Consider the following 115,343-nt stretch of genomic DNA (forward strand, 5'->3'; position numbering starts at 1 on the left):
GTTTTCAAAGATCTGCTTCATCGCTTTAACGCGACGTCTTATATAGATTATCACGTCATCAAGTTCATGTCAACCACTTTTTAAAAGTTTTTAAAGCATTTTTAATTAACACTTTTCAAACTATCCTGTTGGTTTTTGTCATGCCTTGTTGCAGCGACTTAATTAGTATATCCATTTGAAGGTTATTCGTCAACCCCTAATTTTTATTTTTTTAAAATTTTTAACCCATGCCAATGATATAGCTCACCGGCATGGGTTTTCTTATTAAGTCGAACTACTTATTTTTAGTTCATGCTGCAATTACGCTACATAGACTACATCAGTATCCGCTTGAATATGCCACGGCACCAAACGCTGCCATTTGACCTTCACCGACTGCTTTAGCTACCTGTAGCGGCGTTCCCACTACATCGCCGGCAGCAAATAAGCCTTTGAAATTAGTTTCCATATGACGATTAACGGCCACTGAATTACCGTCAAGAATCACACCTTCTACCAAATTTTCAGGCGGATACGTATCGCGTAAGAAGAATACGCCATCCACTGTTTTCATACCTTCATTAGTATGAATCGCCGTAACGGCCTTTTCACCTTCTACACTTTGCACAATCGCTTTCTTATGTACTACTACGGAAGACGGCAAGCTGTCCAACCACTCACCGGGCAGTTGTAAAGCCCCGCCAATGTAGAGGTTCATGTTTTTAGCCAGCGAAGCCAACAATTCCACATCCTGCTGATAAGCCAACGTATTAATATATACGGCTATATCTTTGTCTTCAAAAAAGTGTCCGTCACAGCTGGCGCAGTAACTTACACCGCGGCCAAGCAAAGCACGCTCGCCGGGCACGGTTTTACTCATAGCTACACCGGTAGCCAAAATAACACTTTTCGCTTGGAACACATTATCTGCCGTCATCAGTGTAAACGGTTCACCGATAAAAACGGATTGAACACGTTCTTTCACAATAACCGGGTCATAAGCTAATGTCTGTTCCAATAAATTTTCCATAAAATCTATGCCACTGATGGTCATAATCCCCGGAATATTATTGATTTTAGAGGCACGTCGTAATTTATCACCAAAACCGGCGGCTTCAAATAACACCACTGATTTATTGTGAACACGTGCCGTTAAAGCGGCTGATAAGCCGGCGGGACCGCCGCCTACAATAGCCACATCAAAAACTGCCATATCTGTCCCCTTGCATATAAATAGTAAAAAATGACTGACCACTTGCTGTAACAAGTAGTCAGCCCATAAAAAATACCTTGACGGTGACCGCTCGGGGCGTAAAAGTATTTAATCCTTTACATCGTAAAATTTAAAGCCTTGCGCTTCTGCTTGTTGTATTAGTTTTTGTCTTAACGGAACTGCCTTTTTACCGGCAACCTGTTTTGTGAACGAATCTACACGACGATTCGTATCACGCATATCATAATACTGTTCCATTTCTTCATCGTAATCTTCCAAAAGTTCGAGGTACGAGTCAAACACAGTATATGAATCATCAAATACATTAGCTTCACGAGGCATTCGCGGTTTTAATTGCGGCTTCTGATTAGGTACGCCAATGCCGACACCTACTACCGGAAATGTCAGTTCCGGTAATTTCAAAAGTTCGATCATCTTAGGTACATTATTTAAGATACTGCCAAAGAAAACAGTACCGAAGCCACCAAGCTCTGCAGCTGCCACCATGTTTTGAGCGGCTATGGCTGCATCCGTCCAGCCTTGGAAGAAACGATCACTATCACGTTCAATGTCACTCGTTATACCTTGTTCACGAGCTATGCGTGAGTTACGGTACGCATCGACTATAAAGATAAATAGTTCCGGTACCCGTGCTACATACTCTTGGTTGCAAACTTCCGCGATAGCCGCTTTCAATTCGGGATTTACAATGCGGATAATACTAAAGCTTTGCAGGCCCATGCTGGTAGCCGTTCGTTTAGCAATATCCAGTAGTATGCTCAATTGTTGCGGCGGCATAGGACTGGATTTAAACTCACGAATAGTACGATGATTTAATAAAACGTCAATAGGATTCATGGGATCGTCTCCTTTACTAAAATACATCGACTGACAAAGTCAGTGAATTGTATTTTACCACAGATTTCCATCATATTGCACATTAAAATAATTACACACTATGACAAAAATCATACTTATACTGTAAAAGTCATTCAATATCGATACTATATCTACCCCAGTATCTAATATCGAAGTTTCTCTTTTTACAGTAACATTATTTAGTAGGCTTGTCTAGTCCTTAAATAATTAATAAAACAATCAATTATTTAGACAAATCCCCGCTTCCTCCCCAAAAGCCGCCTGCTATTATTCTTAATTCACATATTAAATTTCACGATCATGAATACTATACTTAGAATATAACTAATGCATGGTTATATGTCAAGCAATATATTGTCATGCATAAATCATCAACAAATACTCATACTTATTTGATTTTATACGGTAAATCGTTTATTTTCTTTAATTTTTTATACAATAAATGGCATTCATGAAAATAAAAATTGCCTAAATGTCCATAATTTGCTATACTACATGTATGCTAACGAAATTTATTTTTCAGTTTTCAAAGTAAAAAAGGAGTCATCAAATGAAACTTCAATTAACAAAACATTTAACTCGCGGTCTTTTAATTGCAGCTTTGGCAGTAGGCTTCACCGGCTCTGCTTTGGCCGCTGCACCGGCTGATACAGATGCACAAATTCACGTAAGTGGTACAGCAACCCGCTCCGTAGCGCCAAACTATGCCATTCTTCGTTTAGGTATTACCAGTGAAGCATCTACCGTAGGAGCTGCTAAAACTACTAACGATCGTGTTATGAGTGATTTAATTGCTCGCCTTGCTAATGTAGGCATTACTAAAAATAACATTCAAACATCCTACTTCTCCGTTTCCCCTAAAAACGATTACAGCACTACCCGTGATCGTTCTGCCAACTCTGTTGTAGGTTATACCGTATTCAACTCCGTAGCTGTTCGCATCAATGACTTGAGCAAAATCAGCCAAGTTATCGACAATGCAGTGGCGGCAGGTGCCAATAACATTCAGTCCCTCAGCTTCGAAGCCGATGTAGACCAAGCTTTGAATGACCAATTGACTGCTGAAGCTGTTAAAAACGGTCGTCATCAAGCCGAAGTGATTGCCGGTGCTTTAGGTCAACAGTTGGGCGGTATTAAAGACGCTTCCGTAGGCGGCACTAACACGTACACTATGGAAAGCTCCATGCGTCTTTATAAAGCATCTGATATGCTTGGTTCTTCCACGCCGGTAGAACAGGGTGAAATCACCGTAAGCAAAAATGTTGATTTAACATTCTATGTTCGTTAATTTGCTTCATATAGTGAATCCGTTTAAATAACTGCATAAATACTAAAGCCGAGTTCCGTGGAACTCGGCTTTTTTCGTGCCTGTATAGGCTTGTAAATTAAGGGCCTATAGGACATTTTGAGTTGGTTTTTAGACCGATGAGACTAGTATTTATCTAGTCTCATCGGTCTTTTAAATTTTTTATTAGATTTTAAAGGGTGGACAAAATGAGTTGGTAAAAAGTCTGAAACCCCTTGCTATATAAGGGTTAAATAAGGTTATATCTTTCTAGAAAATATATTTTTTAGGAGGTATTACTTTATGAAAAAAATTAGATGTCCTTATTGTGGTTTTGACTGTATAAAGTATGGAAAAACTCGAATAGGTAGGCAGCGATGGCGTTGTAAAGAATGTCATCAAGTTTTTACTAAGCCTTATGATCATACAAACTCGGATTTTCGCCTTTTTCTTCAATGGTTGTTCAGTAAAAATGTACAAAAAGATATGCCCGGTGCCGGTCGTAATTTTCGCAGAAAAACAGCTAAATTTTGGGAACTTTGGCCTTTACCACCTAAAATTGAAACTCAAAGCTCGATTGTATTCATTGATGGTATTCACCTAGGAAGGAAAGCCTGTATATTAATCTGCTGTGATGAAAAGCATGTATTAGGTTGGTATGTATGCAGAGCTGAGCGAGCGAGGGCTTGGGGGGCTTTGATGAGCCGTATTGCTACGCCCACGGTCGTTGTATCTGATGGTGGTCCCGGCTTTCGGAAGGCATTAAAAAAAGTTTGGCCAAAGGCCAAACTTCAAAGATGTATTTTTCATGCTTTTCAACAAGTAAAAAGGTATACAACAACTCGTCCTAAAACAATTGCCGGTGCAGAGCTATATGGGCTTTCAAATGATTTATTTAAGGTAAATTCTACGACTGCAGCATTACATTGGATTAGAAGTTTAACAGACTGGAAAATTAAGCATAAAGCCTTTTTAGACGAAGTATCTTATGACGAGTATGGAAAACCTAGGTTAAAACATGAAAGACTTTTAAAAGCAGAGCAATCACTTCTTGTATTAATTAAATCTGGTACCTTATTTACCTACCTAGATGATACATTAGACTTTAACTGTCCATCTACTAATAACCGTATTGAAGGTGGCATAAATGCTCAATTAAGAGCTATGCTTCGTAACCATAGAGGAATGAATATTGAAAGGCGAATAAAAGCGGTTTTCTGGTGGTGCTACATGCACTCACCGAAACCGCTTTCACCCGCTGAAATACTCGAGGTTATGCCGACCAACAAAAGTATTTCTAAACTATATGATACCATGAATTCCAGAGAAAAATTAGAAGATTCTATTCCAACCTGGGGCGATGCTATTGTATGGAGTGATTTTCATTTCTCAGATCCATATCCTAACTATCTATGGGATTAAATTACCAACTCAAAATGTCCTATAACCCAAATTAAGCATATACGCCTATATTTTCTTTATTTAGAGTTCTATTAATTATGAGCGACTAACCACAGAGTGGCCAAACAGCCATTACTCTTCCGGTACGATACCCACATGGACAGCTACGATACCACCGGTCAATTCGTAATACGTAGCGTCCTTATACCCCACTTCGTTAAAGTATTCAAGTACTTTTGACTGATGTGGATAACGACGTAACGATTCAGGTAGCCAAGCATAGGATGACTGGTCTTTACTTAACTTACCCAATACAGGCAAGATTTTTTCAAAATACGCATAGTATAACTGTTTAAAACCGAAAACGGTAGGCTTAGCCAATTCTAAAGTTACTACACGGCCGCCCGGTTTAACAACACGCTTCATTTCACTGAGGGTTTTGATGATATCCGGCACATTACGCAATGCAAATGCGCTCATGGCGCAATCGAAAGTGTTGGCGTCATAGGGTAAATTCATAGCATCCCCTTCTACTAAATTTACCTTATCGAGTAAACCGGCCTGATTCAAACGAACTTCACCCTGGGCCAGCATTTCCGGACTAAAATCCAAGGCTTCAATATGAAGACTCGGCATTTGGCGCAATGCTTCTTTCGTCAGCATCCCCGTGCCGCAAGCAACGTCTAAAATATTCATATTTTCAGTTAATGCCATTTTTTCAACGGCAAAACGGCGCCAATACGAATCTTGGTGAAAACTCAACAATGAATTCATAAGGTCGTAATGCTTTGCTATATGTGAAAAAACACCTTGCACATATACTTCCTTTTCCGCATGATTGGAAAAGCTTAATGACTGCTCTCTTGTATTCCCTTGCATATCTTCTTCACTCACAATCTAGTTTAAACCTATATACCTACCATAATACGCTATCAATCGTCCGACTAACTACAATTTACTGCCATTTCAAACTATAATTAATCGATTAATAAATCCTCTACTATATTATTGTACCATATATACCATTTATATTTGATGATTCTTTTCATTATAATGTGTTTCTATAGTATAACTAATAGTTCTCCATTTTGTAAAGTAATTGTGAGCACTAAAAAAATCGATAAATAAGGTCAAACATTTTATTTTAAAGTATATTTTTCAAAATAGACTAATTTTATTCAAATTGCCTCTTGATATTATTCCTTGTCCGTATTATAATGACATATGTCCATTACAAATGCATTATTTTGAGTGTCTAAGGAGAGATTATTATGAAAGCAATTTTACAAGTGTTTAACCGAGTCAAACTGATTTATCAAATCATGATAGGGCTGGTCATCGGTATTTCTGTGGCCCTGATTAATCCGGCTGTTGGTAAAGACTTGTCACTGCTGGGGATTATCTTTGTAGGCGCCTTAAAAGGGATTGCACCGCTATTGGTATTCTTCCTTGTTATTGCTGCCGTTTGCCGCCATCGGGCCGATCAAAAAACCGGCATGAAAAAAATCATCGTCATGTATATGGTAGGCATGTTCTTATCAGCATTAATTGCTGTTTTTGCCAGCTACCTCTTCCCGGCCACTCTACATTTAGTGACTGCAGCTGAAGATGCCAAAGCTCCACAAGGCATCGCGGAAGTATTGATTACTTTATTACGTAATATCGTAGATAATCCGCTTCATGCTATCATGACCGGTAACTATATCGGTATTTTAGGTTGGGCTGTTGTTATTGGTTTTGCCCTTCGTCATGCAACAGAAGAAGTAAAAAGTGTATTCGTAGGAATTTCCGATGCTATTACCATGGTAGTTCAATGGGTTATCCGCTTGGCTCCATTCGGTATTATGGGGCTCGTTGCCGAATCTATTTCCACCAGCGGTATTGAAGCATTAGTTGAATACGCTGTATTATTAGGTACTTTATTGGGTAGCATGTTCTTCGTGGCCTTAGTTGTAAATCCTATCATTGTTTACATTGTTATGCGTCGTAATCCGTTCCCGCTTACTTTTAAATGTTTACGTGAATCCGGTATTACTGCCTTCTTCACCCGCAGTTCCGCTGCCAATATTCCGGTTAACATGAATATGGCCAAACGTCTCGGCTTATCCCCTGATACGTATTCTATCGCGATTCCGCTTGGGGCAACCATTAACATGGCCGGTGCTGCCATTACAATTGGGTTATAGGACATTTTGAGTTGGTAATTTAATCCCATAGATAGTTAGGATATGGATCTGAGAAATGAAAATCACTCCATACAATAGCATCGCCCCAGGTTGGAATAGAATCTTCTAATTTTTCTCTGGAATTCATGGTATCATATAGTTTAGAAATACTTTTGTTGGTCGACATAACCTCGAGTATTTCAGCGGGTGAAAGCGGTTTCGGTGAGTGCATGTAGCACCACCAGAAAACCGCTTTTATTCGCCTTTCAATATTCATTCCTCTATGGTTACGAAGCATAGCTCTTAATTGAGCATTTATGCCACCTTCAATACGGTTATTAGTAGATGGACAGTTAAAGTCTAATGTATCATCTAGGTAGGTAAATAAGGTACCAGATTTAATTAATACAAGAAGTGATTGCTCTGCTTTTAAAAGTCTTTCATGTTTTAACCTAGGTTTTCCATACTCGTCATAAGATACTTCGTCTAAAAAGGCTTTATGCTTAATTTTCCAGTCTGTTAAACTTCTAATCCAATGTAATGCTGCAGTCGTAGAATTTACCTTAAATAAATCATTTGAAAGCCCATATAGCTCTGCACCGGCAATTGTTTTAGGACGAGTTGTTGTATACCTTTTTACTTGTTGAAAAGCATGAAAAATACATCTTTGAAGTTTGGCCTTTGGCCAAACTTTTTTTAATGCCTTCCGAAAGCCGGGACCACCATCAGATACAACGACCGTGGGCGTAGCAATACGGCTCATCAAAGCCCCCCAAGCCCTCGCTCGCTCAGCTCTGCATACATACCAACCTAATACATGCTTTTCATCACAGCAGATTAATATACAGGCTTTCCTTCCTAGGTGAATACCATCAATGAATACAATCGAGCTTTGAGTTTCAATTTTAGGTGGTAAAGGCCAAAGTTCCCAAAATTTAGCTGTTTTTCTGCGAAAATTACGACCGGCACCGGGCATATCTTTTTGTACATTTTTACTGAACAACCATTGAAGAAAAAGGCGAAAATCCGAGTTTGTATGATCATAAGGCTTAGTAAAAACTTGATGACATTCTTTACAACGCCATCGCTGCCTACCTATTCGAGTTTTTCCATACTTTATACAGTCAAAACCACAATAAGGACATCTAATTTTTTTCATAAAGTAATACCTCCTAAAAAATATATTTTCTAGAAAGATATAACCTTATTTAACCCTTATATAGCAAGGGGTTTCAGACTTTTTACCAACTCATTTTGTCCACCCTTTAAAATCTAATAAAAAATTTAAAAGACCGATGAGACTAGATAAATACTAGTCTCATCGGTCTAAAAACCAACTCAAAATGTCCTATAGGCCTTACAATTACCATTATGACATTGGCAGCCGTTAATACCCTTCATATTCCGGTTGATTTTGCTACCGCTATCCTATTAAGTATTATTGCTACCATCGGTTCTTGCGGTGCTTCCGGGGTTGCCGGCGGTTCCCTCTTGTTGATTCCGCTTGCTTGTAGCTTATTCGGTATCTCCAATAATATCGCCATGCAAGTAGTTGGTGTAGGTTTCATCATCGGTGTTCTTCAAGACTCCACAGAAACTGCCCTTAACTCGTCCACGGATATTCTCTTCGTGGCGGCTGCCGATTTTGCCGAACACGGCTATCCTGAAAATATCAATGAAGATCAATCTAAAGTGGTAGTCGATAAAACAATCGAAGCATAAATAGTTAAATAGTTATCATTTCTATCACCTACATAAAAGGATGACCGTTCCTCAGCTGAGGAACGGTCATCCTTTTATTTCGTCCTATAAACCTATTTTAAAGATCTACCGATACTTTAACCGTGAATATTTTCAGTACCCGTATAGCTATGCTCCGGTGTAATTGTCACTACATAAGATGGATCCATGGCCTGCAAAATATTAGTAATTGATTTAGCAATCACATCCATCCGTTGACGATCGTCGTAAGGTACAACCAAATCAAATATGATATGTAATTTATCATCGCTTTGCACAGTTCGTAAATCATGAAGGCTCAATTTCTCATCATACGCCTTAACAACCGAGTGAATCTTATCATATAAAGCCATAGATTCTTTTGTGATTAAAAGCGGATCCATATGAATCGTCAACTGAATATATAACTGTTTACGCGCATCTCGTTCAATGCGGTCAATCAAATTATGACTTTTTATAACGTCTTCTTTCGCATCTACTTCGACATGAATGCTGGCAAAAACATGACCGGGGCCGTAATCATGAATCATCAAGTCATGAATGCCTAAAACGCCCGGATAGGATTTTACAAAATTGGCAATATCATTAACCATTTCCGGACTCGGTTCATTGCCCAACAAACGATTGATGGCATCGGACAATACATGATAACCTGCACGAGCAATCATTAAGGATACGATAGCACCTAAATAACCGTCAATAGGAAAATCTAAAAGCCCTCCTACCAAAAGACCTACGGTAATGCCTAAAGTTGCCCACACATCGGACAAACATTCCAAACCGTTGGCCTGCAAAATCGGTGAATTAATACGAATCCCCACATTTTTGAAGAAAGTGTAGAGCCAAACCTTTAGACTCATGGCACATAGCATCACAACGAAAGCTAACACCGAAAACTCAACCACTTGCGGGTTCATGATTCTATCGAAGGCTTCCAAAAATAATTGCGTTGCCAAAACAAATAAGAGTATGGAAAAACCAATAGATAACAGATATTCGATTCGACCATGGCCATAGGGATGCTCCCGATCTGCTTGCTTAGCAGAAAAACGGAAGCTAAAAAAAGATATAGCCGAGCCGCCCGCATCAGCCACATTATGGATACCATCACTAATCATGGCAATGGATCCAACCAGCAAGCCGACTACAATTTCACCTATACAAATAATTAAATTCGTAATAATACCTACAAGACTTGTTAAATTACCATATCTTGTGCGCACCGTCGGTGCTTTCACACTGTCATAATCTTTAACAAACCATCGTATTAACTGCTCTTGCATATATTGCCACCCACCAATTTTAAACCTTTAAAATCACACACATAACTCAAAACACATCAACGTCAAGCCCAAAAGGGACATAAAATGCGTCGTGCCGTGTCAATTACTCGACCTGTGCACTCATCTCTCAATGAATAATCATTATCTACTTAAGATAGTATATACCATTTCTCAATGATTATCAATATGTATTTTTGTAAAAAATACCCTCCTCAAGAAACGTATGATAAAAAGTTTGTAAATAAAACTTCTACTATATAATACGCCTCATTGAGGAGGGTTTCAAATTATATTATGTGTTTAAAATATTGAATTTTTGAATTTTAAAGTTCAGCTTACCAGCGATGCTCATAGTATACTTGAGTCCACATTACCACTTCCGAAAGAGCCGGATGCGGAGCCATCGTTTCGCCCACAGTTTTAACGGAATGAGGATCCATTTTACGAACCAAACCTTCACTGCGAAGCTGCTTCGTCAACGCAGAACCGATTTCTTCATTAATCGCCGTTAACGGTGTGTCGCCACTGTTCATGAGGTTAACATATGGTTGGAACAAAATAGACGCTTGCGGCCCAATTACGTGAACTCCTAAGATATTATTCGTCTTAGTATCTACTACGATTTTTACAAAACCGTCGTTTTCATCACCCGGATCAAAGCCCATAGCAAAACCCTTTGCGGAAGAAGAATAGAAATTCTTGCCGGTTTTTACACTGTAACCCTGTTCAATCGCTTCTTTTTCAGTAAGACCTACATGACCTACTTGCGGATAGGTATAGGTAACGGCCGGGATTACATCATAACGAGCCCAACGGAAATCCTGCGGCGATGTTGCATGATACAAATTATGAGCAATAATATCCGCTTCATAGTTGGCCTTATGACGGAATGGTGCTTCCCCGTTCACATCACCCATAGCATAAACGCCGTCAACCGACGTTTCCAAAAATTCGTTAGTTACAATCCAGCCGCCACGTTTAGTTTTGATGGAAGTATTTTCCAATTTCAATTCTTCCGTAGCCGGTTTGATACCGGACGCCATGAGAATTTCTTCCCCGCGCACTTCACGAATTTCACCGGTTTTACGGTCACGAATTACCACAACTTTTTCGCCGTTTTCAACACGTACTTCTTCCGGTTCCTGATTCAAAATGACTTCAATACCCAAACGAGTCAAATCTTTATAGATTTGTTCGGAAATTTCTTCGTCTTCCTTCGGAAGTAAACGCACATTATGTTGAATTAAAGTTACTTTCGTACCGGCTGCGGCAAATACGTGAGCAAACTCGGTACCGATAGGACCGCCCCCCATAACAACCAAGGATTTAAACGGTTTATTCGGATATTTATCACCGAAGAGGCTTTCACTGCTCATATAGCCAGCTTCTTCCAAACCTTTAAGCGGATTAATCTTAGTATGACCACCTACGCCCAATACGATAATCGGTGCGGTAATTTCTTCGGTCACTTCACCGCTGTTCATGGTAACTGTCAAAACTTTATCTTTTACAAAAGTAGCGGCGCCGCGATACAAATCAACATTATCGAACTTATCGTAGTAAGCTTCAACACCCTTGCTTTCATCGATTTTTTGCCAAACTCGTTTGGACATCAAATCCCAATTGATAGTAGCCGGTTGTACCTGCACACCGATTTTAGGCAGTTCCTCAATTTCACGAACCGCATCAGCTACGGTAACCATTACTTTGGTCGGAATGCAGCCGCGAGTCAAGCAAGTACCGCCAAATTTGCCTTTCTCAATAATAGCTACTTTTTTACCTTTAGCTATGGCTGCGTCGGCTACAATGGAAGCGCCGCCGGTGCCGATAACAATAAGATCATATGTCTTCATATTAAAACCTCCGTTTTAAATATTTTATGATTTACAATCAATAATTATAATCAATTACTTTATAACCTATTATATCATATCGATACATATAAATAAAGAGATGTATACATTAATTATTTCAAGTAATTTTGCAATTATATAGATGTTGATTTATACGTAAAAACTCTCTGTACCGGTACTTTATAGCGAGTTTTTTGTACCGATATACAGAGAGTTTTCACAGAGGCTATATCAAGTCAATATTCAAATTATATAGACCTTTATGAGGTCCGAACCGGGTACGCCCGGTTGAATCTTAAAGTATATCCTCTTATATCAAATTATGACCGAGAACTAAATTAAATATCGAGGTCTACAACAGCTTCTACAGCTTCCAATAAAGTACCGTCAGCAACAATAGCTGTTACTTTTTCTAATTCTTTGAACATTTCAATGTCTTTGTCATAGTCGATAAATTTATTGGATTCACGGACTGCTTTATAAGCAGCTGCTGTGCCCACACCTAATTGACCGCTGTCTTCGCGTAAATCAATAGCCTGACAAGCTGCCAAGATTTCGGTTGCCACTACACGGCGAACGTTTTCAGCAATTTCCCCTGCCTTACGGCCGGCATGAGCACCCATGCTTACCAAGTCTTCCTGGTTTTCACAAGAAGGAATGGAGTCAACGGAAGCCGGATGAGCAAGTACTTTATTTTCACTTACTAAGGCAGCCGCTGCATACTGAGTAATCATGAAGCCGGAGTTTAAGCCGGAGTGTTTAACGAGAAACGATGGGAAACCGCTCAACGAATTATTGAGAAGCCGTTCCAAACGACGTTCCGAAATATTAGCAATTTCCGCTAAGCCGATGCCGAGGAAATCAAATGGCAATGCCATTGGTTCACCATGGAAATTACCACCGGAGATTACATCGCCATCCGGTAAAATAATCGGATTATCGGTTACGGAGTTAATCTCAATATCTACTTTTTCTTTTACAAAAGCCAACGCATCTTTGGAAGCACCGTGAACTTGCGGTACACAACGTAAGGAGTACGGATCTTGTACACGTAACTCACCTTGCTGCGTAATATAGGTACTGCCTTTAAGTAATTCGCGCATATTATGAGCCGTATCTAATTGGCCTTTATGAGGACGAATCGTATGAATGCGTTCGTCATAGGCGTTAATAATACCACTCATAGCTTCAGCCGATAAGGCCGCTGCTACGTCGCTTAATTTTAACAAGCACATACCTTCCCAAAGAGCCAAGGCCCCTACGGCTGTCAAAACAGGGGTACCGTTAATGAGTGCCAAACCTTCTTTAGCTTGTAAGGCAATAATAGGGATGCCCGCTTTATCCATAGCTTCTTTACCGGTCAAAAGCTGACCTTCATATTCCGCATCACCAAGGCCAAGCATCGGTAATACCATATGAGATAACGGCGCCAAATCGCCGGATGCACCAAGGGAACCTTTTTCAGGGATATACGGATGAACGCCTTTATTAATCATGTTGATTAACGTTTCCAAAGTTTCCAAACGAATGCCTGAGTACCCTTTTACTAATGCATTAGCACGAATGAGCATCATCGCACGAGTTGCTTCACGGCTAAATGGTTTACCAAAGCCACAAGAGTGGGTACGAATTAAGTTTTCCTGTAACTGCGAGCAATCTTCTTTGGAAATATGCACGCGGCATAAGGAACCGAAACCGGTGGTTATACCATATACAACCGAATTGCTGTTTACAATATTATCTACGATGGCACGTGATTTTTTGATGCTTTCTATAGCTGATTCTGCCAATTTGATTTTAGCATCATAGCGGGCAACCGCTACTAATTCAGCTAAAGTAAGATCATGACCTGTCAAAACAACTTCTTTAATGGATTTTACGGCTTTAATCATACGTTACATCTCCTATTACATCAATTTACTACGTCTATTTACATTGACCCGACATTCTTTGTTATTATAAACTGCTGAGAAAAACACTATTAACTGTGATTACCTGTTAACCAAGCATTAAAGCACCGATAACGCCGCCTACAAAGAGCGTAATATCGTAGAAAATAAAGGTTGGTACACAAGTATCCCAAATATGATTATGCTGACCGTCTGCATTCAAACCGGATGTCGGTCCCAACGTGGAGTCAGATGCAGGTGAACCGGCGTCGCCTAAAGCAGCTGCGATACCAATTAAAAGGATAATGGCAGGAACACCAAAACCTAATTCAAAGCCCATTGGAATATAAATGGAAGCAATAACCGGAATTGTACCGAAAGAAGTACCGATACCCATGGTAATTAATAAACCAACGGCTAACATAAGAATAGCGCCGGCCATTTTAGTATCGATAACGGAAGTTGTTGCTTCTACTAAAGATTGAACCGATTGAGTTTCACGAAGTACATTGGCATAACCGGCCGCAACGAGCATTACGAATGCAATGAAGCCCATCATGCGAACGCCACCGTCCATCATAAGGTCCATATCTTTCCATTTAATACAACCGGTAAGTAACATAACTAAGAGACCGCACATGGCCCCGATTGGTAAGGATTGGAAGTAAAGCTGAGCGCCAAAGGCAACAGCAGCACCCAATAAAGCCAACCAGCATTCTTTAGTCATAGTAACATCATCAGGATTTTCATCGGCACCGATAACCGGTAAATCTTCATAATGTCTGTCGCGAGCGTAGAAGAATACCGCAAGAACAAGACCTACCAACATGGAAACGCCGCCAATCCACATAACGGCTGAAATATCTTGAATAGAAACATCTACACCGTTTGCTACCATTTGGTCTTTAATAATTGTCATAAATAAAAGACCGAAACCAACCGGTAAGCTTACATACGGTGCTTTAAGACCGAATGTTAAGGCACAGGCTACAGCACGACGATCCAAATTCATATGATTCATTAATACCAAGAGTGGCGGAATTAAAATAGGAATGAATGCGATATGTACAGGAATTAAGTTCTGAGAGAAACAAGCTACAAAGGCAATTAAAAATACAAAGGCGATTTTCTTGTTCCCTACAACTTGAGTAATTTTACGGGATGCTACACCGGCCAAACCGGAACGACCGATAGCTACGGCCAAGGCACCTAACAAAATATAGCTCAATGCTGTTTCAGAGTTACCGCCCATACCGTTAATGAGCGATCCTACGGTGTCTTCAATAGACATCCCGCCGATTGTACCGGCTACTATAGCAGCCACAATTACGGCTAACAGAACGTTCATTTTGAGCAAACAAATGACTGACATGACAATAACTGATACCACTATCGGGTTCATTAAAATATCCATACAGTTTCAACTCCTTTGCTAACCTTTCAAAATCAGTAAAGTAAATGTGTCCGGTCTGAGTAAATATTTACTTTTTTATAGTATACTTTAAATTTGTCGTAAAATGGTCAAAGTTTTTCAAACCTCAAAAATATGTCATTAAGTATCAAATAGAATAATCTGAAAAAAGTCCGTAAAAATAAGAGCCCGTCAATTTTAAAATTGACATTTTCCAGACGATTTTTATCATGTTAAAATGCTAAATCACAAAACAGAAAAAGAGATTGTAACGAAAATCCCAAATTCCACTTGGAACTTCATTACAATCTCCCTAAACTTACGAAGCTTCATTCATAGCTTCATTCATAGTTGCTAATTACGAAGCTTCATTCATAGCTTCTAATTTTGCTCTTTCATAGGTATCGCGGTATAAATCCAAATAGCGTAAAGCCCGACCGCTATACATGCCGATACTGCCGCGATAACGCTTAGTAACTTCGGATTGCGGATATTCATGCTTAATTAAAGCAATGGCCATATTCACATACCCTACTTCCTGCGGATTATTCATCATCGTTAATTTTGCCATCGCTTCATCAATGTACTTCAAGGCGCCTTCTTGATTGCCTTCGCGCATAGCTAACAAGGCCAAGTACGATTCAACGATTGGGCGACGCCAATAGAAATCATAACGATTAAAGAATTCATAAGCCTGTTCAAAATAAACTTGTGCTTTGTCAAACTGCCCTAAGTTATAGGCCGCAATGCCCGCATTACAGGAAAATACTACCCAGGAACTGTAAGCCTGTTGATCATTACAAATAGCTAACGCTTTATCATAATACTCAATGGCTTCTTCAAATTGCCCACGGCCGCGACGGATTTCACCGATATAATTATAGGCTGCCGCAATATTTAAGGCATAACGACGAGCCACCGTTTGTGTTACCATAAACGTAGCAATGGATTCATTGAGAAGCCGTTCCGCTTCTTCAAAGTCACCTTGCATAATCATATTTAAGCCTTTAAGACGTAAAAGTATCCCTACTTCCTTATGGTAGTTACATTCTACGGCCAAATCCAAAGCAATTTCCAAATAGTTTTTCATTTCATTGGTATTACCTGTTTGGATATCGTAGTAAATCATCTGTTTATACCCCATGAGAGTATAATCGCGATTACGCATTTCAGATGCTTGTTCAATCAAATCAAGAATATAGCGAACCCCTTTTTCATATTTGCCTTCACGAATGAAATAACGTCCGATTAAGTGCAAATACATAAGTTCCAAATTCTTCACTTCCGTTGTAGCACCGCAGGTTTCACGAATGCGTTCCATCATTTTATCCACATCACTCAGATATTGTAAGGTATCCGCTTCCGTAAAATAACTGGCCCCACCGGTCTGCATCGGTTCGGACAGACTGAGTACCGGGAAGAGTTCATGACTGAAGTTCAAGTAATACATGAGCCCTTTCAGTTTATAGTGCCCCATTTTAACCAATTCGCCGGCCTGTTCATAGTGATATTCCAAATGCTTGTAAATCACTACGTCCTTTTTGGAGTGAGTTAAGCGTTTTTCCCATAAGGAGCCCAAATAACCATGTAAAATTTTCCATTTTTCCGGTGATAATTGCTGTTGAATAAATTCTTTCAACTTCTGCTGACTGATTTCATATAAAACATCCGCTTGTTGTGAAAACGGCGTTATCATATTCTTCGCTTCCAACGCTTCCAAATATTCCAACAGGCGTAAGGTGTCCATTTTCATATATTCACTGATCATGGAAATCGGCGCACCATTATAAAACAGCGAAATAAAATCAATAATTTTCTGCTGCTCTTCCGTTAAGGATAAATAATTGGCCTTAAACAAGGTTGCCATATTATTAGTCAATTTATCTAAGCTGCCTGTAGTCTTAAGCGAATTTAAACATTCATTGAGTAAAAATAAATTGCCTTCTGTTTCCAATTGTAATTTGTTAATTAAATTTGCATCTGTAGGAATGTTTAAACCGGCCGCTTCCACATATTGCTGAATATCTTTCTTGGATAACGGATTTAACTGTGTTACATGAAGACGTTTATAGACGGCAATAGACGTGATAAAATGTTGAAAATCTTTTTCACGGGAATCGCGGCCCGTCATAAGGAACAGAATCCGATCCGATTGTTTGCGCAGGATTAAACTGCTCAAAAGGGACAAACTGAGCGGGTCCATCCACTGAATATCTTCAAATACAATAATTAACTTTTTATTGGCCGATGCCACATCAAGCACGGTTGACAACGTATGAAAGATAGAATCAAACTTCAAGATGTCCTTAATTTCCACCAAACCTAAATCGCGGTCAATACTCATGTCCATTTGTGGGAACAAAGTATATAAACGACTCAGTTCAAAATCAGGAATCATGGTTCCGTTTTCTTCCAATAATTTAACAAGACCATTTACAATTTCTGTCCACGGATGCAGTAAAAAATTACGTTCCAACTGATAACAATTAGTCTGAATAACCGTCACTTCATCCTGTAAGCTGTCGAGCGCAATATCCTTAAGCATCGTTTTACCACTCCCCGCATCGCCTAATAAAATCAATGCTTCACCGGCACGACCACGCATAAAGGACCAAATATGAGCCGTCATATCTTCCAATTCTTTTTCACGGCCAATAGGAATCGCTATACGATGAGAGCGGTTCTGGAATTTCTTCTCTTCCTGTTGCAACGCATCTTTAATAATGGCATCAATATCAGCCAAAGCATCAGACTGCATGTCCCCTTGGAAAAGCTCTTTCATTTCTTCGTAGAGCTCCATAGCCTGCTGCATCTTGCCCTGTTCGCAATAAGCGCGCAGTACGATAGCATACACATTCTCATCATACGGATTCTGAGCTATCAAAAGCTGACCATGCCGTTCAATTGTATTGTAGTCTTTTTCGGACACGGCAATCTGCAATTTTTCGGCAATAGCATCCATATATAGATTTTTTAACCGACTTCTTTCGGCTAAGTACCAATCTTCATATTCCACGGAATCCTTGATGAAAAAGCCCTGCAAAAATTCACCTTTATATAAATCCAACTGCCCCACCGGATCGGCTTCGAACAGTTTACTGTCAATTTCCACATCCACCGCCGGATTGACTTTAATAATCGCTTTACGTGGTGAAATAAACGTATCGGCCCCCAGTATTTTCTTTGCTTCGTAAATTGCATTGCGGAGATTTTTACGAGCTACCGCATCCGGTTTATCAGCCCATAAAATACCGCTTAATTCATCACGCATAACGGTCCCGCGCACCAGAATGTAATACACTAATGCATTGACCTTATTATAGGAGAAAAATACCTCTTCCCCATCCTTGAGAATCTCAGGAGTTCCCAAAAAACGCACTACCAATTTTGCTGCCATAATAATCCCTCTGCCTGTATTGTTATTTTATGACATTTATTTGCGTCAAATGCTAACGTCAAACAAAACGTCAAACTTTTTAATCTAAAATTTCACGTTGCTTCCATCTTGTGAAATCTTTTTTGACACTTTTTATTATACAATAAAGCAATAGATAAAACACGCCAATGAATCAATTTTTCGCAAAATACATATAGCAATTATGCATAATTAAATGGTTTTTTATCGGCCATATGTCATTGAGCCATATCGGGACTAAAACGTACACAAAAAAAGCACCATTATTAAACAATAAGTTTAACAATGATGCTTTATATTTTTATGTTCTTATTCCTCTTCTTCAGGAAGATCCGCGTTGTGGTACACATCCTGAACATCGTCTAAATCATCAAGGGCATCGAGCATTTTTTGCATTTTTACAGCGTTGTCCCCTTCAAGAGCGATGGTATTGTCAGGCACCATGGTGATTTTGCTTACCATGGTTTCGATATTAGCATCGGCCAAGGCTGCTTCAACAGTGTCATAATCTTCCGGAGCGGTGTAAATAACAAAACTGTCATCTTCCACTTTTAAATCTTCCGCACCCGCTTCTAAAGCAAGCATGGTCAATTCTTCTTCGTCATGACCTTCGCTGTCGATTACGAAGATACCTTTACGGTTAAACATCCAAGCTACGCAACCGGTTTCACCGAGGTTGCCGCCGTTCTTGGAGAACGCATGACGCACATCGGCTGCCGTACGATTACGATTATCGGTCAAACACTCAACCGTTAACGCTACGCCGCCCGGGCCGTAACCTTCATAGGTAATTTCTTCGTAGTTATCCATATCGGTAGCGCCTACGCCTTTAGCGATGGCGCGTTGAATATTATCTTTAGGCACGTTGTTTTCACGAGCTTTTTGCAAAGCCAATTTTAAACGCATGTTACCAACCGGATCGCCACCGCCCATACGTGCGGCAACCGTAATTTCACGGCTGATTTTAGTCGTTACTTTTGCTTTCAACGCATCAGTTTTACCTTTTTTATGTTTAATATTGGCCCATTTTGAATGTCCGGACATTGTACTTCCTCCTATAATAACCTGAATGATTCTTTGGTGCTTTCTTTGCATTCTGCTTTATTAATATTCTGCTTACGTTTGCTGCCTTCTTATGACATTACACGTTAATAGCACTATGCTTTTTCCCACCACGCTTCGCCACGCAAACGATCCAAAATAATGGAGACTGCACTGCGTACCGACAGATGATTGTAATCACCGTGACCATATACAGGTTCTAAAATATAATCAAATTCTTCCATAGTTTCTTTGGTCATGCCATAACCGGTACCAAATAATACTAACACAGGGCGCGACCCCTTTTCAAGCGTTTGCCGCATCCATGCATAAGTCACCGTATTATCATAAGTACGTGCATCGGTTGTGGCGATAATCGGCGGGTCACCCTCAAGGGCTGTCACTTCCTCAACAGCGGCGCGAATCGAGTTGACCAGTGCCACTTCACTGAACGCATCTTTGCGGTCGGGATTGTAGGTACTGCCAAAACCGGTTTGCCAGTGCTCCATAATCTGCTTGGCCAAATCACGTTGGGCCGGTATGTTGTGAATCACAAAATAACGACTCACATCATAGGTAATAGCCGCTCGGGCAATATCGTGAATATCATAATTCGTAATCGCCGTCGTAATGACTTCGCCATGCTTATTATAGATAGGATAATGAACCAAGCCTATATATAAATTTGCCAAGGTTATTCCTCCCTTTTTATTCGCTACTCTCCATTATAATGAATTCCATCGTTCGCCGCAAATAAAATCTATAAAAAAATCTATAAAAGTCTGAAAAACAGTAAAAAGATTCGTTACACCGGTGAAACCGCAAAGTTTCATCAGATGCAGCCGAATCTTTTTACCTAATGTATCAGTTGCTTTTTACTGAGCGATTATTTTTTAATATTGTAAAAAACGTCTTCCCCGCGATACTGAGCAGTTTCAGCCAATAAGTCTTCGATGCGAAGCAATTGGTTGTATTTAGCTACACGTTCGCTACGAGCCGGTGCACCGGTTTTAATCTGGCCGGCATTAACAGCTACAGCGATATCGGCAATTGTATTGTCTTCGGTTTCACCGGAGCGGTGAGAAATAACACAAGTGTAACCGGCACGTTTTGCCATTTCGATAGCGTCGAAAGTTTCTGTCAAAGTACCGATTTGGTTTACTTTGATTAAGATAGCATTGGCCGTATCGGATTTAATACCTTTGGCCAAACGTTCCGTGTTAGTTACGAATAAATCATCACCAACGAGTTGAACTTGGTTGCCAAGGCGTTCAGTCAATAATTTCCAACCTTCCCAATCTTCTTCAGCAAGGCCGTCTTCGATGGAGATGATAGGATATTTAGCTACTAAATCAGCATAAAATTCAACCATTTCAGCAGCCGTTTTTACTTTGCCTTCACCGGCTAAATCATATTTGCCGTCTTTGTAGAATTCGGAAGAAGCCGCATCAATAGCCAATTTGAAGTAGCTGCCCGGTTCATAACCGGCTTCTTTAATAGCTTCACAAATAACCTGTAAAGCTTCTTCGTTGGAGCCGAGATTTGGTGCGAAACCGCCTTCGTCACCTACACCGGTAGCAAGGCCTTTAGCTTTCAATACGTTTTTCAATGTGTGATATACTTCGGCACAAGCGCGTAAAGCTTCTTTGAAAGATTCAGCGCCTACCGGCATAATCATGAATTCCTGAATATCTACGTTGTTGTCGGCATGAGCACCACCGTTTAAAATATTCATCATAGGCACCGGTAATTCTTTGGCATTAGTACCGCCAAGATACTGGAACAATGGTAAATCAAAGGATGCGGCAGCTGCTTTAGCTACAGCCATGGACACGCCGAGAATTGCATTGGCACCAAAATTAACTTTGTTAGGCGTGCCATCAAGTTCAATCATCAAACGGTCGATAGCTACTTGTTCGGACGCATCATAACCGATAATTTCAGGACCGATTTTTTCATTCACGTTTTCTACGGCCTGTTCTACCCCTTTACCGAGGTAACGACCCTTGTCACCGTCGCGAAGTTCTACGGCTTCAAACATGCCTGTAGAAGCACCGGATGGAACGGAAGCAACACCGATGGACCCGTCTTCTAAATACACTTCCACTTCAACAGTAGGGTTGCCACGGGAATCCAAAATCTCTCTTGCGTAAACATCTGTAATCATTGCCATAATGTGTTACCTCCTTGAAAAGAACACTTTTTAAAAGTATATTCGTAAATACTTTTATATACTTAAATCGGCTATATGTAACCGTTTGTAAAAATTAAATGATTTGAATCTAAACCGGTGAGTCCTGGTATAAATCGACTCATCCTATGCAAATTCTTATTTTTTAACCAATAAGCTGTGACCGGTCATATCAGCCGGTTGCGCAATACCACCCAAAGCGAGCATTGTCGGCGCCAAATCGCAAAGCTTACCTTCCGTTAAGCTATCGTTTTTATGCGCTTCACTAACTAAAATAAGCGGTACCGGATTGGTCGTATGAGCCGTATGCGGCGCCCCCGTACGATGGTCAACCATCATTTCCGAGTTACCATGATCGGCGGTTACCAATAAATGCCCCTTTACTTTATTAATAGCTTCCACGATACGTGCTAAGCAAGCATCCACAGTTTGTACTGCTTTTTCAGCAGCTTCCAATACGCCCGTATGTCCAACCATATCAGGGTTGGCAAAGTTCAAAATAATCATATCGAACTTGCCGCTTTCAATAGCAGCCACTACTTTATCGGTTACTTCGTAAGCGCTCATTTCCGGTTGTAAATCGTAGGTTGCCACTTTAGGGGATGGCACCAAAATACGTTCTTCACCGTCAAATACATCTTCTTGACCACCACTGAAGAAATAAGTTACATGAGCATATTTTTCGGTTTCCGCAATACGAAGCTGCGTATAACCGCCATCAGCTAATACTTGACCCAATGTATTAGTGAGCAGTTCTTTTTCATACACAATATGAGTAGGCAAACCGTCTTCATACTTGGTCATAGTAGCCATATAAATCGGCAACAAACCTTTAACTCGATTGAAGCCGGTAAATTCAGGATCTACCAACGCTCTGGTGAGCTGGCGGGCACGGTCCGGTCTGAAGTTGGCAAAAATCACCGCATCATGAGCTTCAATAGCGCCTTTAGCATCCAATACTACAGGCACTACGAATTCATCCACTACCTCATTGGCATAAGACGCTTCGATAGCCGCTTTAACAGAATCAGCTGTAACACCAACACCATCAACAATAGCTTGGTAGGCTTTCTCAACACGTTCCCAACGTTTATCGCGGTCCATGCCGTAATAACGACCACCGATGGTGGCGATTTTACCAAGGCCGAGCTGAGTCATATAAGCGTCTAAATCTTCTAAATAGGTAAGTGCGCTTTGTGGCGGTACATCACGGCCATCCAATAAAGCATGAACGTATAATTCAGTAACGCCTGCGTCTTTAGCGCCCTTAATAATCGCTTTAATATGATCTAAGGAGCTGTGAACACCGCCATCGGACACCAAACCGATAATCTGTAAACGGTGGTCTTTCGCCTGTGCATATAATTCTTTAATAACTGGCTTTTCAAAAAAAGCACCATCTTCCGTATCTTTGGTGATTCGAGTCAACTCCTGATACACAATGCGGCCGGCCCCGATATTTAAATGACCTACTTCGGAATTACCCATTTGGCCTTCCGGTAAGCCTACAGCGAGACCCGATGCCTGTAATTGTGTATGCGGATAGGTTTCCCATAATTTTAAAAAGTTCTCAGGCTTAGCCTGTACGACCGCATTGGTAGGGTCGTTCACATCCCCTATGCCGAACCCGTCTAAAATGGTCAGCATAACGGGAGCTTTTAATTTTGCCATACACAAACCTTTCTATATTCAAAATATCTTGTTCGTAATTAAACTATAATAAGTTTTACCGTCTAGTATCTACTATACAGTATAACTTTATAATCTATATTTAATATGCGTAAAAACTTGGTAAATGAATGTAAGCGGCCAAAAACTAATCAACCTTAGGCTTAAATAATAGTTAATCACCCTTAGACTTAAATAATCATTAATCAACCTTAGGCTTTAATAATGGCCATGAAATCATCTGCTTTTAAGGATGCACCACCTACTAAAGCACCATCAATATCCGGCTGAGATAAAATTTCTTTAGCATTACTGCCTTTAACACTGCCGCCATATTGGATACGCAACGCTTCAGCCGTTGCCGCATCGAATAATGCGGCCACTTTGGCACGAATGGCTGTACATACTTCCCCGGCCTGTTCCGCAGTTGCCGTTTTACCGGTACCGATAGCCCAAATCGGTTCATAAGCAATTACCATTTGACTTACCTGTTCAGCCGTTAAGCCTTCAAGGCCGGCTGTCAATTGGCTGTCAATAAACGACTGTGTCTCATTGGCTTCACGCTGTGCCAAACTTTCGCCGACACATAAAATCGGGATTAAATCATATTGGAACGCGGCTTTTATTTTCTGATTAATTAAAGCATCGGATTCACTGAAATACTCACGACGTTCCGAGTGACCGAGAATTACATAATGACAACCTACATCGGTAAGCATGAGTGGCGAAACTTCACCGGTAAACGCCCCTTTTGGCTCAAAATACATATTCTGAGCTCCTAAGCGAACGTCTGTATCTTCAATTAAATCAGCTACCGTGCTGAGACCGGTAAATGGCGGGCAAACCACCACTTCACGGCTCACTTCACCTTCAGCGAGAGCTGCTTTAATGCCTTCCACTAAAATAGTAGCTTCCGCTAAATCAGTATGCATCTTCCAATTGCCGGCAATAATTTGTTTACGCATGGCTCCTCCTTATTTATCGGCTAATGCCACGATACCCGGTAAGGCTTTCCCTTCTAAATATTCCAAGGATGCACCGCCACCGGTCGAAATATGAGAAATTTTATCGGCAAGACCGCTCTTTTCAATGGCTGCCACCGAATCACCGCCACCTACAATAGTCGTTGCGTCAGCTTCAGCTACGGCTTTGGCTACCGCGTTAGTGCCGGTTGCAAAATTATCCATTTCAAAAACGCCCATAGGTCCGTTCCAAACAATCATCTTCATTGGTTTTAACGCTTCCGCAAACGCTTTTTGTGTATCCGGACCAATATCAAGGGCCATCCAGCCTTCTTCAATGCCGTCGGCAGGAACTACTTTATGATTAGCATCATTGCTGAATGCATCGGCTACCACAAAATCAGTTGGCAATAACAAATTCGTATTTGTTTCAGCAGCCTGTTTAATAAGCTGACCTGCCAATTCGATTTTGTCCGCTTCCACTAAGGATGAGCCGGTTGGATACCCTTTAGCGGCAATAAAGGTATTGGCCATACCGCCACCGATGATGAGCACTTCTACTTTTGGTAATAAATTGGAAATAACTTCAATCTTATCGCTTACTTTAGCGCCGCCGATAATAGCTGCAAACGGGTGTTCCGGATGCTCTACCGCACCGCCGACGTATTTAATTTCTTTTTCCAATAAATAGCCCGCTGCCATTGGTAAAAATTTAGTAATCCCTTCTACGGATGCATGGGCACGATGAGATACGCCGAACGCATCATTGATGCCCACTTCGGCAAGGGATGCTAATGCTTTGGCAAAATCTTCGCCATTCTTTTCTTCTTCTTTATGATACCGTAAGTTTTCCAACAAAAGAACGTCGCCATCCTGCATAGCTTCTACCGCTTTATGAGCGGCTTCACCGACACAATCATCGGCAAATGCTACCGGTTTGCCCAAGAGTTCACTGAGACGAACAGCACATGGCTGTAACGTAAATTCCGGTTTACGTTCTCCTTTCGGACGTCCCAAATGAGACGCTAAGATTACTTTGGCCCCTTTACCGATTAAATAATTAATGGTCGGTAAAGTAGCACGAATACGCGTATCATCAGTAATGACACCATCTTTTAAAGGTACATTAAAATCTACGCGCACAAATACGCGTTTATGGGCTACGTCAACGGACTCGATTGTTTTTTTCATAACGGCCTCCTATATGTTAACGATACAGCTTATAAAAAATAAGCCTATCTCTCGTCATTAGCTTATAAATGGTAAGCAAAAGAGGGGACTATCTACATAGTCCCCTGCAAAAATTATAAACCTTGATCAGCAATGAATTTAGCTAAATCAACGACACGGTTGGAATAACCCCATTCGTTATCGTACCAGGAAACCACTTTTACCATATTGCCTTCCATTGTCATTGTCAAATCAGCATCAACGATGGAGCTGCGTGGGTCACCGTTGAAGTCGTGAGATACGAGCGGTAAATCAGAAACACCTAAGATACCTTTCAATTCACCTTGTGCTGCTTCACGTAATGCGGCATTGATTTCTTCTTTAGTTGTTTCTACATTGAGTTCAGCTACCAAGTCGGTAATGGAAACGTTTGGTGTAGGCACACGAAGAGCGAAACCGTTTAATTTACCCTTTAATTCAGGTAATACCAAAGCTACTGCTTTAGCAGCGCCGGTAGTTGTAGGAATAATGGATAAAGCAGCTGCGCGAGCACGACGAAGGTCGCTGTGCGGTGTATCCAAAATGCGTTGGTCATTGGTATAGGAGTGAACCGTAGTCATCAAGCCGCGTTTGATACCGAATTTTTCATTCAATACTTTAGCAAACGGAGCCAAGCAGTTAGTTGTGCAGCTTGCGTTGGAAATGATGTGGTGGTTTTTAGGATCATATTTGTCCTGGTTAACACCCATTACAATAGTAATGTCTTCTTCTTTAGCCGGTGCGGAAATAATAACTTTCTTAACAGAACCGCCCAAATGCTGAGCTGCGTCATCACGTTTGCGGAAACGGCCGGTTGCTTCTACAACGATTTCAACGCCTTCGGAAGACCAGTCGATATTAGCAGGGTTAGGATCATGGAATACACGAACTTTTTTGCCGTCAACAACAATATATTCACCGTCAACAGTAATTTCTTCTTGCAAGTTACCGTGTACGGAATCATATTTTAATAATAAAGCAGAACCTTCAATATCGCCCAAGTCATTAATAGCCACTACTTCTACCTCAGGGTTATGAAGCGCTGCACGAAATACACATTTACCGATACGACCAAATCCATTAATACCAATTTTAACTGCCATGATAGTTCCTCCTAGAGTGTAAAAATTAATACCTAAACAGTTTTAAAATGTGAGTGTTTACGATTTAAATAAAACAATGTATGACTAATAATAAATCATAAACACTATGACTAGCTAATACTTAGTAGCGCTGCTATTGATTCAGCTGCACTTTCATCAATAATAAGGGTACCTTTGCGACAGGCTCTCATCACCCCGATAATTGCTTTGGCTTTACCGGCACCACCTGCTACAGCGATTACATGCGGTATAGACTCAATATCAGTAAGGGCAATGCCCACATTATTGGTCGTATACACAATGTTGCCGCTAATGTCACAATAGTAACCCAAGGCTTCCCCAACAGCACGTTTAGCGCGCAACGTGGAGCGTTGTGCATCTGTTATATGCCGCTGTGCCGCCATGTGCAAGGCTTCACCGATGCCAAAGATTAAAATATCGGTTTGCTTAGCCAATTCCATCACTTCTTTGATTTGTGGTTCCATATTCATCAAAATGCTCAACGCGTCTTGCGACAAACCATCAGGTAGATGCAACATTTTGTAGGTACTGCCGATTTTCTCGGCAATCACCGAAGCAATCACATTCGCTTGATATTCTACCCGTTCGCCGATTCCGCCGCGAGCCGGAATAATGGTAGCCTGACATTTCTTGGCCGGCAGAGCATCTGCCATATTGGCCATCGTACTGCCGCCACTTACAGCTAAGACACTGCCCGGATGCAATACCCCTTGCAACACTTTCGCCGCCTGGAAGCCTAACTCTTTGCGTTCCATGTCGGTTTCACCACCGCCACTGGTAATAATAACTTCATCAATTTGCAAAACTTCTTTAAGCTTTGCTTCAAGCTCACTGATTTTATTGAGCTCGTGCATTGATGAGTTTAGTTGCGGCAGCAGTTCTTTGCCTTCCTCAGTTAACACCATCCCCTGTTGGGTAAAACCAATAAGACCATTGTCCTTCATGATTTCAACGTGTGAACGTACTACACGTTCCGATAGTTTACTAAGGTTGGCAAGCATGCGTCGCCCGATAGGTTGTGCATAGGAAATGTGATTCAGCAGTATGTAGCGCTCTTCCACAATTCGCATAAGTTCCGGAGCTATTCGTTGATACACCTCCGATAAATCTTTCATGCTGTACCTCTTTCATCCCGCTGGAGCGAAAATCGTCCCACCGTCGATAAAAAAATATCCTCGCCTATATTCTACCTTATATGGGTGACACGCGCAAGTCATTTTATAAATTATTATATTGAATACTAAAAAATATATTGAAAACGTTGACTGCTCGGCCGTCAAAATTACCTTATATTAAGTTTCAAAATCATATGAGACCTGATATTCTCTACCGGAGAGCACACCTCTTCGAGCTAAGGCTCCCCTTGCAGAGAATATCAGGTCTTCAGCGATTATAGCTCATCTCAATTCACAGGTAATTTTAGCCGGCTACAACAAAAAAAACGTTTTCAATATATTTAGCATCTTCCCCATAACAACCTATAAAATGACTTGCGAATCACACCATAAATGGACGAATAATAGCCGAGGATATGGGGAGAGTGGGAGGAATTGTATTGTTCCAATACAATTCCCTTCCCTCCACTCCTCAAAAACGACTAATAGGCCGCTATTGTAATGTGCTGAAATCGATATTGAAGAACAGCGCTTTGCTTTCTGAGATGATAGCTGAATCACAAAAAGAATGGCCACTACCTATAAGGTAAGCCTTAGCTTGAAAAGGTGTGCTTGCCGTTAGGTAGTGGCCATTCTAAAGTTTTTATATAAATCAGAACATCAAAGCGCTGTTCGTAACAAATGTCAATTCATTACAATAGCAGCCTATTAGTCGCGATCTACGTCCCAATCAATAACTTGACCGATAGCGGCATCAATTTCGAATTCATATTCAACGCCGTTGTAGAAAATTTTGCCTTCATATACTTTACGGCCATTTTCAATGTCCGGTTTAACTTTATATACATGGCTTGCATTCGCGCCCGGCACTTTAGCCAAAGCGATAGCGGTTGCCTGGTCAATTGTAATTTCGGAATTTGCCTGTGCCAAGCCAAAGCTGCCTGCCACCAATAAAGATACGGCTAATACTTTTAAAGATTTGTTTAATTTCATAGTCTACCTCATTTCATTATAATATATTAATTATTTACTTCTCTTAGCGATAAATTACGAAGTATAATTTACTGCTTCTATCCTTCTTACATATCTATTATATTCGACATGCTTTATTTTGTCTATTGCAAAAAATTAAATTACATATATCAATCATGAAATATAACACAAAAATGGCTTGAAGCACATTGCTCCAAGCCATTCATTATTTATTATGTAAAGCCTATCAGACTGTAAAAGTTAATACGCTTCACCTATCTTATTTTTTAGACTATTTAGTACCGAAAATACGGTCCCCTGCATCGCCTAAACCAGGCAAGATGTAGCCATGTTCATTCAAGTCTTCATCAAGTGCCGCAACATAAATACGTACATCCGGATGTTCCTTATTAACCGCTTCAACGCCTTGCGGAGCTGCTACCAAGCACATAAGCTGAATATCGCGAGCCCCTTTTTCTTTTAAAAGAGTGATGGCTGCCGATGCACTGCCGCCGGTTGCCAACATAGGATCTGTCACGATAATACGACGTTCGGACAAATCAGACGGCAATTTGCAATAGTATTCAACCGGTTTTAAGGTTTCAGGATCACGGTATAAACCTACGTGACCTACTTTAGCCATTGGCATTAATTCCAATAGACCGTTAACCATGCCGAGACCGGCACGTAAAATAGGGATAATGCCTAATTTTTTACCGGCAATTTGTTTACCGATTGCTTTTACCAACGGAGTCTGTACTTCTACATCTTCCAACGGTAAGTCGCGAGTAATTTCATACCCCATCAAAAGTGTAATTTCTTCCAATAATTCGCGAAAATCTTTAGAACCTGTTTCAACATTACGGATTAAGGTTACTTTATGTTGAATCAACGGATGAGTCATTACATTAACATTCATAAATACGGTGCCTCCTTAAGTCTTACTATTCTGTGCCTCAATAAGGCATGTTATGAAATCTCTCTCAAGCGGATATATTAAAGATTAGGATACATAGGATATTTTTCACAAAGAGCGGCTACACGTTTAGCTGCTTCTTCATGTTTAGCTTTATCTTCGGAGTTTTTAAGAACTAACGCAATGATGGACGCAATTTCTTCCATATCCGCTTCTTTTAAGCCACGTGTTGTCAAAGCCGGTGTACCGAGACGAATACCGCTGGTTACGAATGGGCTTTCAGGATCGAACGGAATGGTGTTCTTGTTACAAGTGATGCCTACTTCATCGAGTAAGAATTCAGCAACTTTACCGGTTAAACCACAGCTGCGTACGTCAACAAGCATTACATGCGTATCGGTACCGTCGGATACGATTTTAAAACCTTCTTTTTGAAGAGCTGCTGCCAACACTTTCGCATTGGTTACAACTTGCTGTGCATATTCTTTGAATTCAGGTTTTAAAGCTTCGCCGAAAGCAACCGCTTTTGCAGCGATAACATGCATCAAAGGACCGCCTTGGATGCCGGGGAAAATTGCTTTATCAATAGCTTTGGCATATTGTTCTTTGCAAAGAATCATGCCGCCACGAGGTCCGCGTAATGTTTTATGTGTAGTTGTAGTTACTACATCAGCATATTCCACTGGATTTGGATGCAAACCGGCTGCTACAAGACCTGCAAAGTGAGCCATATCTACCATAAAAATAGCGCCTACTTCATGAGCGATGTCGGCCATTTTTTTGAAATCAATAATGCGAGAATACGCACTGCCGCCGCCGATAATTAACTTAGGTTTGTTTTCTTCGGCAATTTTACGCATTTCATCATAATCAATTTCCTGTGTTTCTGCATCAACGCCGTAAGGAATTACATTGAAGTATGTACCCGAAACGTTAACCGGCGAACCATGAGTCAAATGACCACCATGGGATAAGTTCATACCCATGATAGTGTCGCCCGGTTTTAACAAAGCAAAATAAACACCGAAATTAGCTTGCGAGCCGGAATGAGGCTGTACATTGACATGTTCAGCACCGAATAATTTCTTAGCTCGTTCAATCGCTAACGTTTCCACCATATCTACATATTCACAGCCACCATAATAGCGCTTGCCGGAATAACCTTCCGCATATTTATTGGTCAATACACTGCCCTGTGCTTCCATAACCGCTTCGGATACGAAGTTTTCAGATGCAATCATTTCCAACTTATTGCGTTGACGGTTTAACTCTAAATCAATCATATTTTTTAATTCCGGATCTTGACTCTTAAGAATGCTCATAGCATTACCTCCTACACACTCAAATCATAGTGCCTATGAAATACAAGCTGTCCCCCAAATTATCTGGACTAAGCCTCTAGTTCGGCTATTTTGGCAACCCGTCGTTCATGACGGCCACCTTCGAATTCGGTAGTTAACCAAATTTTAACAATATCGCCGGCTAACCCGGGTCCGATAACACGTTCGCCCATCGTTAAGATATTGGCATTGTTGTGTTCCCGTGAAGCGTGGGCTGAAAATGTATCGTGGCATAAGGCCGCACGAATACCGGCTACTTTGTTGGCAGCAATGCCAATTCCGATACCGGTACCGCAAATTAAAATACCTCGATCATATTCTCCTGCTGCTACTGCTTTAGCCACAGGTTCGGCAATATCCGGGTAATCCACGGATGCTTCCGAATCGGTACCAAAATCAGTATAGGCCACATTCAATTCATCAAGCAAAGCTTTAATTGCCGCTTTTAAATGAACGCCGCCATGGTCAGCGCCAATGGCTACTTTCATCCTATCCCTCCTAATCGGTATCCATTAAATATAAACATCTCTACCCTATTTTACTATGTCATATAAAATCAAGCAATGACATTTGTACGCAATATAGAGATATTATTTAAATTGACTACCAATCAAGATATGACTAACCGCTCTCTAAACGCCCTTCGAAGTGACGACTTAGAATTTATTACTGTTTAATCCAACTTTGCTAAGGCTTTTGTCAAAAGCTCTTTGATCTGTGCCGCACAAGCATCATATTCTTCCTGCGTACCGCCAAACGGATCGGCTACGTCTTCATTCGTACCGGCCCACTCACCCAAGGTTACGATTTTATCGCTCATTTCAGGGAATTGGCGCAACAATACTTTTTTATGATCCGCTGCCAAACCGACAACCAAATCAGCCGCATCCAAAAGAGCTTTATTAAGCGGACGCGATAAATGACCGGAAATATCAGCCACATCTTTAACTGCTTCAATGGCCTGAGGTGATACACGGCCACCCGGAGCCGTAAATAAACCGGCCGACAAAGTCACTACATCTTTTTTTGCGTCCTCTGCCATCGCTTTAAGCATACCTTCCGCCATGGGGCTGCGACAAGTATTGCCGGTGCAAACAAATAATATGTTCATAGTCTTACCTCTTTTCTATAACTCTTTTATAGCCTGCCGATATAAAACCGGGGCTCCTATTTACAAGGCTCCCTTACGGTTTACCTGTTACGTGTACGATTTTTTGACCACTCGCCTTCGCCATACGGTTCATGATAGCTCGACCCAAGCCTTGCATAGGCACACCGGTGGCAAAAATATGGGTCACGCCGGCCTTATTAAAAGCCAATAATGAAGAATACAAATTATGGGCAAGTCCTTTATAATCCGCCGCATTACCATAAATTACATATTCAAAAGGCACATCCGATGAAGATAAATAGATATCAAGGAATTGTGCCACTTCATCACTCATGAGGAACCCAAAGCGAAGCGGTTTGTCGTGATGCTCTTGTTTAATAGCTTCCATGGCCTCTATCATAGCCTGACTAACGAGGCGCGGTGCCCCCACATAAGTGGTCATATCACCGTCCGGCGCATAGTGCGTATACTTCATACCCGGTGCTTTCGGTGCCACATCGGGCGCACTCAAAGCTTCGTCAAAAGTCACCGTACTCACCACTCGTTTTAACATGGCATCGGTAATCCCGCCCGGTCTTAAAATAGTAACCGCATCATCACCGCATTCTACGATGGTCGACTCAACGCCCACATCACAAGGGCCTGCATCGGCAATAGCCTCGATGCGTCCCTTCATATCATGTAAAACGGCATCTGCCGTAGTCGGGCTGGGACGACCGGAAATGTTGGCACTGGGAGCCGCCACTGGTACGCCGGCGGCTTTTAAAATAGCTCGGCACACATCATGAGCGGGACAACGAATAGCCACACTGTCTAAACCGCCCGTAGCACGCTTAGGCACCTTGTCGGATTTTGGCATAATAATCGTTAAAGGTCCCGGCCAAAAAGCATCCATGAGCTTTTGTGCCGTCGGTGGAATTGAGGCTACCAACGGTTTTACCGCGTCCTGATCCGGTACATGTAAAATCAAAGGATTGTCCGACGGGCGTCCTTTTGCCTCGTAGATTCGACTCATCGCCGCTTCATCATAACCGCTGGCGCCCAGTCCATATACGGTTTCCGTAGGGATGGCCACCAACTGGCCGTTTCGTAAACGTGCGCCCAATTCGGCAATGGCTGCATCATCCAAATGTTTATATACTTTAGTTTCTATGGCCATTATCATCACCTGTTTTCTGCCAACGTAAGGCCCGTACAATACCACCTAAATCTTTTTGTGCCACTACTTCACTGTAAACACCCATAGTTTTGGCAAGCTCCGTTACCGCCTTTGCTTGGTCATAGCCGATTTCAACCGCTAAATAGCCGCCTGCTTTTAAATATTTAGGTGCCTCTGCCAATAAACGGCGATAAAAATCCAAGCCGTCGGCACCGCCGTCTAAGGCTATTACCGGTTCATTTTGAACTTCCTGTTCCAAGGTCAAAATTTCTTCACTGGGAATATACGGCGGATTGGAGACGATTAAATCAAAAGCGTTTTCATAGGCTGTATCCGTTGCCAAGGCACTCAATAAGTCGGAGTAACACAATTTAGCCCGATCCGCCAGCTCCAACTGCTCCCGATTCTTAACAGCCACCGCCAACGCCTCCTTGCTGATATCAAGGCCGAGCCCCGTAGCCTTAGGTAAATAGTGAAGCAAACTGTATAAAATAGTACCGGGTCCGGTACACACATCAAGAATGTACGGGGCACTTTCTTTGTCAAAAACGGTCAAAATATCTTCAACCAAAGTTTCCGTATCGGGACGCGGAATTAATACACCCTTATTCACAATAAACGGCAAACCCATAAATTCTTTTTTACCGATAATCGCAGCTACACTAAACCCTTTGGCGCGTTCAAGTACGAGCGGACGATACGCGTCGAGCTCCTGTTTATTCAAAGGTTCATCATAGTGTGTGTATAAGTAAATTCGATCTTTCCCCAATATATGAGAAAGCAGCACTTCCCCATCAAGGCGACTGCCGCCTTTGCCGAGAAAATACTGCTCTGTCCATTGGAGCAAGCGACCGATAGTCCACAGCTCCTTAGGCATTTTGATCGGCCTCCTGCATTTTAGCGGCCTGATCCGCTGCAATCAAAGCTTGAATCAGTTCGTCCAAATCGCCATTAAGTACGGCATCCAATTTATAGAGCGTTAAGTTAATGCGATGGTCGGTCACACGACCTTGCGGATAGTTGTACGTACGAATACGTTCACTGCGATCGCCCGTACCAACCTGACTCTTACGATCGGCTGCCACGCTGGCGGCCGCTTCCTGTTCGGCTTTATCTTGCAATTTAGCACGTAATACGCGCATTGCCTTATCTTTATTTTTTAACTGAGACCGTTCATCCTGACACGCAACTACAATGCCTGTCGGTTTATGCGTAATACGCACGGCCGATTCAGTACGGTTAACGTGCTGACCGCCGGCACCGCTGGCACAATAGGTATCGATTTGAAGGTCTTTATCATTAATTTCAATGTCTACATCTTCCGCTTCCGGCAATACGGCTACGGTAACGGTAGAGGTATGAATACGACCGGACGATTCGGTTTCCGGCACGCGCTGTACACGATGTACACCACTTTCAAACTTCAATTTGGAATAAGCACTGTTACCGTCAACGGAGAACACCACTTCTTTAAAACCGCCCAATTCCGGTGCGTTGGCATCGATGATTTCACAACGCCAACCTTGCGCTTCCGCGTATTTAGTGTACATGCGGAACAAATCACCGGCAAATAAAGCCGCTTCATCACCGCCGGCACCGCCACGGATTTCCACGATAACGTTCTTTTCATCATTAGGATCTTTTGGCAAAAGCAAAATATGGAGTTGTTCTTCCAACTCTTCTTTGCGCTCTTTTAATTCTTTTAACTCTTCTTGCGCCATTTCACGAAATTCTTCGTCTAAGCTTTTATCTTCTACTACTTCCAAGGCTTCATCAAGACCGGCGAGAACTTGTTTATATTCTCTGAAGGTATTAACGGTTTCTGTAAGGGAAGCGTGTTGACGTGTTAACTTCTGCCATTCCTGCTGACGGGCAATCACTTCAGGGTCACTGATGCGCTGCTCCAAATCCATAAATTTATCTTCAATAACTTGTAATTTATCTACTAAAACCATGAAACGGGTACCCCTTTCAAACTAATATTGACGACACTATAGAACTGCTGTAACAGATTTTAATACTCCGTCGGCACAGCTAAGATTCATAAGCGTCTTCTTCAGCCGGCCGTACCGATTCCAAAGCTCGAATAGCCACTTCAATTTGGTCGTCATCCGGTTCACGAGTTGTCATGTACTGCAACCACAAACCGGGCGTAATTAAGGCCTTAGCGATGACACTTTCACTGCGTCCCGCCAAACGAATCATTTCATAGGCAATACCGGCTACTACCGGCATCAAAAGAACGCGGAAAATAATGCGTTCCCATAAGCTTGGCCAACCTAAGAAAGCGAATACAAAAATACTCGTTACCATAACGATTAATAAAAAGTTAGTGCCGCAACGTGCATGTAAACGTGAATGCTCACGCACATTTTCAACTGTCAACGGTACATCACTTTCATAGGTATGAATCGTTTTATGCTCCGCGCCGTGATACTGGAATACACGGCGAATGTCTTTCGTTTGACCTATGGCCCATATATAAATCAAAAATAAAAGAAGGCGAATCGCCCCTTCTACCAAGTTTAATACAAAGTGATTGTCACCGATACCGGGAATCCATTTAGCTGCATACGTGGGCAATGCCAAAAATAAGGCAATTGCCAGTACCGTAGAAAATACCATGGTAAGAGCAATCTCTTTATTTGACATGGTTTCCTCTTCTTCACCGGCTGCTTTAGCCGAAAAAGAAAGGGCTCCCATACCGATAACTAAAGACTCATAAAGAGCCACACAACCTCGTAACAAAGGTTTTTTCAAAATGGGATACTTATCACTGATTGAACTCGTCGGTTTCGTATCCACTACAATTTGGCCACCCGGTTCACGAACCGCTGTAGCTGTATATTTAGGGCCGCGCATCATAACACCTTCAATAACGGCTTGGCCTCCGACAAACTTTTTAACTCGCTTCGTTTCCAATGCGTCTCCTCTCTCAAACAAATATAGGCAGAGCCGAAGCTCTGCCGTATTATTTGTATAGCTAGACTACAGTAATTATTTACCGTAACGCTTGTTGAATTGTTCGATACGACCGCGAGCCTGAGCAGTACGTTGCTGTCCTGTGAAGAACGGATGGCATTTGGAACATACGTCTACGCGAAGATCGCTTTTAACGGAACCTGTTTTAAACGTATTGCCACAACCGCAAGTTACAGTAGCTTCACCATAATTAGGATGAATTCCTTGTTTCATTCTATACACCTCTTTCCACTGTCCAAAACTATGCTTATTGATTATATCATGGACAATCAGTTAATGCAACTCATTACTTAAATTTTGCTTATTCGTCAGCGGAGTCTTTTTCAGCTGCTTTGGCAGCTTGACGTTCCGCTACGGATTCTTCGTAAGCCGCTTCTAAATCCACTTCATTCAATAAATCGCGAAGAGCCACGATTTCTTCGAGCGATAAGGTAATCCCCTTAGTCATACCATTATATTCACTGTCCCAGGAACGAAGGTCGAATTTAGGATTATAACGCCCCCAACTGGTGCAAGTAAGTTGCTTTTTCCACCCATCTTTATTTTCAGATAAGGTGCCTAATACTTTATAGATTTCAAAATTTACAACTGCCATGTCTTACCTCCTTATCTAACTCTATACTTTATCCCACTTAGACTTTCTTGTCAATTACTCTCAGTTGGATTTGGTACAATTTCTTTGGCAATGGCTTCAATCTCAGCCTGCCAATCGGCGTCAGCCTTAGCTAAGGCCGCTTTACGAGCCGCCCGGGCTTTTTCAAAACGAGTGGCCAATTCTGCCAACGGTTCTTCTTTAATAATTTGACGACGCACACTGCCCATCAACTGCAATAAGGCTTCCGGCGTCAACACCATTTGAGCCAGCTTAGTTAAAACCTGTTCCCCCTGTAGACTGCGGAAATAGGTATACCAGATATAAGCAGCCTCCGGATTGGTAAACATCCAATACGCTGTATCCTCCTCGGCCACTTTACTTTGTTCCATGAGTTCCGCATAGGAATCTTCGTCCAAAGTTTCCCCTGCTTTACGACCTTCATGGTCAACCAGTTTTAATTGAACCTCAGTCCCCTGACGTTCTAATTCCAAGCGGGTCGCTTCAAAAGCATTAAATACTTTTTGTACATATAAAGGAACTTTAGGATCTTTGGAAGTAAAACCGTCTTCGCCCAATGTCGGTAATTGCGCTTTCATAGCCGGTTCTATACCGCATAACGATAAGGCATACTGTACCATAGAGAACGTATCCATAGAAGCCAAAACTTCATGCGGCAAAGCAATAAACGGTGTGGAGCGCCATGTGTCCCCCATTACTTCACGAATCTCAAGGGCTACTTTTTTAACCGAACGATTTGTGTACACAAATTCATAAGTGCCCAGCGGCGCCCATTCGCGAATCGCTTCCAAACGTGGTTGCAACAACATATACTGAACAGCCATGCGATTCATGCCCACTTGGTCCTGAATGGCACTAATCGGAATGAAGTAGTGAGCTGTACCGAGTTCTGTAATATTGCCTACCCGATTAGCCAATTCCTGCATAATTTCAACCGGTGCCCGGAACAAGCCGGTAGACGCCGCTACAATATGGTCAAAAATAACATCTTCCGGCCATTCATCAATAACCGGAGCCAACGGATAGAGTTGTTTAAATAAATTATAGCATGTTTCGGATGATGTATATAATAATAAACGCTCCGATGGAATGGCTTGCAAAATTTCTTCTGCCAAGGCGGCATATTCTTCAATATTGGCAAAGAGGATAATACCTTCCGAATTCTTGTGGAATTCAATGATGTCTTTAAAAGGCAAGCGCCACTGTTCACCGGCCGCAAGGCCTTCCACATAGCCCGTCTCCGTAATAAAGTCCATCACTTCTACGGCAAAAGAAGGGCCGTATACAGATTCAAAGGCTACTTGATCGTAAGGAAGTTCGCCAAAAACTTCAACGGTACTTTGCTGCGCCAATTCATATAATTTATCACCCGTAATCCCCCACTGGCGTACTTCGGGACTAGTCTGAAGTATTTGATCCAGTACGCGAAAACGCAATAATTCCGTTACCATTGCGCTACCGGTAACACCGATTGCTTTAAACTTCTTTATAAGTGATTGCATTGCTTCCTTCATATTATGCCTCCTTACCGGCTGACGGACACACATGAGCTAACGGACATTCGCCGCACAAAGGCTTTCTGGCCTTACAAACTTTACGACCATGCCAAATAATCCAATGATGAGCGGCACTCCATTTTTCCATCGGAATTGCTTTCTTGAGCTTTTCTTCTACCTCTTCCGGCGTTTTACCGCGAGCCAAGCCCAAACGATTAGACACCCTAAATACATGAGTATCTACGGCAATAGCCGGTGTATCAAACAATACCGACACCAACACATTGGCCGTTTTACGCCCTACGCCGGGCAATTCTACCAATTTGTCAAACTCATGGGGCACTTCACCGCCATAAGTATTAACCAAAATATCACAGGTTTTTATTAAATTCGCCGCTTTCGCCCGATAGAGACCGCAGTCGCGAATTAACACTTCCAACTTAGCCGTTCCCAACGCCAACATGTCGGCCGGATCACTGTAAGTGGGAAATAATCGCGCCGTAATAATATTAACCCGTTCATCCGTACATTGTGCGGACAAAACTACGGCTACGAGCAGTTCAAAAGGACTGTTATAATGCAAGGCAGGTTTCGCATCTTTATAGACGGTTTCCAAAATAGCTATTTGTTCTGCCTTAATGGCTTTCGTTACACGCATTCTGTCTTCTATGCTCCATTTATCTATCTTAGAATACTCATTCAAAATAATTTATAAATCTAAATAACATTACTTATTCAAAACAGTTTACCTTTACAAGATAATGTATCTGGTCAAAATAATTTGTCATTCGACATCAATTATATCATTACTCATGATGTAACGGCAAACGGCTTGACTGAATATGCTATAATGAATATGAAAAGTTCGTATTGAGAATTTTATGAAAATAAATAATTTACATGGAGGATTTTATGGAAATAAATGACGTTTTAGCGCGCATCAACGAATTAGCCCATAAGAAAAAATCCGGTCAGGAATTAACAGAAGCCGAATTGGTAGAAAAAAAAGAATTATATCGTATCTACTTAGACTTCATTCGCGGCCAGGTTATATCTCAAATGGATCGTGTTTCATTCGTTGACGAAAAAGGCAATATTACCAGTGCCAAAGATATTGCAGCCGCCAATCAGGCTAAAAATACAAAATTAAACTAATACCCAAAAACATTAGACTAATAAAAAGAAAATGGGGCTGTAACGAAATTGAGTTTTTTAACTCACATTTCAGTTACAGCTCCCTTTTCAATTAAAACAAGGATATTTCCAAAATCAACAATTCTGAAAATATCCTTGTTTTTTTGTTTTTTAGCGCACTTAAATAAGCCTTTAGCTTTTGGCTTTTAATTACGCAGCAGAATTAGTTTCGAACAACCGTTGACCTAATCGCTTCTTCTGTATTCGGTTATGCAGCTTCAGTAAATTGTATCCAAAAGCTAATAGTAATAAATCTTTTTCTACGTTAACTTTGCCTCGGTGTCTGAACCTGGTGTATTCAAAATCTTCTTTTGTTATGCCAAAAGCACCTTCCACCTGAATAGAACGGTTTACTCGAAGTTGTAAGCCATAGTCACTATCAAATACAGCCTTGTTTTTGGCTAATAATTCGCGGTAATCAGTAGCAATATATATCGTCTTATTCCCCTTAGGAAGTTTTCCGAACTTAAGTTTTTGGCATTCCTTACGTAAGCCACAATAATTGCAGTTTTCACACCGGTATACTCGGTTTTGCTTAATGAAACCGGTCTTACTTTTGTTTCTGCGTATGTATTGGAATCGTAATGTACGGCCTTTGGCACAAGTAAATGTATCGGTCGCCTCATCATATACCATGTTATCCGCTCGACCAATATCTTTCTTATACTTTTTCGTTTTACTCAATTCATATGTACTTGGTTTAATACAAGTTTTGTAATCATGAGCCCATAACCATGCCAGATTTTCGTTGCTGTCATAACCGGCATCAGCTACCACATATTGAAAGTGTTGTTTGTATTGTCCTTCTAATTGTTGCATAAATGGAATTAAGGTGTTCGTATCTGTAGGATTTGGAAATACGCCAACGCCCATAATATATTCACTATGAACAGCTAGTTGAACATTGTAGGCCGGTTTTAATTGGCCGTTTAACATATGATCTTCTTTTAGTCGCATAAACGTAGCATCATGATCAGTTTTAGAGTAACTGTTGCGAGAGCCTAGAATAGCTAACTTTTCATCATATTCATTTCGCTTGTCACGCAAGGCTAAACAGGATTCAAAAGCTCTTTGCAATGGATGTTTTCGTTTACCGGTACCGTGTACAAACTCAATTTGCTTTTCGCGTATGGATTGCTCCAGCAAAACCAATAGTTCATCTTCAGTCATATCTGAGACGTCTATGTCCAAAAGATTTTGTATTTCATATTGAAGAACTAACAATTTATCCGGTAACTTAGCATAGTGCTTAAGAATTGCCTTTTTCCACACAAAGGTGTATTTATTTGCATAGGCTTCCCATTTAGTTCCGTCGATGAATACTTCAGAAAAATCTAAGCTGTCAAATTCACTTAATGCTTGAATAAATTGAGATAACAAATCTCTAAGTACATCAACAGTTAAGCGTTGAAAGAATCGATGAAATACCATATGAGACGGAGTCGGATAGCCCTGTAAGAGCCACATGTAATGGATATTTTTAGTGCATTGCTCAGCAATTTTGCGAACAGATACAATGCCTTCGGTCATAGCTAACACATAGACTTTAAACAAAAGATGGGGAGGTACTAAAGATTTTCTTCCTTTTGAAGAATATAAATGCTGCAACCTTGTATAGTCCAGTTCCTCCAATACAGCATCCAGTAATCTCACCGGTTCTTTTGGTCCGATCTGAAAGCCATAATCCAATGATAAAACTACTTGGCGAAAGCCAGAAAGTTTAGTATAATTGCCTTGTTGGATATGGTTTCTGTTCATAAATTAATTATACCAACAAAGAAGGCCCTTCGGGGCCTTTTTTCTTATACAAATATAGCAAGAATGCGGCTTGAAGACACTTTCGTATCTTCAAACCGCATTCTTGTTTTTAGGGGTGTATTTCGTTACAGCCCCATTTTTTACATTTTATAAATGACCTAAGCGGTGCATTACGTCATATACAATCTTCGCTAAGCCGCGCATTTGTTTTTTAGGAATGCTGCAAGCGGCAATACGAACGCCATGTTTCAAAGCAATAACATACACATGTTCTTTAGTAAGTTCTTCCACGACTTCTTTAGCATGTTCGGTCGGAATGGTTAAGAAGAAACCGCCGCAATATGGCAAGCATGGCAAGCCTAATTCTTTAGCTTCCTCAGTAAAAATGTGAGCACGTTCTTGAACAAGTTCACAGTATTCGGCACGTTCCGCTTCATGAGCTGCCAACTTAGCCGGATCCATAACAATATTGGCCATGGTCCGCATAGCAGGACGGCAAATATTAGACCAAGTAGCACGCGATGTTAACGCATTAATTTCCTTAAATTCAGCAGCAACATCAGCATCGGCGGTAATACCAATCATAGCCCCTACGCGTTGACCATACATGGTGAAACCTTTAGATAAGCTGTAACATGCTACTACCAAAATTTCTTTTGGCAATTGACTGAATTTTTTGAAGAAACGGCGAACGGTCTGCTTTTCACCGGAATAATCGATATAAGCTACGTCACAAGCGATGATAAATTTATTTTTACCATTGCCGATTAATTCTTTAGCAAAGGCAATAACTTTATCCCAATCTTCATCGGTTAAGCTGAAACCGGTCGGGTTATTCCCCGGTGAGTTGAAGATAGTCACTACGTTTTCCTGTTTAGCCGCTACTTCCAATACTTTAGCCTTGAAACCTTCAAAGTTAAACTTCAATTCCGCATCGAATAAAGGATAGGTTTCCAAGTGGCGATGATTATCACCGCAAATTTGTTCATACGCGCCCCAATACCAATCGGCGGTCAAGACGATATCTTCAGGATTTGTATAATTGTGTACTAAATGATGAATCCCGCCTGTACCACCGGCCGTGGCCACAGCTTCTATTAAAGCATCCGGTCTGGATTCGCCAAAACATTCGCTTTTAGCGGCTTCCAAGAATTCAGGTAAACCTGCAATCGGTGCATATGCCACATATTCATTACGCGGCAAGTTTAAATATTCTTTTTCTACTGCTTTCAAAAAGACAATATTGCCTTCTTCGTCCATAATGGAGCCCAAGGTACCGTTAAGCACATTTTCTTTGCCATTAATTTTGGCATCTTCTTGCGCCCGTGCATTCATGACAAAAATATTGTCCTTTGCTTTTTTTCCCCTTGCGTGTGTTGCTGCCATACTCATAGTCATAACCGACACCATCCCATCTGATATTAATCAATTCCTTACTTAATAATAGCGGAAAAAAAAGCCACTTACAAGAGCAAGACGTTGAAAAATGACAAAAATATGCTGTTTTTAGAAAAGAATATTGTATACAATATAGGCTATGCATAAATCATGTTTAAGACGCAAGTTAACGTTTACTTTAGAGCATAAACGAGGCATCTTTTTTCAATTTTTGCATACAAAAAAGGTTCTATAATTTATTTTGGGGCGCTAAAGAGAAACGCTAGTTGCGTGTCCTCTTGGCGCCTACTTTTTTTGCACAAAAAAAGACATATTGAATAAAATCCGATACAATAAAGGTGCTAACAATTAACGAAAGGATGTTTATTCAATATGTCTAGTCTTAATTATATAGGAAAAATGCTCGGAATAAAAGATTCACATATCCAAAATATGAGAGAAACTTCAGAAGAATATGTATTACATGTGATGGTGCCGGTAAAACCTCATGTTTGTCCTAATTGCCATAAGGAAACAACGCGTATAAAAGGCTATACACATCGTACAATCCGCCACACTACAACCAATGAAAAGCCGATTCGCCTTATCTATCGTCAACGCCGGTATAGCTGCACTTGCGGACGCACGTTTAATGAAAAAACAGAGTTCTCTACGCGCTATCTTAGGACTACCCCCCGACTACGAGAAGTGGTCATTACTGAATTGTCAGAGGTAAAATCTCTAACAGCAGTTGCTAAACATTGTCATATTAGCGTAACTCAAGTTATTCGCATTTTTAAGGAAATTAACTATAGCCGGCCCAAGACATTACCTTCGGTATTATCTATTGATGAATTTAAAGGCAATGCAGCCGGCCAAAAATACCAGGTCATCCTTACCGATCCTACTGACCATAAAATACTGGATATTCTGCCTAAACGAGATACAGTCAAGCTAATACAGTACTTTTTGCAATTCCCAAGACACGTACGAAACAACGTAAAATACATCACAATGGACATGTCCCTCCAATTCCGCTCCGTCATGAAGCAATGCTTCCCTAAAGCTCATATTGTTGCTGACAGATTCCACTTAATCCGGCTGGTGACCTTTGCCCTTGAGCGAGTGCGTAAAGCTGAGCAAAATACTTTAACTAATGCAAGCCGAACCTTCAAAACGAATAAGCGAATATTGACTAAACATTTTAAGGATTTAACTGACAATGAATATGCAAAACTGATGGATATGTTTCACTATTCATCGAGATTACACCGTGCCTATATGCTAAAATATACCTTCCATACAGTGTTGAAATTTAAACGGAGGCGCGATATTCTAAGGTCCATAAATGAATGGCTTTCATTAGTTTTTGACTCTGAACTATCTGAATTTCAATCCCTCTTAAAAACGTTCTCCTCTTGGAGCGACGAAATTATTAATGCCTTAACCTTACCATATTCAAACGGCTTTACCGAGGGTTGCAACAACAAAATTAAAGTTTTAAAACGTTGCTCTTTTGGGATACGGAACTTCCACTACTTCCGAAACCGGATTTTATTCATCAATGCAAGAAAAGGACACGCAACAGTTATGTCGCATGTCCTTCCTCAAAGTGCATAGACTCTTTAGCGCCCCAAAATTTGACAAAGAGCCACAAAAAACCGTGAATATTACCCAAAAGGATAAATATTCACGGTTTAAATTGCTTAAAGCGTGTTCACAAAGTATGTGACACAAATTCTTTCTCAGTCCTTACATTATCTGTAAGACATCAGTGCAACAATTAGAAGTTGTAACCGATACCGGCATGGAAGCCTTTAGCCGTTACGTTAGCATCATCTACACTGTATTTATCGTATTGATAGTATACGCTGAGATCGAATTCAGGATTCAATGCATAAGTAGCACCAACTTGGAATGTACGTTTAATATCGTTACCGAAACCTACTTTAGCAAAGCCGTCGATACGATCTGTCAATGGCATATGACCGATTACACCGGCTTGTAAACCTGTTTCATGATCGCCGGCAGCTTTAATGTAAGTACCGCCAACATAAGCATTGAAATTAGGATGGAAATCATAAACTGCATTTAATTGATGATCTTTAATGTCGCTACGGTCATCAAGATTAATTTTGTTAAAGGAATACTGCAAAGCCCATTTGTCAGTTAAACCGGTCTGTAAGTTAACGCCGAAACCGTCAGCATGACCGCTTTCACCGGTTACACTCTGGGAGAAGCTGTATTCAACACCAATCTTGCTGTCACCTTCGTTAATGTCTGTTACAGGCACAGCAGCTGCGAAGGCAGCACCTGTTAACATTGTAGCAGCTAAAGTAGCAACTAACACTTTCTTGTTCATAGAATTACCTCCTCTGTACACACATACACGCTTAGCAACCAACTTAGCGTTTCATAAATGTAGGGATTTCAGGGCCTACACCGAATGGAGATTTGACAGCACCTGTTTTAGGTTGTGCGCCGAAGCCCGTAGCTACAACAGTAATCTGTACACGATCTCCTAAGTTTTCATCTATAACGGAACCGAAGATAATATTAGCTTCAGGATCCGCTGCTTCGGAAATGATTTCAGCCGCTTCGTTGATTTCGAACAAGCTCAAATCACCGCTACCGGTAATATTCAAGAGAATGCCTTTGGCACCTTCGATGGAAGTTTCCAACAATGGGCTGTTAATGGCCATTTTGGCAGCGTCAACAGCGCGGTTTTCACCTTCGCCAATACCGATACCCATAAGAGCTTCGCCTTGGTTAGTCATGATAGTTTTAACGTCAGCGAAGTCAAGGTTAATAAGACCAGGTACGGTAATCAAATCGGAAATCCCCTTGATACCTTGACGAAGCACGTCATCAGCTGTACGGAAAGCTTCGTTCAAAGGAGTTTTCTTATCAACAACTTGTAATAATTTATCATTAGGAATTACGATAATGGTATCCACTTTGCTGGTAAGCATTTCAATACCTTTATCAGCCTGGTTTTTACGACGTTTACCTTCAAATGTGAACGGTTTAGTTACTACGCCAACAGTTAAGGCGCCCATTTCACGTGCACATTCAGCTACGATAGGAGCCGCACCGGTACCGGTACCGCCACCCATGCCTGCGGTTACAAAGACCATGTCGGAACCTGAAAGGGCTTTTGTAATTTCTTCACGACTTTCTTGGGCTGCTTCTTCGCCAACCTGAGGGTTAGCACCGGCGCCAAGACCTTTAGTCAATTTTTCACCTAATTGAATTTTTATATCTGCTTTAGAATTATCCAAAGCTTGTGTTTCTGTATTAGCTACAAGGAAATCTACACCTTGAAGACCACTGTCAATCATACGATTTACGGCGTTACTTCCGCCGCCACCAACACCAATAACTTTAATATTTGCGAATTCCGACATTTACGTTCCTCCTCCTGTTGCCCGTAAAATTTATATGCCCTTTATTTCAAACAACATGATTATGTTCAATACTATTATAACTAGTTTCATTTCATTTTACACTATTTTTTTTATTTTTTCTACTCTTTTACAATAAAGTATACCTTATTTTGTGCGTCTTGACAAAAGCAAACGTCGAATGGCTGCGGTATTTTGAAATAAACGCAAACCAAAGCTGATGAGTGCTACATAATAAAGGTCAATGCCCACAAAATTTCCCAGGAATACCAAGAGTGCGGCCAATAGTGAATTGGAAAAGAACCCGGTCAGAAATATCGACAAATTAAATATTCGTTCCAAAGCGGCACGAGTGCCACCAAATACACTGTCCAAAGCGGCCAACAAAGCTACCGATGTATACTTGGCATACACCGGCGGGATTTCAAGCGGTGACATTACACCGATAATAATACCCACTACCAAGCCTCCGACGATAAATAAGTACATCATTATTTTTTATCGCCTCCTTGCTTGACTACCTTTAAATGTTCTTCTTTAAAAGTACCGTTAAAAGCTGGCACAATCATCTGATCTACTTCCTGAATCTTCAGTTCAATGCCCCAATACTTCAAAGACTCAACCACACCGCCACGCATGGTGAGCGCTGCGGATAAAGTCTTCGGATCCCCGATTGCCTTAATTACAAAGGGCGGTCCAAACACCTTACCGTTAACCATGACCGTCGGTCCCGCACAGCGAACTTCCGATGTGCCGGTTAACCGCTGGTCGTTAACCGCAATGGCCTCTGCCCCACCGGCTCGTAATTCATTCAGAACACGCAAAAGGTCTTCGTCATGAATTAAGTATAGGTTCGGGTTCTCATTGTCTTTTACCGGTATTTTACTGTCATTAATAGTGATTATCACACCGGGTCCGGTCACATCTGTAAGGCCGGCCCGTTGCTTCAATAAATTGATGTCGCTGACCACACTGGCCGACGCATCACCTTTTTGTATTTTTTCTAATTGTTGCCGCAGCTCATCACGTTCTTTTTCTGCCGCGGTCAGTTCACGTGCTAAATCTCCTGTTCGCTGCAAATGAATATTGCTTTCCGCTATGCTTTGCGTCATTTTATATTGACCAACCAACATAATCCCCAGCAACATGCTTACAGCCGCTATTGCCCAACGACCTTGCTTTAACATGCTTCCTCTTCCATTATTCCCTTAAGGCGTCTTAATAAACGGCGCCTTTACATTGACATCCAAATATTGTGCTGCCACACCGCGAGCCTTCACATCACGCAGCATATTTTCAGATAAAGGCCCTTTTTTATCCATATCCGATGTATCGCCTAAATGAAGCGGCAATCCATCTACCGTATAAGCAATTAACTGATTAACATCACCTACATTAATTTCGGCAATCTCTTTACGACCTTCATCGCTTAATGAGTTCAAATACGACAAAGCCCCTTTAATGACCGGCGTATCAATTGTATCACCTAATAATACATTGCCCAGTTTGATACCGGAGATAATCGTAGCTGACGTATCTTCGATGGCCGGGCCAATATTAATAACTTGACCTTTCGCATCCAAGGTGGCAAAACCGAACTGCGTCGCCACTACCGCCGCCGGCCGACGTTCTGTTACATTCACTTGTAAAGTAAGCGGCAATACATACGTTACTTTAACTGAGTCTACCCGCAAATCATGCTGCAACCGTTCTTCTAATTGGCCGGCATTAATCTGCAACAGGTTAATCGGATACCGTATATTACCGGCCGCCATCACATCTGATACAGTTACATTTTTACTACCCGTCACTGTTATTGTGCCAAACGGAATCGGCAAAATAAATAAAAGCAACCATAGTAATAATAAGCCACCGCCGATTAAAACAACGCGACGACGCCATGCATGAGGATGTTTCGGTGGCTCCGGCGGTTCGCCACCATCGCGATAATACCCGTTTTCACCATTACCGTCCGGTGATGAATAGGCACCATCAAAATCATATAAAGGTCGATTCGCCCCACTGTGGTTCCTTGGCGAATGTACCGATTGTTGCTCCCCATGGTAATTCGGCGAAGAATAGCCCCCCGATGATTGTTCACCGGGCGGTCCGAATGTGGCCGTTGGATTTGGTTTTACTGCCTCCACCGGACCGGAATATGGCCGATTATCTCTATTCATCTCAGTATCTCCAGTTTACTTAAAACTTACCTAAACCGGCGGTGAGCAGAATTTTTTCACATAAGGTAGGGAAATCCATCCCCATAGCTTTAGCGGATTTTGGTACCAAGGAGGTCGCCGTCATGCCCGGAATCGTATTATATTCCAACACAAACGCTTCCCCTGCCTTATTGGTCATGAAGTCGATGCGAATTACGCCGGAGCATTGTAATTCACGATATACAGTTTCACCGATAGCCTGTAGTTTTTTAGTTAATGCTTCATCAATCGGAGCCGGTACCAAATAATCGGTAGCGCCGGTCGTATATTTTGAAGTGTAATCATATTCACCGGAATGTGGTCTGATTTCGATAACCGGTAAGGCTTTGCCTTCCAATACGGGAACTGTAAATTCATGACCGTCCAAATACTGTTCTACCACCAAAATATTATCATATACGAGCGCTTCTTTTACACCTGCCGTAAGTTCGCTATCGTCACGTACAATAGTTACGCCTATGCTGGAACCTTGGGTAGCCGGTTTCAAAACAACCGGTAATGTAAAGTTAGCTTTAATATCTGCAACAATATCAGCTTCATTTTGTGCTGCTGCATTATAAGATTTTGCTGCAGCCGTCGGGATACCGGCGCCTACAAACACATCTTTACTGATTTTTTTATTCATGCCTACGGCTTGCGCCATAACACCGGAACCGGTATACGGAATGCCGGCCATTTCAAGTAAGCCTTGAAGCGCTCCGTCTTCACCGAACTTGCCGTGCAATGCATTGAATACGATTTCGCCGCCTAATGCTTTAATATCGGCTAACAATTGTTCCGGTACCAATTCCAAAGTTTGAGCATCATACCCTAAACTACATAACGCTTCCGCAATAGCTGCACCGGTTCGACGAGATACCTCTGCTTCTTTAGAAGGACCACCCATTAATACGATAATTTTTTTATTTTTCATGATTATTCCTCTTCCAATGCTGCCAATAATTTAGGTCCGTATTGACTAATGCTGCCGGCGCCCATAGTAATTACCAAATCATCAGGTTGTAAAATTTGTTTTACCGTTTGCGGCACATCATTTACGTCCGCAATATAATGAACATCCTGACCGGTAGTAGCTTTCACCATATCCGGGATGGAATGGCCGTCAATACCGGCAATCGGATCTTCACCGGCACTGTAAATATCGGTAATAAATAATACGTCCGCATTCACAAAAGCTTTACCGAATTCTTTTAACAATAAATTAGTACGGGTAAAACGATGTGGTTGGAATACGCAAACTACGCGATGTGATTCCAAAGCTTTGGCCGCACTCAAAGTAGCTGCAATTTCTGTCGGATGATGTGCATAATCATCAACTACCCATATGCCCTTAACATGACCTTTCGTTTCAAAACGACGTTTAGCACCTGTAAATTTAGCTAATGCGGCCACAACTACGTCGGCCGGAATGCCACAATCCGTAGCCATAACAAAAGCGCCCAAGGAATTTAACGCATTATGCGTACCCGGCACTTTAAGGCGAATAGTGGCAATCACTTCATCACCCTTCATGGCTTCATAAACCAAAATACCTTTTTCATAATGAATATTGCGAGCCCTGTAATCATTGTCTTCGCCGAGACCATACGTTACGAAATGACGATCTACACGGGGCATCACTTTCTGAATCGACGGATTATCGCCACAGACAACGGCTTTACCGTCCTTAAGTAATTTACCGACAAACTCACAGAAAGCATCCAATAAATGCTCCATCGTACCGTAGTGGTCCATATGGTCATTTTCAATATTGGTAATAACGATGGCCTTCGGATTCAATTTTAAAAACGAACCGTCACTTTCATCGGCTTCGGCGATGCTGTATTCACCGCGGCCCCACTGACTGCTGCCGCCCAAATAATCGACTTCACCGCCGATAATAACCGTCGGATCTAGGCCGGCTTCCACAAAAATCTGCCCCAGCATAGAGGTAGTCGTGGTTTTGCCGTGCGCACCGGCGACGGCAATGCCCTTTGTTATATCCAACACGGCTTTAACGATATCGGAGCGATGTAAAATAGGAATCTGTAATTCGTGAGCCGCCATAAGTTCCGGATTATCTGCGTGAATAGCCGTAGAACGAACAACCGCATCAACCCCTTTTACATAGTCCGCATTGTGACCGATATGAATGGTGGCGCCCATTTTACGGAAACGCTCTGTCACGGCTGACTCCTGAATATCGGAACCGGATACTTCAAACCCCTGACTGATTAAAATGTTGGCAATGGCTCGCATACCTGAGCCGGCAATGCCGATAAGATGTATTTTATGAATACCATTTAACATGGTGCAATCTCTCCTTATTCCTTACTTTGCAATTTCCAGCGCTAATTGGGCTATATCGTGAGCCGCCGCCGGTTTACCCAACGTCTTGGCTGCCGCCGACATATGCCCCAATTCATGCGGATTGTTCATGAAGAATTCGATTTCACCAATCAAATCTTTACCTTGTAACATTTTATCCACAATCATACGAGCCGCTCCGGCACTTACCAACGCCCGCGCATTATACGTTTGATGATCTTCCGCCGCATACGGGTACGGAATTAAAATTGACGGAATGCCTCGCACCGTAAGTTCCGCAAGACCAACGGCGCCGGCACGAAATACAGCTAAATCGGCAGCCGCCAAGGCTTTCGGCATTTCATGCAAATACGGCAAAATTATTGATGAATCACTGTAGGCCTCACCGTCTTTAATATGCAATGCTTCAAGGACCCGATCATACTCACCGGACCCGGTTACATGAATCAATTTAATGCCTTTACGGTTTTTAAAATACTCATGTACTTCAATCATGGCTGTATTAATACTGCGTGCCCCACGTGAGCCGCCGGCAATAAGTACGGCAAACTCATCATCTTTTAAGTTAAAAAACTCACGCCCTTCCGCTCGGGTATCCACCAATACTTCCGGACGCACCGGATTACCGGTATAGACAAGTCGCTTTGCTTTAGGAAATGCTTTTTTTGCATCTTCAAAACCAACCGCTACTACATCGACAAAACGGCTCAGGATTTTATTCGTAATACCGCCGATGGTATTTTGTTCCTGAATAAGAGTCGGCACATTCCGCAGTGCTGCGGCCAACAAAATCGGACCGCACACATAACCGCCCGTACCGATTACAATATCCGGTTTAAACTCCGAAATAATGCGCGCGGCCTGCCACAAAGAACTAAGCGTTTTGCCCAAGGTCACCAATGCATGCCATGACAAATTACGATTTAAACCTTCTACCGGCAATGTTTTAAAAGGAATTCCCTCTTTAGGCACCAAGGTAGCTTCGAGGCCTTTATCGGTCCCGATATATAAGAATTCAGCCTCCGTCATAGCGGCTATTTCTTTATAAATGGTAATGGCAGGATAAATGTGACCACCCGTGCCACCTCCTGAAATAATTATACGCTTCATGACTAAGACCCCTTCTTATTAGCCAACATATCAGCTAATGCATATACTTCATTTTTAAAATCATCGCCTCGTTCTTCAAAACAATGATACCAGTCAAAACTGGAGCATGCGGGCGACAATAAAACCACATCACCCGGTTTCGCCAATTCATGACCTTTCGCTACCGCTTCGGCCATAGAACGGACGCGCACAATGTCTTCAACACCGGCCGCTTTAGCGGATTCTTCAAAACGCGCTGCCGCATCACCCATGAGGACTAACGCTTTGGCATGTTTTTTGACCATGTTCATAAAATCGGTTAAATCCGTCATCTTATCATAGCCACCGGCCAACAAAATAACGGGCTCCTTAAATGATTCCAATGCTTTAATGGCAGAATCTGTATTGGTTGCCTTCGAATCATTAAAATAAGTAGCTCCATCGATAACCGTAACCCGTTCCAGACGATGCTCTACAGCCTTAAAATTAGCGATTACATCATGCAGTTGTGTTGCGGTAATACCTAAATCATAAGCCAAAGCAATGACTGCCAAAATATTTTCAATATTATGTCGGCCCGGCAAATGAATATCCGCCGTGCTGATAACAGCTTCCGCTTCATTATTACGAACGGCAAACAACTGATTATCCGCAAAATACGCTCCATCCGTCACACCATGTTCCTGACTGATGCAAAGTACTTTGCCCGGTACGCGCGGTACCATCCCCGCCACTAACGGATCGTCCATATTGAGGACGGTTCGCTCCTTCGATGTTTGTTGCTTAAAAACATTCTCTTTAGCCGCCTGATAAGCTTCCATGGTTTTATGGCGCTGTAAGTGGTCCGGCGTAATATTCAACATGATGGCACCCAATGGTTTAAATGTTTTTACCGTTTCCAATTGATAGCTGGAAACTTCTGCCACCAAATAACCATCCGCCGGAATTTCATAGGCTGCTTCACTCAATGAATCGCCAATATTACCGCCCACCATTACAGGACGACCGGTTTGTTTCATGACTTCGCCCAATAATGTAGTAGTCGTAGTTTTGCCATTTGTACCAGTAATAGCGAGAATAGGTGCTTTGGAAATGTCATAGGCCACTTCCACTTCGCCTACAATATCCATGTCCCGTTTAGCCGCTTCCACTAAAATAGGAATGGTAAGAGCAATCCCCGGTGAAACTACAATACGATCAACAGCCGCCAATAATTCATTATTCTGGCGGCCGGTAATAACGGTTACATGAGCCTCCTCCAATAGTGCCTTTTCAGCCGATGTAAACGCAACTTCTTTATAATCGTTTAAAGTAACGTCAGCCCCCATTAATCCCAACACATGAGCGGCACCGATACCGCTCCGACCTGCGCCTAACACTAAAATTCGTTTACCCTTGTACTCCATGATTACGCCTACCTATCGCATTACATAAATTAACAAACCACATACGGCAAACAAGCAACTGCCAAGCCAAAAACGGCTTACCACTTTTTGCTCACTCCAACCGGACAATTCAAAATGATGATGAATCGGACTCATTTTGAAAACGCGTACACCACGTGTTTTAAAGGATACTACCTGAATAATAACGGACAATGCTTCCATTACGAAAATGCCGCCGATAATGATGAGCAATAATTCCGTTTTAGTTAAAATAGCCATGCCCGCAAAGGCACCGCCCAATGCCAAGGAACCGGTATCACCCATGAACACCTTAGCCGGGTTGGAGTTGAAATATAAGAACCCCAGTACGGCACCGCAAAGAGCAATACCGAAGAAGGACACACTCGGCTGTAACGCCAGCATACCGATAACGGTATAAGCAATAGCCGCAGCTGCCGACGTACCGGCTGCCAAACCGTCAAGGCCGTCCGTCAAGTTAACCGCATTCGTAGTCCCCACAATAATGATAAATACCAATACATAGTACATCATGCCTAAATCGAAGGTAGTATTTACAAACGGAACCCAGACGGTGGTAGGAATTACCATCACTTCCGTTGCAATATAGCAGAATACGGCAGACATAATAATCTGTCCCAATAATTTCTGTTTAGCCGTAAGACCTAAATTACGTTTTTTCACGGACTTAATAAAATCATCTAAGAAGCCCAACAGGCCATGACCTAATGTCAAAAACAACAATACCCACGTAGCCATTTGAAACGGTGCAAATACAAGAACTGTTATCACCATAGCCAAAAGCATGAAAATACCACCCATCGTCGGGGTGCCCGCCTTAGCTAAATGGGCTTGCGGTCCGTCTTCGCGTATGCTTTGTTGTGCATGTAACTGCCGTAACAACGGTATTCCTATTTTTCCGAGTATTAACGTTATTACCAAGGAAGTAATAAACGCGAATAATAATTGCATGGTCATTCGAACTATCGCTCCTTACATTACGGCCTTTATGAAGCCGATTAACTCACTATTTTTACATGGTTTTACAGATGTTGTTATCTGCTTTAGCTTTATAGAAAAACAAAGCCGCTATCTATGGTAGTACATATAAGGCTGTAATGCAAATATAATTCTCGTTTTTTTGAAAAACTTCGGCTACAAACTACCACAACCGGACAAACGTCTTTACTGAGGTGCTTAACGGTCATTGCCAAGGCACTTTACGGTCTTACTTTACGTTCTTCCTTATCATAATTCTTACTGTTTATTGAAGTGCCTCACGGTCTTCAAATTCATTGACTACCCGTTCCATACGAAGGCCACGGGAGCCTTTAACCAAAATAACATCACCTTTAGCGCGCACATCACAATATACATTAACCATATCTAAATGGCTGTCGCAAATTTTAGCTATGCGAATGCCTGCCGCTTTTGCTTCACGAGCAATAAATTTTGCGGCCTCACCAAAAGTATATACTTGATCGTAACCTTCTGCCACCAGTAAACGACCGATTTCACGATGATGTTCTTCGGAAAACTCACCTAACTCCAACATATCACCGAGCATGGCAATTTTTCGTTTACCGTCGAGCTGTCCCAAGGCTTTAATCGATTCCGCCATGGACATAGGATTGGCATTATAGGCGTCATTGAGGACAACGAAGTCACCAAAGGAAACAATTTCCTGGCGCATCGGCATACCTTTAAAAGAACCCAATGCCTTAGCAATTTTCTGTGAAGATACACCTAAGGAACGGCCTACCGCAATAGCGGCCAGCGCGTCATATACATTGTGTTCCCCAATCATCGGCAAGAATACATCAAATACTTCATCAAAACTGCGGCAAGTAAATTTAATGCCGTCTTTTTTATAGCGCAATTTAAAGCCTGAAATAGTCGCTTTTTCTTTGATGCCGTAATAGATGATTTTACCTTTCGTTAAATTCCCCATCTGACGAACAAATTCATCATCTTCATTTAAAATAGCTGTTCCGTCAACCGGAATATGTTGAATCAATTCGCTCTTGGCTTTCGCTATGTTTTCACGAGAGCCTAAAAGTTCAATATGACTATTCCCTACATTCGTAATCACACCTACCGTCGGTTCGGCGATGCGAGCCAATTCATCAATTTGACCGAGCCCGCGCATCCCCATTTCCACCACACAGGCTTCATGGTCGGCTGTAAGTTGCAACAATGTTTTTGGCAAACCGATTTCATTGTTAAAGTTCTTTTCTGTTTTCAGAACATTAAACTTACTGCCCAGTACAGCGGCAATCATTTCCTTCGTCGTAGTTTTACCGGATGAGCCGGTAACAGCAACTACGGGAATATCAAAACGACGGCGATGATAATTAGCTAATTGCTGATACGCCAATAGCGGTGACGCTACTTCAATGCAGATGAGATCGTTGGCAGTATGCCCCGGTTTTACCAAGGCACCGAGCGCTCCGTTAGCCCGGGCTTGCGGCAAAAAATCATGCCCGTCAAAAGTGTCACCCGTCAAAGCAACAAATAGCGAACCTTCTTCAATGGTACGTGTATCGGTGGATACATTAGTAAATACTGTTGTTTCACTTGCTTTCCCGTTGTAGGTACCGCCTGTTACGGTCAACACCTCCCGGAGCGTAAACTCTGCCATTTTTATCTCTCCTTTAATGCTTCGCGGGCTACTTCCCGATCGTCAAAATGAATCGTTTTATCTTTTAAAATCTGATAATCTTCATGGCCCTTGCCGGCGATGATTACCACATCACCTGCTTTGGCATCTTTGATAGCGGCATGAATGGCGCTGCGGCGATCCGTAATAACGGAATATACCGAACCTTCCCGCAAGCCTTCTTTTACACCCTCTGCCACTTGAGCCACTATTTTTTTAGGATCTTCCGTACGCGGATTATCGGAAGTTACGAAGATTTCATCACCATACTGCGCAGCAATGCGGCCCATAATCGGACGCTTCGTGGCATCACGGTCACCACCGCAACCAAATACTACGAGAATGTGACGCTCCACAATTTTTTGAGCAGTTTGCAGGATATTTTCCAAACCGTCCGGTGTATGCGCATAATCCACAACAACAGCGAACGGCTGACCTTCTTCTACCAACTCAAAACGTCCCGGTACGGCCGTGAAATCACTCAACGCTTCAATAATGGCTTCCATCTTCACGCCTTCAAAGAGACAAGCACCGATGGCCGCCAAGGTGTTATACACATTGAAAAGACCGGTAATACGCATGTGAATCGGATATTCTTTACCTTCATACACAATATCATAGGCGCTCGTCTTAGCCGTTATGGTAAGGTTTTCACCTTCCAAGGTACCTTTCCCTTTAGTACCGTACGTAATGAGCGGTGCGGAGTTCTTTGTCATAACGCGTTCACCGTGAGGATCATCGATATTAATGACAGCCCCTTTATTTTGCTTATGTTGATTTGGCGCACTTACCTGTTCAAACAATTTACATTTGGCCGCCAAGTAATTTTCAAAGGTTTTATGGAAATCGAGATGGTCTTGTGTCAAATTTGTGAAAACGGCTGTATCGTATTCCACGCCGGCCACTCGGTTGAGCGCCAAAGCGTGCGATGATACTTCCATGATACAATGCGTTACCCCTTCAGCCACCATTTGGCTCAAAATGTGTTGCAAGTCAACCACATCCGGGGTCGTATTGTGAATCGGATAGGTTTTATCCCCAATAACTACGTGAACCGTACCGATGATCCCCACTTTATACCCCTGAGCTCGCAAGATGTGGCCGATAATATGGGTCGTTGTAGTTTTACCGTTTGTACCGGTTACCCCAATCATACGCATTTTACAACCGGGATAGTCATAAAAAAACGGTACACATTGCTGCATAGCGATTCGTGTATCGTCAACAGTCAGTACACTTACCGCAGCCGGCACATCGATCGGTTCTGACGCCAATATAGCTACCGCCCCGGCTTCAACGGCTTTTTGTACATAATCATGACCATTTACATGAGCACCGGTTAGGCAGATAAATAAACTGCCTTGTTTTACTTCTCGCGAATCCGCCGTAATATGGCTGATAACAGTATCGGTAGCTCCTTTGACGCTTACGCCGCTTATCACATTTATTAATTCTTGTACTGTTTTCACAACATTTCCTCCATCTCAAACAAGGAAAGCAGCTCACTTCCGGAGCTGCCTCATACCGTAGTTTAGTCCCTGATGCGTGCTGTTACTTTCACATCACGTTCTACAGTAGTACCTTTGCTGTTGTACACAAAAGCATCGGGCAAAACCATTCCCAATTTATCTTGCGCAATCTGCTGAATCCGTGTAGGCGACTTCAATTCCGCTACTTCCAGACTCAACTCTTCATTATCTCTGGTCAATTGAACAACCTGTTGTTGCATGCTTACCAATTCATAACCGGCACCGGCTTTCACCACACGGCCTCCCAAAACGGTAGCCCCTACAACGCCAACCATGGCTAATAACACTAAAATCTGTTTCAATTCCGGCGACGCGTTACTAAATACACCAACCTGCTTCGCTCGACGTGTTTTAGTTGGTATATATGGTCTCGCCGTCGGTTGTGCAACGCGTACACCGACTGTCTTTCTCGCTAACATATAATCAACCCCCCGTTATCTATACCTTTTCGGCTACCCGTAACTTGGCGCTCCGCGCTCGCGGGTTCGCTGTTACTTCCTCATTGCCCGGCTCAATCGCCTTATTTCTTGCTTTTACGACTGCCACATGATGGCAAACACAAACCGGCAGTTCCGGCGGACAAATACAACCGGTACTCAATTCCTTAAAGGTTTGCTTCGTAATTCTATCTTCTAATGAGTGGAATGTAATAACACCGATACGACCGCCCGGTTTTAATAAATCCACTGCATCTTTAAAACTGTCTTTTAAAATAGCCAACTCCTGATTCACTTCAATGCGAATCGCCTGAAATGTTCGTTTAGCCGGATGCGGACCTTCACGGCGTGCCCCGGCGGGAATGGCCTGTTTGATAATTTTGGTTAATTCACCGGTGGTAGTAATCGGTTTTTCAGAACGAGCCGCTACTATGAATTGTGCAATTCGTTTCGCCCATCGTTCTTCCCCATAATCCTGAATGATTCGCACCAAGTCAGCTTCACTGTAGCCATTGACTATATCCGCAGCCGTCAAGTTCCCCTGCCTATCCATGCGCATGTCCAAAGGACCGTCCTGCATATAGGAGAAACCTCGTTCCGCTGTGTCCAGCTGATAACTTGAAACGCCTAAATCAAAGATAAATCCGTCTACCTCCGTAATGCCGCGGCTCGTAAGGGCCGTTTTCAAATCTTTGAAATTAGTGGGAATCGTCATAACTCGGCATTTTAAATCAGCCAGTCGTTCCGTCGCGGTCGCCAGCGCCACTTCATCTTGATCGAGTCCGATGAGTAAGCCGTCAGCGGCCAATTGCTCGCCTAGCGCATGAGCATGACCGGCTCCGCCTAACGTGCAATCCACGTAAATCCCATGGGGATTTGTTAATACAGCGTTTACTGTTTCGTTAAGCAATACGCTTACATGATGAAATTCCATGGGTCCGCTCCTTTCCGACTTCGAAATTATGTTTTCACCCTTAATCAAACATTCACTATATCGCTATAGTATTGCATTACTTCGTAATAAATAGCCAAAATACTTCCATTTTTACCATACAGCTTCAACATTCAATCTTAAATTGCAGCTTAAATTACAAGAAGAAGTCTTCCATGTTTTCTGATAATTGTTCCATATTATCATCCATGTCTTCCTGGTAAGCCAACCAATGTTCACGGTTCCAAATTTCTACGTGATCCCCGATACCGAGTACCATTACTTCTTTTTGAAGTTTGGCAAATTCACGCAGTGTAGCCGGCACCAAAATACGACCTTGACGATCGAATTCCAACTCGGTGGCATTGGCAAAAAGTTGACGTTTAAGCCCACGAACACCGGCTTTGTTGTTCGGTTGCTTCATCATCTGCATAGCCTTGGCGGTAAATACTTCGGTCGTATAAATGGCGAGACAATTATCGTAGCTCTTGGACATAATACAGGTTTCGCCTAATTGTTCGCGTAATTTTGCGGGAATAATCAAGCGCCCCTTCGTATCAATGGTATGTGAATATTCACCCATGAACATCATTGTCTCACCTCCTTTTACACTTTCCCTATCTTATCTACCACTATATGGTAAATTCTACCACATTCCCCCACTTAATAACAATAAAATCTGCAAATTTTAGCGAAATTTAGCAAAAAAATCTTTTAACCAAACATTTAATCGCAAATTGGCGCTACCACAACGATTTTTTGTTCCCTCTTTTAGTCGATATGTGCGAAGAAATAAGGCTTTAATTTTTGAGCCCCTCCACTTCACACCACCACAACTAAAAAATCATTAACAAACACCACTTTTTGCCACCGATTATTTTCAAAACTTTCAGCACCTGATAAAAATCCCCCACTTTTTGGGATACAGCAGCCCCCACTTTTTGGGATACGGCAGCCTCCACTTTTTGGGATACGGCAGCCTCCACTTTTTGGGATACAGCAGGGACCACTATTTGATCCTCTAAAATCTCCATATTCGGTGCACCGACTCTTTTGAGTACGCCAACTCCTAAAACAGAAAGACTATAGTTTTCAGTATTCCTTTACTTCATACGATTGCAGTCTTTTTTCATCATTTATGATAATTATCTATATCAGTCAAAAATAATGCTTGCATCTGCTATACTATACTTAGACAGATAAAAGGATTAAATTAAGCCCCTTACATGCTTACTGATAGAAAGGACTAATTCTATGAGCATAGAGAAAACCCCTCATACGACTCACGGCTCACGCTCTCACGGAACTACACGGTCGCGCAGTCATCAACATCAAATAAAACATGATAAACACTGCTCCCGAGGTCCTTCGGAGTTTCAAATTATGTGCGAACCTTTTGTAGCCATTCACCGCAAAATGGAACTCCTCCTTGATTACGGTCAGTTGCTCATGCAAAACGGCGCTAACACCAATCACATTCAACGTGATATGATGCGCGCCGCCTCTTACATGGGCATTCCACCTCAATTTGTTCATATTCACATAACCTATATGACCTTAATGTTGAATATAAATGACGAAAAACACTCGTATACGGTTTTTCGCAAAACACCGTTACACGGTGTGAATATGACCATTCTTTCAACCCTTTCTAAATTAACCTGGAAGGCCATTGAAAATAATTACAGTCTTGATGAATTCGAAGATCATTTGAAAACGATTAAGGCCGCACCGCCTAAATATCCGACGCCCCTACTCGGTCTGGCAGCGGGTCTTGCGTGCGGTGCTTTCAGCATTTTATTCGGTGCCACTTGGTTAGCCGCTTTAGTAACCGTCATCTGTGCGGTCATCGGTTTTATAACCCGCTACATTTGTCATCACTATCAAATCAACTTTTATTTTGGCATCGTAGCGGCCTCCTTTGCCGCTACTTTTACAGCCAATCTGATTAATACAACCTTTGACTCAGGCAGCATCGTATATGCTATGGTCAGTTGTACCCTCTTTCTGATTCCCGGCGTTCCTCTGATCAACGCCGTAGACGATATGATTAATAACCATATTGTATCCGGAATGACCAGGGCCATGCATACGCTTTTAATTGTTAGCAGCATGTCCGTCGGTATCGCCATGGCTCTATATTTCGACCACGTCTCCACCTTTACCCACCTAAATATTACACCGGTTGTAGTAACACCGATTCAGGCCATCGCCGCTGCAATAGGTGCGGTAAGTTTTGCCACTATTTTTAATACACCGTATCGGCTGCTTTGGATAATCGCTATAGGCGGTACCATCAGCGTCATTACACGAAATATACTCATAGTTGATTTCGGTTTTACCATCGTTGGCGCCAGTTTTGTGGCATCCGCTATCATTGGTTTGCTAGCCTTAAAAACATATAAATTATTGCGAACGGCGCCTTTGATTTTATCTATTCCGTCCGTAATTCCGCTGATTCCGGGCGTACTCTTATATCGTTTCTTGTTCGGCTTACTGACTATTAATTCCCTTACACCGGATAACCTGCTATTCGCCTTGCGCAGCGGGATTACCGGGGTCTTCACAATAATTTGTATTGCCATCGGCGTAGCCATTGCCCATATTATTGCCAGAAGTTATTTGGATCGCAAAAAGGAGATTTCTTTGCACAAAGCGCTTCGCGAACGGCAGAAATCGCTCTCGGAATAAAAATTGCCCGCCTCAGTTCTCAACTAATGGCACTCGGCTATTAACTGTTTAAGAATAAAAAATAGCACTTTTATAGGCTTGGTTTTTCTACGAAAAAAGACCCTATGGAGGCGATATATTTTTTATATAGAATTATCATACAGCAACAGCCGTAGTGCCATTTTAGTTCGAGATTCTACGACACGAGCAATTTTTATTCATATCGTGACCTTCTTGCCGGAAACAAGAAGCGCCTTTGAGGCAAAGAAATCGGGAGTGGAGGAATATGGGGGATATAAAAAATAAAGGACTGTGCTGTTTTAGGTAAAAAAAAAGGCGCTCACGATTTGTGAACGCCTCTTTCGCATAGTTTGGATTACTATTTTTTGTTATTAAATTATAACTGAGCTTCGATAGCTGCTTTTAATTCGTTTTGTGGAATGTAACCGATTTTACGGTCTACTACTTCACCGTTTTTAATAATAGCGAATGTAGGCAATACTTCAATGCTGAATTCTTTAGCTAATTCTACAACTTCGTCAGTGTTAACTTTAGCGAATACAACTTTGTCGCCCAATTCTTCAGACAAAGCTTCGAAAATTGGCATCATGCGTACGCAGTAACCGCACCATGGAGCCCAGAAGTCCACGATTGCTACTTCTTTAGAAGTTACGGTATCTTTAAAGTTTGCTACTGTTAATTCTGTTACGTTTGCCATAGTTAAATAACCTCCTAAATCAACAAATTTACAAATTGTTGAAAATAAATATCAATATATGTGTTAATTATATTAAACTACAAATTTAGTTGCCGGTCAAATCTGAACTAAAACACAGTCCTGAATAACTTCAAAACCAAGCTCATTGGCCTTAGCCACTACGGCCGGTTTATCAGCGCCCGGTTGCAACCAAACTACCGAAATCCCCAGCTTTTGGCAATCCTCCAAAGCCTGTAAACCTACAGCCTCGGGAACAACAAAGTCCACTACTTCGGGAACTTCCGGTAAATCGTGAAGTGACGCATAACAAGTGGCGCCATCAATCTCATTTACATTAGGGTTCACCGGATATACTTTGTATCCGTGATCACGCAAACAAGCGTATATTTTATAGCCGAATTTTTCTTTACGGCTTGTTGCGCCCAGTACTGCCCAAACTTTTTTAGTCAGTGCTTCTTTTGGTGTCATCCTATCACCTCAACTCTCTATATTCATTATATCAAAACATCGAAATTTGTCAATTTAATTTGAGGTTTTTTTAGATAATTATTATCAAGACTACAATTCAACAAAGTTTCCCATGTGAGCCCTCCGAATTTGTCTGTTTGAGATGATGAAACTAGTCCTGCCGCCAATGCCAAATGCCCTAAAATCATAGACGCACTATAGCCGCTCATTCTCAATTCACGCAAGGTTATACTCTGCTGCCTTTTTGATAATCGATAGCCTTCCTCATCAACAATTAACGGCGCATGTGCATAGTGCGGTACCTTGGCACCCAGGCACTCATAGAGCCACAATTGACCGGCCACAGCCGGTAATAAATCATAACCGCGCACAATATGGGTAATGCCCATGGCTATATCATCCATAACAACGGCTAAATTATAGGCGAACATGCCGTCAGCGCGACGAACAATAAAATCATCTTGCGCCGGAATAAGTTCTTCCCGCTGCGAACCTTGCCAAAAATCAGTAAATTCATACAATCGTGGTTCTACTTTCATGCGCCACGAAGGATTCTTCCGCTCACCTAAAGTCTGCCGTTCCCCTTCACTCAAGTGGCGGCAACGACCATCATAATGAGCAATTCCTTCATGACCATGCGGAGCCGATGCAATGCTCTGCAAGCGCGCTCGATTACAGTAACAGGGGTACACAAGCCCCGATTCTTGCCATTTAGCAATCTGTGCCTCATAGAGAGGATACCGTTCACTTTGCCAATACGATTCATGGGGACCGCCTACGCGTGGGCCTTCATCCCAAGTCAGGCCAAACCATTCTAAATCATCCAGTAAATCTTCCCCATACTGTCTTTTAGCGCGCTGTATGTCGATATCTTCCATGCGCAAAACAAAGGTACCTTGTTGCTGTTTCACCTGTAGCCACGACAGCATGGCAATCCACAAATTACCTAAATGAAGATGTCCCGTCGGGCTTGGCGCAAATCGTCCTTTCATAGGACTAATCAGTGTATCACTCATAGAACTAATCAGTGTATCACTCATAGGCCTAATTGTCGTACCATTTGCTGTATCAACATTACCGCCATTATCTGTGTCAATTACGATGTCACTCATTGTGCCAATTGCTCCCAAATTTCATAGAGTTCAGCCAATCTTTTATTGGTAGCTTCCATTTGAGCCGCCGTTTCTGCCATGGCTTCCGCATCTTCCTGTAAAGCGGGATTTTGTATTTGAACTTCGTACATTTTCAGCGTAGCTTCCAAACGGGCAATTTCGGTTTCCGTTTCTTCCAATTTCTTGGCTTGCATATAGGAGTTTAGCTTTTTATCTCCGGAACCTTCGTTACCACTTGTACTGCCGGTATTTTTAGCTTCATTCGAATCCACCCTGTCGGTCGAGTTCGTATCGTCATTATTGTTGCTGTTGCGTTTATTACTGCTCGAACGTTCTTTATTTTGACCACTTTGTTCAGCTGCCAAGGCGGCCAAATCCTGCTGTTCTTTGAGCTTCGCCTTATAGTAGCTGTAATTGCCAAGGTATTCTTCCACGCCTTCCGGCTCTAACACCAAGGTCCGTTTGGCCACTTTATCCAAGAAATACCGGTCATGGGACACAACCAGTAATGTGCCGGTAAAGTTCATCAAAGCCTCTTCCACCACTTCGCGCGTCGGAATATCTAAATGGTTGGTCGGTTCGTCAAGAATTAAGAAATTATTGCCTTGTAAAAACAAAATCAATAAACTTAAGCGAGCCCGTTCACCACCGGACAAATCACGAATTTCCTTGAAAACGTCATCCCCTTGGAACAAAAACATGCCCAGTACATTACGGGCTTTTTCCTCACTATAGTTAAAATGACTCATAATTTCATCAATCGGCGTCCAAGCAGGATGTAATTCTTCGTGTTCCTGTGAAAAATACCCCACCGATACACGGCTGCCGATATCGATAAAACCCGCTTCCGGTGTCAATTCACCGGTAATAGCTTTTAATAAAGTGGATTTTCCGGCGCCGTTCGGCCCGATTAAGGCCACCGCTTCCCCGCGACGAATCATAAAGGACACATCCTCTACAATATCGCGCTCGCCGTAGGATAAAAATAACTCTTCCACCGTCAGCACTTTATCGGCGCTGAATTCCGCTTTAGGAAATCTAAACTTCAATGTCTGTGAAGTTTCCGGCGCATCCAAACGCTCCAAACGATTCAACTGCGACTGGCGGCCTCTGGCCATTTTAGATTTAATCCCGGCGCGGTACTTATCGATATACTCTTCCGTTTTGCGAATATATTCCTGTTGCTTCTCATAGGCGTTTTGCTGCGCCTTATGTTGAGCTTCACGCTGCTCCACATAACGACTGTAATTACCACGATAGCTGGTTGCCTTATGATGCTCCAATTCAACAATACGCGTCGTTACACGATCAAGGAAATAACGGTCATGGCTGATAATTAAGATACCGCCGCCGTAAGAGCTCAAATAATTTTCCAACCATTCCAACATATCCATATCCAAATGGTTAGTCGGTTCATCCAAAAATAAAAAATCAGGGCGCCGAACTAAAGCTTTTGCCAAATTAATACGTGTTTTTTGCCCACCGGAAAATTCAGACACAGATTTCGTTAAATCTTCATCGGAAAAACCAAGGCCGTAGGCAATGCGGCGACTTTGGGCCTCATAATCATAACCACCAAGCCAATCTAAACGGTCCTGAATGCGGGCGAGCTGTTTGAGCAAACTTTCATCATGAGGATTCGTTTCAAGCTTCGCCGATACTTCCTGTAATTGTTGTTCCCAATATTGCACATCGGCAAAGGCTTTTTGAATTTCAATAGCTAAACTGTCGTCCCCTAAATTGATATCCTGCTGCAAATAACCGATTGTAGTAGCACTATCTTTGACAACCTGACCTTCATCATATTCTTCAATGCCCAACAGGCATTTCATGAGCGTCGATTTGCCAGCCCCGTTAGGGCCCACCAAGCCGACACGCTCACCATGTTTTATTTCAAAGGATACTTTGTTAAACACTTGGCGCACGCCAAATGATTTACTTAATCCTATTACGCGGATTTGTTCCATCCTCTAAGCCTCCGTTCAATCATATACTCTTCTATTATATCATAGAGGAATGTCCGTTGGCGCCTCCACAGTGTCAGCTTTTACAAAAATACACAATTCAACACTGTCCTTGGTCTTACGGGCATGTTGAAATAATTTTCCCAATAAAGGAATATCGCCGAGGAGCGGAATTTTTGAAAACTGTTTCCCTTCTCGATTATCCATAAGGCCGCCGATGACGAGGATTTCGCCGGGCTGTAAGTGAACCCTCGTATGTGCCTCGCGCGTGGTAATACGATAAGCTTTCAGTTCCGAAACCATGGCGGGACTGCTCACTTCCGCATGAATATCCGCTTCAATACTGTTATCTTCCGTCACAAACGGTGTGCACGTAAGACGAATCCCCGCCTCTTCATAGCGTGTAGTGATGCGGCTTTCCGTGCCGTCTTTCACCTCTTCCAGCACGGGAATCCGGTCCCCTATTAAAATCTTCGCTTCTTCACCATTCACCGCCATAATAGAAGGTCTCGCAATTAAGACTGTTTTATTATTTGTTTGCTGCGCACTCAATTCCGGTTTAAACCAAAATGTATAAGGCGTACCTTCCGGAGCTCGACCAAATTGAATGCCCCCATAAGAGTTTGTATCATCCTTATTACGCCCGGTCAAACTCTGCCAGGACCATTTTATGCCCGTTTCTTTTACAAAATTATGCTCAATGGCTACAACGGCTACTTCTAAGCGAATTTGTTTGGGGCTTATATCCAGCATGGGTAGAATATCATGAACCTGTCGCAACTGAGCCGCCGTGCCATAGACCATAACCTGATTACTTCCTTTTACCACCTTGATATTCTTCTCCGACACAATGGCAACCAAGGCATCGCCTAAGGCCTTCGGCGAAATATGTCGAGGTGTTAAAACTTCGGCCACGCGCGCATCTTTATCCCCCATGCCTTGACCATCCACAATCCAGAGCCCGTCCGATTCATACAAACTGAAATGCTTTATCGCCGCCAAGCGCTTTATTGCGGCAATACCGCTTGTTTCATTAAGGCGTATCGATACGGTTCCTTGCAACGTTTCCGTACCGGTAATGGCAATGCCCTCACTGCGTGCGATGGACTGCACTAAACTACTCAAATTGCTGTTATTTACCGTCATAGACAAAGCGGCCACCGATTCGCCGCAAAGATGAAATTGTACGATAACAGCCAAAACTGTTAAAACCCTTAATACGCTAACTAACATCCCTATATTACTCCCTTACCCCAGACTTATTCCACATATAACCAACGACTGCCACCGGCGCCACTTATTAAAACTGCATGGTCCGCTATCTGTTTCACTGTCACACCACGCGGTCCCTCGCCAACACCATAGCAACCTTCGCTGCCATCGTTTGTCAAAATCGCCATCGGCGTGGGGCCCGTGATAATACCGGTGACTTTTATATCAGTCATAGAATTTTGCCGATTCCCATAGCTCCCCTTACTTTCCGTACCGGATCCGCCGGTATAAGCCCCGCCACTGCGACCATAATTGTTACCACTATATTCGGCATAATTATTTGTGCGCCGGCCCCTATTAGAACCATTCACATATGAAGTGTTGAATGTATCAGTTTGCCCATAACTATTACCTATACCGGGATTTCCCGACCTTCCCTTTTGTGCGATTTGAGGCGCACCGGCTATGACTGTGCTATCCTCATTTAACAGCAAATGCGTAAACGGATCATCTAGCGGGTGACCTCTTAAAACACCGGCTAAGCTAATTACCGGTGCTACAAATGTACCTTCGTTTTTACCCTTCCCAATAGCCCCGCCACGGCCTTCTTTAGCGTCTAAACTCACAGTTTTAGACGATGAATCAGGTGCCGCATTATCCGCTGCCAAATCACTTACCCTTGTCCACTGAGATGTATATAAACCATAGAGGCAAACGAGGCAAAATAAAAAGACCGCCCCGTACAAGAGGCGACCTTTCTTAATTAATAAATTTCGCATTTCTTGTAGAGACAGTCTATTCATAATATCACAGTCCTTATTATTTTTTATAACCGTTTGGATGGTTTTTGTGCCATTGCCAAGCATCACCGATAACCTGGGAGACCTCGCTGTGGGTCGGCTTCCAGCCTAAAACAGTTTGCGCTTTTTCAGAAGACGCAATCAAAGTGCCCGGATCACCGGCACGACGTTCGCCGATAACAACCGGGAAGTCTACGCCGGTTACGGATTTAGTGGCATCTACAATTTCTTTTACACTGAAACCATTACCGGTTCCCAAGTTAAAATAATTAGATTCACCACCGTCGCGCAAATATTCCATACTGAGAATATGGGCCGAAGCTAAATCGGTAACATGGATATAATCGCGCACACAAGTGCCGTCAGCCGTATCATAGTCAGTACCGAAAATTGAAATATTGGCGCGCTTGCCTAAAGCAGCTTCCAAAATGAGGGGAATCAAATGTGTTTCCGGGGTATGATCTTCACCGATTTCACCGCTTTGGTCGGCACCCGCTGCATTAAAATAACGCAAAGCCACATAGCGCAGACCGTAAATATCACTATAATCGCGCAACATTTGTTCAATCATGAGCTTCGTACGACCGTATACATTAGTCGGAGCTAAACGTGCATCTTCTTTAATCGGTACAACTTCAGGTTCGCCATAAACGGCGGCAGTAGAGGAGAATACAAAATATTTGACACCGGCTTTACGGACAGATTCAATGAGACGGAATGAACCTACTACATTGTTTTCATAATAAATCATAGGATCTTTCATGGATTCGCCAACCTGTGAATGAGCCGCAAAATGCATAACCCCTTCAATGCCTTTAGCCTTTAATACATCGGCTAAACCGGCATCAGCAATATCCATATTAATAAATTCAACGCCTTCCGGCAAAGATTCTACATGACCACGCGATAAATTATCCAAAACAATTGGCGTATGACCTGCTTTTTGCAAAGCTCGCACAGTATGACTGCCGATATAGCCGGCTCCACCGGTAACCAAAATTTTCATAATAATCCTCCCTAAATCGAAACTGCCACTGCTTGCCGCAACCTTTAATTATGTCCGCGAACGGGAAAGGATCGGCAAAAACTACATGACCTGATTATTTTTCCGCTTGATGAGCTGCCAATTTAGGCCCCAACAATTTTTTATACACTTCAACGCCCGGCTGATCAAACGCATCTACACCGGCCAATTGACCTTCGTAGAAAATAGCCCAGCAAAGCATAAACATAAATTCACCTAAATGATAGGCTGACAAGGTCGGCAATTCATAAGTTACATTGAAGCGCTTATCGCCTGTTAAAGCTTCGCTGTTAGCTTCTAAAGCAGTATTTAAAATTACCCCTAAGTCCAAGCCACTGAATGCTTTAAGCGGTTTATATTCATCGTAAGTATGAGGCACAATCGCTTTTGTTTCCCAATCTTTTACTTTTACAAAAGACACGATTTTGTTCAAGCGCCCTTCTTGATGTTCCTGTGTCTGTGCATGCATATCCGTAGTTCCCACCGCAACTACCGGCGTGCGACCGTAACGGCCGTCAGTTTTCGGCTGATGTTTACCTAATGATTCAGCTAAAAGTTGTACATACCATTCAGCCAAGGATTTCAAAGAATCGCCGTAAGGCATCATGATTTCAATAATACGGCCGTATTTTTCAGCAGCAATATATTTCAAAACTGCATTCAACAAAGCCGGATTCTTAAGCAAATCGCCACCCTGACAGGCTTCATCCATGCCTTTGGCTCCGTCTAAAAATTCACGAATATTGAAGCCTACCACGGCACCGATAATAAGACCTACTTCCGTAAATACGGAAAAACGTCCGCCCACCCCATCAGGCACAGCAAACGTCGGCCAGTTCTGCTGAACCGCCAATTTATGAAGCAACGTTTCTTTTTCATCGGTACGAGGATCCGTAACAGCTACGACTTCCACTTTAATACCGGCCGCTGCCAACGCTTCTTGCACCACCATGAAATTGGACATCGGTTCAATGGTAGACCCGGACTTAGAAATTAAAATGAGCATTACCGTATAAGGAGATCCTTTATGGGCCGCACTGCGTTTTAACGTTTCAATCAAATCATTAGTGCGATGAGGATCCACATTATTGCCACTGAAGTATAATTTTGGATACCCGTCGCGTTCCGCTTCGGATTTCTGATTCCAAAATTCACCGCAATGAACATCAAAGAGTACTTTACCGCCTAAATAAGAGCCGCCGATACCGAAGCTTACTACGGCATCTACAGACTCTTTAGCATGTTGCCCCAAGTCTTCCAAACGTTTTAAAACTGTTTCGTTATTGAGATTTTTATCTTCAATATACGGCAATTGCGGGAATAATACAGCTTCCGGCTGACCGTCTTTAGACAAATGGCCTTCCACAACGCCTGTAGTACGTACGCGAACGGCCGCTTTTACGGCATTGGCAATAGAATCGAAATAAGTATGAACATCAGCTTCGGTTACGCCCCAAGCTGAAAATAAATTAGTATAATCAAATATAAAACCGGATGGTAAAATGATTTTTTTCATTGAAACTCCTCCTTTAAACCACTCTTCTTATTGTACCGTTCTATAAATTATGGCGCAATAGAAAAACTGAAGAGCATCATACATTTTATTCATAACTCAATCAACTTTAGCCCCATTCATACCTTAAGCAAATATAACTTTTCAAAGTTAAAAGTCTAATACCTTTATCCTCTACCTATACCATGAGAATGCTGTATCCCGAACAATTTCAACTCAGTTGAACTTATAATTCGATTACCTTTTTGGTGCCTGCTTTAGCTAATTCATCGGCTTTTTCATTATAGGTTACACCCGTATGAGCCGCTACCTTGTGAAATACTGTTTTAATAAGGCGACGGCTGTTTAACATAAATTCCGCATACTGCTGTGTAAGCGGATTATTCGCCTTCCAACGTCCCGTAGCCCACATTTCAATGCCCATATAATCATAGTAAATGTGAATTTCTTTAGCTTCCTTAGCTACAGCCCACTCAATGACATGCATGGCCCCTAAAAGTTCACCCGCCACATTCCAATAGGCCGTATATATTTCTTTATCGGTACCGTATGAAAACGTTTCTTCTTGCCCCTCATAGAAAATAACGCCGCCGGTGCCGACCACTTTGTTTGTTTTGTCAAAACTTCCATCAATAAAGGCTACCGCGCTTTTTGCTCCTAAATCAGCAAAAATAGTATCCGAGGCATTGGAATCCTGAGCCGATTTATTGCTTACGCCCGTACCGGTAGCTCTGCGACGACGCGGCGTACGGCGCTGACTGGCCTTGGCGGTAGCTAAATATTCTTCCATGGACATGCCTTTAATAGGCGCAATATCTTCCTCCATAAAAGCTTCCGCTTCCTGTTTTGACATAAAAGATTTGTAAATGGCACCACCATAGCCCTTTACTTGGCGTTCACAAGCCGCCCAAGAATCATAAATTCCCCGCACTCTCCCCTCTCTTACGGCATAATACTTTTTACCCATATAAGCTCCTTGTTCTAGAATAACTGCAATCAGTTCATCGTTAATGTTTCGAAATGAGCATTTACTACTGTCTGTAAATCGTTTGGATTAACTTTAATCTGCATGCCTCGCAAACCGGCACTTACATAAATCTGATCAAACGTTGCCATGGTCGCATCAAAATAGGTGGGAAATAATTTCTTCATCCCCACCGGCGAACAACCGCCCCGCAAATAACCGGTAAGCCCCAATAAATCCTTCACAGCGATAAGCTCAACTGATTTATTGCCACTCACCCGTGCCGCCTGTTTTAAATCCAATTCAGCGGCAACAGGAATACAAAACACGACCGGCCCCGTCACATTGCCTTTCCCCACCAATGTTTTGAAAACCTGTGCTTCCGGTAAATGCAGTTCTTCTGCTACATGGACGCCTGCACCACGTCCTTCTTCCCATTCATAGGCTAATACTTCATAACCGATTTTATGCGTGTCCAGCATGCGCATAGCATTTGTTTTTTTATGCTCTTTCTTACTCACGACCATCGTTCCTTTTTTATTTTACTACAGTTTCATTTAAAATATTACTACAAAACAGCTGAAAAACAGCTGAATATTTATGAAATTTTTCGCATTATTTATCAAATATAATTATGAATTATAATTATTTATTCAAATTTTTGCTTATTGTTACTTGTTCAATATTTTATTAATGTTTTTAAGTTCTATACGCAAAGTTCCGTCAGGATTCGTCACGATTTCAATGAATTCACTGTTTTGCATATATTCAACGGGAAAACTAATCTCAATTCCCGTGTCAGTTTTTATTTTATGCTTTTCCCCTACCTTGGCGGCAAATTCACGATTTACCGGCAAAGGTCGTAACATATCCTGCTCTGCCAATGCTTTTTTAGCCGCTTCTTTTTGTTGCGGCTGATTGGCAAAAACCGTATCCACAATGGTTTCCGGATTCAACGTATCGGATACTTCCGCATTTTTGGAAATCATGGAGCGAACCTTAACCAACTCTTCCACGCCATCGCCCTCATGCGCTTTAGCCACCTTATCCACGATGCGTCGCACTTTGGCCACCGTATCACGGGATGACGGATTCGTACCGATTTGTAAAACTTTATCTCCTAAAATATAAACAGCTTCACCGTCATATTCACCTTTTGGTTCAAACAGACGCACCGAAAAATCCTCTAAATCAATAGCACAAAATGAGCGAAGCTTTTGGGTCGGACTCGGTAACACCGCTCGATTCGGAATCAATTCCGTAGTTAAAGTGCCGTCTTCTTCATTAAACAGTTGGTGCGTATACGCATCATGGGCCTGACAAAGGAGAATACATAAATAGCGATGATTTTCAGCCGCTTCACAGATAATTGTATCAATAATAACCGGATCCGTCGCCTGTTTCATATAATTGAACATCGTTTCGCCCAATTCCTTGCCTAAGGTGGTAATATCGGTAAGACCGTCGCGATATTGCACCAACATTTGACCTAATTTACTCGTCTCATTTATATAGCCCGTTCTAAGTCCCGGGTCTTTAATCCCCTTAGTTACATGAGCACTGACATAGTCCTGTAAGGCTTCCTCGCCCATATTCAGTTCATTTTCCGAATAAACGGCTAAAGAAGATGAAAAATCAAGAATTTGTAATACAGCCCGATTGATTTGCATATTTGCTCCTTAGTGGATAAAAAAGTGTCTTGCCTCGTATTTAACAACACGAAAACAAGACACTCCAACGATATTTAATGCATTTTACAATGCATATGATTAAGTTTAGCCTTGTACGTATGGTCCGAATAAACCGGCAAACAAGTGAGAACCTTTTTTGCCCAAAATAGCGGCACAAAGCGATGCTAAAGCACCTATGACGGCAATAACCAGTGCATTGCCTGCGGTGACATTATACGAATATGCCACATAGGCCTGTATCAGCGTCAGGGCGAAATACACTACGGATAAGTAGATTTTGAATTTTAAAACCGGCGCTGTCGTTGTTTTATAACGAAGTTTACCGCCAATATAACCGGAAATACCGCCAATTAATACCAATAAAGGCATTACGAGACAAACCATCATAGCGAAATCGAATAAACGGTAGCCCAAGCTGTAAGGCACGAGTAAACCTAAAATAGGCAAGCCCACAGTTAAAGCGGAACCGGCAATCGGAAAATGAACCGCAATCGGATGCAAATGTAAATCCAATAAACGTTTACGGGTAGGATTCAATTTGCGTGGTGTGTATTCAGCCCAAACGGTTTTCGGAAAGCCGCAAGCCGGGCATGGTTTATCCGCATTATCGGCTGTTTCGATATAGCCGCACACACGACAAATTATATACTGAATCTTTTTCTCTTCTTATTTTTTTGTTTCCATGTCAATCTCCTCACAAGAACAACTACTTCTCTTACCATTGTACCATAATCTCTATTTATTCGACTACAGTAAATCACTCATTAATAATTACTTTTTATTATGAAAGTATTCATAGGTCGTTGTCAAGCCTTTATCTAATTTAACTGTAGCTGATAAACCTAATTCATTTATCATTTTTTTTGTACTTAATAACGAGTGTTTGATATCCCCTTGCCGTGCCTCTTCGTAGTGCACGTTAAATTCATGGTCCACAATTTTTTTAAATTGTGCTACCAATTTATTCAGCGAAGTACCTCTCTCGGTACTCACATTGATAACCCCCACAAGGTCCGGTTTATGCAAAGCCGCCATATTAGCTGCCACTACATCGTCTACATAGACGAAATCGCGAGTTTGTTCACCGTCACCGAATATACTTATATCTTTATGAGCCTGTAAACGTTCACAGAAAATACTGATTACGCCGCCTTCACCGCCATTGCCTTGACGCGGTCCATACACATTTGCATAGCGAAAACAGATGTAAGGTAAGCCGAATGCTTCATGATAAATGCGCAGATAACTTTCCGTAGTCAATTTGGTAAGTCCGTAAAACGAGGACGGCTGCCCCGCCATCGTTTCTGTGAGCGGTAATGTATCGAGATCACCATATACGGCGGCTGACGAAGGCATGATAATTTTTTTTACTCCCACGCTGCGGCAAGCATTAAGCACATTAATGAGTCCCAATAAATTAACATCACAATCAAATGCAGGATCTTTCATTGATTCCGGCACCATTGTCTGAGCGGCTTCATGAAATACATACTCCGGTTTAAACTCGGCCATTTTAGCGGCAAGTTCTTTATCGCGAATATCCATTTCCACGAAGTCAGCCTTAGAATTTACAAAATCTCGACAACCGGTACTTAAATTATCTATAACCATTACCTTGTGCCCTTCATTAATGAGAGCATCTACAAGATGGGAACCGATAAAACCGGCCCCGCCGGTCACGCAAATATTCATTACCCTAACCTCCCTTAGTTTTTACAACTGCTATATAAATAAGACCCAATACAAAGCCGATAGCGGACGGCACTACCCAGCCCATACCTAAATCAAAGAACGGCAACATCTTATATACGCCTACAGTTTGCTGTACCCAAGCTGCTTGCCCTAAAAATTCAGGCAAAGTATTGAGCATATCACCGATAGCCGCAATCAAGGCAAATACTGTAGTGATGAAATATACAGCTTGACGACCGTTAAAAAGCGGTGCCAAGAATGTTAACAAAATAATGGTAATCGTCAACGGATACAATAACATCAAAATAGGAATCGCCAGCGATATAATCTGAGTTAAGCCTACATTACCGATTAAGAAAGAAATAATAGCGAATGCATAGGCATATTTTTTATAACTGATGGAATTCGGAAATAAATCGACGAATGTTTCCGAACATGCACAAATAAGGCCTACCGCCGTTTTCAAACAAGCCAAGGTTACGGTAATTGCCAATAATACGGCACCGATTGGTCCGAAATAATAATGGGCAATTTGTGCCAACGCAATACCGCCGTTAGCGGATAAGGCGAAAACGCCGAGGCTGGAGGCACCCACGTAAGCTAAGAATGCATAGATAATGGCCATCAAGACTACCGTAACGATACCGGCTTTTACCATGCCCGCCGCAATATCCTTAGGCTCGGTAACACCTACGCTCTGCATGGCGCGGACTACGATGATACCGAAGGCTAACGCCGCCAAAGCATCCATCGTATTGTAACCTTCCGTAAAGCCTTTGAAGAACGGCATGGTCAAATAATCACCGCTCACCGGTGCCGTCGCCACGGATCCCATTGGATTAATCAAGGCCACTACCAAGAGAATAGCCAAGAAGATTAAGAACAACGGATTTAAAATTTTACCGATGTAGGTCATTAACTTACCCGGGTTCATGGAGAAAAACAGACCCAAGACGAAGAACACAAAGGTAAAGGCCGCCAAGGCTACCGTCTGCATATCATCACCGATATACGGTGCCAAGCCGATTTGATAAGAAACCGTGGCCGTACGCGGTAAAGCAAAAGCTGGCCCTATGGTTAAATATAAAAGAATAGTAAATAATTTCGCATAGGTCGGATGTACGCGAGATGCCAAATCAAATAAACCGTTACTCCGTGAAATACCGATAGCAACAACACCTAAGAACGGCAAGCCAATGGCCGTAATAAGAAAACCTACCGTAGCCGGCCACATGTCGGCCCCTGCTTCCTGCCCCATATGAACCGGGAAAATCAGATTGCCTGCGCCGAAGAACATACCGAACAACATTGAGCCAATAACTATGGCTGAACTTAATGACAATTTTCCTTGCAAGATAGTACCCTCCTACCGAATGGCAGTTGCCATTACTCTACAAAATATAACACTACCGTAAAACCCAACACAAAGGATACACTGCCTGAAGCCAAGCGCTGACAATGTATCCCATATGTTACTTACAATGTTACTTATAAAATCCGCTATAACTGCTAGCGGTCTCCTTCAATGGTAGCACGCTTTTCATCTTTAGACAAACGGAAAAATCGATACACTTCCGCCGCCGTTTTTTGATTCATTCCCGGCACGGCTGCCAATTCCTCTTCCGTAGCCGCCTTAATACCTTCTAAATTGCCAAAAGCCTGCCACAATGCTTTACGCCGTTTTGGTCCGATACCTTCAATATGATCCAGAATCGACTCCAAATTGCGCTTGCCCCGTAATTTACGATGATACGTAATGGCAAAGCGGTGAGCTTCGTCACGAATTTGTTGCAATAACTGCAATTCCGGCGAATGATGAGATAATATGATACTTTCCGACTGACCTTCCACAAAAACTTCTTCAATTCGTTTAGCCAGCGAAATAACCGGCACATCCGTCACACCGACTGCTCTGATTAAAGGCAAGGCTGCGTTGAGCTGCCCCTTACCGCCATCGATGATAATTAAATCCGGCATAGGCCAATCCGTTTCATTGCCGTAACGGCGTTCCATAATTTCAGCCATGGATTTAAAGTCATCCGGTTTGCCCTGAACCGTCTTTAATTTAAAACGACGATATTCCTTCTTCGCCGGTTTACCGTCTTCAAAGACAACCATGGAAGCCACCGTTTCACTGCCCTGCGTATGGGATATATCGATGCATTCCATACGTTCCGGGAGTCTCGGCAAGTCGAGGACTTCCGCCAATTTCTTAACGGCGCCGCCGCTCTTATCCAAATCATATTGCCATTGACGACGACGCTCTTCCAGGAAGTTCTGGGCGTTTTCCGCCGCCATCTTAATCAAATCATGCTTATAACCTCGTTGTGGCACCGAAACCTCAACATTTTGGCCCTTCATTTCGGTGAACCACTCCACAAAGAGTTCCCGTTCTTCCGTTTCATAAGGCAACAATACTTCTTTTGGCACGAATGTGGTGCCGCCATAGTATTGTTTTATAAATTCCGTCATAACCGTAGCGGCGTCATCACCTTCATTTTTAATGAAAAAGTTTTCACGCCCCAACATACGGCCGGAACGGATGAAAAAGACCTGCACACAGGCCATGAGGCCTTCCATGGCGATACCGACTACGTCAATATCACCGCGTTGGGTTACCATGCGCTGTTTTTCACGAAGCTTTTCCAATGCCTGCAATTGATCGCGCAGTTGAGCCGCCTTTTCAAAATCAAGCTCTTCCGCCGCCGCTTCCATTTGCTGCTTCAATTCGCCTAAAAGAGGAATCGGTTTACCCTCCAATACCTGTACGATTTGATCGATATAGGAGCGGTATTTTTCCGGTGATACCAAGCCTTGACAAGGAGCCTCACAATAACCCAAATGATACTGCAAGCATGGTCGCGGTACATTCATATTTGAACAAGTGCGCAAGGGGAAATGACGGCGGAACAATTTTAAAGTCTGATGTACGGCCGTCACATCCGTAAACGGTCCAAAATACTTGGCCCCGTCACGCACCATGCGGCGCACCATGAGCACCCGCGGATACTCCTCCTGCACCGTCACCTTCACATAGGGATAGGTCTTATCATCGCGGAGCATAATATTATACTTCGGATGATGTTCCTTAATGAGCGTATTTTCCAAAATTAACGCTTCCATTTCCGTCTTGGTCTGAATGACCTCCACATCAACGGCGCGTCGCATCATGGCTGTTACCTTTGGAGCCCGATTGATATCATTGCGCACATAGGAACGGACGCGATTGCGCAGATTTATGGCTTTGCCCACATAAATGATACGTTTATATTGGTCCCGCCATAAATATACGCCCGGCGTGGTCGGCAAATGGCTGATTTTCTCCAATACTTCTTCCGTAACCATTATTGACCTGCTTTCTTAGCTTCATCCATAAATCGTTTTGTTTTTGCCAAAACAGGCCCCAAGAACTTTCCGGTATAACTGCCTTCCATTTTGGCGATTTGTTCCGGCGTGCCCGTACCGACAATGGTACCGCCGCGTACGCCCCCTTCAGGACCTAAGTCGATAATATGGTCCGCCGTTTTAATAACGTCCAAATTATGCTCGATAACGACTACTGTATCGCCGGCGTCAACTAATTTTTGTAACACATCGAGCAGCTTGCGAATATCTTCCGCATGCAAGCCCGTTGTCGGTTCGTCCAGGATATATAAAGTCTTACCCGTACTGCGACGAGCCAATTCGGTAGCCAGTTTTACACGCTGTGCTTCACCACCGGACAAGGTTGTCGCCGGCTGGCCCAAACGAATATACCCCAAACCTACCTGTTGTAACGTTTCAAGCTTGCGATGGATTTTCGGAATGGATTTAAAAAACTCAACTGCCTCATCCACCACCATATCCAATACATCGGCAATGGATTTACCTTTATATTTAACTTCCAAAGTTTCCCGATTATAACGAGCTCCTTTGCAGACTTCACAAGGCACATACACGTCCGGTAAGAAATGCATTTCAATTTTGATGATACCGTCACCGCGACAAGCTTCGCAGCGACCGCCACGGACGTTAAAGCTGAAACGCCCCTGCTTATAGCCCCGCATTTTAGCTTCCGGCGTTTGACTGTACAATTCACGAATGGAATCGAATACACCCGTATAAGTGGCCGGATTGGAACGCGGCGTACGTCCGATCGGACTCTGGTCAATATTGATGATTTTATCGATATTTTCAGTGCCGCGAATCTCTTTATGAGCCCCTACCTTGTGATAGGAGCGATATAAATGATTCGCCATGCCCTTGTAGAGAATCTCATTAATTAAGGTGGATTTACCGGAGCCGCTCACACCGGTTACCACCGTGAAAACGCCAAGTGGGAATTTTACATTAATATTCTTTAAGTTATTTTCCGAGGCACCGCGAATTTCCAACACATTGCCGTTGGACTTGCGTCTGGTTTCCGGCAACGGTATAAATTTACGACCGCTCAGATACTGCCCTGTAATGGAGTTTTCATTGGCCATTACTTCCTGAGCCGTCCCTTGGGCGATGATCTCCCCTCCGTGCTCACCGGCGCCCGGTCCGATATCTACCAAATAGTCGGCCGCTAACATGGTGTCTTCATCATGTTCCACGACCAATAAGGTATTACCGAGGTCACGAAGACCCTTCAAAGTCCCGATTAAGCGATCATTATCGCGTTGATGGAGACCAATAGACGGTTCGTCGAGAATGTATAAAACGCCTACCAAGCCTGAACCGATTTGGGTAGCCAAGCGAATACGCTGAGCTTCACCGCCCGACAAAGTTCCGGCATTACGATTCATGGTGAGATAATCGAGACCCACATTATTGAGGAACATGAGGCGTGCTTTGATTTCTTTTAAAATCTGGTTACCGATAAACTGTTCGCGCTCCGTAAGCGGCACGGTATCAAAGAAGTTCACCGCATCACTGATGGTGAGCTGCGTCACTTCGTTGATGTTTTTATCGCCTACGCGCACGGCTAAGGCTTCCGGTTTTAAGCGGGCACCGCCGCAAGTTTTACATGGTTTGATGGACATGAATTCTTCAAAGGCTTCACGCATAGAGTCGGTAGAAGCTTCGCTGTGACGACGTTTTACCATAGGCAAAATACCTTCGTACTCCGTGTGGAACGTCTTTACTTCACCGCGCATATTTTCATACTCGAAGGTTACTTTATCGGTACTGCCGTTCATCACCATTTGTTGTAATTTCTTCGGTAGTTCATTATACGTAGCCGATAAATCATAGCCATGAGCCTTCAATAAACCTTCCAATTGACGCATAAACCATGCATTCGGATTGGAACTTAAAGGCAATACGGCGCCGTCCGCAAAAGACACATCGCCATCCGGAATTACCCGCTCTTCGTCCACTTCCATGGTGCTGCCGATACCCAAGCAGGCCGGACAAGCACCGAACGGGCTATTGAAGGAGAACATGCGCGGCTCGATAGCCGGTAAAGAAATATGGCAATCGGGACAGGCAAAATGCTGGCTGTACATATGTGACGGTCCATCCACTTCCTGCACCACCACAATGCCTTCGCCCCATTTGGCAGCTGTTTCCATGGAGTCTGATAAACGGCTCTCAATGCCTTCTTTCACTACCAAACGGTCAATCACGATTTCTATATCATGCTTTTTAGTCTTTGCCAATTCAATATCTTCGTCCAAGGTGCGAATATCACCATCTATGCGGACACGGGCAAACCCTTCTTTGCGAAGACGTTCCAATAATTGCTTATGTTCCCCTTTTTTGCCGCGCAATATAGGCGCCATAATGAGCAATTTAGTGCGTTCCGGCAAGGTCATTACGTCATCGGCCATCTGCTCGATAGATTGCTGCGTAATTGGCTTACCGCACTGCGGACAAAAGGCATGGCCCACACGAGCAAACAATAAGCGTAAATAGTCATATATTTCCGTCACTGTCCCCACCGTAGATCGAGGGTTGCGACTGGTTGTTTTCTGATCGATAGAGATGGCCGGTGACAAACCTTCAATATAATCCACATCCGGTTTATCCATTTGGCCCAAAAATTGACGCGCATAGGCCGACAAGGATTCTACATAGCGTCGCTGCCCTTCCGCATAAATCGTATCGAAAGCGAGCGACGATTTACCGGAGCCGCTAAGCCCGGTAATGACAATAAACTTGTCCCGTGGCAAGGCCACATCTATATTCTTAAGGTTATGCTGACGCGCCCCTTTTACTATAATTTGTTCTTTCACGATAACCTCCCGATTATCAAATTAACGGACAAATAGGCAAGACAGAATGCCTTGCCCATAAGTTCCTATTTTTTACGACGTACATCCTGTAAGTCAGACAATTGCTGCCTTAAAATACCGAGTTCATCACGAAGTTCGGCTGCTTTTTCGAATTCAAGCTGTTTAGCGGCCGCCTTCATGAGACGCGTAGTTTCTTCAATCTTGTTAAATACATCTTCCACGGTTAATTCCGGTGCCGCTTCATAAGTAGCGGTGCCATCAGCCACAGCTTGTACCCCTTTAGCCTTGCCTGACGTTTTGGCGCCGCCTTTATTACCCGCTTTAGCGCCTGTTTTGGCAGTGCGCCCTTTTTTAGCGGAAGCAACAGCCGCTGCGCCGTCATCGTAGCCATCATTTTTACCGCGACCGGTGCGCTTAGCACTACCGGCTTTACTACCGGCCTCTTCTTCTTCCAATTTAGTCAATTCAATCAATTCTTTAACTTCTTTATGAATCGATTTTGGCGTAATATTGTGTTTCTTATTGTAGGCGTTCTGTACTTCACGACGGCGTTCCGTTTCAGTGATTGCCCGATCCATAGAACCTGTAATACGGTCCGCATACATAATAACACGACCATTTTCATTACGCGCCGCACGACCGATAGTCTGAATCAAAGAGGTATCACTGCGGAGGAACCCTTCCTTATCCGCATCAAGAATAGCCACCAAGGAAACTTCCGGCATATCCAGACCTTCACGAAGTAAGTTAATACCCACCAACACATCAAAAACACCGGCCCGCAGGTCACGAATAATATCGGCACGCTCAATGGTGGCAATATCGGAATGTAAGTAGCGCACACGAATGCCCACTTCTTTGAGAAACTCCGTCAAATCTTCCGCCATTTTCTTCGTCAATGTCGTTACGAGGACACGCTCATTCTTAGCGGCCCGCACTTTAATTTCGCCTAACAAATCATCCATTTGCCCTTTAATGGGACGCACTTCAATAAGCGGATCCAATAAACCGGTAGGACGAATAATCTGCTCCGCAATATTGGTCTGCACTTCCATTTCATACGGGCCCGGTGTAGCCGATACGTATACAATCTGATTAATTCGCTCTTGGAATTCTTCAAACTTCAACGGGCGGTTATCCAAAGCGGAAGGCAAACGGAAGCCATACTCGATTAAGTTTTCCTTACGAGCCCGGTCGCCATTATACATGGCCCGCAATTGTGGAATCGTTACATGGGATTCGTCAATCAAAATCAAAAAATCATCCGGAAAATAATCAATCAACGTATACGGTGCTTCCCCCGGTTTACGATTGGATAAAAGGCGGGAATAGTTTTCGATGCCTGAGCAATAGCCCATTTCCTGCATCATTTCAATATCGTAACGAGTTCGTTGCTCCAAACGCTGGGCTTCCAGTAAACGGTCCCGTGATTTAAGAAATTCCAACTGCTCCGCCAATTCTGTTTCAATACGCTCAATGGCGAGTTGCAATTTTTCACGGGTCGTTACATAGTGAGAGGCCGGATAAATGGCCACATGCTTGCGATCGGCAATTACTTCACCGGTCAAAACATCCACTTCGGACAAACGGTCAATTTCATCGCCGAATAATTCAATGCGAACGACTCGTTCACTATTGGCTGCCGGAAATACTTCTATCGTATCGCCGTGGACACGGAAAGTACCACGGGTAAAATTAATATCATTGCGACTGTATTGAATATCCACCAGTTTTTTCAAAATATCGTCACGACTTCGTTCTTGCCCCAAACGGAGCGATACAACCAAATCGCTGTAGTCTTCCGGGTCACCTAAGCCGTAAATACAGCTTACAGAGGCCACAATAATCACATCGCGACGCTCAAACAAACTCATTGTAGCCGAGTGACGCAATTTATCGATTTCATCGTTAATGGATGCATCTTTTTCAATATATGTATCGGTTGACGCAATATATGCTTCCGGTTGGTAAAAATCATAATAAGACACAAAATATTCCACCGCATTATTGGGAAAAAAGCTTTTAAACTCACTGCATAATTGCGCAGCCAAGGTTTTATTATGAGCAATAACTAAAGTCGGTTTTTGCACGCCTTCAATTAACTTGGCCATGGTATAGGTTTTACCCGTACCGGTAGCCCCCAACAGAACCTGTGCCCAGTCGCCGTTATTGACGCCCTGCACCAACGATTGAATGGCTGCCGGCTGATCGCCCATTGGTTCAAAAGGTGCTTCAACCTTAAAAGGAGTCATATTACCTTCGTAATTACGATGAATATGTGGATGTGCCATATTATTTACCTTCTTCACGCATGAGGCGTTCTGCTTCGGCCTGAGCCATGGCAGCTTCTTCCGCTCTCACCTTTTCGATATGCTCTTGCAAACGTTGCTTTTCCAATTCATTCATTTCCGTGCGTTTACCGTCAGCTTCTTGAATGGGTGTATCCACACCTTCCAAGACTTCAATCAATAAGGCTACGGCTTTTTTATCAAGCCCTTCTTTATTGGCAATCTCAGTTGGTAAAATCCACTCTTCCGGCGTAAAATGTTCGATGCGATCATTCAATTGATTCCAATTTTGAAGCATCAAGCGTGTCACCGGACGATACATTTCATTGCCGATGTAAGCCAATAAATCGCCTAATGTATCCAGCGCTTCGGATGGTGCGCCGAAATGATTAGCTATATTTTCAGCCCGTGCATAAGCTACCAACTCAGCACGGCTCATTTGATTATTCATTCGTACTCATTCCTTTATCAAACAAGGCATTGGCAAATTCTTTCGCATTGAATGGTTTTAAGTCATCAATTTTTTCACCGATGCCAATCCAACGAACGGGAACCCCCAGTTCTTCTTTAATGGAAATTACGACGCCCCCTTTGGCGGTGCCGTCTAATTTAGTCACAATAATACCGGTAATCGGTACAGCCTGGCCGAATAATTTAGCTTGGCTAACCGCATTCTGACCGGTGGTGCCGTCCAAAATCAATAGGGTTTGATGCGGCGCTCCCGGAACCTGACGGTCTGCTACGCGGCCGATTTTCTTCAATTCTTCCATCAAGTTGGTTTTTGTGTGCAAACGGCCGGCTGTATCGATAATCACAATATCTGCATTACGTGCTTTCGCCGATGCCAAGGCATCGTATACGACAGCGGCCGGATCGGCCCCTTCCTGATGTTTTACGATAGGCACATCGGCTCGTTCCGCCCAGATAGTGAGCTGTTCGGAAGCGGCTGCACGGAACGTATCGGCTGCCGCCAACACCACCTTTTTGCCGGCTTCTTTATAATAATGAGCCAGTTTGGCAATAGTCGTTGTTTTACCTACCCCATTAACGCCCACTACCAAAATAACTTCCGGCGAATGCATTTCCAAAGTTTCTTCCTGTTCTTCCAGTAACTTCGTAATGTATTCTTCAATGTAGTTCATCACTTCATTGGTATGATTGATTTTGCCTTCCGTAACACCGCGACGAATTTCTTTCATCAAAAGTTCCGTCGTCTTACTGCCCAGGTCGGCGGTAATCATGGCGACCTCCAAATCATCCAAGAAGTCGTCGTCAATCTTGGCATAGCCGATAATGACCGTTTCAATGGCTTCGGTAAACTTCTTTTTCGTATTTTCTAAGGCATCGCCGAAACCAAGAAATTTCTTGGTTTTATTCCAAAAACTCATTACATATCCTCCTCTATTTCATCAAAGGCTACTGTTAACAATCGGGAAACACCTCGTTCCACCATGGTAACACCTTGTAATACCAAGGCCGCCTCCATAGTTCGTTTACGATGCGATACAACAATAAACTGCGTATCGTCACCCAGTCGTTGTAAATAGCTGCCAAAACGTTCTACATTGGCTTCGTCCAACGCCGCGTCCACTTCATCGAGCACACAGAACGGTGCCGGTCTGTAATCCAAGAAGGAGAACAGCAAGGCTATAACTGTAAGGGCCCGCTCACCACCGGACAACAGCGTTAACTGTTGGCGTTTTTTACCGGGTGGTTGAATATAAAAATCAATGCCGCTGGTCAAAATATTATCCGGATCGGTGAGCACTATCTGAGCTGTGCCGCCGCCGAACAACTTGCTGAACACGGCCTGAAAACGATCGCCCACCACTTCAAGGACTTCGCCGAGCTGTAAGGCCATCGCTTTATCAATCTCTGCAATAACCGCTTCCAACTGAGCCTTAGCCTGTTCCAAATCGGATTGCTGCGTTTCATAAAAAGCCTGTTTCGTCTGCGCCGCTTCATATTCAGCTACCGCTTCCGGGTTAACCGCCCCTAAGGCTTCCAGTTCAGCACTCAACTTACCTTCTTCGAGACGCCAATCCGCTACAGCCCCTTCCGGCTGTAAAGCCTGTGCTTCTTCTCGTGAAAAACCGAGTTCGGCGATTTTTTGTAAAGCCTGTTCGCTATTCATTTCATATTTTGCCAGCTGACCTTCCATCTGCACCAAACGCTGTTGAACCCTTTTTTGACGAGTATCCAAAGTTTCGCGCTCCGTGGAATAATCAGCTAACGTTCGCTGCTGTTCACTATGTGATTCATACAGCGCGTCGCGCTGCTTGGCTAATTCCGCCGTCGCCTTAGCTTGGGCTTCATAAGCATGCTCCAAATCACTCAATTTCTGTGGTAATTCAGTATTTACCTGTTGTTCACGAACATCCAGCTGCATTTGTAACGGCTTCATACGCGCTACATTTTGCTCGATAGCGCTTTGCCAATCATTGATTTGCTGTTCACCGTAACTTTGTTGCTGCTTTAATTGTTCATAGTGCAAACGTGCATCTTGACGCACCTGACCGACTTCGTCCTGCGCTTTTTGACAGCGCTCCAATTCAGCCAGGGTCACCGAATGACCGCCATCAGCCTGAATATTTTCATTCAAAGTCTTAAGAGCACTTTCCGCTTGTGCCAATGTCATCGTAACACGAGCCTGTTCACCGGTCAAACGGTCCTGCTCCGCCAAATTGTTTTGCAGCACCTGTTCCTTGCGCAACTTTCGTTCCCGCGTTGTTTTTAAAATGGATTCCGCCGTCAAAAGCAAGGTATGCTGCTCATCCCAACTATTTTGTTTCGCTGCCAACTGTTCACTTAATTCTTCAAACTGTTTTTCGTAGTCAGCGGCAGCTTGTTGTTTTTTAACTAACTCTGCTTGTAATACCTGCAATTTGGTATTTAACAGGCCCATCTCTTCTTTTTGAGCCATAACGGAGGCTTTACGCCGTTTGGTCACACCACCGGCTAAAGAACCGCCCGGTTGGAATTGTTCGCCTCCCAGTGTCACTAAACGAAGCTGTTGCTTATATTTTTTCTGTAGAGCAATAGCCTGCTCCATCGTTTCCACTACGAGAGTACGCCCCAACAAGTAGGTGAAAACACCACGATACGTTTCATCAAAAGTAATACAATCTACGGCCCGCCCCAATACGCCCGATTCATTGAGAGCCGGTGTATTAATGGCCTGACCGTGCACCGTTTCTAACGGTAAAAAAGTAACGCGACCGCCTTGAGTCCGTTTTAAATAGGCAATACAATCAGCGGCAGCTCGCGAGGTACGCGATACTACATGGTTAATACTGCCCCCTAAGGCAATATCGAGAGCCGTGGCAAATTCCGGCTTTACCGTAAACAAATCACCGATAGCCCCCAGTAAGTCCTGCTGCCACGGCTCCTTAGCGGCCAGGGCGTTACGCGTACCGTCTGCATAACCTTCATGCTGTTCAGCCCACTGCGCCAAGAGTTGTAAACGTCCTTCCATGCGTTGTTCTTCACGGCGCCCGGTTTGAACGTCCCGTTCCAACTGTTGACGAAGTTTTCGTAATTCCCCTAATGTTTGCTGCTCTTGGTCCCGTTCGGCGCGATTAGCTTCCTGCTGCTCTTGCAAAGTCTGCTGCTTCGTTAAAGCTTCCGCTTCTTCGGCCCCCACCGTTTGCAATTCTTCCGTCAAAGTGGTTACCAGTTCGCCTGTTTTGGTAAGTTCGCCGTTTAAAGTTTGTAATTCTACGCGGAATTTTTCCACTTGACCGACTAACTGTAATTGTTCATCATGGCGTGCGGCCACCGCTTTTTGCGCCGTTTGGAACTCACCTTGAATGCGCTGCAATTCTTGACGAGCCGCTTCATACGCTTGCTCAGCCGTCTGCAAAGCCGCTTCTTTGGCCGTCAATTCACCGGCACCGTCGGCCAACAGTTTCTGATGGACCAACACTTTTTGCTTGTCACCGGCGATAGTCGCTTCTATTTCATGAATACGATCACGCAATTCCTGCAGTTCTTTGTCCGCATTCCGCAATTGCTCGGCCAGCACATTTTTTTCCCCTTCGAGCCGGGCTTCTTCTTTTTGAGCTTTCGCATATAATTCTTCTTGTTGCCGCAAAGCTTGCTGTTGTTCCTCGGATTTTAACTTTAACTGCTGTTCCCGTGCACCTAAACCGGCCAGTTCCGTATTGATTTCTATTTCTTCCTGCTGCAACGCAATCTTTTCATTTTCCTGTTTTGTGAATAAACGATCCGCCACTTTATAATCGTGAAAAGCCAACGCTCCGTCATAGAGGCGTTTCTTTTGACTTAATTCGGCATGAGCCTGTGTCTTGGCCGCCTTCTCTCGGAGCGGTTCCATTTGCTCTTCCAAATTCGCCATCAAATCGGCCACCCGTTCCATGTTGCGGTCCGTCTGCCCCATGCGGCGCAATGACTCATCTTTATTCATTTTAAAACGGGAAATACCGGCCACTTCTTCAAAAAAAAGGCGGCGATCTTCCGGTTTGCTGTTTAAAATAGCATCTACCCGATTCTGCCCGATAATGGCCATGGAATCGCGTCCTAAGCCTGTATCAGCCAATAAAGCCTGAATATCCTTCAAGCGACAAGCTTTTTTATTGATAAAAAACTCACTTTCACCGCTACGGTAGATACGACGCGTCAAGGCAACTTCCGCTAAATCGGGATGTAAACGTTTGTCGCTGTTATCGAACACCAAGGTTACTTCCGCGGTGCTCATGGGACGACGCTTTTCCGTACCGGCAAAAATTATATCTTCCGCTTTTTGACCACGTAAATGGCGCACATTGGATTCGCCCAGCACCCAACGCATGGCATCGGTAATATTACTTTTGCCGCTCCCGTTAGGACCTACGATAGCCGTCATGCCGGGTGAAAATTTTACAATTGTTTTGTCCGCAAAGGATTTAAATCCTTTTAACTCTAATCGTAAGAGTTGCATGCAAACCACCTTTCCGTGTGTCTTAAGTCACTTTAAATATATCTAATAACGTACCTTTTATTATATCACATTATACCTAAAATTATCGATAAAAAGTAGAACATTATCCGAAAATTTGTTTGTCTTTATTCCGAACATAGCTTTCGCTTTTTTAGAGCCCTGTTCATACCATTGCCAAGTGCAGTCTGTATAGCATTCTGCCAAATATTTCATATTCCGTTGCTTTTCGCCACGCACTTTTGATGTAAGTTGACGCGGATACAGGACGGTCACCGAATGCATTGGTAAGCTCGCCGCTCTATGGTCCCGTAAGACTTTTAAAAATCGCTGTAACCACTGATAATTCGTCACCAGTTCCCCCATGGCCGGTTCGTAAGGACCGCCTACTAAACCGATACCTGCATCCAATTCCGGCGTACTCTGCAGTCCCGTACGAATCACCGTGATATGATGCTCTTCAAAATACTCTTTTAAAAAGGCACTATACGTTACCGCTTCCGCCACCGTTAGCGGCGTGTAGCGACCGGCTCTCACATCATCGGCCAGCTCCGTATCTTCAATGACTAGAACCGGATAAATGCGCACAAAATCAGGCATCAACTCAGCCACGGCTACCGCCGTATTCACTAACGTATGCCAGTTTTCACCGGGTAACCCCGGTAATAGCTGAATACCAACGGTAAAACCATGTTCTTGCAATCGCTGAACGGCTCCCACAACCTCTGCCGACGAATGACCTCGTTTAGCTCTCGTTAAAATCGTGTCGTCCATGGACTGCACACCAATCTCAACGGTGTTCACACCATAGGCTTTTAACAGTGCTATCTCCGTCTCGCCAAGCGCATCAGGACGAGTGGAACAACGTATGGCATCAATCTCACCGTTTTGCAAGGCCTCATAGGCCGGTTCCAACAAAGAGCGTTGTAAGTCTTCCGGCAACGCGGAAAAACTACCGCCATAGAAGGCCACTTCCCAATATTTTTCATGCCGCTCGTTGCCGATATATTCGTCTATGGTAGCTTTCACATCAACCTCAGAAGCTCTTGCTCCGCCGGCGGCAATGCGATGCTGATTACAAAATACACATTGCTGCGGACAGCCTGCATGGGGTATGTAAAAAGGAATCAAACCGTGAGGCTTATCGTTAGCTATGCTGTTATTTTTGTGTTGGTTCATTTTTACCTACCTCATTTTTGTTAAAAATTTCTACCACTATACATTATATCAGAATATGAAAAAGGAGCGGATTAGCCGCTCCTCTATTTACCATATACCTGAATTAATCCTGCGTCAATCGACAAGCATTTTTGCCGATTAAATAATCAAGTGTAACTTGAGCCGCATTTTGTTCAGCTTCTTTTTTACTTTTACCGGTACCGGAACCATAGGCCTTGCCTTCAATCCGCACTTCCATGCAGAAAATCTTATCATGGTCGGGTCCCGATTCACTGAGCAAGGTATAGACGATTTGTTTCTCGCCTTCCTGCTGCACATATTCTTGCAACATAGTCTTATAATCCTTGCCGAGCTTACCGTCTTTCGCTTTTTCCAAATATCCTTGCAAATGACTCAATACGAACTGTGCCGTTACTTCATAGGAAGTATTTACATATAAAGCACCGATAACGGCTTCAAAGGTGTCCGCTAAAATCGACGCCCGTTCCCGACCGCCCGAAGTCGCTTCGCCTCGCCCAAGCAATAAATAATTACCAAAATGTAATTTGGAACTACATGTGGCCAACGAGGTTTCGCAAACAGTGGCTGCCTTTATTTTTGTCAGTTCACCCTCAGTCATTTGAGGATATGTTTTAAACAGATACTCACCGATGATTAAGTCCAAAACGGCATCGCCCAGAAATTCCAGACGTTCGTTGTGCTTAACGCGAGCTGCTCTATTTTCATTTGCATAAGACGTATGCGTAAACGCTCTGTCGAGCAAATTTATATCTGTCAAAGGGATACGCAAACGCGCCACAAGCTCTCGAAGCGCTGCTTCGCGAGCTTGGTGCGAGATTGTCTTATGAGTCTTACGGCCCTTCAATTAGTCCTCGTAACGACGAACGAGTAATGTTGCATTATGACCGCCAAAACCGAAGGAATTGGATAATGCGCAATTCACTTTCAATTCACGAGCCCCTTCTTTAACATAGTCCAAATCGAGTTCAGGATCCGGATTAGTCAAGTTGATGGTTGGGTGAATTTTACCGGTTTCAATCGCCATAGCCATAACGATGGCTTCAATAGCACCGGCTGCGCCCAATAAATGGCCTGTCATGGATTTAGTCGAGTTAACTGCCAAGGATTTAGCATGGTCACCGAATAATTCCTTAATAGCCGTAGTTTCGTTTTTGTCGTTAAGACCTGTGGAAGTACCATGAGCATTGATGTAGTTAATTTCACTAGGATCGATGCCTGCATCTTTAATGGCCAATTCCATACATTTACGAGCTTGTAAACCGCCCGGAGCCGGAGCTGTAATGTGGTAAGCATCACCATTGCTGCCGTAACCGATTACTTCAGCGTAGATATGAGCACCACGCGCTTTAGCATGTTCTAATTCTTCAAGCACAACGATACCGGCGCCTTCACCCATAACGAAACCGTCACGATCGGCGTCAAATGGACGGGATGCTTTTTCAGGTTCATCATTGCGGGTAGACATAGCTTTCATAGCTGCGAAACCGGCCACTGCTGCTGGAGATACAGCTGCTTCAGTACCGCCGGCAAACATAATGTCTGCGTCACCGCGAGCTACGATGCGGAATGCATCACCAATGGAATTTGTACCGGATGCACAAGCCGTAATATCCGTAATAGCCGGACCACGAAGACCGAGTTCGATGGACACACGGCCGGATACCATGTTGGCAATCATCATAGGTACTGCAAAAGGACTTACACGATTAGGTCCTTTCTGGAATAATGTAACATAAACATCGTGGATGGAGTCAATCCCACCGATACCGGTACCAACTACAGTACCGCAACGGTCGCGATCTTCTTTATCCAAATCGAGATTGGAATCGCGTAAAGCAAGAACTGCTGCGGCGATTGCAAATTGAGAGGAGCGGTCCATACGACGAGACTCTTTCTTCTCTACACCATACTGCGTAATATCAAAATCCTTAACTTCACCGGCAATGCGGGTAGCATATTCAGAAGCATCAAAATGAGTAATCGGGCCAATCCCGGATTTACCCGCCAATAAAGCTTCATAAAAAGCATCTTTACCGATACCTACAGGCGTTACAGCCCCTAAACCGGTAATAACAACACGTTTTTCCAATTATTTCACCTCACATGTAAACTATGCATTGAAATACATTAATCAATCTGAGATACTTCCGCTAACAAACGACGGAAAACCTCCTTAACCGGCAAAATCTCATCTACTTTGCGCATATTATTGCCGGAGAATACCAAACCGGTTTCCACATCACCTTGCTGTGCCCGTTCTAAGGCTTTAATCAAGCAAAATTTGTGAGAACAATGCTTTAAGCAACGGTCACATTCAGTTGGTGGCGGTACAGTACCGTCCAATACAGAAGCAGCGAATTTGTTACGAATCGCCTGCCCCGGCAATCCTACCGGACTCTCTATCAATACAACATCTTCAGGCGCTTTAGCACGTAAGTACATTTTTTTAAGCTCATCCGATGCATTGCATTCTTCACTAGCTGCAAAACGACTACCCATTTGTACGCCGTTTGCTCCTAATTTCATCATTTCGACAATGTCTTTCCCGTCGAGAACGCCACCCGCTCCTATTACCGGGATATTTTTAACGGCCTTCAACACCTCCGGTACAATCTCACGCGATGAGCGATTTGTACCTAAATGACCACCGGCTTCACTGCCTTCAACGATGACAGCGGCCGCACCCAAGCCTTCAGAAATACGAGCCAATTTCCCGGAGGACACAATCGGAACAATGGGAGTACCCGATTCTTTCCCCATACCAAACATATCACGAGAAAAACCTGCACCGGCTACAACGAGGTCAATACCTTCTTCAATAGCCGTTCGCACTAGGCCAGCAAACTCGGAAGCTGCTACCATTGCATTTATACCAATAATACCCGTAGGTGATAATTTTCGAGCTAATTTAATTTCATAACGTAATTCATCAAATGGCATACCGGAGGCCGCAATTAGACCGATGCCACCTTCATTAGCTACAGCTGCTGCAAGACGAGCCGTAGACAATCTGATTGCCATGCCGCCTTGAATGATTGGCACCTTTGCTACCAGATTTCCGATGCGAAGTTCAGGGAGCTTCACTATAAATTCCTCCTGTTACGTATACCGACTAGGAGGCGTTGCCGCCTCCTACCGGTGCACAAGTAAGTCTTACGCTTCTTTGATAGAATCGATGTATTCTACCGTATCTTTCACTGTTTTAATTTTTTCAGCTACATCATCAGGAATTTCAACATTGAATTCTTCTTCGAAAGCCATGATCAATTCAACGATGTCTAAGGAGTCAGCTCCTAAGTCGTCAATGAATGTAGAATCAATCTTAACTTCAGCTTCGTCAACGCCTAACTGTTCCACAACGATCGCTTTAACTTTATCAAACGTGGTCATTGTGATTTCACCTCCTTTCATTGTTTGCTCTATATATATTAGCTACATTACCATGCCGCCGTCAACATTAATGACTTGACCCGTAATATAACTCGACATATCGCTGACTAGGAAAGCAGCTACAGCAGCTACTTCATCCGGCTCTGCCATACGGCCCAACGGAATCGTGTGAACCATGGCGTCTTTCACTTTATCAGGTAAAACATCCGTCATGTCGGTGTGAATAAAACCCGGTGCAATCGCATTCACGGTAATACCGCGGGATGCCAATTCTTTAGCACAAGTTTTAGTAAAACCGATTACGCCGGCTTTTGAGGCACTATAGTTGGCCTGGCCTGCATTACCGGTCACACCTACAACCGATGTCATATTAACAATTTTACCGCTGCGCTGTTTCATCATAATTTTGGAAACCGCTTTGGTCATCAGATAAACACCTTTCAAGTTGATGTTGATAACATCATCCCAATCGCTGTCTTTCATACGCATGAGCAAACCGTCACGGGTAATGCCGGCGTTATTTACTAAAATATCGATGCGACCGAAAGTTGTGTGCGCTTCGTCAACCATAGCCGCTACTTCTTCGGCATTGCCTACATTAGCTTTAATTTTGATAGCCTTGCGGCCCATAGCCAAAATAGCATCTACGGTTTCTTGCGCAGCCCCTTCGCTGCCGCTGTAATTCACTACTACGTCGGCACCCTGTTTAGCCATTAACAAAGCAATGGCACGGCCAATACCACGAGAGGCACCGGTAACTAAAGCAACTTTATCTGTTAACTGCATTTTATCGAACCCCTTCTAAAAACTCAATAGTTTTCCCTAAGGAATCTACATCTTCTACATTAGCCAATTGCATTTCTTTGTTAATTTTTTTGGTAAAACCGGTCAAAACTTTGCCCGGACCTACTTCTACGAAGTTGCCTACGCCATAATTAATCATGGTAGCTACGCAATCTTCCCAAAGAACAGGATGAGCCGCCTGGATAACGAGGGATTCTTTAATAGCGTTCGCATCGGTCAAAATTTCACCGGTTACGTTAACTACTACCGGAATCTTGGCATCGTTAACAGTTACTTTGTCCAATTCGTCTTTCAAACGGGCCGCAGCCGGTTCCATCAAACGGCTGTGGAACGGAGCACTTACCGGTAACATAACGGCACGTTTCGCGCCGGCTGCTTTCATTTCTTCAGCAGCTTTTTCTACGGCAACCGTAGCACCGGCAATTACGATTTGACCCGGGCAGTTGAAGTTTACTGCCTGAACGGAACCGACTTCTTTGTCGATTTTTTCACAAATCGCCACTACTTCTTCACGAGGTAAAGCCAAGATAGCCGCCATGGCACCTTCACCCAATGGAACAGCATCCTGCATGAATTCACCGCGTTTATGAACGAGGTAAACAGCATCTTTAAAATCAAGTACGCCGGCTGCCACTAGAGCGCTGTATTCGCCCAAGCTGTGACCGCCCACGATATCAGGAGTAAAGCCCTTTTCTTTCAATACTTCATAACAAGCAACGCTGGCTGTTAAAATAGCCGGTTGTGTGTTAGCCGTTTTAACCAATTCGGTATCAGGACCTTCAAAGCAAAGCTTCGTAATGGAGTAGCCCAATGCTTCATCAGCTTCAGCAAAACGCTGTTTTACAATGTCATAGGCATTATATAAATCTTGAAGCATACCTACTTTTTGAGAACCTTGGCCAGGAAATACAAATGCTGTTTTCACTAGTAACGCCTCCTGTATTATTTAATGATCTTTTGTAAGCCGCCGATTACGGTTTCGGTTTCGGCCATAATATCGCGAATGATTTGAGCACAAGGTTTTACATCCTGTAACATACCGGAAATCTGCCCAATCATAACGGAACCGTTTTTAACGTCCCCTTCAATAGCCGCTTTGCGAAGTGCACCGGCACCCAAAGCTTCCAATTCTTCTTTAGGAGCACCGCTGAATTCCAATTCCTGGTACTGATGGGATAATAAGTTTTCTAAAATACGAACCGGATGACCTGTCGTAAGACCAGTCATAACGGTGGAACGGTCTTTTGCCTTTAATACGGCTTCTTTATAGTTAGCATGAGCAATACATTCTTCGGATAATACAAAACGTGTGCCCATTTGTACCGCACTGGCGCCCAAAGCGAAGGCTGCAGCCGCACCGCGACCGTCAGCAATACCGCCGGCAGCGATAACCGGTACGTTTACAGCGTCAGCAATCTGAGGAATTAAGCACATAGTTGTGATTTCCCCTACGTGACCGCCCGATTCGGTACCTTCCGCAACTACCGCATCAATACCGCCGCGCAACAAACGTTTAGCGAGCAATACGGAAGCTACTACAGGAATAACTTTAGTACCGATTTCTTTTAATGCAGGCACGTATGTACTCGGATTACCGGCACCGGTTGTAATTACCGGAACGCGTTCTTCCAAGACAACTTGCATAACTTCTTTAACAAACGGCGACATCAACATGATGTTACAACCGAAAGGTTTATTGGTACGTTCTTTTAATTTATGAATTTCATTACGGAATACGTCCGGTGGCATATGTCCGGCACCGATAATACCGAGACCGCCCCCTTCGGACACAGCCGCAGCAAGTTCAGCGGTACCAAGCCAAGCCATACCACCTTGGAATATAGGATACTCAATCCCTAACAAATCGCAAATATCAGTCTTAATCATGATGGTTGTCCTCCTTAGTACCATTTCATTACCAAGCCGGCCCAAGTTAATCCGGCTCCGAAGCCGGAAAAGGCGACTGTATGATCTCGTTCAACAAAGCCGGATCTCACTGCTTCATCTAAAGCAATAGCTACCGAAGCGGCCGATGTATTGCCGTATTTCGGCAAATTAACAAACACTTTCTCTGCCGGCATTTTCAACCGGTGTGCTGCGGAATCGATAATCCGTGTATTGGCTTGATGAGGAATGAAACGATCTAAATCTTCTAACTGTAAACCGGCTTTTTCTAACGCGTTAAGCACGGTGCGTCCCATGATTTTAACCGCGAATTTATAAACTTCGGCGCCATCCATGTGAACATAGGTCAAGCCTTCTTCGATACGTTTATCGTTAGGCACCATCGCCGTACCGCTGGATGGAATGCAAATTGCCATACCGCTGGCACCGTTGGCACCCATATCCATACCCAACATGCCATAGCCTTCAGGTACAGATGACACTACTGCTGCGCCGGCGCCATCGCCGAACAGGATACAAGTACTGCGATCCTTCCAGTTAAGCACGCGGGACATAACTTCTACACCGATTACAAGCACATTTTTGAAGAAGTTATTATTCACATAACTGCCGGCCGTAATCAATCCATATACAAAGCCGGAGCAAGCAGCGCCTAAATCAAAAGCGGCCGCATTAGTAGCTCCTAAATTAGCTTGTACTAAACAAGCTGTGGAAGGAACCGACATATCACCGGTTAAAGTTGCTAAAATGATACAATCAATATCTTCCGCCTTCAAGCCGGCTGCGTCCAAGGCACGTTTAGCCGCTTCCGTTGCCATATCGGAAGCATTCATGCCTTCCGGAGCAACGCGGCGCTCTTCAATGCCGGTGCGTTCACGAATCCATTGGTCATTCGTGTCTACGATTTTTTCCAAATCAGCGTTGGTTACGATATTATCCGGTACAAAACTTCCGGTACCGATGATACCTACCGGTTTAGTCCACATCGTCATATTTGATAGCTCCTTCTTCTTCTATACTGTGTTGAATGTTTTCAATAATCTTACGATCAACTATATCGCCGGCAATTTTAATAGCTGTCAAAATTTCTTTAGCCTTGGAACTGCCATGCGAAATCATGAATACGCCGTTTACGCCCAATAATGGTGCGCCGCCGTTTTCCGTATGGTCAAGGCGTTTACGAATCTTCTTGAACACCGGATAAATCAGGAATGCCCCCAGTTTGGCTAATATACCGCCATCCTTGATGCCTTCCTTAACAAGTTGCGTCATGACCCCTACAAGGCCTTCTGCCAACTTAAGAACTACATTGCCCGTAAAGCCGTCACATACAACAACATCAACCGTACCTTTAGGAATGTCACGACCTTCCACATTACCTTTAAAGTTAATGGTTTTAAGTTGTTCCAACAACGGATAGCTGCTTAAACACAATTCATTACCCTTAGTAGATTCTTCGCCGATATTCAACAAACCGACGGTAGGGTTTTCATGGCCAAACATAAGTCGTGCATATTCGGAGCCCATAATAGCCCCCTGCACCATATGTTTTGGCTTGCAATTCGCGTTAGCACCCGAATCAAGCATAACGGTAACACCCTGTGGTGTAGGAATCGGCGTGGCAATCATAGGTCTGTCAATCCCCTTGATACGTCCTAAGCCGAACAAAGCTGCCGCTACGGCTGCCCCGGTACTGCCCGGCGCAATGACCGCATCGCATACTTTTTGTTTAACTAAACGCGTAGCGACAATGACCGATGCGTCTTTCTTCTTGCGCACAGCTGTGCCGGGATGTTCATTCATTTCAATTACTTCACTGGCATGGTGAATAATGAGTTGCGGATTTTTTTCCTGCCCGAATTCTTTTAATACTTCATAAATTCGTGCTTCGTCACCCACCAAAACTACTTCAATATTAGGGAAGGCTTTAACCGCATCAATTGCACCACGCACAATTTCAAACGGTGCAAAATCACCACCCATAGCATCTAATGCAATTTTCATATTTTACACCCTATTCTGAATGGGCTCCATTATGAATTTCGCCCGAAAGACTTCCTTAACTTTATCTTTGATTGTGACCCAAATAAAATACTTCTCACCTCGTTGTCGCATGACAGAGGCTTTGGCCACCAAATTACAATCTGCTTTAACAGGATTCTTATACTTTATATTGCCGACACCGGCTAATGAAGCGGGGATGCCCAGCACAGCCTTGGCTAATGAATCAGCCTGCGCATATAAATACTGAGGCTCCACATAGCCGCTGGAATCGGTCATGTCATCCGTCGTCCGCAATATACTCAGACCTTGTTCACCGGCGGTGAGATCTATAAGCTCACCAACCACTTCAATATGGCTGTGATTATTGCCACTTGGCGTCAGTCCGTCTACTCTGGATTTAATGCGCTCCCGTAATTCAGGAATGCCTAACTCCAATCGATCCAAACGAATCGTCGGCACACTGACATTAAAATAGATGGCCAACTCTTCGTCAGTAACGAAGGGCGTAGTATTCAGTTTTTGTTGCAATAACTGTTGTCGCTCTTGTTTTTTTATCCGACTCATGGTACCACCTTTTATGACCAAGTAATAATACTTCGTTACAATTATATGTCACAATGGCCATTTATGCAAGTAAAATTTATGAGCCCTAAAAATTCAACAAAAATTCAACAAAAATACGGCGATTATGTAGCCTCAGCTACTGAAAACTATTTTCAACTTCATTATAATAAAAACATGATCATAACTCAACCGTTGGGACCATATATTACAACAAAGTATCCCTATATATATTTTAACTATTAATTGCAGTAATGTGCAACCGAAAAAAGGAGAAGAACTATGACATCTATGAAAACAGCCTTAGGCTTAAACAACAACCAACGCCTCGAAAAAATGATTGAAATCAAGGACAGCTATTTAAGTGGTCAGTTAAGTTTAAAAGAAGCCCGTGCCCTGTTAAAAGATCACATCGGCACTTGCACACCGGACGAATTTGCTTACGGTGAGCAACAATTAAAAGGTTCTTACACAGACGAAGAAATCACCCACCGCATGGATGAACTTCTCGAATTATTCGACGGCATCCTTATTCGTGCCGAAAATACCTACCCGGAAAACCATCCGCTTTGGGTATATATGCAAGAAATCCAAGCAGGCCTCGCGGTTATGGATGAAGTAGACGCTTTATTAAAAGCACCTCATTTTATTAAAAATCCATGGCTCGGTATTTACGATAAATTAGCACAGTGGTCCCGCCATCTGTCCCGCAAACAAAACCAGCTCTACCCGGCTCTCGAAAAATACGGTTTTGACCGCCCTACCAAAATCATGTGGACCTTTGACGACAAAGTGCGTGATTTAATCAGCGAAAGCCGTCGCCTCTTACAAGCCGATGACACCACAAAATTCTTAGAACTCCAACCCAAAATGACCGATGCTTTCCGTGACTTGGCCGACAAAGAACAGGAAGTCCTCTTACCGACGGCGTATAAACTGGTGAAGGATGATGAATTCAGCCACATGAGCCGCGGCGACCACGAAATCGGCTTTGCCCTCATTACGCCGCCACCATTCTACGGTAATGTGACCGCCAACGGAACCGTCAACGATGCGCCCTCACTCTCAAACGGCAACGAACAAAACTTCATGAGCGAATTAGCTGCTTTACTAGGTAAATACAATGTAGCTACAGCCCCATCCCCTGAAACAGAACTCGATGTAGCTACCGGAAAATTATCCCTTGAACGCATCAACCTACTCTTTAAACACATGCCGGTTGACCTTTCCTATGTGGACGAAAACGAACTGGTTAAATTCTACAGTGATACGAAACATCGTATTTTCCCTCGCAGTGCCAATGTTATCGGCCGTGAAGTACGCAACTGCCATCCTGCAAAGAGCGTTCATTTGGTAGAAGAAATTATTGAAAAACTCCGCTCCGGCGAACAAGATAAAGCTGAATTTTGGATTGATAAGCCGGAAGCGTTCATCTACATTCTTTACACCGCTGTGCGCGATGAAAAGGGTAACTTCAAAGGGGTTCTTGAAATGATGCAAGATTGCACACGTATCCGTAGTCTTGAAGGCTCTCGTACCCTCTTAACTTGGGACGATGAAGTTCACGGTAATAAAGAAGAATCAGAAACCGCTGCTGCCGATAGTGCCGCTACACCTATTACAAGCAGTACCGCTACGGCCGCTGCAGCTAACACCGCTACGACTGATACAAATTTTGCTGACAAGGATCAAAACAGCGAAACTTCAGCTACTATGGGGGACGAAATTACTGTCAAAGGCATTACCATCACTGGGGACACTCGTCTTTTTGACCTCTTCGATCAAGTACCTGGTCTCCGTCAACATATGCCGGAAATTAACAGCAATTTTGCTATGCTAAACACCGCTTTCGGCAAAATTATGGCTAAAAAAGCTACCATCGCCAAAGCAGCCGATCGTTCCGGCATGATCCAAGCCGATTTGATGAATGCCATTGCTCAATATATTGAAAAACAGGCTTAAAATAGTATTAACTTAAAATTCTATTAATAAAAAAAAAAGGAGATTGCAACCGTTACGGATTGCAATCTCCTTATTTTACTTTTTACCGGGTAAACGATTATAAGCCTCATGTAGCCAAGTTAAATGATCTTTTTCACGACGAATAGCGCGCTCTAAAATCAATGAATGACCAAAGTATCGCTCTTTAGGATTTGTCGTCCCGAACAACATCTGCCAACGAGATTCTAAATAGGTTAATTTTTCTTCGTGCCGCGCAATTTCTTCCTCAAATAAAGTCACCAATAAAGGCTGATCGGCGGAATCCATAAAATATACTTTCATGGCGAATTCGTCGCGTGTAGGTGGCAATGCATTCAATGATTCATTCAGCCATTCACCGAATACGGTGTTACCCGAATCGGTAATGGTATACTTCTTCTTCGTCAGTTTACTCCCTACAATCGCTTCATGACCGCTTATAAGCCCTTCCTGTTCCATCCGATTAAGCTCGGGATAAATCTGACTATGATTGGAGTACCAAAAATCTCCGATTTCCCCTTCAAACGCTTTTTTTATATCGTAACCGGCCATAGGCTCTTTTGACAATAAGCCTAAAATTACATAGCGCAATGTATTTTTTTGAGCCATGACAACTCACCTCTTTCAACAGTTCTTTAGTATCAAAATGACAGTTTCCAATGATTAAACTGTCAGTCCATATTTATCGCTTGACTTTTCCTATTACTAAGTATAACATACTAAGTGTAAATAAACATGTATTTATTTACATGTTGTTATTTTAATATTAAAACATCAATCAGTCACTTAATCACATGTTAATATGTAGGAGGTTATCACTATGGAATTCAAAGAATTAGACGACTTTTTAGGCACTCATTTTATTTACACTTATGATAACGGCTGGGAATATGAATGGTATGCCAAAAATGATCACACCGTAGATTATCGTATTCACGGCGGCATGGTAGCCGGCCGTTGGGTAACCGATCAAGAAGCCAATATTGTTAAATTAACAGACGGCGTTTTCAAAGTAACCTGGACCGAACCTACCGGTACCGATGTAGCCCTCGACTTTATGCCTAATGAAAAAATCATGCATGGCACAATTTTCTTCCCTAAATGGGTAGAAGATCATCCGGAAATCACCGTTTGCTATCAAAATGAACACATTGACTTAATGCATGAATCCCGTGAAAAATACGAAACATATCCTAAATTGTTAGTTCCTGAATTTGCTACCATTACTTACATAAGAAAAGCCGGCCAAAATAATGAAGAAGTCATTGCCGAAGCACCTTATAAAGGCATGACCGACGATATTCGTGAAGGTCGTTATTTTGATAAAGACTATAAACGCATTAAGAAATAAGCATGTATGATGCAATTAAGTCCCTATCCCCCTATAATATATAAGTAAAATATTTTAGAGGCTTTTCAAAAATAATATGTAATTTACTAAAAAAGGTGATACTATGAAATTACAACTGAAAGCCTATTTGGCCGTTTCACTATTGACGACCGGGCTTATCCTCTTCCCTTTAACTAATGACAAGGCCGCTACAAGCAATGCAGCCAATACGGTGCCAACTATGACAACAACAGCAAACAGTACTCAAAACGACTATATTGCCCCCACCTATCAGGACATCTTAGTCGCTAACGTACCGACATATAACAATCAAACCAAAGCCTTGCGATTAAATATATACAAACCGCAAAATACAACCGAACCGGTTCCTGTTTTAGTCTTTGTACATGGCGGCGGATGGGCTACGGGAACCTATGCGGAACCGACAGCTAATGATACTGCAAACAGCACCGTAAACAATACGCCTACTTCGATGAGCAATCTGCCACCGAATACCTACGGCGATGCTACAGGTCAACTTATGGCTAATGACAACCGTTCATCCTTGGAAGTTTTCAAAGAAGTAGTTCGCCACGGAATTGCCCTAGTTTCAGTAGACTATCGCTTAAATTCCGAAGCCGCCTATCCGGATCAAATTTATGATGTAAAAGGTGCCGTACGCTTCATTCGCGCTCACGCTAAAGAATACAACATCGATCCTAATCGCATTGCTATCAGCGGCACCTCGGCGGGCGCTCATTTAGCGCTTCTTTTGGCTACCACCAATAACAATCCTGCCTATGAAGGCAATGTGGGCGGCAACACCGAATACTCTAGTGCCGTTTCGGCTGTCATCGATTATTACGGCCCTACGGACTTGTTGACCATGGCGCCCGAAATGAACCCGGCCCTACAATCGACTGCCAAAGCGGCCAAAACTCACGATGCTCCGGATGCCAATGAATCTATTCTTTTAGGCTTCAATAAACCGGGCCAAGGTGTTGGTGTATTACGACAGCTTTACGAAACACATAACACACAATCTCCGGATTGGCATTATGTTGAATTAGCTCTAAACGGTAGTCCCGTTTATCAGGTAACACCACAGACCCCGCCAATGTTCATTGCTCACGGCGGTCGTGATACATTGGTACCGATTGCCCAAAGCTATCGCTTACGGGATGCTTTAAATTCAAATGGTGTGGAAAATTTATTCATTTCCAATTCCGAGGCACCACACGGTAACCAAGGTCAATTGGTAAACGAAACTATGGTCAAATGGATTGTCGATAAATTAAACGCGCAACCAATAACTCAATCAAACACTAAATAATGTGTTAAATGCAACAACTCCTTCTATGTACTGTGCTATACTAAGCCTATAGATAGTCATCATAAAAGGAGTTGTTTTATTATGTGTGCCAAAAGAGTCAATCAAAACATAGATAAAAATACTGCCAATACTATTGCAGAAACAAGTGCAACACCGGTTGTGGAAAGCATGCCCTTTCCCCCATTATTACCCTCCAATGCTACGGTTATGATGATGGGTACCTTTCCACCGGCCGCCGATAAACGGGCCATGCAATTCCATTACCCAAACTTTCAAAACGACATGTGGCGTGTGTACGGCATGATTTTCTTTAATGATCCGGACCACTTCCGTAAAGGTGAAGAAAAAGCCTTCGATGCCGATAAAATCAAAGCATTTTTAGCCGAAAGAGGTATCGCTTCCTGCCCTACTGTATGGCAAGCTATTCGCGAGCACGGCAATGCGTCGGATGCTTTCTTAAAAGTAGTAAAACCGGTGCCGATTGAAGAAGTCTTAGGCAAACTACCGAATTGCAAACATATCGGCACCACCGGCGGCAAAGCGACGGAAGTCTTACTCAGCCTATTACCTGAAAAAACAAAACTTCCTAAAACCGGTGAAACCATTACCGTTACCTTTGGGACAAGAACCGTTACCATAACACGTTTGCCATCCACCTCCCGCGCCTATCCGTTAAGCCTTGCTAAAAAAGCGGCAGCCTATGAAGCTTTTTTCCATGAAATGGGATTGTTGAAATAGCCCACCTTGTGTGAATTATAACTAAAAAAATATAAACAGTTAACGACAAAAAACGAGCGGAAAAATCCGCTCGTTTCTCTTTTAATAGCATTATATTATTGCAATCAAAGCCCCGTTTCTAACGCAACAAAGAACCGCCCACAACCATCTGCTGGGCTTCGTTGGTGCCTTCATAAATCTGGGTAACTTTGGCATTACGCATTAAACGGGCTACCGGATAATCTTCAGAGAAACCGTAGCCGCCAAAAAGCTGTACTGCCGCCGTAGTCACTTCCATGGCAATATCACTGCAGAACTTTTTAGCCATAGAAGCAGAAATTGTATACGGTCTACCTTCCGCTTTATCTTGGCCGGCATTGTGAAGCATCAGATTAGCTGCTTCTACTTTTATTGCCATATCGGCTAATTTAAACTGTGTATTCTGGAATTTACTGAGCGGTTTACCAAACTGAACGCGTTCTTTCGTATACTCAATAGCATGAGCTAATGCAGCTTCCGCAAGGCCCGTAGCCTGAGCAGCTACGCCGATACGACTACTGTCAAGGGCATACATAGCAATCTTATAGCCTTCCCCTTCATTCCCCAACAAATTAGCTGCCGGAACTTTTACATCTTTAAAAGTAAGACCGGAACAAGTGGATGTGTGAAGGCCCATCATAGGATCTCGTTTTTCTACCGTAAACCCTTCCATATCAGGCGTTACGATAAAAGCCGAAATACCTTTGGCACCGGCTTCCGCATCGGTTTTGGCAAACACGATATACATGCCTGCTTCGCCGGAGTTGGTGATATACATTTTTTCACCGTTTAAAATGTAAAAATCACCATCTTTTACAGCCATAGTCTGTACGCCCGATGCATCAGTGCCTGCTTCTTTTTCAGTCAATGCAAAGGCGCCCAAGATACTGCCTGCAACAAGGGGTTTCAAAAATTTTTCTTTTTGTTCATCAGTACCATATCGCAATAATGGCTCACAACAAAGCCCCATGCAAACGGACAGAGTAATGGCAAGACCATCATCAAATTTAGCGAGCTCTTTTAAAGCCACCATATAGCTGATATAATCTTCGCCTAAGCCGCCATACTCTTTAGACCAAGCAATTTTAGGCAAGCCTAAAGCCATTACCTTATCTACCAATTGACGATCGAAAATCTGCGCTTTATCCCGTTCAATCACGGTAGGTTCCACAAATTCACGACAAAATTCATTTACTTTTTCCTGCCAAGCTTTTTGATTCGCTGTTAACGGATGCATAGTAACCTCCTTATGCCTCTTCTTATTAAAAACCTATTCGTAGCGCCTAATGCTCATACCGACAGCCATATATATTAAAATACTAATTTCAGTCCGTTTTATCTAACGGTTATCATCCAAATATTGCTGTCTATATCAACACTAATACAATTAACATACTATGCCTTTAATAAGACATTTCACTGCTACTATAGCACAATTAAACTATATCGTCCACAAATCAAATATCCGGACATAGCAAAAGCGCGGCTATCCGATGGATAACCGCGCTTTATTAAGAGCTATTCACTAGCTCAGCAGGTCTTATTCAGCGATGTTATTAACAACCTGAGTTCCTTTATAATGACCGCATGTAGGGCAAACCCGATGAGGCATCATAGGTTCGTGGCATTGCGGACAAGCTACAAAACCTGGAACAGTTAATTTCCAGTTCGCACGACGACGGTCGCGACGACATTTGGACAATCTACGCTTTGGTACTGCCATTATCTGCACCTCCTTAACATAATCACTGGGACTTTTAATTAATCATCATCTTTTTCATCGAGCAGTGTACGTAACACTGCCAATCGAGGATCCACTACAAAGGATTCACAAGAACAAGGTGAAACATTTTTATTTGCTCCGCAATGAACGCACAATCCTTTGCAATCATCCTGACATAACACTTGAGATGGCTCATTGATGATTAATGTATCCCGAATGAGATCCGTTAAATCAATGGTCTCACCATCAAAAGGAACAACCTCGGCTTCCTCAACATCGTCCCATTCTTTAAGGACGCCATAGGTTTCATTGAATGGTGTAGTCTGCGAATACGCTACTTCCGTCAAGCAACGTGTACATTCGTAATCACCATTGGTTGTTACGGTTCCTTCTACGATGAAATCCTGTCCATCGTAACGAAAATCACCACTAATGGTTATATCATGACGGCTCCAAGGAAAAGCAGTTACATCCCCCAGCACGGTGGCCGGTTCAGTAAATTGAAAAGGAAACGATTTTCCTATGTGTTCTTTTGCTTGCTCTACTTGCAGTTTCATAATTTTACCTCGACTATAATATTATAGCTATCTAACATGTCTTTGTCAAATTGTTATCTACATTCTTGCCGTATTTTTCTAATAAAAATATACTCGTCCGATTTAATATCTATGCTTAAGGAGACAGATAACCGTAGATACACTCGTAAGAGACCCTCAACGCCTTTAAAAGTGTATTTTAGAATGAAGAGAAAAGCCCCCTTTTGCAAGGAGGCTTCTATATTTTTAGTTTCTGATTAAGATGTCAATCAATTACATTTTTTCGAATTGATCTTTACCAACGCCACAGATTGGGCAAACATAATCATCAGGTTGATCTTCAAATTTAACACCTTCAACGGCTTCGTCATAAACCCAACCGCATACTACGCATACGTATTTTTCCATCACTTGTTCCTCCTTTCATTTTAGAATAGACACTTGTATCTACATCTTTAGTCTATCACAAATATCGATTATGTTCAATATCTTTTTTCAAAATTTGTTAAATCCTTTTTAAGCCTTATTCTATCTATATTGTCAGACTTTTGACATGAAAAACTCGTAATAAAATGTAGCATATTGTTATTATTATTTTTGGTGTTTTATCTTAACGTTTTGCTATAAATTTACTAGCCATCGTTCTTTAAGTAAAATATATTTTTATCCATTTTAATTTCTTATTCAACTTCATCTACAAAAAGCATTTGATTTATTCTATAATTAAATATAAAGATACTCAATTTTATTTTCAATTAAGGAGTAAAACTATGAAACGGATATTATTCTTAACATTATTACTGGTGTCTCTCGCTACTTCAGCTTTCGCTATCTCCTTATCCGAACTGCAAAACTCGCCTCAATTCTTAAAAACAGACGAAACATCCGATGACACCTATTATTTAAACCAAGACTCAATAAAAATACTTCGTTATTCACCACCTTACTATACATTAGAATATACTATATATATCGTTTCCTATAGTAACAAAGCAATAGTAGAAATCAATACTGTTGCTAATTATAACTATGACCGTAGTGTCAATTATATACTGGATAATGTAGATACTAGCACTTTGCCTAAATACAACATAAGGGATGAATTAACCGAAATCCTAATTCAAGAAAAAGATAAAGATAATGGCCTTAGTCTTACGGTCACCGATAATGGTTTTTATGATTTGAACGGAAATCTATTACTGCCACCTAGCAATGATCCTCCTAGAGTAATGAAATCGTCTTTTGCTGGTCCAGCATACAATACCGCATCAAGTGCATTTAAAAAGGTCTATAGTATTTATTTTTAATCCAACAACACAACAATCGAAATATTTCTATTTATAGACTTTTTCATTAAATTCCTTTATAATTAGTAGTGGAAATAAAAGTGATTTTCAATTACTTCTTTTATTAAACAAATTCACAATTTTTTATAATAATAAACAATCTACATTTTACAGGAGGTAGAACATGAAAACAAAATTGACTGAACTCTTAGGCATCGAATATCCGATTATCCAGGGCGCTATGGCTTGGACGTCTGAACATATTTTAGTAGCGGCCGTAGCTAACGCAGGCGCTACCGGCGTTATCGCTACCGGCGGTCGCGAAGCTGATTGGGTACGTGAAGAAATCCGTGCGGCTAAGAATTTGACGGACAAACCGTTCGGTGTTAACCTCATGTTAATGGCTAAGAACATCGACGAAATCGTAGCCGTTATTAAAGAAGAAAAACCGGCTTTCGTTACTTTGGGGGCAGGCAACCCGGTTCCTTACATCGAACCGATGCATGAAGCCGGTATCAAAGTAATCCCGGTTGTACCAAACGTTAAATTGGCTAAACGTGTGGCTGCTGCCGGCGCTGATGCCCTCATCATTGAAGGCCAGGAAGCAGGCGGTCATATCGGTACCCAGACTACCATGGCTCTCATGGAAAACGTATTGCCTGAAGTAGATATCCCTGTGGTTATTGCCGGCGGTATTGCTGACGGTCGTGCCTTGGCTGCAGCCCTCACTATGGGCGCCGAAGGCGTGCAAATGGGCTCCCGCTTCATCTTGGCAGAAGAATGCCAGATGCATCAGAACTGTAAAGATGCCATCATCAAAGCAACCGATACGGACTCTGCTGTTACCGGTTTAACCAGCGGTCATGGCGGCGTGCGTTCTTTAAAAAATGAATTTACGCAAAAATACTTGGAAGCTGAATTCAGCTGTGCTCCAAAAGACGAATTAACGGCTATGTCCGTCGGCACTAACCGCAAAGCGGCTGTTGAAGGCGACATCGTAAATGGCGCCGTACAATGCGGTCAAAGCTTAAATCGCTTGACTAAAGTTGAACCGGCTAAAGTAATCGTTGATTCTGTAATCGCCGAAGCAAAAGAAGCGATTAAAAAAGCACAGCGTTTTGCTTAAGCTTTAGTATTGACCTACCATGGCCTCAACGAACCCTTTGATTGTTCCGAGGCCATGTATTATTTAGTAAAGGAGTTTTAACTATGTTACCTTTTAACGGAAAATACCCAAAATTAGATCCTAAATCTTGCCTCATGCCGGGCGCTGAAATTGCCGGCGATGTAGAGCTTAAAGAATACGCCTCCCTCTGGCAAAACGTAGCTGCTCGCGGCGACGTAAATAAAATTATCGTTGGTCGCTACACCAATGTACAGGACAACTCTGTACTCCATGTAGATGACGATAAAGCTTGCGTACTCGGCGATTTCGTAACCATCGGTCACGGTGCCATCGTTCACGCTTCCACCTTGGAAGATAATGTCCTCGTTGGCATGGGTGCCATCGTTCTCAGCGGTTGCCATATCGGTACCGGTTCCATCATCGCTGCCGGTGCGGTTGTGTTGGAAAACACCACGATTCCTCCGTATTCCCTCGTTGTAGGTGTACCGGCGAAAGTAGTTCGTACCGATGAATCTCAGGTTGAACGCATCCATAACCAGGCATTGAAATATAAAAACCTTTGGACTGAACGCTACGGTTTATTACCTAATGCAGGCGGCGAAGAATACAAAAAAGGCGCTAAAATCGTTTAATACGAACAAATGACTGTCGCAAATAAAGAATAAAAACTAAAGAGCTATCCCTAAGTTTAGCTCCCCATCACACAAAAGAGGCTGACAACAATTTGCTGTCAGCCTCTTATTATATGTTCTATGCAATTTCATATTTCAGCTTGTTTGATCCGTCTATAACCAAATAACTTTGCCCTGAATCAAGCTCTTTTTCATTAGTCCATGGCGATAACAACTTCGCCCTGAGCCAAGCTCTTTTTCACATCAATAATACGTTGATTCTTCGAGCCGCGGAACCGCAAGCTTGGGTCGCGTAAAGCATCCACAAATTTGCCGTCCACTAAGATATCGCATTGTTCCAATAACTGTCGTTTAGCCGGGCAAGCGATGAGCTCATCCCAGGTATAACCGGAGTACGCCCAAATATCCTTTTCAGGCACCGTTTCACGCACCTTTTTCACAACCGGCAACAAACCGTCCACGTTTTGAAACGGTTCGCCACCGAGCAAGGTAAGGCCCGATACATTCGGATCGCTCACGTAAGTAAGTACTTCTGCCGTTTCCTTATCGGTCCAAAGCTTCCCTGCCTGTGGGTTTTGGTATTCTTCGTTAAAACAATTAAAACATTTATGTGTGCAACCGGTAACAAAAATAGACGTGCGGATACCGTTTCCGTTGGCAATATCTAATTTGCGAATTTGTCCATAATTCATTACGGCTCGCCTCCTCTACCTGCTCAAATTTAAAAATAATTGTTACTTCGGCACAATCATTCTCATATACCTAAATAAAAAATTCTTACCTAAATTAAATAATCTAAACAAAAAACAGGTCATGAAATCATGACCTGTTTTTGAGTGTTAAATATGCATTACTCGGTCTTTAATTTCTTTAGTACGTCCTTCATTCCAGAAGTTTTCACCTAAATAACCGCAAGTACGGCGGATTACTGTCAATTTATCACGGTCCGTGTTATGACAACGTGGGCATTCCCAATCATTGTTATCGTTGACTTTAATTTCACCGTCAAAACCGCAAACATGACAATAATCTGATTTTGTATTAAATTCCGCATAGGAAATATTATCGTAAATGTATTTAATCATAGTTAATACGGCCGGAATATTGTTGGTCATATTCGGAATTTCCGCATAAGAAATGCAACCGCCGGTCGACTTTTTCTGGAATTCCGATTCGAATGCAAACTTATCAAATACATTAATTTCTTCCCGTACGTTTACATGATAGCTATTTGTGTAATAACCTTTATCAGTAATATCTTCGATTTCACCAAAACGGGCGCGGTCCAAAGAGCTGAAGCGATTGGTAAGGCTTTCAGCCGGTGTACCGTATAAAGCAAAGCCCATGTTATGACGTTTCTTCCAAGTGTCAATGGCTTCGTTCAAACGATCCATGACTTTCATGGCAAATACACGGCCTTTTTCACCGGTATTGGACTCGCCCGTAATAAGCTTCGTTGCTTCGTACATACCGATGTAACCCATAGAAATCGTAGCATAACCGCCTTTAAGGAATTTAGCAATCGGTTCGCCTTTTTTAAGACGAGCAATCGCACCGTGCTGCCAATGAATCGGCGATACATCACTGGTTACGTTCTTCAATAATTCATAACGCAATAATAAGGCTTTTTCAACCAATTTCAAACGTTTATCCAAAATTTCAAAGAAACGTTTTTCGCTATGACGTGCCAAAATACCGATTTGTGGCAAGTTGAGACTTACTACGCCCATGTTGAAACGACCGTCGAATACATACTCGCCCTTTTCGTTTTTCCAAGGAGACAAGAACGCACGGCAACCCATTGGGCTGAAAACATTACCTTCGTAATTTTCCTTCATTTTCTTGGCGGAAATATAGTCAGGATACATGCGTTTAGCCGTACATTTAGCAGCCAATTCCGTTAAATAATAATATGGTGCGTCGGGGTGAATATTGTGTTCATCCAACACATAAATCAATTTAGGGAACGCCGGTGTAATATACACATTCGCTTCGTTTTTAACGCCCATAATGCGCTGTTTCAAAATTTCTTCATCGATGAGTGCCGCTTCTTTAGCATATTCGCTGTTTGGGTCAAAATGCATAAACAAAGTTACAAACGGAGCCTGACCGTTCGTCGTCATCAATGTATTAATCTGGTATTGAATAGTCTGAATACCGTCTTTAACTTCTTTGCGCGTACGTTTCCAAGCAATTTCTTTCGCTTTTTCCATATTCGGTTTCATGTCATAGATTTCAACCTGTTCTTCCAAAACATTGGCTAAAATCTTATCATACGATTTACGTACAAACGGCGCCAAAATACGGTCGATACCGTTAATACTCTGACCGCCGTACTGACCGGAAGCAACTTGCGCAATAATCTGCGTCGTTACGGTACAAGCAACCTGGAATGACTTCGGTGTATCAATCTTCTTACCGTTAATAACAGTACCGTTGGTGAGCATATCTTCCAAATTAATTAAACAGCAGTTGAACATCGGCTGAATGATGTAATCCATATCATGGAAGTGAATAGCGCCGCTGTCATGAGCCTGCACGATATCCGCCGGAATTAATTTACGACGGGCAATGTCCTTGCTTACTTCACCGGCAATAAGGTCACGCTGTGTGGAAACAATGGCTGCATCCTTGTTGGAGTTTTCATCAATCAATGCTGTGTTGCTGCGATCCAACAAGCCAAATACATCTTTATCAGTCGTATTTTCTTTACGTTTAAAAGCCTGAACGGCTTTGTAGTTTTCATAAGCACGTGCCGTTGCCGGATTATGGTATTCCAACAATTTGTAATATACCTGGTCTTCAATAGCATAAATTGTCAATGTTTTGCCGATCTTATGAGCGTATTCTTCGATTTCGTCAGCGATACGCCCCGCCAATCCTTCTTCATATAAACCGGTACTGCTATTCATGGCTTTTTCGATAGCTATTTCGATTTTTGTTTTATCGAATGGCACTTTCTGGCCATCACGTTTAATTACCTCCAACACGGTAAAGCCTCCCTAACACTTACTACTAAATATAGTATGTAAATAAAAAAAGATATTGACAAATAAGCAATGACCATTTGGCCACCTAGTTAAATACCCCAGTACTTACCTATAAATGGAAGCAACCGGTACTTTACAGTCACCAGTTGCTTTCGTCTTGCTTATTATACAACATCTTGTATCTGATTTCAATATATTATACTATATATTATTTTCATGCTTGACAACACTTTGAAGGTATAATTGCTTTAAACGCACAATATCAACCTTCGAGCAGGCTGTCAAAGGCAGCTCATCAAGCCAAATGATATCCTTCGGCCGTTCTTTGGTGAGTAAACGCTCTGATATGGCACCTACTATATCTTGTATAGGGGTGTTACTGTTTTTAACTAAAAAAGCCACCGGTTGTTCCCCCCGAAGTTCGTCCGGCACACCGATAACCGCCCCCGCCGTTATGCCGTCAATGGCTAATAAACGGCTCTCTAAATACGGAATAGACAGCTTATAACCGCCTCGATTAATCATAGCCTGCTTCCGCCCGGTAAAAATCAATCGCCCGCTATCACTAATGTAACCCGTATCTTCCACCGTAAAAGGCAAAGTTAACCCTTCTATACCATATGGTGTATCTACATAGATAAAGCTGTCAACGCCTACCGTAACGGTAACGCCCGGAAACGGATAGCCCACCGTGTTCGGTTCTGCCAACCACTCTTCGCCGGAGCAATAGGTAATATAATTTAGTTCACTGGCGCCGTAATAAAGAATAAATTCCGTATGCGGTTGTTTAGCTTTGAGCTTATGCAGTAGTTTAGCATCCAGCGTTTGTGATCCCGTAAAAATCATTCTGAGGGACTGTAACGTATCCTGTAAAACCGCTGTAACCAGACGCAATTTCGTGGGCAATAAGTACCAATGAGTCACTTCATATTGCTCACTCAATGTCAGCCAAGTACGGGGTGACATATGAGCCGACGTAACCACCGTGCCCCCTTCATAGATAACCGATACAAGGGTATTGAAATTGCCGGTAAAACTTAAACTGCCTTGTTGGAAAATAATCGTACCAAAGTCGATTTTAAAGATTTTATTCTGTGCTTCGAAAAAATCCACCCAACTGGCCAACGGCCGCCATAAGATTTTAGGCAAACCGGTGGTGCCCGAAGTAAGCACGCCGAAATCAGCTTTTGGATTGACACTACGGTCAATAGTAAAACCGTATTTAGCTTGCAACTGTGCCAGACGTTCATCGCTTAAATCAGGATGACATAGAATGGGTAAGCGTTTCGCTTTCATCGCTCCCAACCACTGTACGAATTGCTGCCATACCGAATCAGAGCGGATATACTCAATACGATTGTTAGCTTGCGCGGAATTCGCCTGCCTGGAATGAGACTTCTCGGAATTCGCCTGCCCCCTGTCTGCTTGCGAAATATCTATTTGCGCCGTATTCGCCAATTCTCGGGCTACTTCACGAATCCCCTTATTCAGCATTTCATAGGTGTACGTTGCGTCATCTACAACCAGAACCAACTTATTCGGATAATTCTGAGCCATATAATCGAGACGTTCCCAAAAGGAAAGACCCTTCATAGCAACTTTAGGGTCATTCAACTCAACGGCCTGAGAGAAGGTTGTTAAATTTTTTTCACGCATCACAAACAGCCTCCATTCGTTCAATAAGCATGGCCGTCCCCATACCACCGGCACCGGCAATAGCACAAATCCCATATCTACCGTTACAGTACTCTAAGGCAGCCATCAAATGGAGCAAAATAATCGCTCCCGAGCAGCCGAATGGATGACCATAGGCCAACGCACCGCCCAATTGGTTGTAACGATCCACATAGGCCTTATAATTGCGCTCAAAGAGCACATCAATCACCGCAAAGGCCTCATTCCATTCCACCGCATCAATATCATCCATGGTGAGTCCCGTTTTGGCTAGAAGCTGTTCGGTTGCCTGCCACGCCCCTTCAGGACTATATAAAGGATCACCGCCAAAAGTAATGGCGTCGACCAACTTAAAAGGGCCTACTTCATTACTTAAGGCTACAAAAGCCGCTCCGTCATGAGTAAAACAAGCATTGCCGGCCGTCACCAAGGTTCCCGGTCCCAAAACAGGCTTCATGCGATTCAATAAGCGTTGTGACAGTCCGGGTCGCACACTTTCATCCACATAGTCTCGCCCCATGTCTAACACATAGGGCGCTAACAAGCCTTCATCACGAGCTCGCCCGGCCGCTTGTTGGCTCCGCAAGCTCCAATAATCCAACTCTTCTTTGCTCACATCATACTTTTCGATGGTTCGTTGAGCCCCTTTTAACATAGCCTGCGCGTCATTTTCCTGTGGTGAAAACTGAGCCACCATGTATTCACCGGCTCGGTCATCCCCCTCCGCATAGATTCGCAGCGGTTGTAAGGAACTGCTTTCCGTACCGCCGGCCAGCACACAATCTGCCATGCCGCTACGTATTGCACGAAATCCCTGAATAATTGCGGCGCCGGCGGAGGCACACTGCATATCTACCGTATAGGCCGGTATTTTTTCACCATAACGAGAATTTAAGGCCGTTAAACGGCCAATGTTACCACCGGTGCCAACCGCATTGCCACAGATGATTTCAGCCACCTTAGGATACTGTTCATACAACGCATCTAATACACGAGCCCCCAATATTTCCGGTTTTATCGATTTAAATTGCCCCTTATATGAACCAATGGGCGTCCTAAGGCCGCCCATTATGTACACCGGAGACAATGTTTGTTGTGTTTTCATAATGCCTCCAACGAGTAATTGTCTCTTAAATATTCAATTTAACCGCTTTCATACCTAACCAAGCAGCAATGCCACATTTAATAATATCACCGGGAATGAAAGGCAATGCATAACCCGCTATAGCTGCTTCAAGTCCGATGTTGGTAACAATCATGCCACCGGCCATACCAAAGATGTAAGTAATCGGAATGGTAATCACTACGGAGCGCCAGAAATACCCGAAGAAAGACGGTGTTTTACCTTTAAGCATACTGAGAATAGTGTAAGCAATCGGATAACTGATGTAGTAACCGCCGGCAGGCCCTAAGATTTTACCAAGACCGCTGGTACCGCCGGAAAATACCGGCACCCCGATAATGCCCAATAATAAATACACACAAATAGTAATAAAGGCTTCCTTTGGTGGTAATAAAAATCCGATTAAGCATAATACCAAAGTGGTAGCCGTTACCATGGCCGGTGAAAACGGAATTGGAAATGAAATGTAAGCGGACACGCAGGTCAACGCTACCAGTAACGCCATTTTGGTCAATTTACGAGTATCTGACATAATAAACAACCTCACAAACTAAAATAATAATCACAAAAATATGAGTGTATTGGCTTAACTACAGTTTAATGTTAAGCTACTCATCAAATAAAAATAACACTCTTAAAAAAAATGAAGCCACACCACAAAGTAAGGAAAACGCAACCTACTTGTAGCTGCAGGTAAACACCGGTCGATGCGCAGTAAAACCTTGGATGGTGCGACCTGATCTTTGTAAAACAATTGTCTCATCTACAAAGGTAGGCCTACGAAATCGAATCTTCACAGCTGTCACATCCGTCCCTACAGTTTCAGCTAAATACGCCGCCATGGCCTCCAAAATCTGGCAGCCCGACACAATGGCATTTTCCTGCTGATGAATGCTGTTATGATCTTCTACATCCGTCACAAATTCTAAAATTTCAGATCGATTGAATGCTCGCCAAGGCACAACATCAGTCGGTATCTGATAATCCGCCTTCGCCGGTTTCGGCTTCACCGGAATTGA

Annotated in this window: 102 protein-coding genes and 2 pseudogenes (1 of these 104 only partly in view); 14 read left to right on the forward strand and 90 right to left on the reverse strand. The window is 42.9% G+C overall.

Going from position 1 to position 115,343, the window contains the following annotated elements; all coding sequences use genetic code 11:
• Window positions 1-319: 319 nt before the first annotated feature.
• Window positions 320-1,192, reverse strand: a complete 873-nt coding sequence (locus tag CCC71_RS08155; protein WP_021840270.1) for an NAD(P)/FAD-dependent oxidoreductase — start codon at window positions 1,190-1,192, stop codon at window positions 320-322.
• A gap of 108 nt (window positions 1,193-1,300) precedes the next feature.
• Window positions 1,301-2,050, reverse strand: coding sequence for an NADPH-dependent oxidoreductase (locus tag CCC71_RS08160; protein WP_021841389.1), 750 nt, complete (start codon window positions 2,048-2,050; stop codon window positions 1,301-1,303).
• A 571-nt stretch (window positions 2,051-2,621) separates the two neighbouring features.
• On the opposite strand from CCC71_RS08160, the gene CCC71_RS08165 reads away from it, so the two are divergent.
• Together CCC71_RS08165 and CCC71_RS08170 are read left to right on the forward strand one after the other, a co-directional pair.
• Complete coding sequence (locus tag CCC71_RS08165; RefSeq protein WP_021841388.1) at window positions 2,622-3,359, forward strand: SIMPL domain-containing protein; 738 nt, start codon at window positions 2,622-2,624, stop codon at window positions 3,357-3,359.
• Between the two features lie 300 nt (window positions 3,360-3,659).
• Complete coding sequence (locus tag CCC71_RS08170) at window positions 3,660-4,778, forward strand: IS1249 family transposase (RefSeq protein ID WP_295241471.1); 1,119 nt, start codon at window positions 3,660-3,662, stop codon at window positions 4,776-4,778.
• A gap of 111 nt (window positions 4,779-4,889) precedes the next feature.
• Here the strand turns inward: CCC71_RS08170 and CCC71_RS08175 are convergent, their stop codons facing one another.
• Window positions 4,890-5,636 carry a class I SAM-dependent methyltransferase gene (locus CCC71_RS08175; protein WP_021841387.1) on the reverse strand — a complete coding sequence of 249 codons (747 nt, stop codon included), beginning with the start codon at window positions 5,634-5,636 and terminating at the stop codon, window positions 4,890-4,892.
• A 392-nt stretch (window positions 5,637-6,028) separates the two neighbouring features.
• On the opposite strand from CCC71_RS08175, the pseudogene sstT reads away from it, so the two are divergent.
• A pseudogene (gene sstT, locus CCC71_RS08180) lies at window positions 6,029-6,934 on the forward strand (serine/threonine transporter SstT); the annotation flags it as partial.
• 28 nt (window positions 6,935-6,962) lie between these two features.
• Here the strand turns inward: sstT and CCC71_RS08185 are convergent.
• Entirely contained in the window at window positions 6,963-8,081 is a 1,119-nt protein-coding gene (locus CCC71_RS08185) for an IS1249 family transposase (protein ID WP_296333422.1), read from the reverse strand.
• 197 nt (window positions 8,082-8,278) lie between these two features.
• Here CCC71_RS08185 and CCC71_RS08190 point away from each other — a divergent pair.
• Window positions 8,279-8,644 (forward strand): annotated as a pseudogene (locus CCC71_RS08190) (cation:dicarboxylate symporter family transporter); the annotation flags it as partial.
• A gap of 116 nt (window positions 8,645-8,760) precedes the next feature.
• On the opposite strand, the gene CCC71_RS08195 reads toward CCC71_RS08190, so the two are convergent.
• The 26 genes from CCC71_RS08195 to nth form a co-directional block, all read right to left on the reverse strand.
• Window positions 8,761-9,945: a cation diffusion facilitator family transporter gene (locus tag CCC71_RS08195; protein WP_021841385.1), complete on the reverse strand. Its 1,185-nt coding sequence runs from the start codon at window positions 9,943-9,945 to the stop codon at window positions 8,761-8,763.
• Between the two features lie 335 nt (window positions 9,946-10,280).
• Window positions 10,281-11,798 (reverse strand): dihydrolipoyl dehydrogenase family protein, encoded by a 1,518-nt coding sequence (locus tag CCC71_RS08200; protein ID WP_021841384.1) that lies wholly within the window; start codon window positions 11,796-11,798, stop codon window positions 10,281-10,283.
• A gap of 338 nt (window positions 11,799-12,136) precedes the next feature.
• Window positions 12,137-13,690, reverse strand: a complete 1,554-nt coding sequence (hutH, locus tag CCC71_RS08205; protein WP_021841383.1) for a histidine ammonia-lyase — start codon at window positions 13,688-13,690, stop codon at window positions 12,137-12,139.
• Between the two features lie 106 nt (window positions 13,691-13,796).
• Window positions 13,797-15,101, reverse strand: coding sequence for a Na+/H+ antiporter family protein (locus tag CCC71_RS08210; protein WP_156704619.1), 1,305 nt, complete (start codon window positions 15,099-15,101; stop codon window positions 13,797-13,799).
• Window positions 15,102-15,456: 355 nt separating this feature from the next.
• Window positions 15,457-18,495 (reverse strand): AAA family ATPase, encoded by a 3,039-nt coding sequence (locus CCC71_RS08215; RefSeq protein WP_021841381.1) that lies wholly within the window; start codon window positions 18,493-18,495, stop codon window positions 15,457-15,459.
• 327 nt (window positions 18,496-18,822) lie between these two features.
• Window positions 18,823-19,557, reverse strand: coding sequence for a YebC/PmpR family DNA-binding transcriptional regulator (locus tag CCC71_RS08220; RefSeq protein WP_021841511.1), 735 nt, complete (start codon window positions 19,555-19,557; stop codon window positions 18,823-18,825).
• 113 nt (window positions 19,558-19,670) lie between these two features.
• Complete coding sequence (locus CCC71_RS08225; RefSeq protein ID WP_021841510.1) at window positions 19,671-20,246, reverse strand: RNA methyltransferase; 576 nt, start codon at window positions 20,244-20,246, stop codon at window positions 19,671-19,673.
• A gap of 194 nt (window positions 20,247-20,440) precedes the next feature.
• Window positions 20,441-21,727: a phosphopyruvate hydratase gene (gene eno, locus CCC71_RS08230; protein WP_295245532.1), complete on the reverse strand. Its 1,287-nt coding sequence runs from the start codon at window positions 21,725-21,727 to the stop codon at window positions 20,441-20,443.
• Window positions 21,728-21,883: 156 nt separating this feature from the next.
• Window positions 21,884-23,416, reverse strand: a complete 1,533-nt coding sequence (gene gpmI, locus CCC71_RS08235; RefSeq protein WP_021841508.1) for a 2,3-bisphosphoglycerate-independent phosphoglycerate mutase — start codon at window positions 23,414-23,416, stop codon at window positions 21,884-21,886.
• 209 nt (window positions 23,417-23,625) lie between these two features.
• Window positions 23,626-24,378: a triose-phosphate isomerase gene (gene tpiA / locus CCC71_RS08240; RefSeq protein ID WP_021841507.1), complete on the reverse strand. Its 753-nt coding sequence runs from the start codon at window positions 24,376-24,378 to the stop codon at window positions 23,626-23,628.
• Window positions 24,379-24,387: 9 nt separating this feature from the next.
• Window positions 24,388-25,566, reverse strand: a complete 1,179-nt coding sequence (locus CCC71_RS08245; protein WP_156704613.1) for a phosphoglycerate kinase — start codon at window positions 25,564-25,566, stop codon at window positions 24,388-24,390.
• A gap of 113 nt (window positions 25,567-25,679) precedes the next feature.
• Window positions 25,680-26,687, reverse strand: coding sequence for a type I glyceraldehyde-3-phosphate dehydrogenase (gene gap / locus CCC71_RS08250; RefSeq protein WP_021841505.1), 1,008 nt, complete (start codon window positions 26,685-26,687; stop codon window positions 25,680-25,682).
• Between the two features lie 110 nt (window positions 26,688-26,797).
• Window positions 26,798-27,823: a sugar-binding transcriptional regulator gene (locus CCC71_RS08255; protein WP_021841504.1), complete on the reverse strand. Its 1,026-nt coding sequence runs from the start codon at window positions 27,821-27,823 to the stop codon at window positions 26,798-26,800.
• Window positions 27,824-28,531: 708 nt separating this feature from the next.
• On the reverse strand, window positions 28,532-28,816 hold the full coding sequence (locus tag CCC71_RS08260) for a PepSY domain-containing protein (protein ID WP_295245541.1): 285 nt from the start codon (window positions 28,814-28,816) through the stop codon (window positions 28,532-28,534).
• 271 nt (window positions 28,817-29,087) lie between these two features.
• Window positions 29,088-29,714, reverse strand: a complete 627-nt coding sequence (gene upp, locus CCC71_RS08265; protein ID WP_021841502.1) for a uracil phosphoribosyltransferase — start codon at window positions 29,712-29,714, stop codon at window positions 29,088-29,090.
• Window positions 29,715-29,791: 77 nt separating this feature from the next.
• On the reverse strand, window positions 29,792-31,033 hold the full coding sequence (gene glyA / locus CCC71_RS08270; RefSeq protein WP_021841501.1) for a serine hydroxymethyltransferase: 1,242 nt from the start codon (window positions 31,031-31,033) through the stop codon (window positions 29,792-29,794).
• A gap of 68 nt (window positions 31,034-31,101) precedes the next feature.
• Window positions 31,102-31,539, reverse strand: coding sequence for a ribose 5-phosphate isomerase B (rpiB, locus tag CCC71_RS08275; protein WP_021841500.1), 438 nt, complete (start codon window positions 31,537-31,539; stop codon window positions 31,102-31,104).
• A 185-nt stretch (window positions 31,540-31,724) separates the two neighbouring features.
• The gene (locus CCC71_RS08280) at window positions 31,725-32,162 is read right to left on the reverse strand and encodes a low molecular weight protein arginine phosphatase (RefSeq protein WP_021841499.1); all 438 of its coding nucleotides are present in this window, start codon (window positions 32,160-32,162) and stop codon (window positions 31,725-31,727) included.
• A 73-nt stretch (window positions 32,163-32,235) separates the two neighbouring features.
• Complete coding sequence (locus CCC71_RS08285) at window positions 32,236-33,321, reverse strand: L-threonylcarbamoyladenylate synthase (protein WP_021841498.1); 1,086 nt, start codon at window positions 33,319-33,321, stop codon at window positions 32,236-32,238.
• Entirely contained in the window at window positions 33,305-34,198 is an 894-nt protein-coding gene (gene prmC / locus CCC71_RS08290) for a peptide chain release factor N(5)-glutamine methyltransferase (protein WP_021841497.1), read from the reverse strand. Before prmC ends, CCC71_RS08285 begins: the two co-directional genes overlap by 17 nt.
• Complete coding sequence (gene prfA, locus CCC71_RS08295) at window positions 34,191-35,276, reverse strand: peptide chain release factor 1 (protein WP_226974459.1); 1,086 nt, start codon at window positions 35,274-35,276, stop codon at window positions 34,191-34,193. Before prfA ends, prmC begins: the two co-directional genes overlap by 8 nt.
• A gap of 79 nt (window positions 35,277-35,355) precedes the next feature.
• Window positions 35,356-36,186: a DUF1385 domain-containing protein gene (locus CCC71_RS08300; RefSeq protein WP_463671054.1), complete on the reverse strand. Its 831-nt coding sequence runs from the start codon at window positions 36,184-36,186 to the stop codon at window positions 35,356-35,358.
• Between the two features lie 132 nt (window positions 36,187-36,318).
• A complete protein-coding gene (gene rpmE / locus CCC71_RS08305) occupies window positions 36,319-36,516 on the reverse strand; it encodes a 50S ribosomal protein L31 (RefSeq protein ID WP_021841494.1) in 198 nt (65 codons plus the stop codon).
• An 88-nt stretch (window positions 36,517-36,604) separates the two neighbouring features.
• Window positions 36,605-36,898, reverse strand: a complete 294-nt coding sequence (locus CCC71_RS08310; protein WP_296333427.1) for a YdbC family protein — start codon at window positions 36,896-36,898, stop codon at window positions 36,605-36,607.
• 50 nt (window positions 36,899-36,948) lie between these two features.
• Window positions 36,949-38,430, reverse strand: a complete 1,482-nt coding sequence (locus tag CCC71_RS08315; RefSeq protein ID WP_226974457.1) for a hypothetical protein — start codon at window positions 38,428-38,430, stop codon at window positions 36,949-36,951.
• A 1-nt stretch (window position 38,431) separates the two neighbouring features.
• The gene (gene nth, locus CCC71_RS08320) at window positions 38,432-39,070 is read right to left on the reverse strand and encodes an endonuclease III (RefSeq protein ID WP_021841491.1); all 639 of its coding nucleotides are present in this window, start codon (window positions 39,068-39,070) and stop codon (window positions 38,432-38,434) included.
• 254 nt (window positions 39,071-39,324) lie between these two features.
• Here nth and CCC71_RS08325 point away from each other — a divergent pair, with 254 nt between their 5' ends.
• Window positions 39,325-39,567 (forward strand): DUF896 domain-containing protein, encoded by a 243-nt coding sequence (locus tag CCC71_RS08325; protein WP_226974456.1) that lies wholly within the window; start codon window positions 39,325-39,327, stop codon window positions 39,565-39,567.
• 189 nt (window positions 39,568-39,756) lie between these two features.
• Here CCC71_RS08325 and CCC71_RS08330 read toward each other — a convergent pair whose 3' ends face one another.
• Window positions 39,757-41,364 (reverse strand): IS1182 family transposase, encoded by a 1,608-nt coding sequence (locus CCC71_RS08330; protein ID WP_156704349.1) that lies wholly within the window; start codon window positions 41,362-41,364, stop codon window positions 39,757-39,759.
• A gap of 147 nt (window positions 41,365-41,511) precedes the next feature.
• On the reverse strand, window positions 41,512-42,762 hold the full coding sequence (locus CCC71_RS08335) for a pyridoxal phosphate-dependent aminotransferase (RefSeq protein ID WP_226974293.1): 1,251 nt from the start codon (window positions 42,760-42,762) through the stop codon (window positions 41,512-41,514).
• 432 nt (window positions 42,763-43,194) lie between these two features.
• Between CCC71_RS08335 and CCC71_RS08340 the strand changes: the two genes are divergently transcribed.
• Window positions 43,195-44,361 (forward strand): ISL3 family transposase, encoded by a 1,167-nt coding sequence (locus tag CCC71_RS08340; protein WP_296333430.1) that lies wholly within the window; start codon window positions 43,195-43,197, stop codon window positions 44,359-44,361.
• A 163-nt stretch (window positions 44,362-44,524) separates the two neighbouring features.
• Here CCC71_RS08340 and CCC71_RS08345 read toward each other — a convergent pair whose 3' ends face one another.
• The 16 genes from CCC71_RS08345 to CCC71_RS08420 form a co-directional block, all read right to left on the reverse strand.
• Complete coding sequence (locus CCC71_RS08345) at window positions 44,525-45,103, reverse strand: outer membrane beta-barrel protein (RefSeq protein ID WP_226974292.1); 579 nt, start codon at window positions 45,101-45,103, stop codon at window positions 44,525-44,527.
• Between the two features lie 43 nt (window positions 45,104-45,146).
• Window positions 45,147-46,148 (reverse strand): cell division protein FtsZ, encoded by a 1,002-nt coding sequence (ftsZ, locus tag CCC71_RS08350; protein ID WP_021841487.1) that lies wholly within the window; start codon window positions 46,146-46,148, stop codon window positions 45,147-45,149.
• Window positions 46,149-46,292: 144 nt separating this feature from the next.
• Entirely contained in the window at window positions 46,293-46,637 is a 345-nt protein-coding gene (locus CCC71_RS08355) for a small basic family protein (protein ID WP_127058263.1), read from the reverse strand.
• Complete coding sequence (locus tag CCC71_RS08360) at window positions 46,637-47,332, reverse strand: DUF881 domain-containing protein (RefSeq protein WP_021841485.1); 696 nt, start codon at window positions 47,330-47,332, stop codon at window positions 46,637-46,639. Before CCC71_RS08360 ends, CCC71_RS08355 begins: the two co-directional genes overlap by 1 nt.
• 21 nt (window positions 47,333-47,353) lie before the next feature.
• Window positions 47,354-48,325, reverse strand: coding sequence for a cell division protein FtsQ/DivIB (locus tag CCC71_RS08365; protein ID WP_226974291.1), 972 nt, complete (start codon window positions 48,323-48,325; stop codon window positions 47,354-47,356).
• Between the two features lie 19 nt (window positions 48,326-48,344).
• Window positions 48,345-49,277: a D-alanine--D-alanine ligase gene (locus CCC71_RS08370; RefSeq protein WP_021841483.1), complete on the reverse strand. Its 933-nt coding sequence runs from the start codon at window positions 49,275-49,277 to the stop codon at window positions 48,345-48,347.
• A gap of 2 nt (window positions 49,278-49,279) precedes the next feature.
• Complete coding sequence (gene murC / locus CCC71_RS08375) at window positions 49,280-50,653, reverse strand: UDP-N-acetylmuramate--L-alanine ligase (protein WP_296333433.1); 1,374 nt, start codon at window positions 50,651-50,653, stop codon at window positions 49,280-49,282.
• A gap of 21 nt (window positions 50,654-50,674) precedes the next feature.
• Window positions 50,675-51,781, reverse strand: coding sequence for an undecaprenyldiphospho-muramoylpentapeptide beta-N-acetylglucosaminyltransferase (gene murG, locus CCC71_RS08380; RefSeq protein WP_226974290.1), 1,107 nt, complete (start codon window positions 51,779-51,781; stop codon window positions 50,675-50,677).
• Between the two features lie 2 nt (window positions 51,782-51,783).
• Entirely contained in the window at window positions 51,784-53,166 is a 1,383-nt protein-coding gene (murD, locus tag CCC71_RS08385; protein WP_296333435.1) for a UDP-N-acetylmuramoyl-L-alanine--D-glutamate ligase, read from the reverse strand.
• 12 nt (window positions 53,167-53,178) lie between these two features.
• Window positions 53,179-54,141, reverse strand: a complete 963-nt coding sequence (gene mraY / locus CCC71_RS08390; RefSeq protein ID WP_127058256.1) for a phospho-N-acetylmuramoyl-pentapeptide-transferase — start codon at window positions 54,139-54,141, stop codon at window positions 53,179-53,181.
• A gap of 286 nt (window positions 54,142-54,427) precedes the next feature.
• Window positions 54,428-55,804 (reverse strand): UDP-N-acetylmuramoyl-tripeptide--D-alanyl-D-alanine ligase, encoded by a 1,377-nt coding sequence (locus CCC71_RS08395; protein ID WP_021841478.1) that lies wholly within the window; start codon window positions 55,802-55,804, stop codon window positions 54,428-54,430.
• Window positions 55,805-55,806: 2 nt separating this feature from the next.
• Window positions 55,807-57,291, reverse strand: a complete 1,485-nt coding sequence (locus CCC71_RS08400; RefSeq protein ID WP_021841477.1) for a UDP-N-acetylmuramoyl-L-alanyl-D-glutamate--2,6-diaminopimelate ligase — start codon at window positions 57,289-57,291, stop codon at window positions 55,807-55,809.
• Window positions 57,292-57,353: 62 nt separating this feature from the next.
• Window positions 57,354-57,770 carry a septum formation initiator family protein gene (locus CCC71_RS08405; RefSeq protein WP_021841476.1) on the reverse strand — a complete coding sequence of 139 codons (417 nt, stop codon included), beginning with the start codon at window positions 57,768-57,770 and terminating at the stop codon, window positions 57,354-57,356.
• 19 nt (window positions 57,771-57,789) lie between these two features.
• Window positions 57,790-58,722 (reverse strand): 16S rRNA (cytosine(1402)-N(4))-methyltransferase RsmH, encoded by a 933-nt coding sequence (gene rsmH / locus CCC71_RS08410; protein ID WP_021841475.1) that lies wholly within the window; start codon window positions 58,720-58,722, stop codon window positions 57,790-57,792.
• A gap of 154 nt (window positions 58,723-58,876) precedes the next feature.
• Window positions 58,877-59,308 (reverse strand): division/cell wall cluster transcriptional repressor MraZ, encoded by a 432-nt coding sequence (mraZ, locus tag CCC71_RS08415; RefSeq protein ID WP_127058291.1) that lies wholly within the window; start codon window positions 59,306-59,308, stop codon window positions 58,877-58,879.
• 247 nt (window positions 59,309-59,555) lie between these two features.
• Window positions 59,556-59,753, reverse strand: coding sequence for a hypothetical protein (locus CCC71_RS08420; RefSeq protein WP_226974288.1), 198 nt, complete (start codon window positions 59,751-59,753; stop codon window positions 59,556-59,558).
• Between the two features lie 349 nt (window positions 59,754-60,102).
• Here CCC71_RS08420 and CCC71_RS08425 point away from each other — a divergent pair, with 349 nt between their 5' ends.
• Entirely contained in the window at window positions 60,103-61,410 is a 1,308-nt protein-coding gene (locus CCC71_RS08425; protein WP_226974287.1) for a threonine/serine exporter family protein, read from the forward strand.
• A gap of 376 nt (window positions 61,411-61,786) precedes the next feature.
• On the opposite strand, the gene trxA is transcribed toward CCC71_RS08425, so the two are convergent.
• The 31 genes from trxA to fapR form a co-directional block, all read right to left on the reverse strand.
• Window positions 61,787-62,107, reverse strand: a complete 321-nt coding sequence (gene trxA, locus CCC71_RS08430) for a thioredoxin (RefSeq protein WP_021841472.1) — start codon at window positions 62,105-62,107, stop codon at window positions 61,787-61,789.
• A gap of 96 nt (window positions 62,108-62,203) precedes the next feature.
• On the reverse strand, window positions 62,204-62,575 hold the full coding sequence (locus CCC71_RS08435; RefSeq protein ID WP_021841471.1) for a CoA-binding protein: 372 nt from the start codon (window positions 62,573-62,575) through the stop codon (window positions 62,204-62,206).
• 26 nt (window positions 62,576-62,601) lie between these two features.
• On the reverse strand, window positions 62,602-63,687 hold the full coding sequence (gluQRS, locus tag CCC71_RS08440; RefSeq protein ID WP_226974286.1) for a tRNA glutamyl-Q(34) synthetase GluQRS: 1,086 nt from the start codon (window positions 63,685-63,687) through the stop codon (window positions 62,602-62,604).
• Entirely contained in the window at window positions 63,684-65,654 is a 1,971-nt protein-coding gene (locus CCC71_RS08445; RefSeq protein WP_021841469.1) for an ABC-F family ATP-binding cassette domain-containing protein, read from the reverse strand. Before CCC71_RS08445 ends, gluQRS begins: the two co-directional genes overlap by 4 nt.
• Window positions 65,655-65,693: 39 nt before the next feature.
• A complete protein-coding gene (locus CCC71_RS08450) occupies window positions 65,694-66,884 on the reverse strand; it encodes a type II secretion system protein GspD (RefSeq protein ID WP_021841468.1) in 1,191 nt (396 codons plus the stop codon).
• 26 nt (window positions 66,885-66,910) lie between these two features.
• Window positions 66,911-67,642: a hypothetical protein gene (locus tag CCC71_RS08455; protein ID WP_156704593.1), complete on the reverse strand. Its 732-nt coding sequence runs from the start codon at window positions 67,640-67,642 to the stop codon at window positions 66,911-66,913.
• A gap of 40 nt (window positions 67,643-67,682) precedes the next feature.
• Complete coding sequence (galE, locus tag CCC71_RS08460; protein ID WP_021841466.1) at window positions 67,683-68,669, reverse strand: UDP-glucose 4-epimerase GalE; 987 nt, start codon at window positions 68,667-68,669, stop codon at window positions 67,683-67,685.
• 94 nt (window positions 68,670-68,763) lie between these two features.
• Window positions 68,764-70,203: a glucose-6-phosphate isomerase gene (locus CCC71_RS08465; protein ID WP_156704591.1), complete on the reverse strand. Its 1,440-nt coding sequence runs from the start codon at window positions 70,201-70,203 to the stop codon at window positions 68,764-68,766.
• A 223-nt stretch (window positions 70,204-70,426) separates the two neighbouring features.
• Window positions 70,427-71,167 (reverse strand): ribonuclease H1 domain-containing protein, encoded by a 741-nt coding sequence (locus CCC71_RS08470; RefSeq protein ID WP_021841464.1) that lies wholly within the window; start codon window positions 71,165-71,167, stop codon window positions 70,427-70,429.
• 29 nt (window positions 71,168-71,196) lie between these two features.
• Complete coding sequence (gene ybaK, locus CCC71_RS08475; protein ID WP_021841463.1) at window positions 71,197-71,685, reverse strand: Cys-tRNA(Pro) deacylase; 489 nt, start codon at window positions 71,683-71,685, stop codon at window positions 71,197-71,199.
• Window positions 71,686-71,835: 150 nt separating this feature from the next.
• Window positions 71,836-72,834 carry a nucleoid-associated protein gene (locus CCC71_RS08480; RefSeq protein WP_021841462.1) on the reverse strand — a complete coding sequence of 333 codons (999 nt, stop codon included), beginning with the start codon at window positions 72,832-72,834 and terminating at the stop codon, window positions 71,836-71,838.
• A 105-nt stretch (window positions 72,835-72,939) separates the two neighbouring features.
• Window positions 72,940-73,488, reverse strand: a complete 549-nt coding sequence (locus CCC71_RS08485; protein ID WP_296333438.1) for a hypothetical protein — start codon at window positions 73,486-73,488, stop codon at window positions 72,940-72,942.
• 138 nt (window positions 73,489-73,626) lie between these two features.
• Window positions 73,627-74,547, reverse strand: a complete 921-nt coding sequence (locus CCC71_RS08490) for an NAD-dependent epimerase/dehydratase family protein (protein WP_021841460.1) — start codon at window positions 74,545-74,547, stop codon at window positions 73,627-73,629.
• Between the two features lie 4 nt (window positions 74,548-74,551).
• Window positions 74,552-75,901 carry a branched-chain amino acid transport system II carrier protein gene (gene brnQ, locus CCC71_RS08495; RefSeq protein ID WP_156704589.1) on the reverse strand — a complete coding sequence of 450 codons (1,350 nt, stop codon included), beginning with the start codon at window positions 75,899-75,901 and terminating at the stop codon, window positions 74,552-74,554.
• 155 nt (window positions 75,902-76,056) lie between these two features.
• Window positions 76,057-77,892: an excinuclease ABC subunit UvrC gene (uvrC, locus tag CCC71_RS08500; RefSeq protein ID WP_021841458.1), complete on the reverse strand. Its 1,836-nt coding sequence runs from the start codon at window positions 77,890-77,892 to the stop codon at window positions 76,057-76,059.
• A complete protein-coding gene (gene uvrA / locus CCC71_RS08505) occupies window positions 77,892-80,747 on the reverse strand; it encodes an excinuclease ABC subunit UvrA (RefSeq protein ID WP_021841457.1) in 2,856 nt (951 codons plus the stop codon). Before uvrA ends, uvrC begins: the two co-directional genes overlap by 1 nt.
• A gap of 65 nt (window positions 80,748-80,812) precedes the next feature.
• On the reverse strand, window positions 80,813-83,038 hold the full coding sequence (gene uvrB, locus CCC71_RS08510; RefSeq protein WP_295269044.1) for an excinuclease ABC subunit UvrB: 2,226 nt from the start codon (window positions 83,036-83,038) through the stop codon (window positions 80,813-80,815).
• A gap of 1 nt (window position 83,039) precedes the next feature.
• A complete protein-coding gene (locus CCC71_RS08515; protein ID WP_156704585.1) occupies window positions 83,040-83,486 on the reverse strand; it encodes a hypothetical protein in 447 nt (148 codons plus the stop codon).
• On the reverse strand, window positions 83,479-84,423 hold the full coding sequence (gene ftsY / locus CCC71_RS08520; RefSeq protein ID WP_156704582.1) for a signal recognition particle-docking protein FtsY: 945 nt from the start codon (window positions 84,421-84,423) through the stop codon (window positions 83,479-83,481). The genes CCC71_RS08515 and ftsY overlap by 8 nt, the downstream gene beginning before the upstream one ends.
• A complete protein-coding gene (smc, locus tag CCC71_RS08525) occupies window positions 84,423-87,974 on the reverse strand; it encodes a chromosome segregation protein SMC (RefSeq protein WP_226974282.1) in 3,552 nt (1,183 codons plus the stop codon). Before smc ends, ftsY begins: the two co-directional genes overlap by 1 nt.
• 60 nt (window positions 87,975-88,034) lie before the next feature.
• The gene (locus CCC71_RS08530; RefSeq protein ID WP_226974281.1) at window positions 88,035-89,150 is read right to left on the reverse strand and encodes an elongator complex protein 3; all 1,116 of its coding nucleotides are present in this window, start codon (window positions 89,148-89,150) and stop codon (window positions 88,035-88,037) included.
• Window positions 89,151-89,253: 103 nt separating this feature from the next.
• On the reverse strand, window positions 89,254-90,015 hold the full coding sequence (rnc, locus tag CCC71_RS08535; RefSeq protein WP_021841452.1) for a ribonuclease III: 762 nt from the start codon (window positions 90,013-90,015) through the stop codon (window positions 89,254-89,256).
• Entirely contained in the window at window positions 90,016-91,260 is a 1,245-nt protein-coding gene (gene fabF / locus CCC71_RS08540; protein ID WP_296333442.1) for a beta-ketoacyl-ACP synthase II, read from the reverse strand.
• Between the two features lie 38 nt (window positions 91,261-91,298).
• Window positions 91,299-92,255: an NAD(P)H-dependent flavin oxidoreductase gene (locus CCC71_RS08545; RefSeq protein WP_296333444.1), complete on the reverse strand. Its 957-nt coding sequence runs from the start codon at window positions 92,253-92,255 to the stop codon at window positions 91,299-91,301.
• A gap of 69 nt (window positions 92,256-92,324) precedes the next feature.
• The gene (locus tag CCC71_RS08550; RefSeq protein ID WP_006554975.1) at window positions 92,325-92,561 is read right to left on the reverse strand and encodes an acyl carrier protein; all 237 of its coding nucleotides are present in this window, start codon (window positions 92,559-92,561) and stop codon (window positions 92,325-92,327) included.
• A gap of 42 nt (window positions 92,562-92,603) precedes the next feature.
• Window positions 92,604-93,347 carry a 3-oxoacyl-[acyl-carrier-protein] reductase gene (fabG, locus tag CCC71_RS08555; RefSeq protein WP_021841449.1) on the reverse strand — a complete coding sequence of 248 codons (744 nt, stop codon included), beginning with the start codon at window positions 93,345-93,347 and terminating at the stop codon, window positions 92,604-92,606.
• 1 nt (window position 93,348) lies between these two features.
• Window positions 93,349-94,290 carry an ACP S-malonyltransferase gene (gene fabD / locus CCC71_RS08560; protein WP_021841448.1) on the reverse strand — a complete coding sequence of 314 codons (942 nt, stop codon included), beginning with the start codon at window positions 94,288-94,290 and terminating at the stop codon, window positions 93,349-93,351.
• 17 nt (window positions 94,291-94,307) lie between these two features.
• Window positions 94,308-95,252, reverse strand: coding sequence for an enoyl-[acyl-carrier-protein] reductase FabK (gene fabK / locus CCC71_RS08565; RefSeq protein ID WP_006554978.1), 945 nt, complete (start codon window positions 95,250-95,252; stop codon window positions 94,308-94,310).
• A 14-nt stretch (window positions 95,253-95,266) separates the two neighbouring features.
• Window positions 95,267-96,262, reverse strand: coding sequence for a beta-ketoacyl-ACP synthase III (locus CCC71_RS08570; protein WP_021841447.1), 996 nt, complete (start codon window positions 96,260-96,262; stop codon window positions 95,267-95,269).
• Window positions 96,246-97,274, reverse strand: coding sequence for a phosphate acyltransferase PlsX (gene plsX, locus CCC71_RS08575; RefSeq protein ID WP_127058228.1), 1,029 nt, complete (start codon window positions 97,272-97,274; stop codon window positions 96,246-96,248). Before plsX ends, CCC71_RS08570 begins: the two co-directional genes overlap by 17 nt.
• A 3-nt stretch (window positions 97,275-97,277) precedes the next feature.
• Window positions 97,278-97,838: a transcription factor FapR gene (gene fapR, locus CCC71_RS08580; RefSeq protein WP_006554981.1), complete on the reverse strand. Its 561-nt coding sequence runs from the start codon at window positions 97,836-97,838 to the stop codon at window positions 97,278-97,280.
• Between the two features lie 279 nt (window positions 97,839-98,117).
• On the opposite strand from fapR, the gene CCC71_RS08585 reads away from it, so the two are divergent.
• Complete coding sequence (locus CCC71_RS08585) at window positions 98,118-99,797, forward strand: DUF438 domain-containing protein (protein WP_296333446.1); 1,680 nt, start codon at window positions 98,118-98,120, stop codon at window positions 99,795-99,797.
• 75 nt (window positions 99,798-99,872) lie between these two features.
• On the opposite strand, the gene CCC71_RS08590 is transcribed toward CCC71_RS08585, so the two are convergent.
• Window positions 99,873-100,424 (reverse strand): PadR family transcriptional regulator, encoded by a 552-nt coding sequence (locus CCC71_RS08590; RefSeq protein WP_021841444.1) that lies wholly within the window; start codon window positions 100,422-100,424, stop codon window positions 99,873-99,875.
• Window positions 100,425-100,635: 211 nt separating this feature from the next.
• Between CCC71_RS08590 and CCC71_RS08595 the strand changes: the two genes are divergently transcribed.
• From CCC71_RS08595 to CCC71_RS08605, 3 genes are all read left to right on the forward strand, one after another.
• Window positions 100,636-101,166 (forward strand): phenolic acid decarboxylase, encoded by a 531-nt coding sequence (locus CCC71_RS08595; RefSeq protein WP_226974238.1) that lies wholly within the window; start codon window positions 100,636-100,638, stop codon window positions 101,164-101,166.
• A gap of 103 nt (window positions 101,167-101,269) precedes the next feature.
• The gene (locus tag CCC71_RS08600; protein WP_021841442.1) at window positions 101,270-102,478 is read left to right on the forward strand and encodes an alpha/beta hydrolase; all 1,209 of its coding nucleotides are present in this window, start codon (window positions 101,270-101,272) and stop codon (window positions 102,476-102,478) included.
• A gap of 168 nt (window positions 102,479-102,646) precedes the next feature.
• Entirely contained in the window at window positions 102,647-103,216 is a 570-nt protein-coding gene (locus CCC71_RS08605) for a DNA glycosylase (RefSeq protein WP_156705599.1), read from the forward strand.
• Between the two features lie 118 nt (window positions 103,217-103,334).
• Here CCC71_RS08605 and CCC71_RS08610 read toward each other — a convergent pair whose 3' ends face one another.
• From CCC71_RS08610 to CCC71_RS08625, 4 genes are all read right to left on the reverse strand, one after another.
• On the reverse strand, window positions 103,335-104,471 hold the full coding sequence (locus tag CCC71_RS08610; RefSeq protein WP_156704552.1) for an acyl-CoA dehydrogenase family protein: 1,137 nt from the start codon (window positions 104,469-104,471) through the stop codon (window positions 103,335-103,337).
• Between the two features lie 303 nt (window positions 104,472-104,774).
• Complete coding sequence (gene rpmF, locus CCC71_RS08615) at window positions 104,775-104,957, reverse strand: 50S ribosomal protein L32 (RefSeq protein WP_006554988.1); 183 nt, start codon at window positions 104,955-104,957, stop codon at window positions 104,775-104,777.
• A gap of 38 nt (window positions 104,958-104,995) precedes the next feature.
• The gene (locus CCC71_RS08620) at window positions 104,996-105,514 is read right to left on the reverse strand and encodes a YceD family protein (RefSeq protein ID WP_006554989.1); all 519 of its coding nucleotides are present in this window, start codon (window positions 105,512-105,514) and stop codon (window positions 104,996-104,998) included.
• A 252-nt stretch (window positions 105,515-105,766) separates the two neighbouring features.
• Entirely contained in the window at window positions 105,767-105,901 is a 135-nt protein-coding gene (locus tag CCC71_RS08625) for a rubredoxin (RefSeq protein WP_006554990.1), read from the reverse strand.
• A gap of 362 nt (window positions 105,902-106,263) precedes the next feature.
• Here CCC71_RS08625 and CCC71_RS08630 point away from each other — a divergent pair, with 362 nt between their 5' ends.
• The 3 genes from CCC71_RS08630 (at window position 106,264) to CCC71_RS08640 (ending at window position 108,537) form a co-directional block, all read left to right on the forward strand.
• The gene (locus CCC71_RS08630) at window positions 106,264-106,800 is read left to right on the forward strand and encodes a hypothetical protein (RefSeq protein ID WP_021841439.1); all 537 of its coding nucleotides are present in this window, start codon (window positions 106,264-106,266) and stop codon (window positions 106,798-106,800) included.
• 163 nt (window positions 106,801-106,963) lie between these two features.
• Window positions 106,964-107,905: a nitronate monooxygenase gene (locus CCC71_RS08635; RefSeq protein WP_021841438.1), complete on the forward strand. Its 942-nt coding sequence runs from the start codon at window positions 106,964-106,966 to the stop codon at window positions 107,903-107,905.
• Between the two features lie 83 nt (window positions 107,906-107,988).
• Window positions 107,989-108,537, forward strand: coding sequence for a gamma carbonic anhydrase family protein (locus tag CCC71_RS08640; RefSeq protein ID WP_021841437.1), 549 nt, complete (start codon window positions 107,989-107,991; stop codon window positions 108,535-108,537).
• 194 nt (window positions 108,538-108,731) lie between these two features.
• Here CCC71_RS08640 and nrdG read toward each other — a convergent pair whose 3' ends face one another.
• The 6 genes from nrdG to CCC71_RS08670 all read right to left on the reverse strand — a co-directional run.
• Window positions 108,732-109,229 (reverse strand): anaerobic ribonucleoside-triphosphate reductase activating protein, encoded by a 498-nt coding sequence (gene nrdG, locus CCC71_RS08645; protein WP_021841007.1) that lies wholly within the window; start codon window positions 109,227-109,229, stop codon window positions 108,732-108,734.
• Window positions 109,230-109,376: 147 nt separating this feature from the next.
• Complete coding sequence (nrdD, locus tag CCC71_RS08650) at window positions 109,377-111,527, reverse strand: anaerobic ribonucleoside-triphosphate reductase (protein ID WP_296333449.1); 2,151 nt, start codon at window positions 111,525-111,527, stop codon at window positions 109,377-109,379.
• 201 nt (window positions 111,528-111,728) lie between these two features.
• Window positions 111,729-113,183, reverse strand: a complete 1,455-nt coding sequence (locus CCC71_RS08655; protein ID WP_247239774.1) for an AMP-binding protein — start codon at window positions 113,181-113,183, stop codon at window positions 111,729-111,731.
• Window positions 113,176-114,306, reverse strand: coding sequence for a thiolase family protein (locus CCC71_RS08660; protein WP_296333450.1), 1,131 nt, complete (start codon window positions 114,304-114,306; stop codon window positions 113,176-113,178). Before CCC71_RS08660 ends, CCC71_RS08655 begins: the two co-directional genes overlap by 8 nt.
• 25 nt (window positions 114,307-114,331) lie before the next feature.
• Window positions 114,332-114,856: a biotin transporter BioY gene (locus CCC71_RS08665; protein WP_296333451.1), complete on the reverse strand. Its 525-nt coding sequence runs from the start codon at window positions 114,854-114,856 to the stop codon at window positions 114,332-114,334.
• Between the two features lie 145 nt (window positions 114,857-115,001).
• Window positions 115,002-115,343 carry the 3' portion of a hypothetical protein gene (locus tag CCC71_RS08670; protein WP_021841002.1) on the reverse strand. The gene runs 198 nt beyond the window's last position, so only the last 342 of its 540 coding nucleotides appear in the window; the start codon falls outside the window, past its right edge; its stop codon occupies window positions 115,002-115,004.

This window comes from Veillonella sp. LMAG:90 (assembly GCF_008679445.1).
Classification (GTDB): Bacteria; Bacillota; Negativicutes; order Veillonellales; family Veillonellaceae; genus Veillonella_A.

Coding starts and splice junctions, on each gene's coding strand:
- CCC71_RS08155 (WP_021840270.1), bottom strand. CDS start 1,192: ATGGCAGTTTTTGATGTGGCTATTGTAGGCGGCGGTCCCGCCGGCTTA.
- CCC71_RS08160 (WP_021841389.1), bottom strand. CDS start 2,050: ATGAATCCTATTGACGTTTTATTAAATCATCGTACTATTCGTGAGTTT.
- CCC71_RS08165 (WP_021841388.1), top strand. CDS start 2,622: ATGAAACTTCAATTAACAAAACATTTAACTCGCGGTCTTTTAATTGCA.
- CCC71_RS08170 (WP_295241471.1), top strand. CDS start 3,660: ATGAAAAAAATTAGATGTCCTTATTGTGGTTTTGACTGTATAAAGTAT.
- CCC71_RS08175 (WP_021841387.1), bottom strand. CDS start 5,636: ATGCAAGGGAATACAAGAGAGCAGTCATTAAGCTTTTCCAATCATGCG.
- CCC71_RS08185 (WP_296333422.1), bottom strand. CDS start 8,081: ATGAAAAAAATTAGATGTCCTTATTGTGGTTTTGACTGTATAAAGTAT.
- CCC71_RS08195 (WP_021841385.1), bottom strand. CDS start 9,945: ATGCAAGAGCAGTTAATACGATGGTTTGTTAAAGATTATGACAGTGTG.
- CCC71_RS08200 (WP_021841384.1), bottom strand. CDS start 11,798: ATGAAGACATATGATCTTATTGTTATCGGCACCGGCGGCGCTTCCATT.
- hutH (WP_021841383.1), bottom strand. CDS start 13,690: ATGATTAAAGCCGTAAAATCCATTAAAGAAGTTGTTTTGACAGGTCAT.
- CCC71_RS08210 (WP_156704619.1), bottom strand. CDS start 15,101: ATGGATATTTTAATGAACCCGATAGTGGTATCAGTTATTGTCATGTCA.
- CCC71_RS08215 (WP_021841381.1), bottom strand. CDS start 18,495: ATGGCAGCAAAATTGGTAGTGCGTTTTTTGGGAACTCCTGAGATTCTC.
- CCC71_RS08220 (WP_021841511.1), bottom strand. CDS start 19,557: ATGTCCGGACATTCAAAATGGGCCAATATTAAACATAAAAAAGGTAAA.
- eno (WP_295245532.1), bottom strand. CDS start 21,727: ATGGCAATGATTACAGATGTTTACGCAAGAGAGATTTTGGATTCCCGT.
- gpmI (WP_021841508.1), bottom strand. CDS start 23,416: ATGGCAAAATTAAAAGCTCCCGTTATGCTGACCATTTTAGACGGGTTC.
- tpiA (WP_021841507.1), bottom strand. CDS start 24,378: ATGCGTAAACAAATTATTGCCGGCAATTGGAAGATGCATACTGATTTA.
- CCC71_RS08245 (WP_156704613.1), bottom strand. CDS start 25,566: ATGAAAAAAACAATCGAGTCCGTTGACGTAGCCCATAAACGCGTATTT.
- gap (WP_021841505.1), bottom strand. CDS start 26,687: ATGGCAGTTAAAATTGGTATTAATGGATTTGGTCGTATCGGTAAATGT.
- CCC71_RS08255 (WP_021841504.1), bottom strand. CDS start 27,823: ATGAAAGATTTATCGGAGGTGTATCAACGAATAGCTCCGGAACTTATG.
- CCC71_RS08260 (WP_295245541.1), bottom strand. CDS start 28,816: ATGAAATTAAACAAATCTTTAAAAGTATTAGCCGTATCTTTATTGGTG.
- upp (WP_021841502.1), bottom strand. CDS start 29,714: ATGAATGTTAATGTAATGACTCATCCGTTGATTCAACATAAAGTAACC.
- glyA (WP_021841501.1), bottom strand. CDS start 31,033: ATGAGCATTCTTAAGAGTCAAGATCCGGAATTAAAAAATATGATTGAT.
- rpiB (WP_021841500.1), bottom strand. CDS start 31,539: ATGAAAGTAGCCATTGGCGCTGACCATGGCGGCGTTCATTTAAAAGCG.
- CCC71_RS08280 (WP_021841499.1), bottom strand. CDS start 32,162: ATGAACATATTATTTGTTTGCACCGGCAATACTTGTCGCAGCCCCATG.
- CCC71_RS08285 (WP_021841498.1), bottom strand. CDS start 33,321: ATGGCCATAGAAACTAAAGTATATAAACATTTGGATGATGCAGCCATT.
- prmC (WP_021841497.1), bottom strand. CDS start 34,198: ATGCCTAAGGAGCTGTGGACTATCGGTCGCTTGCTCCAATGGACAGAG.
- prfA (WP_226974459.1), bottom strand. CDS start 35,276: ATGGTTTTAGTAGATAAATTACAAGTTATTGAAGATAAATTTATGGAT.
- CCC71_RS08300 (WP_463671054.1), bottom strand. CDS start 36,186: ATGATGCGCGGCCCTAAATATACAGCTACAGCGGTTCGTGAACCGGGT.
- rpmE (WP_021841494.1), bottom strand. CDS start 36,516: ATGAAACAAGGAATTCATCCTAATTATGGTGAAGCTACTGTAACTTGC.
- CCC71_RS08310 (WP_296333427.1), bottom strand. CDS start 36,898: ATGGCAGTTGTAAATTTTGAAATCTATAAAGTATTAGGCACCTTATCT.
- CCC71_RS08315 (WP_226974457.1), bottom strand. CDS start 38,430: ATGAAGGAAGCAATGCAATCACTTATAAAGAAGTTTAAAGCAATCGGT.
- nth (WP_021841491.1), bottom strand. CDS start 39,070: ATGCGTGTAACGAAAGCCATTAAGGCAGAACAAATAGCTATTTTGGAA.
- CCC71_RS08325 (WP_226974456.1), top strand. CDS start 39,325: ATGGAAATAAATGACGTTTTAGCGCGCATCAACGAATTAGCCCATAAG.
- CCC71_RS08330 (WP_156704349.1), bottom strand. CDS start 41,364: ATGAACAGAAACCATATCCAACAAGGCAATTATACTAAACTTTCTGGC.
- CCC71_RS08335 (WP_226974293.1), bottom strand. CDS start 42,762: ATGACTATGAGTATGGCAGCAACACACGCAAGGGGAAAAAAAGCAAAG.
- CCC71_RS08340 (WP_296333430.1), top strand. CDS start 43,195: ATGAGAGAAACTTCAGAAGAATATGTATTACATGTGATGGTGCCGGTA.
- CCC71_RS08345 (WP_226974292.1), bottom strand. CDS start 45,103: ATGAACAAGAAAGTGTTAGTTGCTACTTTAGCTGCTACAATGTTAACA.
- ftsZ (WP_021841487.1), bottom strand. CDS start 46,148: ATGTCGGAATTCGCAAATATTAAAGTTATTGGTGTTGGTGGCGGCGGA.
- CCC71_RS08355 (WP_127058263.1), bottom strand. CDS start 46,637: ATGATGTACTTATTTATCGTCGGAGGCTTGGTAGTGGGTATTATTATC.
- CCC71_RS08360 (WP_021841485.1), bottom strand. CDS start 47,332: ATGTTAAAGCAAGGTCGTTGGGCAATAGCGGCTGTAAGCATGTTGCTG.
- CCC71_RS08365 (WP_226974291.1), bottom strand. CDS start 48,325: ATGAATAGAGATAATCGGCCATATTCCGGTCCGGTGGAGGCAGTAAAA.
- CCC71_RS08370 (WP_021841483.1), bottom strand. CDS start 49,277: ATGAAAAATAAAAAAATTATCGTATTAATGGGTGGTCCTTCTAAAGAA.
- murC (WP_296333433.1), bottom strand. CDS start 50,653: ATGTTAAATGGTATTCATAAAATACATCTTATCGGCATTGCCGGCTCA.
- murG (WP_226974290.1), bottom strand. CDS start 51,781: ATGAAGCGTATAATTATTTCAGGAGGTGGCACGGGTGGTCACATTTAT.
- murD (WP_296333435.1), bottom strand. CDS start 53,166: ATGGAGTACAAGGGTAAACGAATTTTAGTGTTAGGCGCAGGTCGGAGC.
- mraY (WP_127058256.1), bottom strand. CDS start 54,141: ATGACCATGCAATTATTATTCGCGTTTATTACTTCCTTGGTAATAACG.
- CCC71_RS08395 (WP_021841478.1), bottom strand. CDS start 55,804: ATGGCAGAGTTTACGCTCCGGGAGGTGTTGACCGTAACAGGCGGTACC.
- CCC71_RS08405 (WP_021841476.1), bottom strand. CDS start 57,770: ATGTTAGCGAGAAAGACAGTCGGTGTACGCGTTGCACAACCGACGGCG.
- rsmH (WP_021841475.1), bottom strand. CDS start 58,722: ATGGAATTTCATCATGTAAGCGTATTGCTTAACGAAACAGTAAACGCT.
- mraZ (WP_127058291.1), bottom strand. CDS start 59,308: ATGTTCATGGGTGAATATTCACATACCATTGATACGAAGGGGCGCTTG.
- CCC71_RS08420 (WP_226974288.1), bottom strand. CDS start 59,753: ATGGAGATTTTAGAGGATCAAATAGTGGTCCCTGCTGTATCCCAAAAA.
- CCC71_RS08425 (WP_226974287.1), top strand. CDS start 60,103: ATGTGCGAACCTTTTGTAGCCATTCACCGCAAAATGGAACTCCTCCTT.
- trxA (WP_021841472.1), bottom strand. CDS start 62,107: ATGGCAAACGTAACAGAATTAACAGTAGCAAACTTTAAAGATACCGTA.
- CCC71_RS08435 (WP_021841471.1), bottom strand. CDS start 62,575: ATGACACCAAAAGAAGCACTGACTAAAAAAGTTTGGGCAGTACTGGGC.
- gluQRS (WP_226974286.1), bottom strand. CDS start 63,687: ATGAGTGACATCGTAATTGACACAGATAATGGCGGTAATGTTGATACA.
- CCC71_RS08445 (WP_021841469.1), bottom strand. CDS start 65,654: ATGGAACAAATCCGCGTAATAGGATTAAGTAAATCATTTGGCGTGCGC.
- CCC71_RS08450 (WP_021841468.1), bottom strand. CDS start 66,884: ATGTTAGTTAGCGTATTAAGGGTTTTAACAGTTTTGGCTGTTATCGTA.
- CCC71_RS08455 (WP_156704593.1), bottom strand. CDS start 67,642: ATGCGAAATTTATTAATTAAGAAAGGTCGCCTCTTGTACGGGGCGGTC.
- galE (WP_021841466.1), bottom strand. CDS start 68,669: ATGAAAATTTTGGTTACCGGTGGAGCCGGCTATATCGGCAGTCATACT.
- CCC71_RS08465 (WP_156704591.1), bottom strand. CDS start 70,203: ATGAAAAAAATCATTTTACCATCCGGTTTTATATTTGATTATACTAAT.
- CCC71_RS08470 (WP_021841464.1), bottom strand. CDS start 71,167: ATGGGTAAAAAGTATTATGCCGTAAGAGAGGGGAGAGTGCGGGGAATT.
- CCC71_RS08480 (WP_021841462.1), bottom strand. CDS start 72,834: ATGCAAATCAATCGGGCTGTATTACAAATTCTTGATTTTTCATCTTCT.
- CCC71_RS08490 (WP_021841460.1), bottom strand. CDS start 74,547: ATGAATATTTGCGTGACCGGCGGGGCCGGTTTTATCGGTTCCCATCTT.
- uvrC (WP_021841458.1), bottom strand. CDS start 77,892: ATGGTTACGGAAGAAGTATTGGAGAAAATCAGCCATTTGCCGACCACG.
- uvrB (WP_295269044.1), bottom strand. CDS start 83,038: ATGGCACATCCACATATTCATCGTAATTACGAAGGTAATATGACTCCT.
- CCC71_RS08515 (WP_156704585.1), bottom strand. CDS start 83,486: ATGAATAATCAAATGAGCCGTGCTGAGTTGGTAGCTTATGCACGGGCT.
- ftsY (WP_156704582.1), bottom strand. CDS start 84,423: ATGAGTTTTTGGAATAAAACCAAGAAATTTCTTGGTTTCGGCGATGCC.
- smc (WP_226974282.1), bottom strand. CDS start 87,974: ATGCAACTCTTACGATTAGAGTTAAAAGGATTTAAATCCTTTGCGGAC.
- CCC71_RS08530 (WP_226974281.1), bottom strand. CDS start 89,150: ATGAACCAACACAAAAATAACAGCATAGCTAACGATAAGCCTCACGGT.
- CCC71_RS08550 (WP_006554975.1), bottom strand. CDS start 92,561: ATGACCACGTTTGATAAAGTTAAAGCGATCGTTGTGGAACAGTTAGGC.
- fabG (WP_021841449.1), bottom strand. CDS start 93,347: ATGCAGTTAACAGATAAAGTTGCTTTAGTTACCGGTGCCTCTCGTGGT.
- fabK (WP_006554978.1), bottom strand. CDS start 95,252: ATGATTAAGACTGATATTTGCGATTTGTTAGGGATTGAGTATCCTATA.
- CCC71_RS08570 (WP_021841447.1), bottom strand. CDS start 96,262: ATGACGATGTGGACTAAACCGGTAGGTATCATCGGTACCGGAAGTTTT.
- plsX (WP_127058228.1), bottom strand. CDS start 97,274: ATGAAAATTGCATTAGATGCTATGGGTGGTGATTTTGCACCGTTTGAA.
- fapR (WP_006554981.1), bottom strand. CDS start 97,838: ATGAGTCGGATAAAAAAACAAGAGCGACAACAGTTATTGCAACAAAAA.
- CCC71_RS08585 (WP_296333446.1), top strand. CDS start 98,118: ATGACATCTATGAAAACAGCCTTAGGCTTAAACAACAACCAACGCCTC.
- CCC71_RS08590 (WP_021841444.1), bottom strand. CDS start 100,424: ATGGCTCAAAAAAATACATTGCGCTATGTAATTTTAGGCTTATTGTCA.
- CCC71_RS08595 (WP_226974238.1), top strand. CDS start 100,636: ATGGAATTCAAAGAATTAGACGACTTTTTAGGCACTCATTTTATTTAC.
- CCC71_RS08600 (WP_021841442.1), top strand. CDS start 101,270: ATGAAATTACAACTGAAAGCCTATTTGGCCGTTTCACTATTGACGACC.
- CCC71_RS08605 (WP_156705599.1), top strand. CDS start 102,647: ATGCCCTTTCCCCCATTATTACCCTCCAATGCTACGGTTATGATGATG.
- CCC71_RS08610 (WP_156704552.1), bottom strand. CDS start 104,471: ATGCATCCGTTAACAGCGAATCAAAAAGCTTGGCAGGAAAAAGTAAAT.
- rpmF (WP_006554988.1), bottom strand. CDS start 104,957: ATGGCAGTACCAAAGCGTAGATTGTCCAAATGTCGTCGCGACCGTCGT.
- CCC71_RS08620 (WP_006554989.1), bottom strand. CDS start 105,514: ATGAAACTGCAAGTAGAGCAAGCAAAAGAACACATAGGAAAATCGTTT.
- CCC71_RS08625 (WP_006554990.1), bottom strand. CDS start 105,901: ATGGAAAAATACGTATGCGTAGTATGCGGTTGGGTTTATGACGAAGCC.
- CCC71_RS08630 (WP_021841439.1), top strand. CDS start 106,264: ATGAAACGGATATTATTCTTAACATTATTACTGGTGTCTCTCGCTACT.
- CCC71_RS08635 (WP_021841438.1), top strand. CDS start 106,964: ATGAAAACAAAATTGACTGAACTCTTAGGCATCGAATATCCGATTATC.
- CCC71_RS08640 (WP_021841437.1), top strand. CDS start 107,989: ATGTTACCTTTTAACGGAAAATACCCAAAATTAGATCCTAAATCTTGC.
- nrdG (WP_021841007.1), bottom strand. CDS start 109,229: ATGAATTATGGACAAATTCGCAAATTAGATATTGCCAACGGAAACGGT.
- CCC71_RS08655 (WP_247239774.1), bottom strand. CDS start 113,183: ATGCGTGAAAAAAATTTAACAACCTTCTCTCAGGCCGTTGAGTTGAAT.
- CCC71_RS08660 (WP_296333450.1), bottom strand. CDS start 114,306: ATGAAAACACAACAAACATTGTCTCCGGTGTACATAATGGGCGGCCTT.
- CCC71_RS08665 (WP_296333451.1), bottom strand. CDS start 114,856: ATGTCAGATACTCGTAAATTGACCAAAATGGCGTTACTGGTAGCGTTG.